This window comes from Campylobacter concisus, from assembly GCF_003048605.1.
GTDB classification, from domain to species: domain Bacteria; phylum Campylobacterota; class Campylobacteria; order Campylobacterales; family Campylobacteraceae; genus Campylobacter_A; species Campylobacter_A concisus_BM.
Window position 1 is genome coordinate 57672 of the sequence record NZ_PIRX01000003.1, and the last position, 114201, is coordinate 171872.

The 114201-nt window shown below is 40.1% G+C and carries 117 protein-coding genes and 1 pseudogene (2 of these 118 running past the window's edge); 77 read left to right on the forward strand and 41 right to left on the reverse strand.

Annotated features, from left to right (window positions below):
* The 3 genes from tatB to CVS86_RS02715 all read right to left on the reverse strand — a co-directional run.
* Window positions 1-394: the 5' portion of a Sec-independent protein translocase protein TatB gene (gene tatB, locus CVS86_RS02700; RefSeq protein ID WP_012140063.1), read on the reverse strand. 5 nt of this gene lie to the left of the window's left edge; only the first 394 of its 399 coding nucleotides appear in the window; it begins with the start codon at window positions 392-394; its stop codon lies beyond the left edge, outside the window.
* 67 nt (window positions 395-461) lie between these two features.
* On the reverse strand, window positions 462-1508 hold the full coding sequence (gene hemW, locus CVS86_RS02710) for a radical SAM family heme chaperone HemW (protein WP_107790886.1): 1047 nt from the start codon (window positions 1506-1508) through the stop codon (window positions 462-464).
* 55 nt (window positions 1509-1563) lie between these two features.
* The gene (locus CVS86_RS02715; RefSeq protein WP_103612038.1) at window positions 1564-2448 is read right to left on the reverse strand and encodes a helix-turn-helix domain-containing protein; all 885 of its coding nucleotides are present in this window, start codon (window positions 2446-2448) and stop codon (window positions 1564-1566) included.
* A gap of 108 nt (window positions 2449-2556) precedes the next feature.
* Between CVS86_RS02715 and CVS86_RS02720 the strand changes: the two genes are divergently transcribed.
* The 12 genes from CVS86_RS02720 to cmoA all read left to right on the forward strand — a co-directional run bounded on the left by CVS86_RS02720 (window position 2557) and on the right by cmoA (window position 14755).
* The gene (locus tag CVS86_RS02720; protein WP_103612039.1) at window positions 2557-4503 is read left to right on the forward strand and encodes a TonB-dependent receptor domain-containing protein; all 1947 of its coding nucleotides are present in this window, start codon (window positions 2557-2559) and stop codon (window positions 4501-4503) included.
* A 1-nt stretch (window position 4504) separates the two neighbouring features.
* Window positions 4505-5596 (forward strand): PepSY-associated TM helix domain-containing protein, encoded by a 1092-nt coding sequence (locus CVS86_RS02725; RefSeq protein ID WP_107790887.1) that lies wholly within the window; start codon window positions 4505-4507, stop codon window positions 5594-5596.
* A gap of 66 nt (window positions 5597-5662) precedes the next feature.
* Window positions 5663-6127, forward strand: a complete 465-nt coding sequence (locus tag CVS86_RS02730) for an RNA pyrophosphohydrolase (protein ID WP_004317768.1) — start codon at window positions 5663-5665, stop codon at window positions 6125-6127.
* On the forward strand, window positions 6127-7326 hold the full coding sequence (locus CVS86_RS02735; protein ID WP_021087776.1) for an aspartate kinase: 1200 nt from the start codon (window positions 6127-6129) through the stop codon (window positions 7324-7326). Before CVS86_RS02730 ends, CVS86_RS02735 begins: the two co-directional genes overlap by 1 nt.
* Window positions 7326-7865: a HobA family DNA replication regulator gene (locus CVS86_RS02740; RefSeq protein ID WP_009294158.1), complete on the forward strand. Its 540-nt coding sequence runs from the start codon at window positions 7326-7328 to the stop codon at window positions 7863-7865. Before CVS86_RS02735 ends, CVS86_RS02740 begins: the two co-directional genes overlap by 1 nt.
* Window positions 7866-8486: a DNA polymerase III subunit delta' gene (locus CVS86_RS02745; RefSeq protein WP_107790888.1), complete on the forward strand. Its 621-nt coding sequence runs from the start codon at window positions 7866-7868 to the stop codon at window positions 8484-8486.
* Complete coding sequence (folP, locus tag CVS86_RS02750; protein WP_107790889.1) at window positions 8483-9622, forward strand: dihydropteroate synthase; 1140 nt, start codon at window positions 8483-8485, stop codon at window positions 9620-9622. Before CVS86_RS02745 ends, folP begins: the two co-directional genes overlap by 4 nt.
* 24 nt (window positions 9623-9646) lie before the next feature.
* Window positions 9647-10507, forward strand: a complete 861-nt coding sequence (locus tag CVS86_RS02755) for an NADAR family protein (protein ID WP_107790890.1) — start codon at window positions 9647-9649, stop codon at window positions 10505-10507.
* A 41-nt stretch (window positions 10508-10548) separates the two neighbouring features.
* Window positions 10549-12492: an NAD-dependent DNA ligase LigA gene (gene ligA, locus CVS86_RS02760; RefSeq protein ID WP_107790891.1), complete on the forward strand. Its 1944-nt coding sequence runs from the start codon at window positions 10549-10551 to the stop codon at window positions 12490-12492.
* Complete coding sequence (locus CVS86_RS02765; protein WP_107790892.1) at window positions 12482-13195, forward strand: TlyA family RNA methyltransferase; 714 nt, start codon at window positions 12482-12484, stop codon at window positions 13193-13195. The genes ligA and CVS86_RS02765 overlap by 11 nt, the downstream gene beginning before the upstream one ends.
* The gene (locus tag CVS86_RS02770; RefSeq protein ID WP_107790893.1) at window positions 13161-14054 is read left to right on the forward strand and encodes a bifunctional riboflavin kinase/FAD synthetase; all 894 of its coding nucleotides are present in this window, start codon (window positions 13161-13163) and stop codon (window positions 14052-14054) included. The genes CVS86_RS02765 and CVS86_RS02770 overlap by 35 nt, the downstream gene beginning before the upstream one ends.
* Entirely contained in the window at window positions 14051-14755 is a 705-nt protein-coding gene (cmoA, locus tag CVS86_RS02775) for a carboxy-S-adenosyl-L-methionine synthase CmoA (RefSeq protein ID WP_107790894.1), read from the forward strand. The genes CVS86_RS02770 and cmoA overlap by 4 nt, the downstream gene beginning before the upstream one ends.
* A 256-nt stretch (window positions 14756-15011) precedes the next feature.
* Here the strand turns inward: cmoA and fdhF are convergent, their stop codons facing one another.
* Both fdhF and rpsO read right to left on the reverse strand, forming a co-directional pair.
* Window positions 15012-17288: a formate dehydrogenase subunit alpha gene (fdhF, locus tag CVS86_RS02780; RefSeq protein WP_107790895.1), complete on the reverse strand. Its 2277-nt coding sequence runs from the start codon at window positions 17286-17288 to the stop codon at window positions 15012-15014.
* Between the two features lie 358 nt (window positions 17289-17646).
* Window positions 17647-17919, reverse strand: a complete 273-nt coding sequence (gene rpsO / locus CVS86_RS02785) for a 30S ribosomal protein S15 (protein WP_004317763.1) — start codon at window positions 17917-17919, stop codon at window positions 17647-17649.
* Window positions 17920-18065: 146 nt separating this feature from the next.
* On the opposite strand from rpsO, the gene CVS86_RS02790 reads away from it, so the two are divergent.
* From CVS86_RS02790 to CVS86_RS02820, 7 genes are read left to right on the forward strand one after another with little or no spacing between them, the layout of a single operon-like run.
* Window positions 18066-18470: an Rrf2 family transcriptional regulator gene (locus tag CVS86_RS02790; protein WP_107790896.1), complete on the forward strand. Its 405-nt coding sequence runs from the start codon at window positions 18066-18068 to the stop codon at window positions 18468-18470.
* 2 nt (window positions 18471-18472) lie between these two features.
* On the forward strand, window positions 18473-20668 hold the full coding sequence (gene flhA, locus CVS86_RS02795; protein ID WP_107790897.1) for a flagellar biosynthesis protein FlhA: 2196 nt from the start codon (window positions 18473-18475) through the stop codon (window positions 20666-20668).
* 9 nt (window positions 20669-20677) lie between these two features.
* Window positions 20678-21703: a DHH family phosphoesterase gene (locus tag CVS86_RS02800; protein WP_107790898.1), complete on the forward strand. Its 1026-nt coding sequence runs from the start codon at window positions 20678-20680 to the stop codon at window positions 21701-21703.
* Window positions 21700-21927 (forward strand): hypothetical protein, encoded by a 228-nt coding sequence (locus tag CVS86_RS02805; protein WP_021087773.1) that lies wholly within the window; start codon window positions 21700-21702, stop codon window positions 21925-21927. Before CVS86_RS02800 ends, CVS86_RS02805 begins: the two co-directional genes overlap by 4 nt.
* Before the next feature lie 9 nt (window positions 21928-21936).
* Entirely contained in the window at window positions 21937-22347 is a 411-nt protein-coding gene (locus CVS86_RS02810; protein WP_107790899.1) for a tetratricopeptide repeat protein, read from the forward strand.
* A 17-nt stretch (window positions 22348-22364) separates the two neighbouring features.
* Window positions 22365-23294, forward strand: coding sequence for an aspartate carbamoyltransferase catalytic subunit (locus CVS86_RS02815; protein WP_002942659.1), 930 nt, complete (start codon window positions 22365-22367; stop codon window positions 23292-23294).
* A 2-nt stretch (window positions 23295-23296) separates the two neighbouring features.
* Window positions 23297-24574 (forward strand): dihydroorotase, encoded by a 1278-nt coding sequence (locus CVS86_RS02820; RefSeq protein ID WP_107790900.1) that lies wholly within the window; start codon window positions 23297-23299, stop codon window positions 24572-24574.
* An 86-nt stretch (window positions 24575-24660) separates the two neighbouring features.
* On the opposite strand, the gene CVS86_RS02825 is transcribed toward CVS86_RS02820, so the two are convergent.
* From CVS86_RS02825 to CVS86_RS02835, 3 genes are all read right to left on the reverse strand, one after another.
* Entirely contained in the window at window positions 24661-25011 is a 351-nt protein-coding gene (locus tag CVS86_RS02825) for a hypothetical protein (RefSeq protein ID WP_230855690.1), read from the reverse strand.
* Between the two features lie 270 nt (window positions 25012-25281).
* Window positions 25282-25461, reverse strand: a complete 180-nt coding sequence (locus CVS86_RS02830; protein WP_107790901.1) for a hypothetical protein — start codon at window positions 25459-25461, stop codon at window positions 25282-25284.
* Window positions 25462-25707 (reverse strand): DNA-binding protein, encoded by a 246-nt coding sequence (locus CVS86_RS02835; RefSeq protein ID WP_009294123.1) that lies wholly within the window; start codon window positions 25705-25707, stop codon window positions 25462-25464. It abuts the gene before it with no gap.
* Between the two features lie 367 nt (window positions 25708-26074).
* Between CVS86_RS02835 and CVS86_RS02840 the strand changes: the two genes are divergently transcribed.
* Genes CVS86_RS02840 through dnaK form a run of 3 tightly spaced genes read left to right on the forward strand, consistent with a single transcriptional unit; the run spans window position 26075 to window position 29314 of the window.
* Complete coding sequence (locus CVS86_RS02840; protein ID WP_107791000.1) at window positions 26075-26869, forward strand: HrcA family transcriptional regulator; 795 nt, start codon at window positions 26075-26077, stop codon at window positions 26867-26869.
* A complete protein-coding gene (gene grpE / locus CVS86_RS02845; protein ID WP_107790902.1) occupies window positions 26866-27408 on the forward strand; it encodes a nucleotide exchange factor GrpE in 543 nt (180 codons plus the stop codon). Before CVS86_RS02840 ends, grpE begins: the two co-directional genes overlap by 4 nt.
* Before the next feature lie 31 nt (window positions 27409-27439).
* Window positions 27440-29314 carry a molecular chaperone DnaK gene (gene dnaK / locus CVS86_RS02850; RefSeq protein WP_002942660.1) on the forward strand — a complete coding sequence of 625 codons (1875 nt, stop codon included), beginning with the start codon at window positions 27440-27442 and terminating at the stop codon, window positions 29312-29314.
* A 151-nt stretch (window positions 29315-29465) separates the two neighbouring features.
* Here dnaK and CVS86_RS02855 read toward each other — a convergent pair whose 3' ends face one another.
* Complete coding sequence (locus CVS86_RS02855; protein ID WP_107790903.1) at window positions 29466-30068, reverse strand: MBL fold metallo-hydrolase; 603 nt, start codon at window positions 30066-30068, stop codon at window positions 29466-29468.
* Window positions 30069-30188: 120 nt separating this feature from the next.
* Between CVS86_RS02855 and CVS86_RS02860 the strand changes: the two genes are divergently transcribed.
* From CVS86_RS02860 to kdsB, 6 genes are read left to right on the forward strand one after another with little or no spacing between them, the layout of a single operon-like run.
* Window positions 30189-30926 carry an NAD+ synthase gene (locus CVS86_RS02860; RefSeq protein WP_107790904.1) on the forward strand — a complete coding sequence of 246 codons (738 nt, stop codon included), beginning with the start codon at window positions 30189-30191 and terminating at the stop codon, window positions 30924-30926.
* 10 nt (window positions 30927-30936) lie between these two features.
* Window positions 30937-32067 (forward strand): DegT/DnrJ/EryC1/StrS family aminotransferase, encoded by a 1131-nt coding sequence (locus CVS86_RS02865; RefSeq protein WP_103606940.1) that lies wholly within the window; start codon window positions 30937-30939, stop codon window positions 32065-32067.
* Window positions 32060-32980, forward strand: coding sequence for a tetraacyldisaccharide 4'-kinase (locus CVS86_RS02870; protein ID WP_107790905.1), 921 nt, complete (start codon window positions 32060-32062; stop codon window positions 32978-32980). The genes CVS86_RS02865 and CVS86_RS02870 overlap by 8 nt, the downstream gene beginning before the upstream one ends.
* Window positions 32981-33030: 50 nt before the next feature.
* Entirely contained in the window at window positions 33031-33345 is a 315-nt protein-coding gene (gene cutA / locus CVS86_RS10220; RefSeq protein ID WP_103578738.1) for a divalent-cation tolerance protein CutA, read from the forward strand.
* Window positions 33342-34805 carry a threonine synthase gene (thrC, locus tag CVS86_RS02880; RefSeq protein WP_107790906.1) on the forward strand — a complete coding sequence of 488 codons (1464 nt, stop codon included), beginning with the start codon at window positions 33342-33344 and terminating at the stop codon, window positions 34803-34805. Before cutA ends, thrC begins: the two co-directional genes overlap by 4 nt.
* Complete coding sequence (gene kdsB, locus CVS86_RS02885) at window positions 34802-35512, forward strand: 3-deoxy-manno-octulosonate cytidylyltransferase (RefSeq protein WP_103596722.1); 711 nt, start codon at window positions 34802-34804, stop codon at window positions 35510-35512. The genes thrC and kdsB overlap by 4 nt, the downstream gene beginning before the upstream one ends.
* A gap of 661 nt (window positions 35513-36173) precedes the next feature.
* Here the strand turns inward: kdsB and dsbD are convergent.
* Window positions 36174-37901: a protein-disulfide reductase DsbD gene (gene dsbD, locus CVS86_RS02890; protein ID WP_107790907.1), complete on the reverse strand. Its 1728-nt coding sequence runs from the start codon at window positions 37899-37901 to the stop codon at window positions 36174-36176.
* A 107-nt stretch (window positions 37902-38008) separates the two neighbouring features.
* On the opposite strand from dsbD, the gene ppk2 reads away from it, so the two are divergent.
* The gene (gene ppk2, locus CVS86_RS02895) at window positions 38009-38818 is read left to right on the forward strand and encodes a polyphosphate kinase 2 (RefSeq protein WP_002942696.1); all 810 of its coding nucleotides are present in this window, start codon (window positions 38009-38011) and stop codon (window positions 38816-38818) included.
* A 58-nt stretch (window positions 38819-38876) separates the two neighbouring features.
* Here the strand turns inward: ppk2 and CVS86_RS02900 are convergent, their stop codons facing one another.
* The 5 genes and pseudogenes from CVS86_RS02900 to CVS86_RS09860 all read right to left on the reverse strand — a co-directional run bounded on the left by CVS86_RS02900 (window position 38877) and on the right by CVS86_RS09860 (window position 42453).
* Window positions 38877-39302, reverse strand: a complete 426-nt coding sequence (locus CVS86_RS02900) for a trehalose-6-phosphate synthase (protein WP_107790908.1) — start codon at window positions 39300-39302, stop codon at window positions 38877-38879.
* A 114-nt stretch (window positions 39303-39416) separates the two neighbouring features.
* Window positions 39417-40669: pseudogene (locus CVS86_RS02905) on the reverse strand (major outer membrane protein).
* 197 nt (window positions 40670-40866) lie between these two features.
* On the reverse strand, window positions 40867-41406 hold the full coding sequence (locus CVS86_RS02910) for a thioesterase (protein WP_107790909.1): 540 nt from the start codon (window positions 41404-41406) through the stop codon (window positions 40867-40869).
* 8 nt (window positions 41407-41414) lie between these two features.
* Window positions 41415-42284 carry a tRNA 5-methoxyuridine(34)/uridine 5-oxyacetic acid(34) synthase CmoB gene (gene cmoB / locus CVS86_RS02915; protein WP_234399223.1) on the reverse strand — a complete coding sequence of 290 codons (870 nt, stop codon included), beginning with the start codon at window positions 42282-42284 and terminating at the stop codon, window positions 41415-41417.
* A 1-nt stretch (window position 42285) separates the two neighbouring features.
* Window positions 42286-42453, reverse strand: a complete 168-nt coding sequence (locus tag CVS86_RS09860; protein WP_199906509.1) for a hypothetical protein — start codon at window positions 42451-42453, stop codon at window positions 42286-42288.
* 91 nt (window positions 42454-42544) lie between these two features.
* Between CVS86_RS09860 and CVS86_RS02920 the strand changes: the two genes are divergently transcribed.
* From CVS86_RS02920 to CVS86_RS02935, 4 genes are read left to right on the forward strand one after another with little or no spacing between them, the layout of a single operon-like run.
* The gene (locus CVS86_RS02920) at window positions 42545-43624 is read left to right on the forward strand and encodes a transglutaminase-like domain-containing protein (protein ID WP_107790911.1); all 1080 of its coding nucleotides are present in this window, start codon (window positions 42545-42547) and stop codon (window positions 43622-43624) included.
* Window positions 43621-43944, forward strand: coding sequence for a hypothetical protein (locus CVS86_RS02925; RefSeq protein WP_009294140.1), 324 nt, complete (start codon window positions 43621-43623; stop codon window positions 43942-43944). The genes CVS86_RS02920 and CVS86_RS02925 overlap by 4 nt, the downstream gene beginning before the upstream one ends.
* On the forward strand, window positions 43937-44194 hold the full coding sequence (locus tag CVS86_RS02930) for a heavy-metal-associated domain-containing protein (RefSeq protein ID WP_107790912.1): 258 nt from the start codon (window positions 43937-43939) through the stop codon (window positions 44192-44194). Before CVS86_RS02925 ends, CVS86_RS02930 begins: the two co-directional genes overlap by 8 nt.
* Window positions 44195-44211: 17 nt before the next feature.
* Window positions 44212-45501, forward strand: coding sequence for a M28 family peptidase (locus tag CVS86_RS02935; RefSeq protein WP_107790913.1), 1290 nt, complete (start codon window positions 44212-44214; stop codon window positions 45499-45501).
* A gap of 38 nt (window positions 45502-45539) precedes the next feature.
* On the opposite strand, the gene nth is transcribed toward CVS86_RS02935, so the two are convergent.
* The gene (nth, locus tag CVS86_RS02940; RefSeq protein ID WP_107790914.1) at window positions 45540-46172 is read right to left on the reverse strand and encodes an endonuclease III; all 633 of its coding nucleotides are present in this window, start codon (window positions 46170-46172) and stop codon (window positions 45540-45542) included.
* A gap of 94 nt (window positions 46173-46266) precedes the next feature.
* Here nth and CVS86_RS02945 point away from each other — a divergent pair, with 94 nt between their 5' ends.
* The 7 genes from CVS86_RS02945 (at window position 46267) to CVS86_RS02975 (ending at window position 53598) form a co-directional block, all read left to right on the forward strand.
* Window positions 46267-47085 carry a peptidylprolyl isomerase gene (locus CVS86_RS02945; protein ID WP_009294116.1) on the forward strand — a complete coding sequence of 273 codons (819 nt, stop codon included), beginning with the start codon at window positions 46267-46269 and terminating at the stop codon, window positions 47083-47085.
* Between the two features lie 15 nt (window positions 47086-47100).
* Window positions 47101-48165: a class II fructose-bisphosphate aldolase gene (gene fbaA / locus CVS86_RS02950; RefSeq protein WP_107790915.1), complete on the forward strand. Its 1065-nt coding sequence runs from the start codon at window positions 47101-47103 to the stop codon at window positions 48163-48165.
* A 4-nt stretch (window positions 48166-48169) separates the two neighbouring features.
* The gene (locus CVS86_RS02955) at window positions 48170-49483 is read left to right on the forward strand and encodes a MotA/TolQ/ExbB proton channel family protein (protein ID WP_107790916.1); all 1314 of its coding nucleotides are present in this window, start codon (window positions 48170-48172) and stop codon (window positions 49481-49483) included.
* The gene (locus CVS86_RS02960) at window positions 49480-50571 is read left to right on the forward strand and encodes an OmpA family protein (protein WP_107790917.1); all 1092 of its coding nucleotides are present in this window, start codon (window positions 49480-49482) and stop codon (window positions 50569-50571) included. The genes CVS86_RS02955 and CVS86_RS02960 overlap by 4 nt, the downstream gene beginning before the upstream one ends.
* On the forward strand, window positions 50564-51415 hold the full coding sequence (locus CVS86_RS02965) for a pyridoxal-phosphate dependent enzyme (RefSeq protein WP_107790918.1): 852 nt from the start codon (window positions 50564-50566) through the stop codon (window positions 51413-51415). Before CVS86_RS02960 ends, CVS86_RS02965 begins: the two co-directional genes overlap by 8 nt.
* The gene (hisD, locus tag CVS86_RS02970; protein WP_107790919.1) at window positions 51412-52704 is read left to right on the forward strand and encodes a histidinol dehydrogenase; all 1293 of its coding nucleotides are present in this window, start codon (window positions 51412-51414) and stop codon (window positions 52702-52704) included. Before CVS86_RS02965 ends, hisD begins: the two co-directional genes overlap by 4 nt.
* A gap of 138 nt (window positions 52705-52842) precedes the next feature.
* Entirely contained in the window at window positions 52843-53598 is a 756-nt protein-coding gene (locus CVS86_RS02975) for a flagellin (RefSeq protein WP_199906510.1), read from the forward strand.
* 485 nt (window positions 53599-54083) lie between these two features.
* On the opposite strand, the gene rpoD is transcribed toward CVS86_RS02975, so the two are convergent.
* Window positions 54084-55937: an RNA polymerase sigma factor RpoD gene (gene rpoD / locus CVS86_RS02980; RefSeq protein ID WP_107790921.1), complete on the reverse strand. Its 1854-nt coding sequence runs from the start codon at window positions 55935-55937 to the stop codon at window positions 54084-54086.
* Window positions 55938-56087: 150 nt separating this feature from the next.
* Between rpoD and CVS86_RS02985 the strand changes: the two genes are divergently transcribed.
* Entirely contained in the window at window positions 56088-56897 is an 810-nt protein-coding gene (locus CVS86_RS02985) for a flagellar hook-basal body protein (protein WP_107790922.1), read from the forward strand.
* A gap of 15 nt (window positions 56898-56912) precedes the next feature.
* A complete protein-coding gene (flgG, locus tag CVS86_RS02990) occupies window positions 56913-57701 on the forward strand; it encodes a flagellar basal-body rod protein FlgG (protein ID WP_002942100.1) in 789 nt (262 codons plus the stop codon).
* Window positions 57702-57822: 121 nt separating this feature from the next.
* Here flgG and CVS86_RS03000 read toward each other — a convergent pair whose 3' ends face one another.
* The 3 genes from CVS86_RS03000 to CVS86_RS03010 form a co-directional block, all read right to left on the reverse strand.
* Window positions 57823-58575 (reverse strand): tetratricopeptide repeat protein, encoded by a 753-nt coding sequence (locus CVS86_RS03000; RefSeq protein ID WP_107790923.1) that lies wholly within the window; start codon window positions 58573-58575, stop codon window positions 57823-57825.
* Between the two features lie 91 nt (window positions 58576-58666).
* Window positions 58667-59107, reverse strand: a complete 441-nt coding sequence (locus tag CVS86_RS03005) for a sel1 repeat family protein (protein WP_107790924.1) — start codon at window positions 59105-59107, stop codon at window positions 58667-58669.
* A gap of 9 nt (window positions 59108-59116) precedes the next feature.
* Entirely contained in the window at window positions 59117-60076 is a 960-nt protein-coding gene (locus CVS86_RS03010; protein WP_107790925.1) for a tetratricopeptide repeat protein, read from the reverse strand.
* Between the two features lie 149 nt (window positions 60077-60225).
* On the opposite strand from CVS86_RS03010, the gene CVS86_RS03015 reads away from it, so the two are divergent.
* The 17 genes from CVS86_RS03015 (at window position 60226) to glyS (ending at window position 74058) form a co-directional block, all read left to right on the forward strand.
* The gene (locus CVS86_RS03015) at window positions 60226-60888 is read left to right on the forward strand and encodes an AzlC family ABC transporter permease (RefSeq protein WP_107790926.1); all 663 of its coding nucleotides are present in this window, start codon (window positions 60226-60228) and stop codon (window positions 60886-60888) included.
* Complete coding sequence (locus CVS86_RS03020) at window positions 60885-61220, forward strand: branched-chain amino acid transporter permease (RefSeq protein ID WP_012140007.1); 336 nt, start codon at window positions 60885-60887, stop codon at window positions 61218-61220. Before CVS86_RS03015 ends, CVS86_RS03020 begins: the two co-directional genes overlap by 4 nt.
* 85 nt (window positions 61221-61305) lie before the next feature.
* Window positions 61306-62352, forward strand: a complete 1047-nt coding sequence (locus tag CVS86_RS03025) for a type II asparaginase (protein ID WP_107790927.1) — start codon at window positions 61306-61308, stop codon at window positions 62350-62352.
* An 83-nt stretch (window positions 62353-62435) separates the two neighbouring features.
* Window positions 62436-62927 (forward strand): DUF1877 family protein, encoded by a 492-nt coding sequence (locus CVS86_RS03030; RefSeq protein WP_107790928.1) that lies wholly within the window; start codon window positions 62436-62438, stop codon window positions 62925-62927.
* 439 nt (window positions 62928-63366) lie between these two features.
* Window positions 63367-63966: a LysE family translocator gene (locus CVS86_RS03035; protein ID WP_107790929.1), complete on the forward strand. Its 600-nt coding sequence runs from the start codon at window positions 63367-63369 to the stop codon at window positions 63964-63966.
* Between the two features lie 73 nt (window positions 63967-64039).
* Window positions 64040-64399, forward strand: coding sequence for a DsrE/DsrF/TusD sulfur relay family protein (locus tag CVS86_RS03040; RefSeq protein WP_107790930.1), 360 nt, complete (start codon window positions 64040-64042; stop codon window positions 64397-64399).
* A gap of 17 nt (window positions 64400-64416) precedes the next feature.
* The gene (locus CVS86_RS03045) at window positions 64417-65310 is read left to right on the forward strand and encodes a DUF4299 family protein (RefSeq protein ID WP_107790931.1); all 894 of its coding nucleotides are present in this window, start codon (window positions 64417-64419) and stop codon (window positions 65308-65310) included.
* Window positions 65311-65458: 148 nt separating this feature from the next.
* Window positions 65459-66313, forward strand: a complete 855-nt coding sequence (locus tag CVS86_RS03050; protein ID WP_107790932.1) for a hypothetical protein — start codon at window positions 65459-65461, stop codon at window positions 66311-66313.
* Window positions 66314-66591: 278 nt separating this feature from the next.
* A complete protein-coding gene (locus CVS86_RS03055; protein WP_012140000.1) occupies window positions 66592-67077 on the forward strand; it encodes a 3-isopropylmalate dehydratase small subunit in 486 nt (161 codons plus the stop codon).
* A gap of 9 nt (window positions 67078-67086) precedes the next feature.
* Window positions 67087-68154: a 3-isopropylmalate dehydrogenase gene (gene leuB, locus CVS86_RS03060; RefSeq protein ID WP_021089538.1), complete on the forward strand. Its 1068-nt coding sequence runs from the start codon at window positions 67087-67089 to the stop codon at window positions 68152-68154.
* Window positions 68151-68396, forward strand: coding sequence for a hypothetical protein (locus CVS86_RS03065; protein ID WP_021089560.1), 246 nt, complete (start codon window positions 68151-68153; stop codon window positions 68394-68396). The genes leuB and CVS86_RS03065 overlap by 4 nt, the downstream gene beginning before the upstream one ends.
* The gene (locus tag CVS86_RS03070) at window positions 68393-68809 is read left to right on the forward strand and encodes a CiaD-like domain-containing protein (protein ID WP_021089567.1); all 417 of its coding nucleotides are present in this window, start codon (window positions 68393-68395) and stop codon (window positions 68807-68809) included. The genes CVS86_RS03065 and CVS86_RS03070 overlap by 4 nt, the downstream gene beginning before the upstream one ends.
* The gene (locus CVS86_RS03075; protein WP_107790933.1) at window positions 68769-69941 is read left to right on the forward strand and encodes a CCA tRNA nucleotidyltransferase; all 1173 of its coding nucleotides are present in this window, start codon (window positions 68769-68771) and stop codon (window positions 69939-69941) included. Before CVS86_RS03070 ends, CVS86_RS03075 begins: the two co-directional genes overlap by 41 nt.
* Before the next feature lie 75 nt (window positions 69942-70016).
* Window positions 70017-70496 (forward strand): tRNA (cytidine(34)-2'-O)-methyltransferase, encoded by a 480-nt coding sequence (locus tag CVS86_RS03080; protein ID WP_107790934.1) that lies wholly within the window; start codon window positions 70017-70019, stop codon window positions 70494-70496.
* Window positions 70493-71887 carry an endonuclease/exonuclease/phosphatase family protein gene (locus CVS86_RS03085; RefSeq protein WP_107790935.1) on the forward strand — a complete coding sequence of 465 codons (1395 nt, stop codon included), beginning with the start codon at window positions 70493-70495 and terminating at the stop codon, window positions 71885-71887. Before CVS86_RS03080 ends, CVS86_RS03085 begins: the two co-directional genes overlap by 4 nt.
* 3 nt (window positions 71888-71890) lie before the next feature.
* Window positions 71891-72043: a hypothetical protein gene (locus tag CVS86_RS09865; RefSeq protein ID WP_162141601.1), complete on the forward strand. Its 153-nt coding sequence runs from the start codon at window positions 71891-71893 to the stop codon at window positions 72041-72043.
* Complete coding sequence (gene glyS / locus CVS86_RS03090) at window positions 72040-74058, forward strand: glycine--tRNA ligase subunit beta (protein ID WP_107790936.1); 2019 nt, start codon at window positions 72040-72042, stop codon at window positions 74056-74058. The genes CVS86_RS09865 and glyS overlap by 4 nt, the downstream gene beginning before the upstream one ends.
* A gap of 41 nt (window positions 74059-74099) precedes the next feature.
* Here the strand turns inward: glyS and CVS86_RS03095 are convergent, their stop codons facing one another.
* Genes CVS86_RS03095 through alaS form a run of 6 tightly spaced genes read right to left on the reverse strand, consistent with a single transcriptional unit; the run spans window position 74100 to window position 81573 of the window.
* Complete coding sequence (locus CVS86_RS03095; RefSeq protein ID WP_107790937.1) at window positions 74100-75674, reverse strand: phosphoethanolamine transferase; 1575 nt, start codon at window positions 75672-75674, stop codon at window positions 74100-74102.
* A 56-nt stretch (window positions 75675-75730) separates the two neighbouring features.
* A complete protein-coding gene (locus CVS86_RS03100; RefSeq protein WP_107790938.1) occupies window positions 75731-76045 on the reverse strand; it encodes a helix-hairpin-helix domain-containing protein in 315 nt (104 codons plus the stop codon).
* An 8-nt stretch (window positions 76046-76053) separates the two neighbouring features.
* Window positions 76054-77982 carry a transglycosylase domain-containing protein gene (locus CVS86_RS03105; protein ID WP_107790939.1) on the reverse strand — a complete coding sequence of 643 codons (1929 nt, stop codon included), beginning with the start codon at window positions 77980-77982 and terminating at the stop codon, window positions 76054-76056.
* Window positions 77979-78521, reverse strand: a complete 543-nt coding sequence (gene maf, locus CVS86_RS03110) for a septum formation inhibitor Maf (protein ID WP_107790940.1) — start codon at window positions 78519-78521, stop codon at window positions 77979-77981. Before maf ends, CVS86_RS03105 begins: the two co-directional genes overlap by 4 nt.
* Window positions 78521-79018, reverse strand: coding sequence for a 3-isopropylmalate dehydratase (locus tag CVS86_RS03115; RefSeq protein ID WP_103646818.1), 498 nt, complete (start codon window positions 79016-79018; stop codon window positions 78521-78523). The genes maf and CVS86_RS03115 overlap by 1 nt, the downstream gene beginning before the upstream one ends.
* Window positions 79015-81573, reverse strand: coding sequence for an alanine--tRNA ligase (gene alaS / locus CVS86_RS03120; RefSeq protein WP_107790941.1), 2559 nt, complete (start codon window positions 81571-81573; stop codon window positions 79015-79017). The genes CVS86_RS03115 and alaS overlap by 4 nt, the downstream gene beginning before the upstream one ends.
* Window positions 81574-81743: 170 nt before the next feature.
* Between alaS and CVS86_RS03125 the strand changes: the two genes are divergently transcribed.
* The 3 genes from CVS86_RS03125 to CVS86_RS03135 are packed head-to-tail and all read left to right on the forward strand — an operon-like array spanning window position 81744 to window position 84075.
* Window positions 81744-82613, forward strand: coding sequence for a Gfo/Idh/MocA family protein (locus CVS86_RS03125; protein WP_107790942.1), 870 nt, complete (start codon window positions 81744-81746; stop codon window positions 82611-82613).
* Window positions 82613-83566, forward strand: a complete 954-nt coding sequence (hemH, locus tag CVS86_RS03130; RefSeq protein WP_107790943.1) for a ferrochelatase — start codon at window positions 82613-82615, stop codon at window positions 83564-83566. Before CVS86_RS03125 ends, hemH begins: the two co-directional genes overlap by 1 nt.
* 47 nt (window positions 83567-83613) lie before the next feature.
* On the forward strand, window positions 83614-84075 hold the full coding sequence (locus tag CVS86_RS03135) for a response regulator (protein WP_103630300.1): 462 nt from the start codon (window positions 83614-83616) through the stop codon (window positions 84073-84075).
* An 88-nt stretch (window positions 84076-84163) separates the two neighbouring features.
* On the opposite strand, the gene CVS86_RS03140 is transcribed toward CVS86_RS03135, so the two are convergent.
* The 13 genes from CVS86_RS03140 to sstT form a co-directional block, all read right to left on the reverse strand.
* The gene (locus CVS86_RS03140; protein ID WP_021085499.1) at window positions 84164-85996 is read right to left on the reverse strand and encodes a peptidoglycan D,D-transpeptidase FtsI family protein; all 1833 of its coding nucleotides are present in this window, start codon (window positions 85994-85996) and stop codon (window positions 84164-84166) included.
* A gap of 8 nt (window positions 85997-86004) precedes the next feature.
* Window positions 86005-86298: a flagellar hook-basal body complex protein FliE gene (fliE, locus tag CVS86_RS03145; RefSeq protein WP_002941937.1), complete on the reverse strand. Its 294-nt coding sequence runs from the start codon at window positions 86296-86298 to the stop codon at window positions 86005-86007.
* Window positions 86298-86798: a flagellar basal body rod protein FlgC gene (gene flgC / locus CVS86_RS03150; RefSeq protein WP_012139981.1), complete on the reverse strand. Its 501-nt coding sequence runs from the start codon at window positions 86796-86798 to the stop codon at window positions 86298-86300. Before flgC ends, fliE begins: the two co-directional genes overlap by 1 nt.
* Window positions 86799-86806: 8 nt before the next feature.
* Window positions 86807-87241, reverse strand: coding sequence for a flagellar basal body rod protein FlgB (gene flgB, locus CVS86_RS03155; RefSeq protein WP_009294075.1), 435 nt, complete (start codon window positions 87239-87241; stop codon window positions 86807-86809).
* 62 nt (window positions 87242-87303) lie between these two features.
* On the reverse strand, window positions 87304-87900 hold the full coding sequence (locus CVS86_RS03160) for a thioredoxin (RefSeq protein ID WP_107790944.1): 597 nt from the start codon (window positions 87898-87900) through the stop codon (window positions 87304-87306).
* A gap of 8 nt (window positions 87901-87908) precedes the next feature.
* Window positions 87909-88361 (reverse strand): SsrA-binding protein SmpB, encoded by a 453-nt coding sequence (gene smpB / locus CVS86_RS03165; RefSeq protein WP_035142320.1) that lies wholly within the window; start codon window positions 88359-88361, stop codon window positions 87909-87911.
* 14 nt (window positions 88362-88375) lie between these two features.
* Window positions 88376-89119, reverse strand: a complete 744-nt coding sequence (locus CVS86_RS03170) for a 4-(cytidine 5'-diphospho)-2-C-methyl-D-erythritol kinase (protein ID WP_107790945.1) — start codon at window positions 89117-89119, stop codon at window positions 88376-88378.
* A complete protein-coding gene (csrA, locus tag CVS86_RS03175; RefSeq protein WP_002941828.1) occupies window positions 89116-89346 on the reverse strand; it encodes a carbon storage regulator CsrA in 231 nt (76 codons plus the stop codon). Before csrA ends, CVS86_RS03170 begins: the two co-directional genes overlap by 4 nt.
* Window positions 89340-90161: a tRNA pseudouridine(55) synthase TruB gene (truB, locus tag CVS86_RS03180; protein WP_107790946.1), complete on the reverse strand. Its 822-nt coding sequence runs from the start codon at window positions 90159-90161 to the stop codon at window positions 89340-89342. The genes csrA and truB overlap by 7 nt, the downstream gene beginning before the upstream one ends.
* Window positions 90158-92227, reverse strand: coding sequence for an ATP-dependent helicase (locus CVS86_RS03185; protein WP_107790947.1), 2070 nt, complete (start codon window positions 92225-92227; stop codon window positions 90158-90160). The genes truB and CVS86_RS03185 overlap by 4 nt, the downstream gene beginning before the upstream one ends.
* 51 nt (window positions 92228-92278) lie before the next feature.
* Entirely contained in the window at window positions 92279-92728 is a 450-nt protein-coding gene (locus CVS86_RS03190; RefSeq protein ID WP_107790948.1) for a hypothetical protein, read from the reverse strand.
* 1 nt (window position 92729) lies between these two features.
* On the reverse strand, window positions 92730-94451 hold the full coding sequence (locus CVS86_RS03195) for a M3 family oligoendopeptidase (protein WP_107790949.1): 1722 nt from the start codon (window positions 94449-94451) through the stop codon (window positions 92730-92732).
* Window positions 94452-94538: 87 nt separating this feature from the next.
* A complete protein-coding gene (sstT, locus tag CVS86_RS03200) occupies window positions 94539-95906 on the reverse strand; it encodes a serine/threonine transporter SstT (RefSeq protein WP_413784220.1) in 1368 nt (455 codons plus the stop codon).
* A 138-nt stretch (window positions 95907-96044) separates the two neighbouring features.
* On the opposite strand from sstT, the gene metK reads away from it, so the two are divergent.
* Window positions 96045-97250, forward strand: coding sequence for a methionine adenosyltransferase (gene metK / locus CVS86_RS03205; RefSeq protein ID WP_107790950.1), 1206 nt, complete (start codon window positions 96045-96047; stop codon window positions 97248-97250).
* Window positions 97251-97292: 42 nt separating this feature from the next.
* Here the strand turns inward: metK and CVS86_RS03210 are convergent, their stop codons facing one another.
* Window positions 97293-98585, reverse strand: a complete 1293-nt coding sequence (locus CVS86_RS03210; protein WP_199906511.1) for an apolipoprotein N-acyltransferase — start codon at window positions 98583-98585, stop codon at window positions 97293-97295.
* Between CVS86_RS03210 and yajC the strand changes: the two genes are divergently transcribed.
* The 13 genes from yajC to epsC all read left to right on the forward strand — a co-directional run bounded on the left by yajC (window position 98561) and on the right by epsC (window position 113413).
* A complete protein-coding gene (yajC, locus tag CVS86_RS03215) occupies window positions 98561-98833 on the forward strand; it encodes a preprotein translocase subunit YajC (protein WP_002941849.1) in 273 nt (90 codons plus the stop codon). The two genes, CVS86_RS03210 and yajC, sit on opposite strands and share 25 nt — an antisense overlap.
* Window positions 98833-100413 (forward strand): protein translocase subunit SecD, encoded by a 1581-nt coding sequence (secD, locus tag CVS86_RS03220; RefSeq protein WP_107790952.1) that lies wholly within the window; start codon window positions 98833-98835, stop codon window positions 100411-100413. Before yajC ends, secD begins: the two co-directional genes overlap by 1 nt.
* A 2-nt stretch (window positions 100414-100415) precedes the next feature.
* On the forward strand, window positions 100416-101387 hold the full coding sequence (secF, locus tag CVS86_RS03225; protein WP_107790953.1) for a protein translocase subunit SecF: 972 nt from the start codon (window positions 100416-100418) through the stop codon (window positions 101385-101387).
* 9 nt (window positions 101388-101396) lie between these two features.
* On the forward strand, window positions 101397-101735 hold the full coding sequence (locus tag CVS86_RS03230; protein ID WP_002942000.1) for a DUF6394 family protein: 339 nt from the start codon (window positions 101397-101399) through the stop codon (window positions 101733-101735).
* 8 nt (window positions 101736-101743) lie between these two features.
* A complete protein-coding gene (gene leuS / locus CVS86_RS03235; protein WP_107790954.1) occupies window positions 101744-104209 on the forward strand; it encodes a leucine--tRNA ligase in 2466 nt (821 codons plus the stop codon).
* Between the two features lie 3 nt (window positions 104210-104212).
* Window positions 104213-104752: an LPS assembly lipoprotein LptE gene (lptE, locus tag CVS86_RS03240; protein ID WP_107790955.1), complete on the forward strand. Its 540-nt coding sequence runs from the start codon at window positions 104213-104215 to the stop codon at window positions 104750-104752.
* Complete coding sequence (locus tag CVS86_RS03245; RefSeq protein ID WP_107790956.1) at window positions 104733-106307, forward strand: GGDEF domain-containing protein; 1575 nt, start codon at window positions 104733-104735, stop codon at window positions 106305-106307. Before lptE ends, CVS86_RS03245 begins: the two co-directional genes overlap by 20 nt.
* A complete protein-coding gene (locus CVS86_RS03250) occupies window positions 106304-107506 on the forward strand; it encodes a Mur ligase family protein (protein ID WP_107790957.1) in 1203 nt (400 codons plus the stop codon). Before CVS86_RS03245 ends, CVS86_RS03250 begins: the two co-directional genes overlap by 4 nt.
* The gene (gene mfd / locus CVS86_RS03255; protein WP_107790958.1) at window positions 107487-110432 is read left to right on the forward strand and encodes a transcription-repair coupling factor; all 2946 of its coding nucleotides are present in this window, start codon (window positions 107487-107489) and stop codon (window positions 110430-110432) included. The genes CVS86_RS03250 and mfd overlap by 20 nt, the downstream gene beginning before the upstream one ends.
* Window positions 110429-111193: an ATP-binding protein gene (locus CVS86_RS03260; protein ID WP_002942073.1), complete on the forward strand. Its 765-nt coding sequence runs from the start codon at window positions 110429-110431 to the stop codon at window positions 111191-111193. The genes mfd and CVS86_RS03260 overlap by 4 nt, the downstream gene beginning before the upstream one ends.
* Window positions 111190-111858 (forward strand): endonuclease III domain-containing protein, encoded by a 669-nt coding sequence (locus tag CVS86_RS03265; protein WP_107790959.1) that lies wholly within the window; start codon window positions 111190-111192, stop codon window positions 111856-111858. The genes CVS86_RS03260 and CVS86_RS03265 overlap by 4 nt, the downstream gene beginning before the upstream one ends.
* 93 nt (window positions 111859-111951) lie before the next feature.
* Complete coding sequence (gene cysK, locus CVS86_RS03270; RefSeq protein ID WP_107790960.1) at window positions 111952-112857, forward strand: cysteine synthase A; 906 nt, start codon at window positions 111952-111954, stop codon at window positions 112855-112857.
* 4 nt (window positions 112858-112861) lie between these two features.
* Window positions 112862-113413, forward strand: a complete 552-nt coding sequence (epsC, locus tag CVS86_RS03275; RefSeq protein WP_107790961.1) for a serine O-acetyltransferase EpsC — start codon at window positions 112862-112864, stop codon at window positions 113411-113413.
* 365 nt (window positions 113414-113778) lie between these two features.
* Here the strand turns inward: epsC and CVS86_RS03280 are convergent, their stop codons facing one another.
* On the reverse strand, window positions 113779-114081 hold the full coding sequence (locus CVS86_RS03280) for a c-type cytochrome (protein WP_009294052.1): 303 nt from the start codon (window positions 114079-114081) through the stop codon (window positions 113779-113781).
* A gap of 92 nt (window positions 114082-114173) precedes the next feature.
* Between CVS86_RS03280 and gmhB the strand changes: the two genes are divergently transcribed.
* Window positions 114174-114201, forward strand: partial view of a D-glycero-beta-D-manno-heptose 1,7-bisphosphate 7-phosphatase gene (gene gmhB, locus CVS86_RS03285; RefSeq protein WP_107791002.1) — the 5' end (the start) only. 488 nt of this gene lie beyond the right edge of the window; 28 of the gene's 516 nt are visible here — the first part of the coding sequence; it begins with the start codon at window positions 114174-114176; its stop codon lies off the right edge, out of view.

Sequence of the window (114201 nt, forward strand, 5' to 3'; positions counted from 1 at the left end):
CCTCTTTTTTATCGTTTAAGATCGCATCTTTAACTAAATTTGTTGGATTTTGTATATTTTCTACCGTTTTTTTGGTGTCGCTTACGACGTTTTGTATGCTCTCAGTGACGTCGCTTGCGCTTTTTTTGATCTCGTCAAGCTCTTCAAATGTGAGCTTTTTACGCACGCTTTGCGCACTTTGAGTTATGCTCTCTTTGTATTTTTGAGCGTCTTCTTTGAGCTCGGCTATCTTCATCTCTTGATCAAAAGTTGATTTTGCGTCGTTTATACCTTTTTTAAACATCTTTAGAAATTTAGCGATCTGCACCATAGCGCTTGGCAGCTTGTCAGGGCCCAAAACTAGCACAGCGATCACGGCGATGACCAAGATCTCAGAAAAACTCATTCCAAACATTTTTGCCTCTGTTAAATTTTATTTAAGCTTTGTATTTTATCTTGACTTTGCTCAAATTTTTATAAATTTAGCCCTCGATAAAGAGTGCGATCTCGTCGCTTAGTAAGAAATTTGGGTTGTAAAATTTGCCATTTTTAAAGAGCAGTTTTTCATTTTCTACAAGTAAATTTGCTCTTTTTTTCTGAGCTTCATTTAAGCGCCCAGCCTCCACACCAACGACGCTTCTAAGCCCTAAAAATATATGCTCTCTTGCTAGCTCGCTTGGGCTTAAAATTTCTCTTTCTCTATGTGTTGGCTGCGTGATATAGGCGTCTATGCTACTTTTGGCGTAGTATCTGGTGGCATCCTTAAAGCCCACGCTAAAAGCCCCAACGCCAAGGTAGTTTTTGCCCTGCCAGTAGCCAAGATTGTGCTTGCAAATTTCTCCGAAATTTGAAATTTCATACTGTTTAAAGCCAGCCCTCTGGATCTGCTCTATCATAAATTTAGCCAAAGTTTCGCTATCCTTTTTATAGCTTTTTTTGCCAGAAAATGGGGTGTTTTCTTCAAGTGTGAGCGAGTAGGCGCTTAGATGCGTGATAGCAAGGCTTTTTAAATTTTCAGCCTCAGCCAAAATGCGCTTTTTAGTATCAAATTTAGTGTCATAGATGAGATCTAAATTTATGCTCTTAAAGCCAGCTGCATGGGCATTTTCAACTGCTTTAAAAATTTGCTCCCTGCTGTGGATGCGCCCTAGAAATTTAAGCTTATCTTCAAAAAAGCTTTGAGCGCCAAAGCTGATGCGGTTTGCGCCTAATTTTTTTATATGCTTTAGCCAGGCTAAATTTGCTGAATTTGGATTTGCTTCAAGTGTGATCTCAGTTTTAGGCGTGCAAAGTGGAGCTAAAATGCTAAAAATCTCATCATAAAGCTTAGCATTTACCGCACTTGGTGTGCCGCCACCAAAAAATATGGTTGAAATTTCTTTTACATTTTGGCTTTTTAGCTGGAAATTTAGATCAAGGCAAAGCGCTTTAAAGTAGGCGCTAACCTTGCTAAATTCGTCATCGCTTGAGCCAAAGGCGCAGTAAGGACACTTGCTCTCGCAAAATGGCACGTGGATATAAACTTGCAAATTTCTCTCTTTTTAAAATTTTGGCGATTATAAGAAATTTGGCATTTAGCGCAGTTTAAAAGTAGCTTTTTTGCCTTATTAGCTCGCTTGGTAAAAAGCCAAAAGTGCCTTTAAAAATTTTTGCAAAATGCGCTGCATTTGTGTAACCAACGATGCTGGCAGCCTCTTTTATGCTGATATCATTTTGTTTTAAAAGGGCAAATGCCAGCTTTAGTCGCTCTTTTGCTAAAAGCTGATAGATCGTCTCTTTAAAAAAGAGTTTAAAATTTTTCTTAAGCCAAAAGTCATTAGTGCCACAAAGATGTGCTAGCTCTTTGATGCTTGGGGGATTTTGCATGTGTGTAAGTAAGATTTTTTTGGCTTTTAAAAGCACTTTTTCTTCGTCGATACTAAAGCAAATTTTCTCATCTTTTAAAGCTTTGCTCTTGTAGATAAGCTCTAAAATTTTTGACTCTATAAAGATCTCCCTCATCATACCATCATATAAATTTGTCGTCTCAAGCTCGTTTAAAACGCAAATTTGAGCCTTATCTTTTTTGTATTTTATAAGATCAAATTTCTCTTCAAACCTAAGCTCGCTAAAAATTTCAAGCTTATTTGCGTAGTGCTCTTCAAAAAGCAAGGTTTTGGTTTTATAAAATTTATTTTGATATTCAAAAACGCCTTTTAAGCTATCATTTACTAGCCCTATGCAAAACTCATCCCTGCTTAAAAGATACTCTTTTTTATCAAGCTTGAAGCAAAGATTATCTTTTGCTTTATTAAACATCAAAAATAGATACTTTCTATCTCCCTCGCTCTCTCTTTTTATGATTTTGTTGCATAAAATCTCGCTTTTTAGGTAGCTGATGCCATTAGCTTGTTTTAAGAATTCTACATTTATCCGCTTGTTACTTTGCGAGATTTTACTTATGCCATATCTTTTATCTAAATTTATCATTTTATCCCTTGAGCGTTAAATTTAATCCCTCTAGCGTTATGTATGATATTGATAACGATTATTTAATTTTAGTAAAATATGATTTAAATTTTAATAAGGAGTTTTTTTGTGAGAAGTCTATTAAAAATTTCTGTTTGTGCGGCAGTTTTTATAAATTTACCGCTTTTTGCAAATGAAGATAAGCTCTTGCCAGAGGTCAAAGTAGTGAGTGCAACTGGCTTTGAGCAAAATATAAAAGACGCCCCTGCAACGCTTAGCGTCATCACTCAAGATGCGTTAGAAAAGAGAAATCATAAGGACGTTGAGAGCATGGTAAAAGACGTGCCAAGCCTTTTTGGAACGACTCCCGAAGCGGCAAATAGACGAGGAATTTCTATACGCGGATTCTCTCCAAGATTTACTAAAATTTTAGTAAATGGCATGCCAGTGCCAGGAGATAACGCTTATAAGGGGCTAAGAAGTGTTGGAGGCTCATATAGCTTCATCCCACCAGCAAGTGCAATAAGCCGTATCGAAGTGATACGCGGTCCTATGAGCTCGCTTTATGGCAGTGACGCACTGGGCGGTGTGATAAACATCATAACAGATGAGTTTAGTAACGACTTTCATGCAAATCTTGGCTCAAGCTATAAATTTGCTAGAAATAAAAATATAAGCGGCGAGTTTTACAACAGCCTCTATCTACACTCTGGGCTAATAGACGATGTTTTAAGCATCTCAGTTTATGGCAAAAATTTAAACAAGTCAGAGGATAAAATCTCATACGCAAACAGAGAGCAAAAAGATAGAAATTTTGGCACGAAGCTCTTTTTTAGACCAAATGAAAACAACGACATCACGCTTGAGCTTGCAAGAAGTGATGTGAAATATAAAAGAAGCAAAGGCAAAACACTATCAACTGGTACTAACTCGGTTGCTAGCGAGAGAATAAAAGGCGATATGATAAATTTAAGCCATGAAGCAAGGCTTGATAATATCTTGCTTCAAAGCTACCTGTCTTATGGCAAGATAAAAGAGATCGCGCAACAAAATTTGACGCTAAAAACACTAAATTTTGATACAAAAGGTTCATATTTTACTGATAACAACGCCTTTACTTTAGGGCTAAACGCCAAAAAAGAAAAACTTGACGAAAAGGCTACCACAGCAGACGCTGCAAATGTAAAAAGATATGACATTTCGCTTTACGGCGAGGATGATTATCACATTACAAAAGACTTCATTTTAAGCGCTGGAGTTCGTTACAACTACGACGAGAACTACGGTTCGCACGTTTCACCAAGAATTTATGGTATCTATAACTTAAATGACTTTTTTGCCCTAAAAGGCGGAGTTAGCACAGGATACGCGACGCCTGACATCAAACAACGCACACAAGATCTTGCATTGCCATTTGCTGGAGGACGTGGAGCACAGCTTGGTAGAAGCAGCCTTAAGCCAGAGACAAGCGTGAGCTATGAATTTGGCGGCGTTTATAATGACAATGAAGGCTTTGAAGCATCGCTAACTGGCTTTTACACAAGCTTTAAAGATATGTTAAGCTATAGCCCTATCTGCTCAAGAGGCAGTGTTTGCAGACATAAAGGCAAAATTTATCCAAATGGTATTTGGGAGAGTGTAAATATCGGCAAAGCTGAAATTTACGGAGTTGAACTAACAAATGAGTGGCAAGTCACAAACGCTCTTAGGCTAAATCAAAGCTATGTTTATACAAAATCAAAACAAAAAGATGGAGCGGAGATCGGCAAAAGCTTAAACAACTATCCGCTTCATACATTTAAATTTGGAGCGAACTACGAGCTAAACAGATGGCTAAATTTCTGGTCTCAGATAAATTATTATGGCAGGAGCAAAAACTCATTTAGCTATGCTGATGACATTAGACCTTACGTGATCGCTGATCTTGGTATAAACTACAACGTAACTAAAAATTTCAGCCTAAATCTAAGCGTTTATAACCTCTTTAATGAGTACTTTACGACAAGATCTGGCAGATACGACATCTTGATAGCTGACGGACAAAAGATCGAGCTTGGGTTTAATCTAAAGTTTTAAAATGATAAAAATTTTGAAGAAATTTCATCTTATCTTGGCTTTTATCTTTGCCTTGCCGCTTCTTGTGCTTAGCATTAGTGGAGCGATCATCTCGTATCACGATGAGATAATTGATATCTTTAGCAAAGATGAGGTTGTAGCTGGCAAAAAGCCTTTAGAGATAGATGAAATTTTAAAAATTTTTAGCAAAAGCGAGCCAAATTTTAATCTTAGCTACCTAAAGATAAGAGCAGAGGCAAACAAGGCTTACGTCATAAGCGGAACTAGTGAAAACGGCGAGTTTGAGTCGTTTTTTGTCGATCCTTATACTGGAGAAATTTCAGGCATTAACAGCGTAGAGAAATTTATAGGGCTGGTTTTAAATTTGCATAAAAACTTAGCCCTCTCTCTTTTTAAAAATGAAAATTTGAGTAAATTTGCAAGCGAGCTAGTGGCACTCTCTACACTTGCGCTGCTTTTTATCTTGATAAGTGGGGCGGCGATATATTTTTGGAGATTTAGAAGCAGGGTAGGGGAGGCATTTAAGCTAAATTTAAAAGCAAAGAAATTTGCGTTTTTGTATTCGCTACACGGCTTTTTAGGTATCTATCTTGGCGCTTTTTTAAGCGTGATTTGCATTAGTGGGCTTTACTTTTCTTATGAGAGCTTTGCTAAGGTTATAAATCAAATTTGTGGCGAGGAGAAGGTCTTTAAAAAGCCAAATTTTACAAACAAAAATGGCTTTAGCTTAAGCGATGAGCAAAAGGTGGCAAACCTTAAAAAGGCTTATGAAATTTTCGTTTCTAAATTTGGAGACGAGTTTGATGCTTTAAATTTTATAGCAAATAGCGGTGGCATCAAATTTATGCTCTTTTACCTGCCAAAGGGGGCTAGCGAGAGAGATGGCATTAGGCTTTTAGTAGATACTAAAAGCGAGCAAATTTCAAAAAATGCCATGCCAAAGTCATTTGAAATTTATAAATTTATGCTTGATCTGCACGCTGGATATATCTTTGGTGAGCTTGGTAAATTTATATTTTGCCTAGCATCGTGCGGTGTGGTTTTACTACTTTTTAGTGGAGGTGCGATTTATTACAAACGGCGTAAAAACTAACTCTTATTTATCTATCTCTTAACTCTTTTTCGTTATCATCTCAAATAAAATTTTTTTGGAAAAAACATGCAAAAAAAATATAGACCAAATGTAGCAGCTGTCATTTTGTCTAGCTCTTACCCTTTTAAATGCGAAATTTTAGTCGCAAAAAGGGTTGATATGGACGATATCTGGCAGTTTCCTCAAGGTGGCATAGATGAAGGCGAAAGTCCAAAACAAGCGCTAAAAAGGGAGCTTAAAGAGGAGATCGGAACTGATAAATTTGACTTCTTAGAAGAGTATCCAGAGTGGCTTAGCTACGACTTTCCAGCAAATGCGTCAAAGAAATTTTACCCATTTGATGGGCAGACGCAAAAGTACTTTTTAGTTAGGCTTAAAAATGGTGCGAGCATAAATTTAAAGACCGAGCATCCAGAGTTTAGCGAGTATAAATTTGTAGATATCAACAAGGCTTTAGAGGGGATAAATCACTTCAAAAAGCCTATTTATGACAAAGTTTTGAGTTATTTTAAAGAGAAAGGATATTTTTGATGTTAATCGTTCAAAAATTTGGCGGAACTAGCGTAGGCACGCTTGAGCGCATCGAAGCTGTGGCAAATAGGGTCATAGAGACTAAAAACAGCGGCGCTGACGTGGTTGTGGTAGTTTCTGCGATGAGTGGAGTTACAAATCAATTGGTTGAATATAGTGAGTATTTCTCAAAGCACCCAGACGGCGTTGCTACTGATATGCTTTTAAGCTCTGGAGAGCAAGTAACCACCGCACTTTTGACGATTGCACTTAATGCAAAAGGCTATGCGTGCGTAGGACTAACTGGCGCAATGGCTGGGATAATGACTGATGATGTGCATACAAAAGCTAGGATAGAAAAGATAGATACCACTAGGCTAAAAGCTGAGCTAAAAGCCGGCAGGATCGTCGTCGTAGCAGGCTTTCAAGGCATAGACGACAAAGGCGATATCACTACTCTTGGTAGAGGCGGAAGCGACCTTAGCGCGGTTGCATTAGCTGGGGCGCTTGAAGCTGATCTGTGTGAAATTTTTACCGACGTTGATGGCGTTTATACGACTGATCCAAGGATAGAAAAAAAGGCAAAAAAGCTAGAAAAGATAAGCTATGACGAGATGCTTGAGCTCGCCTCTGCTGGGGCGAAAGTGCTTCAAAATCGCTCAGTCGAGCTAGCAAAAAAACTAAATGTCAAACTAATCACAAGAAGCAGTTTTAACCACAACGAAGGTACATTAATAGCAAAGGAAGATAATATGGAAGCGGTTTTAGTAAGCGGTATAGCACTAGATAAAAATCAAGCAAGAGTAACTTTAAGAGGCGTAGTCGATAAGCCTGGCATCGCAGCTGAAATTTTCACAGCTCTAGCTCATCAAAATATAAATGTAGATATGATCATCCAAAACGTAGGACACGACGGCACGACAAATTTAGGCTTTACAGTGCCACAAAACGAGCTTGACCTAGCAAAAGAGACTATGCAAAAGCTCTCAGCTGCAAAACATGTCGAGTATGACGATGCGATCGTAAAAGTCTCAGTTATCGGCGTAGGCATGAAGAGCCACAGCGGCGTAGCATGTCTAGCATTTGAGACGCTTGCAAAAGAGGGGATAAATATCCAGATGATCTCAACAAGCGAGATAAAAATTTCAATGATCGTCGATCAAAAATATGGCGAGCTCGCGGTTCGCGTACTTCACGATGCGTATAAGTTAGATAAATAATGCAAGATTTTATCCAATGGACGCTTGAGACTATAAGAAGCGAAAGATATATGAGCTGGATGGAGGAAAAGCGCGTAGAATGGACGCCTTTGCTCGCATCTAGGCTTAAATTTTTACTTGATAGCAAGGCTTTTATAGTCATCTGCGACGATGAGAGAGAGTGGTTTGAAAACTATCTTTTAAGAAACATCAACCGCACAAAAAGCGAGCGTCCGTTTTTGCCATTTTTTAGCCTAAGATCGCTCTATCCAGCCTTTGACAGTATCGAGACAAACGAGCAAAAGCAGCTTTTAAAAGATATGCTAAGCCTTGCCTTTCCAAATGGCTACATCTTTTTTTACATCGGCAAGAGCATAGATAAGCGTGCAAATTTAGCCAAGACTGACGAAAACAGCTATATGTGGCTCTTTGACGAGCAGGCGCAAAACAGCTTCACGCTAAGCTCTAGCGATGAAAACTTAGACATCAAACTTCTAAATTTATATAAACTTTTTGACAAGAGCATAGACGCCGTGCTTTTTGCAAAGGTGATGCTCTAAATGCTTAATAAAATCGTCATAACAAGCGATTTTGAAAATTTAAAAACCAAGCTTGAAGCCGAGTTTGGCGTAAATAACTTAAGATTTTTTATAAGCGATGATTTTTTGCTAGAAAATGCAAAAGAGGTCATCGCCGAAGCCTACATCGCCGAAAAAGATGAGAAAATTTTAGTCATAGAGGCGAAGTCTTTTCGTACCGAGGCTCAAAACGCACTTTTAAAGATCATCGAAGAGCCCCCAAGAAACATCAAATTTATAATAGTAACGCAGAGCAAAAATTTGCTTCTACCAACGATAAGATCGAGGATGCTCATAGAAAATAAGCTCACTAAAAAGCCAAAAATGAGTGTGGAGATAAATTTAAAATCGCTCAGCCTAAAAGAGCTAACAAGCTTTATCGATCAAAAGATAGCAGAGGAGCAGGCGCAAAAATTTGGCAAAAACGAGCTAAAAGAGCTTGTCGGAGCCATCGTGACAAAGGCGGTTGATAGCGGGTATAAATTTAGCGGCGAGGAGATGGAGTATTTTTTCTCGCTTATAAAGCTAGCTGATCTAAACGCGAAGTCTCACGCCATTTTAACGCCACTTTTGCTTACTATCTTTGAGAAAGGACGACGTTGAAATTTTATAAGATAAATAACAAAAGCGACTTTGATGAAATTTGTAAGGCCATCTCGCCAAGTCCGGCTGGTGCGAAGCTCATGCACGAAAAGAGTGAGATAAATTTTATTTTTATCGACGAGATAAAGACCCCAGCGGCAAATATCCTAAAGCAAGACGCCCTAAGTGTCGGCGCCGAGCTAGTGACGCATAATGATACAATCTTAGGCAAAGAGAGCCTAAATAAAGCCTTGCTAATGGCGACAAACGCGCAGCTAAGGCAGTTAGCTAAAAAAGAGAAGCTACAAGACTTTGGGCTTAAAAAGCTTGCAGGTTTTTTAGAGACTAAATTTATAAAGCCCGCAAAGCTACTTATAATGGGCGTTGCAAATATAAATAGAGATAGTTTTAACGAGCAAAGCCGCATAAATACGCAAAATGGTATAGCAAAAATAGAAGCGATGATAGAAGCAGGTGCTGACTACATCGATCTTGGCGGTGTTAGCTCAAGGCCAGGTAGCGAGTATTGTGGCCGCGAGGAGGAGTTTAGACGCATAAAAGATATCATTGAAGAAATTTATAGGCTAAATTTACACGAAAAGGCGAAATTTAGCCTTGATAGCTTTGATGAGTATTGCTTAGAATTTGCGCTAAATCACGGCTTTAAGATGATAAATGACATCACGGCAAACGCAAATTTAGCCTCGCTTGCTGCAAGATACGATGCCCAGTTTTGCATGATGCACATGCAAGGAGACCCAGCTACCATGCAGATTGCGCCAAAGTATAACGACTTAATCGGCGAAATTTCAGACTTTTTTGAGCAAAAGATCGCCCTTGCAAGGGAGCTTGGCGCTAAAAAGATAGTGCTTGATGTCGGCATCGGCTTTGGTAAGACGGCTGAGCAAAATTTGCTGCTTATTAAGCATTTGGAGCATTTTTTGAAATTTGGCTGCCCGCTGCTAGTCGGCGCTAGCCGCAAATCAGTCATAAATCACTACTATAAAAGCGAAGTCAAGGAGCGCTTGCCAGGCTCACTTTATCTGCACTTAAAAGCCTTTGAAAACGGCGCGCAAATCATTAGGACGCACGATGTCGCCGAGCACAAGCAGCTTTTTAATATGCATGAGGCGATGAGCCAAGCCACGCTTTGGTAGGGCGCTTGGCTAAAAAGAGGCTAGATGAAAAATTTATTGCCGCCACCTTGGATCAAATTTCCAGATATTAGCCCCTTTTCTATCGGCTGGAGGATGGGCTGCGGCGAGGATTATAAGTTTAAATTTAATGGCTGGCTAAAAACGCTAAGCCAAGATGAGCGTAGCGAGTATCAGCAGCTCTTTGCTGAGCCTGCGACGTGGCGTGGATACTGGGACGAGAGGCTAGGCAAGGATAAGAGCACGCTTTTTATCAAGGGTGACTTTGTCACTGACCTTTGGGAGCGTGAGCCTAGATATGATCTAAAATGGCTTAAAAAGCGCTATAACGCTGGCAAGTCGGATAAATTTTTATTATTTTGGGGTCATCAAAAAAGTGCAAATTTAAGCGAAAGCTGCCTTAGTCAGTGGTACGCTTCTGGTTTTTGTGAATATGAAACTAAATACATTTGCGCCGAGCAATATATGATGGCTAAAAAGGCTCAGTGTTTTGGCGATGACGAGGCTTTGGAGAAAATTTTATCCGCCAAAGATCCAATGCAGATGAAGGCGCTTGGCAGGCAGGTGCGAGGCTTTGACGCTAAGGTCTGGGACGAGGTCAAATTTGGCGTCGTGCTAAATGCGAGCTATCTAAAATTTAGCCAAAATGCCCCTTTGCGTGAATTTTTACTTCAAACTGAGAGTAAAATTTTAGTCGAGGCAAGCCCAGTTGATAAAATTTGGGGCATAGGTTTGGGCGCAGGCGATGAAAATGCGCAAAATCCTATAAAGTGGCGAGGGCAAAATTTGCTTGGTTTTGCGCTGATGAGGGCAAGAGACGAGATAGCTAATGTCTATAAAAACGTCCATTTATGCGATAAAGGTGAGCTAAATTTGGATCATTTATAAAGTATGTTTAAGATAAAATGCGGTGTAAATTTGGAGAAAAAATGACAAAACAAGAGTATGAAAGAGCAATAGATACGCTAAATGCGTGGGCAAAGGCCTACTACGACGAGGACGAGCCACTTGCAAGCGACGAGGAGTATGACGCGCTATATCATGCGGTTTTAGCCTTCGAGCAGGCAAATCCAAGTGAAATTTCGCTATTTTCGCCGACTAAGCGAGTGGGCGGAGGCGTAAAAGAGGGCTTTAGCAAGGCAAGCCACATAAAGCGCATGTGGAGCATGGAGGATATCTTTAGTCTTGGCGAGCTTGATGCGTGGCTAAAGCGCGGCAATAAAGAGAATTTAACCTTTGTTGCTGAGCCAAAATTTGACGGAGCGAGCCTAAATTTACTTTACGAAAATGGCGTTTTAGTTAGGGCGATAACCAGAGGCGACGGCGTTACAGGCGAGGACGTGACGCAAAATGCAAGGACCATTAGCTCGGTGCCAAAGAGCATTAGCTACAAAGGGCTCATTGAAATCAGGGGCGAGGTCGTCATAAGAAAAGATGACTTTGAGCTATTAAACGCAGAGCGCGCAAAAGAGGGCGAGGCGCCGCTTTCAAATCCTAGAAACGCAGCCGCAGGAAGCCTTAGGCAGCTTGATAGCGCAGTCACTGCAAAAAGAAAGCTACTTTTTATACCCTGGGGCGTGGGCGAGCAGAGCCTTGGGCTAAAAGATCACAGCGAGGTGATGAAATTTGTGCGTGATCTTGGCTTTGAGAGGGATGATTTTTTCAAAATTTTAAAAAAAGATGAGCTTGAGGCTGCATATAACGAGCTATTAGCCAGCCGCGACGCAAAAAGCGTGATGATGGATGGCATGGTGATACGAGTAAATGACCTTGCGCGCTGTGAGCAGCTAGGCTACACGGTCAAATTTCCAAAATTTATGGTGGCGTTTAAATTTCCAGCCATTGAAAAGGTGACTAGGCTAAGAGATGTCGCACTTCAAGTTGGCAGAAGCGGCGTAGTAACGCCTGTTGGCGTGCTTGATGAGGTAAATATAGACGGAGCCAATGTAAAATCCGCCACCCTTCACAACTTTGACGAGATCGAGCGTCTTGGCGTTATGAAAAACGACTACATCGGCATCATCCGCTCAGGAGATGTTATACCAAAGATCACAAAGGTTTTTAAAGATAGGCGAGATGGCAGCGAGCAAGCGATTGATAGGCCTAAATTTTGCCCAGTTTGCGGCTCGCACCTGCTTGATGAAGGGGTCTTTGTAAAGTGTCAAAATTTAAGCTGCAGGGCAAGAGTGGTGGGCTCAATAATCCACTACGCATCGAAAAAGTGCCTAAATATAGACGGCCTTGGCGATGCGATCGTAAATTTGCTATTTGATAAGGGGCTGATTGCTTGCATAAAAGACATCTACAGCCTTAAATTTGATGATCTCATGGCGCTTGAGGGCTTTAAAGAGAAAAAGGTAAATAACCTTTTAAATGCCATTGAGGCTAGCAAAGGTGCGGATCTATCGCGCTTTATCACGGGTCTTGGCTGCGAGCACATCGGCGAAGTGGCGGCTAAAAAGCTAGCAAGTAGCTTTGGACTAGGCTGGCTTGATGCTAGTTTTGAAGAGCTAACCTCACTTGAGGGCTTTGGCGCGGAGATGGCAAATAGTTTAATTGATTTTGCCGAGGTAAATAGAGATGAAATTTTAGCTCTTAGTCAGATCGTGCAGCCAAGCGTGACGCAGGTGCAGAGCATCTCAAATGCGCTAAGTGGTAAAACGGTCGTAATAACTGGCACGCTAAGTCGCCCAAGAGATGAGATAAAGGCGGAGCTTGAGAGCTTTGGCGCAAAGGTTTCTGGCTCAGTTTCTAAAAAAACGGACTTCGTCTTAGCTGGCGAGGAGGCTGGCAGTAAGCTTGATAAAGCAAATGAGCTAGGCGTGCTGGTGATCGATGAGAGCGAATATGAGAGGCTAAAACTTGAGGTTTGATAACTACGTCGCAAGCGTTTTAAACATAAGCAGAAACAAGGCTAGTGAGCTTATAAAATCTGGCAAGGTGCTAACAAACGGCGAAATTTGCACCAAGGTTTCAAGCGAGGTTAGCGAGGCTAAAATTTCACTGCTTGATGAAATTTACGTTGGACGAGGCGCACTTAAGCTAAAGAGCTTTTTGGAGGCGATGAAATTTGACCTGGCTGGCAAAAACGCACTTGATATCGGCAGCTCAACTGGCGGCTTTATGCAAATTTTGCTTGAGCGTGGCGTAAAGAGCGTGACTGGCGTCGATGTGGGCACTGATCAGCTAGATGCCAGCCTAAGAAGCGATGAGCGAGTGAAAATTTATGAAAAAACTGACGTCAGGGAGTTTGCTAAAATGCACAAAAATGAATTTGATCTGATAACCTGCGACGTGAGCTTTATCTCTTTGGCTGAAATTTTGCCTGCTATTTGCGAGCTAGCAAGCGAGAATTCGCTCATCATCACGCTTTTTAAACCGCAGTTTGAGGTGGGTGTTGGCGTTAAACGCAACAAAAAAGGCGTTGTTACCGACGCTAAGGCTGTAAATTTAGCGATGAAGTGCTTTGAAGTGCTAGCAAGTAGCTTGAAATTTGAACTGATAGCTTGCAAAGAGTGCGAGGTCAAGGGAAAGGAAGGAAATGCCGAGTTTTTCTACGCTTTTAACAAAAGATAACATCACTGCCGTTGCGATAGGGCACTTTGACGGCGTGCATAGGGGGCACAAGCAGCTCTTAAAGCAGCTTGGTGAGTTTGGCGGACTTGTTGTCATCGATAAAAATAAGGCCAACATCACGCCAAAACTAAAGCGAGCCGAGTACTCAAACTATCCTTGCTTCTTGTATGATTTTGAGAGCATAAAAGGGCTTAGCGGTGAGGAATTTATAGCACTTTTAAAGCGGGATTTTAAAAATTTAAAAAAGATCGTTGTTGGGTTTGATTTTAGATTTGGCAGAAATAGAGCGTGGGACAAGCACGATCTGAAAAGAATTTTTGATGGCGAGGTAGTCGTCGTTGATGAGGTTTGTTATGACGGCATGGGCGTGCATAGCTCATCCATCAGAGAGCTGATACGCCAAGGCAACATCGATGAGGCAAACAGGCTAATAGGCAGGGAGTACTCGATCGAGGGCAACGTGATAAAAGGGCAGGGCATCGGCGCAAAGGAGCTGGTTGCTACGCTAAATTTAGATATAAAAAGCTATCTTTTGCCGCGCGAGGGCGTCTATGCGACAAGAACGAGGATGGGCTCATACACCTATGGCTCGGTCACTTTTATAGGCAACAGACTTAGCACGGATGGAAATTTTAGCGTCGAGACGCACATCATGGACGAGGTCGCGCCAAAGGTGACGACGCACGTTGCTGTTTGCTTCATAAAACGCCTAAGAGATAATAAAAAATTTAATAATCTTGGCGAGCTAAAAGAGCAGATAAAACGCGATATAAACGAGGCTAGGCAGTGCGTGGGCGTGTGCGATCTCTTTTTTGGGGAGACGATGAGATACTTTGACGGATACGGAGCTGGTATATGAGAGATGAAATTTTTAAAGAGCCTATAAGCAAGCAGTTTGAATTTGATGACTTTGTGGCGAGCGTTTTTGACGATATGATCTCGCGCTCGGTGCCATTTTACGATGTGAGCTCAAATTTAAATGCAAAGTTGCTAGCTAAAATTTTGCCAAAAGAGGCAAGTGTGTGCGACCTTGGCTGCTCTACGGCAAATAGCCTGCTTTTGCTAAATAACCTTAGAAACGACCTCGTGCTAAGTGGCGTGGATAACTCTGAGGCGATGCTTGCAAATGCAAAAAACAAGGCAAAGGCTTATGGGGCTGATATAGAGTTTATTTTGGGTGACATCACGGAGTGCGAGTTAGAGGGCTTTGACGCGGTTTTGGCAAACTATACCTTGCAGTTTATCAGACCGCCAAAAAGGGCTGATCTGGTGCAAAAAATTTATAACGGACTAAATGAAAATGGAGTTTTTTTGTTTAGCGAAAAGATCATCTTTGAAGATAAAAAGCTCACTAAAAGCGTCATAGAAATTTACGAGGATTACAAGCAAGCGCAAGGCTACTCGCGCTACGAGATAGCTCAAAAAAGAGAGGCGCTTGAAAATGTGTTGGTGCCATACACTGAAGAGGAAAATAGAAACTTAGCCCTAAATGCTGGCTTTAAGCATGTTGCGAGCACATTTAAATGGGGAAATTTCATGAGCTTTTTGGCGTTTAAGTAAAATTCTCTTTTAAAAAAGCTATTTTTATAGTGCGTGTTTTATAAAACTAAAGCCCCAAATTCTAATATAAATATGGCTTACATAATGAAAATTTAAAATTAAAGACTAAAAAAGCAGCTTTTTATCTACTAAGTAATCTCCTGAAACTTATCAAATCAATCAAAACAAATATAAAAATAAGTGATATCTTTGGGTTTATAAAACTAGAAATTTAAATTTAATAATAAAGAAATTTAGCGGGAGTTACCCGCTAAATTTACTCATTTATCGCTGCATTTCCGTGGTGGTGGAAGTCATCGTAGATGATCTTTGAAGTTTGGAATTTCTCGCGTTTTAGCTCGCGAACTCGTAAAAATTCCTCTTCATCGATCTTTTTGATCTGGATAGCTGCTTTAAATGTCGGAGTCTTGCTGATGTAGTCCCAACCGCTGCTTGTTAGCTCGTTGCAAGAGCTCTCCCAGTAGTGGAAAGTCATCTGTATGATGCCATCAGGCACGATGTCAGTCACTTCAGCTTTTACGACGATGTAGCCGTATCTACTCCAAGCTTTGATGAAGTCGCCTTGTTTTAGTCCGTATCTCTCTGCTAGCGCTGGGCTCATCTCAGCGATAGGTCCGATGCTATCTCCGCCTTCTTCGATGGCACGTGAGCGTCTTGTCATGGTGCCAACGGTGTATTGATAAACTTTTCTTGTAGTTAAAAGCTGTATCGGATACTCAGCGTCAGTCTTCTCATCGACTGAACCAGCCATGATAGGATACTCTGGTGACATATTCATCTTCTTAGCAAACTCAAGTTTTGCGCTCTCGATCTCATCAGCCTTATCCACAAATAGGCATGGCACGAAGCGGCCTTTACCATCAGGTGTAAAGAATTTCTTATCAAGATAGAGGCTTTGACCACCCATATCATCTTCAGTTGGGCATGGCCAGTGAAGTCCGTGATATTTTTTAAGTCTATAGTAGCTCATACCGCCGTAGCGTCTAGGGTCGCATTTTCTAACTTCTTCCCAAATTTCTTCTGGTGAGCTAAAGTTAAAGCCCTCAGTTGCGCCCAAACGACGTGCGATCTCGCAAACGATCCACCAGTCTTGTCTAGCATCACCTGGAGGTGTGATGACTGCTTCGTTGTGCTGGACACGGCGCTCTGCATTTGTGTAAAGACCCTCTTTTTCACTACTTGCAACGCCAGGGAGAACGACGTCAGCTTTTAGCGATGTTTCAGTTAAAAATAGGTCTTGAACCACGTAGAAATCGACATTTGCGATGCCTTTTAAGAAGTGGTTTGTATTTGGCTCAGAGATGACTGGATTTTCGCCGATAGTCCAGAAGAAATGCACTCTACCATCAAGGATCGCATCAGGCACTTCTGTCTTGTGGATGCCTATCTTTGAGTTTAAAAATCCAGGCTCAAGGTGCCACATTTTCTCAAACCAAGCTCTTTGCTCTGGGTCGGTGACTGAGCCAAGATTTGGGAAAATATTTGGTAAAACGCCCATGTCGCAGCAGCCTTGAACGTTCTCTTGACCTCTAAGTGGCAAGTCGCCTGTGCCAAGCTCGCAGATATTGCCAGTGATCAAGAATAAATTTGATACATCACAAACTCCGCCAACGCCGTGGTTGAAGTGAGTTACACCCATGCCGTGAGTGATGACGGCTGGTTTTGTAGTGGCATACATCCTGGCAGCTGCTCTGATATCCTCTGGATTTAGCCTTGTGTATTTAGCTACTACCTCTGGGGCATAGTCTTTTACAGCTTCTTTGACATACTCGATGCCTATTGTGTGATCTCTTACAAATTCCTCATTTACAAGGCCTTCTTCGATGATAGTGTAAAGAAGTGCGTTGATAACTGGGATGTTGTGCTCTGGCTCTAGCTGCAAGTGGATGTCGGCTCTACTTGCAAACTCAGTCTTAATAGGGTCGATAACGATCAGTTTTGCACCGCGGTTTAGCGCTCTTTGGATGTGCATAGCTGCGATTGGGTGACCATTTTCTGGGTTTGAGCCTATCATTAATATACAGTTACTATAAGTGCCAATCTCTGTAAAGCTATTTGTGGCAGCTCCGTTTCCGATTGTTTTAGCAAGTCCTGCTACTGTCGGAGCGTGTCAAATTCTAGCGCAGTGATCGACGTTATTTGTACCAATTACAGCGCGCATTAGCTTTTGAGCGACGTAGTTGTCCTCTAAAGTACAGCGTGCTGAGAAGTTTCCTGCTAGTGAGTCAGGGCCGTATTTCTCTTTTGCCTCTTTCATCTTTTCTACGACAAGATCAAGCGCCTCGTCCCAGCTGGCCTCTTCAAATTCACCATCTTTTGAAAAGACTCCATTTTTCTTTCTAATAAGCGGCTTTGTAAGTCTGTCTGGACTTGCAACGTAGTCCCAGCCATAAAAGCCTTTTAAACATAAATTTCCTTGATTGACTGGATTGTCTTCGACGCCAGTAGCAGCACGAACGACGTTGTTTTCCACGTGCAAGGTTACTTGACAGCCTGTCCCGCAATAAGGACAGATGACTTTGCCTTCTTTCATCACTTTCTCCTTCTAATTATGCATTTTCTGCATATTTATTTTGAGTAATATTACTAGTGCGAAACTTAATCTTTTATGAAAAATTCTTTATTTAAAAAATAAATTTTAATTTTAAGTTATATTTTATATAAAATTTAAAAAGCCGAATATATAGGAATTTAAAAAATATGCTAAATTTGCAGGAATTTCTAAAATTTATCAAATAAGAAATAAATTGTGTAAATTTGACACAGAAGCTGAAAGATGAAAAATTAAATTAAAATTTAGTTTGAGACAATCTGTTTCGACTATGAAAATAAAGAGAAATTTTGAAAGTAAGAGTGAAATTTAAAAGGAGAGCAGGTCGCTCTCCGTGAGATTATTTATCTCTTAAGCCAAGCTCAGAGATTAGTTTTGAATATGTAGTGTAGTCTTTGTTTTTAAGATACTTTAAAAGTCTTTTTCTTTGACCAACTAGTTTCAAAAGACCTAAACGCGATGAAAAGTCTTTTTTGAAAATTTTAAGGTGTTCTGTAAGTTCAGTTATTCTAGCTGTTAAAAGAGCTATTTGAACTTCTGGAGAGCCTGTATCTCCCTCTTTTCTAGCGAATTTCGCAACTATTTGAGCTTTTTTAGCCGAATCCAAAGCCATGATGACCTCCTGATTGGTGATTTTTGGAAGAGCGATTATAGCATTTAAAACATAAAATTAGATAAAACGGCGCTTTTTAAAAATTAATGAAAAATGCAGTAAAAATTTAATAAAATTAGGGCTATTTAAAGAGTTAAGGAAGATAAATGCTTTTTACAAAGGCAAGCGAATACGCTCTACTTTCGCTTATTTTAATATCTCAAAAATCATCGCCAGTTGATGTCGATACGATCTCAAATGAGCTTAAAATTTCAAAAAGCTTTCTGGCAAAAATTTTACAAAATTTAGCAAAAGATGGAGTTTTAAAGTCATTTAAAGGAGCAAATGGCGGTTTTGCACTAAATGACGAACCTGAAAACTTAAGTATAAAAAAGATAATAGAATGCGCCGAAAAGCGCGAGCTAAGCGTCTTTGAGTGCTCATCTTCAGCCCTTGGTTGTCCGTCAAACAAAGCTTCAAGCTGTCAAATTTGGTCGATGTTTAGCGGCCTTCAAGGCAAGATCGACGAGATGCTTGACGCGATAAAACTAAGTGACATCGTTAAGAAGTAAAGTTGGCAAAGCAAAAAAATAATATCTTGACACTTGTCGCACCGTTTCTTGCGCCGATTGTCAAATTTAAAAGTCTTAGCATCGTTGGCATCATCGTTGCCATCCTTGCTATCATTATCGTGCCGCTCCCAAGCGCGGTGCTTGACTTTTTCTTGGCACTTTCGATCTCGATTTCGGTGCTTATTATTTTGATCTCGATCTACGTGCCAAAACCAACTGATCTTAGCACGTTTCCGACGCTCATTCTCATCATCACGCTTTTTCGCCTCTCGCTAAACATAGCAACTACGCGTATGATCTTAAGCGAGGGTCACAACGGCCCAGAAGCGGTCAGTGAGATCATCTCAAGCTTTGGAAATTTCGTCGTTGGTGGCAACTTCGTCATCGGCACCATCGTATTTTGTATCTTGGTGCTCATAAATTTCATGGTCGTAACAAAGGGCTCGACCCGTGTGAGCGAGGTACAAGCTCGTTTTACACTTGATGCGATGCCTGGTAAGCAAATGGCGATAGATGCGGACCTAAACGCAGGTCTAATAGACGAAAAAACAGCGCGTGAAAGACGTCAAGCCATCATCGGCGAGGCAAATTTTTATGGCGCGATGGATGGTTCGTCTAAATTTATAAAAGGTGACGCCGTAGCTGGCATCATCATCACTATAATTAACATCATCGGCGGCTTTGCTATCGGCTCATTTCAGCACGGACTTGATATGGCGACATCGGCTCAGTACTATACGATCCTAACTATCGGTGATGGCCTAGTTAGCCAGATACCTGGACTTATCACTTCAACAGCGACTGCTATTATCATCACAAGGGCTAGCAAGGACGACGAGGACTTTGCAGAAGGCACGCTAAATCAACTCTTAGGCGATTATAAAACCTTACTGATAGTAGGATTCATACTATTTATGTTTGCCCTTGTGCCAGGTCTGCCAACCCTATCTCTTGGTTTTATCGCGCTGCTATTTTTAGGGCTTGGCTACATTATAAAGCAGACAAAAGATGGCGGGCTAAATTTAAGCCTCGCGCCAAAAGAGAAAACTGCTTCTAAAAAGGCTGGAGCCACTGCGCCAAGTGGGGCAGGGGCAGCAGCTGCTAGTGGCGGGGCTGCTAAGGCACCAAAGAAGAGCGATGAAGAGATCGCAAGAGAAGAAGAGACAAAGATAAATGACATTTTAAAGCTTGAAATTTTAGAGCTTGACCTAGGATACGGCCTGCTAAAGCTAGCTGACGTGGATCTTATAGAGAGAATTCGCGCTATGAGGCGAAATATCGCTTCAAGTCTTGGCTTTTTGATGCCAAAAATAAGGATCCGTGACAACCTTCAGCTACCACCAAACGAGTACCGCTTCAAGCTAAAAGGTATCATCATCGGTCAGGGTGAAATTTATGCGGATAAATTTCTAGCGATGGATAGTGGCCTAGTTAGCGAGGATATCGAGGGTATTCCGACAAAAGAGCCAGCTTTTGGGCTAGACGCTCTTTGGATCGATGCTAGCGTCAAAGAGGACGCCATACTTAGTGGCTACACGATAGTTGATCCTGCAAGCGTCATCTCAACGCATATGAGCGAGCTTATCAAGCAAAATGCAGCCGAGCTTCTAACTCGCCAAGAGACGCAAAATTTACTAGACAAACTAAAGATCGACTACCCAGTCGTGGTCGAGGATACGCTAAGGATCGCACCTATAAATTTGATCCAAAAGGTCTTAAAAACGCTGCTTAAAGACAATATCCCGATCAAAGACCTACTTAGCATACTTGAAGCCATCAGCGACATCGCCGAGGTTAGTAAAAATTTAGACATGATCATCGAGCATGTGCGTGCAGCGCTTTCGCGTGTCATAACTTCGCTTTATGTAGATGAAAAGGGTCAGCTAAATTTTTATATCCTAGACACTGCCGCACAGCAAAAGCTCATGGACGCAGTGCAGTATAAAGACGGCGCATATCACTTGATGATAAACGTGGCGCAGACATCATCTATCGTGCAAGCACTTAGGCGTGAAAAAGAGAAGCTACCTATGAGTCAGCACGGAGAAATGGTGCTTTGCGTGGAGCCAAGCTTGCGCAAATTTATAGCAAATATCTGCGCAAATTTTGCCATCGACATAGTAGTACTAAGCTTTGCTGAGATCTCGGCAAATACGCCATTTGAAACGGTTGGCGTCATAGAAATAGAAAATTTATAAAGGAAAACGATGAAAATTTATCACCTCTCACACACCGATCTTGACGGATACGGCGCACAATACATAACAAATTTTTACTTCAAAGATGTGAAATTTCTAAACTCAAACTACGGCAGAGAGATAGATGATAAGTTTGCTCAAATTCTATCTGAGATAGATGCCTCAAACGATGATAAAAACGTCATCTTGATCACTGATCTAAATTTAAGCCTAGCTCAGTGCGAGAGCTTTGAGGAGATGATAGATGGTAAAAATATAAAGCTATTTTTGCTAGATCATCATCAAAGTGGTGCTGAGTGCGCGAGCGCTTACTCATGGTATTTTTTAGATAGTTCAAGGTGCGCTACAAAGATCACTTATGACTTTTTTGCAGGCATTTTTAGTAAAAACAAAGAGCTTGAAATTTTTAGTGACGTCGTAAATGCCGTGGATATCTGGCTAAAAGATGATAAAAATTTCGAGATGGGCAAGGTCTGCTTGGGGCTTGTGGCAAACGCCAAAGAGATAAATAAGGTGATGTTTGAAGCTGAAAACAACCTCTATATGGATCATATCTTAAAAGAAGCGAGCAAATTTTTTAACGAGAAAAACGACTATATCGGCCTTGACATGCAGGTGCATGCTATTAAAAAGTCATTTTTCAAAGAGGACAAGGACGACACGCTAAGCAATCTAATATCAAACTACGTCGTAAAAAAACTTAGTGAAAATAAAGAGAAATTTAGCATAAAGTATAAAGACCATAAAGGAATTTTAACCTACAATGTCGGCAATGTTTCTGTTATCGGCAACGACTTTTTAGTGGAAAATCCTGAATTTGACTTCTTTATCGACGTGACAAATAAAAAAACACTAAGCTTTCGTGCAAATGGCAAGCTTGATGTTAGCGCCATGGCAAAACACCTAGTTGGCGGCGGCGGACACGTGAACGCTAGCGGTGGGCTATTTGCAAATTTCAAAGACGGCTTTAGCTATGAGCCGATCAAAGCGCAGATAGTTGATCTAATAACTAAAAAAACACAGGAGGAGATATGAAAGAAGAAGATATAAGCGTAGAGGAGCTTAGCTACGAGCTTAGCATGGTGCTTGAGGCGATGTTTTACTATGCTGGCGTGAAAAAAGATAAGCTTGAAGAGGCGGCAAATCTCTATGTTGAGTGCATCGACGATGCGTTAGAAAACTCTGATGCTAGCGGTAGCGACGAGGTCATAGAGATAGTTGAATATATGAAAAAACACCATCCAAAGTTATTTAAATAAGGAGAAAATATGAAGAAAATTTTAGTTTTAGCAGCAGCACTTTTTGCGTTAAATGCTATGGCAAATGAAAATTTAGACAAGGCAAATGAGCTTTATGCAAAGAGAAATTTTGAAGAAGCCTACCTTTACTTTAACAAAGCTTGCGGTGAGGGCGAGAAAAAAGCTTGCACGATGAATGCGATCATGTTATTTAACGGCGATGGCGTGGCAAAAGATAGAGCTCAGGCTGAGAAAATTTTTACAAAAATGTGTGACGAAAATGAGGGCATGGCCTGCGAAAAACTAGGCGAAATGACAGCTTATGGCCTTATAAAAGACAAAGACGACAATGAAGCAAAAAGCGAAGAGAAGGCAAAAGCTTTGTTTAAAAAAGCTTGCGACAACGGCTACAAACCAGCTTGCGACTTTGTAACAAAATAGATCAAAAAGGGCTTAAAATGGGCTACAAACATAAAGATTTGATAGGAACTAGAGAGCTTAGCAAGGAAGAAATTTTATATTTTCTAGAGGCGGCGAAAGAGTTTAAGGAGCTAAATTTAAGCCAAGTTAAAAAAAATGACTACCTTCGTGGGAAAACCACGATCAACGCATTTTATGAAAACTCGACTAGAACGAGAACTTCTTTTGAGATCGCAGCAAAGAGGCTTGGGGCTGATACGATAAATTTTAGTTCATCAAGCTCGAGCGTGACAAAGGGCGAGAGCCTAAATGACACGATGAATAACATGGCTGCTATGAGAACTGACATCATTGTGCTTCGTCACCCAAGCTCTGGAGCGGCGAAATTTGCAGCTGATAGAACAGAGGCTAGCGTCGTAAATGCAGGGGACGGCACAAATGAGCACCCAAGTCAAGCTCTGCTTGATCTTTTCACGCTAAGAGAGCATGGCAAAATTTTGGATAAAAATTTAAACGTGGCGATCATCGGTGACATCGCTAGAAGCCGCGTGGCAAGGTCTGACATCTGGGCGATGAAGAAATTTGGCATAAATTTAAAGCTCTTTGCGCCAAGGATGATGATGCCAAAAGACGCTGAGGTATTTGAATCTCAAATTTGCAAAAATATGGAGGAGGCTTGCGAGGGTAGCGACGTCATCATCATGCTTCGCATCCAGCTAGAGCGTGGCGGTGCGGACGTGGCGTTTCCAAGCTCGAGAGAGTACTCGAAATTCTTTGGACTAAATAAAAATAGGATAAAGCTAGCAAAGCCTGACGCGATCGTGCTACACCCAGGACCTATAAATAGGGGCGTGGAGTTAAATTCAGACGTGGCTGACGGCACGCACTCAGTCATACTAAATCAAGTTGAAAACGGCGTTGCTATAAGAATGGCGATACTAAATACGCTTGCAAAAAATAGGGGCTAACGATGAAAATATCAATAATTAACGGCACTATCGTAAATAGCGACGAGAAATTTAAGGCAAATATCCTAATAGAAAACGGCAAAATAGCCAAAATCGGAAGTGAGAAATTTGAGGCTGATAAGGTCATAGACGCTACAAATAAGCTAGTCATGCCAGGACTTATCGACATGCATGTGCATTTTCGCGATCCTGGTCAAGAGTATAAAGACGACATCATCTCGGGCTCGCAAGCGGCCGTAGCTGGAGGAGTGACCACCTGCCTTTGCATGGCAAACACAAACCCAGTAAATGACAACGCCTCAATCACAAGGGCAATGATAGAAAAGGCTAAAAACTGCGGACTGATCGATCTTTTACCAATCGCAGCCATTAGCAAAGGACTTGGCGGCAATGAGATCGTTGAAATGGGCGATCTTATAGAAGCTGGCGCAGTTGCATTTAGCGACGACGGCCTACCAGTGACTAGCTCAAGCGTGATGAGAGCGGCGCTTGAGTACTCAAGCATGTTTAATAGCTTTTGTATAAGCCACTCAGAGGACTGCTCGCTTTGCAGGCAGGGCGTCATGCACGAGGGCAAGGTCTCAGCCATACTTGGACTTCGCGGCATGGCGAGAGAGAAAGAGGAGATCGCAGTGAGCCGTGATATGCTGCTTGCAAAACTCACTAAAGCGCACATCCACATCGCTCACGTAAGCTCGGAGTACTCGCTAAAGATCATCGAAATGGGCAAAAAAGAGGGCATAAACATCACTTGCGAGGCGACACCTCACCACTTTAGCTTTAGCGACGATGAAATTTTGAAAAATGCCTACGATACAAATTTCAAAATGTCGCCGCCACTTCGTGAGATAAGCGACGTAAAAGCGGTAAGAGAGGCACTAAAAAGTGGTCTTATAGACGTTATCGCCACCGATCATGCCCCACACCACACAGATGAAAAGATAGTGGAATTTGACAAGGCGCCATTTGGCATCATCGGACTTCAAACCCTTGTGCCACTCACTCTAAAGCTCGTAGATGAGGGCGTTATAAGCTTAGAGCGCATGGTAGAGCTAACTTCTACAAATGCGGCTAAGATGCTAAATTTAAAAGATAAGGGCAGGCTCGCAGAGGGCATGCTAGCTGACATCACGGTGATAGACCCTGAGATCGAGTACATTTATGATGAAAAGATAAACCGCTCAAAATCGGTAAATTCTCCACTCTTTGGCAAAAAACTAAAAGGCGCAGCAACTACCACGATAAAAAGTGGCAAGATCGTTTATGAGTTTGAAAAATAATAAATTTGCTCGCACTTGCGGGCAAATTTGCTTTAGATGCTTTGAGATATAAAATTTGCTAGAAATTTCTAGCAAATTTTACTTTTTTATGAGTTATATTTTTTAACGATACCGCGAACTACTTTTTCTATAAAAAGTGCAGAAGCAACTTCGCAGTGCTCTCTTGTAGAGTGAGGTGAGTAGATATTTGGTCCAATAGAACATGCACTAAGACCTGCTTTTTTCTCTAAAAGCACTCCACACTCAAGTCCAGCATGCACAGCTGTTATCCTTGCATTTGGCTTATAAATTTTAAGCTCTTCTAAGATATCGTTTGCAAATTTATCATTTATAGGTTTCCAAGCTGGGTTTCTGTCTTTTGAAATGACGCTAAAACCAACCGCTTTTGCAAGCTCTGAAATTTCAAATTCCATTCTATTTAGCCCATCTTTGCTCATTGACCTTGCGAAAACTCACAAAATTTATAGATAAGAAATGTAAAAAGGATACGCAATAAAGAAGTGGAGAGGATAGGATAGCGACACTAAATTGATAAATTTGCGTTTGGCTACTGGAGCCATCATTTATAGATATTTTGATAGCTAAGATAGATGCTTATTAAGATAAGCGGAGCAAAACCCTATATAAATAGGTAGGATGAAATTTGTTTTGATAAAAGCCTAAATTTATAGCTCTTATCAAAACGCTTAAATTTAAAGCCAAAATGGCTAAATTTTAACTCTCTTTTCTCTTACTTTTTTGATCTTATTTTTAACTACATGAAATTTTGAAGCTGCAGCCGAGCATATATCCTTATAAGTAACCAAAATTTTTGACTCTTTTTTAGTGCAAATGACTGCAAAAACGCTCTCAAGGTCGATTCTCTCTTTTTGTGTTAAATTTTCCATCTATTTTCCTAGCAATTTTCTCATCTTATTGACAACAAATAATATTTCATCATCGTCAAGCTCACATAGCAGTTTGCAAACAGCAGCAGCAGCTTGCGGCTTTGAGTTACCAAGCCTCCAGTCCTGATATGTCCTCATCGGCACGCCAAGATCCTCTGCCATTTTTGCTTGTGAAATTTTCTTACCGATATTTTTTGCCTCAACTGCATTGTGAAGCAAATTAAATATATCACTTGTTTCAATCATTGGAGAATTATACGTTTTATTTCATTAAATATACCTAAAATATTATATAAATAATGTAAAATAGTATATAAATATCAAAATAAAGTATTAAACATACTAAAAATTATTTATAATATACGTTATAACGTATAAAAATCTTTTAAATTCTTGAATAAAATTAGAAATTTTGTGTTTTATATTGAAGTTAAATTTTTTATTTTGCTTTAAATTTTATTTCTTTTTGCGCAAAGCTTATATTATAGGCATTAGAAAAGTTTAGTTATATAGGCTAAATATATATAAATAAATTTTTTTAACTTATATACTTGACATTGATAAACTAAAGTTGTATAATCCGCTTAGCAATTAAAAAGAAAGAGTGCTAAAAGTGAGTAAAACAAATAAACGCGATTTGATACTAAATTCTATCATTGAAGCCTATTTGCAGAACAATGCGCCTATTGGCTCAAACGAGCTTGGCTCTCGCATGAGCGTGGCGATACCGGCATCTACGATACGTGTTTATTTCAAAAAGCTTTCAGATGAGGGCGAGATCACAAAGCTTCACATCAGTGGCGGCAGGATCCCAACTATCGCTGCGATGAGGAGATATTGGAGTGAAATTTTTACTGAGAGCGACATAAATTTAAAGATAAATGACCCAAGAAGCTTAAAGATGCTCTGTGATGAGTTTGAGCTTTATTGTATGATTTTTGGCACGATTGATAAGGAGTTGCTAGAAATTTTAAATTTAAATGATAGATATTTGGTTTTAAATTTTAGTGGCGATGAGATCGTCATTAAATTTGACACTAGGATGTATAAATTTTTAAACAACCTTATCGGAGTTAGTTTAGACAAGCTTGAGCTTATCTGTTCTCAAGTTGGCTTAAGCGAACTAAAAAACAAGATAAGAGAGCTTAAAAGGACTAAAATTTACTTCCAAGAAAATGAAATTTTAGCCTTTGATATGTTTAAGGATAGACGCTTTAAGATGGTTTTTGACCCAAGTTTTAGCTTGCAGATGGATGAAGAACTTACATTTTCTCCTATGTTTGATGAAAATTACATGGGGCTTAAATTTAAAGCAAACTACCTTGGTAGCGAGGCGCAGATGATCTGCGCTGGCAGTGTTTATACTGATTATGTGAAATTTATAAATCTAATAAAGGAGGCCGCGTGAGCGAAGAGGTAAAAGAGCAAAATCTACCTGAGGTCAAGCCAGTGCAAGAGGCAGCTAGCGATAGCGTAAATTTAGACGCACTTGGCGATATCTCAAAAGTAGAGAAGCTCGAAAAAGAGCTTGGCGAGATCACTGATAAATATTACAGAGCAAATGCTGAGTTTGAAAATATCAAAAAGCGTTATGAAAAAGAGAAAGCAGACGTTGCAAGCTATGCAAATGAGAAATTTGCAAGGGACTTGCTACCAGTCATCGATGCGCTCGAGATCGCTGCAAATTTTGACCCAGAGGATGATGAATTTGCTAAAAAGATCAAAGAGGGCATTTTGATAACGATAAATCAGTTTAAGAAATGTTTTGAAAAGCATGGCGTGAGCGAGATCGCAACTGATGCCGAGTTTGATCCAAATGTGCATAATGCCGTTTTAAGGGTCGATAGCGAGGAGAAGCAAAGCGGTCAGATCGTGCAAGCTTTACAAAAAGGCTATATGATAAATGGCAGGGTTTTGCGCCCAGCTATGGTCAGTGTGGCAAACTAAATTTAAAAAATAAATCTAATAAAGGAAAAATATGTCAAAAGTTATAGGTATAGACTTAGGTACAACAAACTCTTGTGTGAGCGTTTTTGAGCGCGGCGAGAGCAAGGTTATCCCAAACAAAGAGGGTAAAAACACAACTCCATCTGTTGTTGCTTTTACAGACAAAGGTGAAATTCTAGTAGGTGACGTCGCAAAACGTCAAGCAGTTACAAACCCTGAAAAAACGATATATTCTATCAAACGTATCATGGGTTTGATGAGCAATGAAAAAAATGCTGAAGAGGCAAAGGCTCGCTTGCCATATCACGTCGTAGATAGAAATGGCGCTTGCGCGGTTGAGATCGCTGGTAAGGTCTATACTCCGCAAGAAATTTCAGCAAAAATTCTTATCAAGCTAAAAGAAGACGCTGAAGCATACCTTGGTGAAAAGGTAACAGACGCGGTTATCACTGTGCCTGCATATTTCAACGATAGCCAAAGAAAGGCTACAAAAGAGGCTGGAACAATCGCTGGTCTAAACGTACTTCGTATCATCAACGAGCCGACAGCTGCGGCACTTGCGTATGGTCTTGACAAAAAAGAGGCTGAGAAAATTTTAGTTTATGACCTAGGTGGCGGTACATTTGACGTTACAGTGCTAGAAACTGGCGATAACATCGTTGAAGTTTTGGCAACTGGCGGTAACGCATTCTTAGGTGGCGATGACTTTGATAACAAGATCATCGACTGGCTAGTAAGTGAGTTTAAAAATGAAACTGGTATCGATCTAAAAGGCGATATCATGGCACTTCAACGCTTAAAAGAAGCAGCTGAAAATGCTAAAAAAGAGCTAAGCTCAGCTCAAGAGACTGAGATAAATTTACCATTTATCACAGCTGATGCGACTGGCCCAAAACACCTTGTCAAAAAGCTAACTCGCGCTAAATTTGAAGGCATGATCGACTCACTTGTGGGCGAGACTATCACTAAGATAAATGAAGTCATCAAAGATGCAGGTCTAAGCAAGAGTGACATAAAAGAGGTCGTAATGGTCGGTGGTTCAACTCGTGTGCCACTTGTTCAAGAAGAGGTTAAAAAGGCATTTGGCAAAGAGCTAAATAAGAGCGTAAATCCAGATGAAGTCGTAGCTATCGGTGCTGCGATCCAAGGTGCGGTTATAAAAGGCGATGTTAAAGATGTTCTACTTCTTGACGTTACTCCACTTAGCCTTGGTATCGAGACACTTGGTGGTGTGATGACTAAGATCATCGAAAAAGGCACAACTATACCAACTAAGAAAAGTCAAGTTTTCTCAACTGCTGAAGATAACCAAAGTGCCGTTACTATCATGGTTTTACAAGGTGAGCGTGAGTTTGCAAGGGATAATAAATCACTTGGTAACTTCAATCTCGAAGGCATCCCAGCAGCTCCAAGAGGTGTGCCTCAAATCGAAGTTGAATTTGATATCGACGCAAACGGAATTTTAACCGTTTCAGCAAAAGATAAAGCGACTGGCAAAGCCCAAAACATCACTATCTCAGGATCAAGCGGTCTTAGCGAAGATGAGATAAATAGCATGGTAAAAGATGCTGAGCTTCACAAAGAAGAGGATAAAAAACGCAAAGACGCAGTAGAAGCTAGAAACCAAGCAGACGCACTAGTTCATCAAACTGAAAAGAGCATGAGCGAGCTAGGCGAAAAAGTGCCAGCTGAAGATAGAAGCAACATCGAAGCTGCGCTAAATGACCTAAAAGAGGTTCTAAAAGATGAAAACTCTTCAAAAGAGCAAATCGATGCAAAAGTAGAAGCTCTAAGCAAAGCTAGCCACAAACTTGCAGAAGCTATGTATAAAAAAGATGAAAACGCTGGCGCAAACGGCGGAAATAACAAAAAAGACGACGACGTAATCGACGCTGAAGTCGAGTAAGACAAATAGAGCAGGGTACTTGCCTTGCTCTTTTAAATTTAATCTATAAATTTAAACTTCTAAACACTTCTTAATACACACTCGCAACATCATCTTATAAGATAAAAAGTATAAATTTCTAAAATGCAAAAATTTAGCCGCACCCCAAAAATCAAGACCTTTTAACGATCTCTACCCATCTATCAAGCTCTTGTTGCTCGGCTTTTAGCGTGCTGCTTTCGCCGTGTCCTGGGTAAAGTGCGAAGTCACCCTTTAGATTTTTACATTTTTCTAAGCTTTTTAGCATCTCATTTTTATCCGAATATGGAAAGTCCCAGCGTCCGATGCTACCTTTAAATAAAAAATCTCCGCTAAACATCGCGTCATCTATCTCTATCATCGAGCAGCCCGGTGTGTGCCCTGGAAAATGGTGAAATTTAAAAGAAAATTCATCCACTACAAAGCTCTCATCGCCTTGAGCCAAAACATCTGGCACAAAGGTGTTTTTCATATAGCCAAAAATGTCACTCTCGCACATAAAAGCGTCAAATTTATTGATATAAACTGGGATTTTTAGCTCATTTTTTAGCTCGCTCACATCGTAAATATGGTCAAAATGCCCATGAGTGCAAAGTATCGCCTTTAAATTTTGTGCATTTTGCAAAACCCATTTTTTTGCCCCATCGCCTGGATCTATCACTAAACTTGAGCCATTTTTGGTGACGATGTAGCAATTTGTCCCAAAATCACCAAAACTTTTATGCATTACTCTCATTTTTTACCTTAAATTTATCATTTCTTAAATATTTACATCTTTTTACTTAAACTTAAAGAAAAATTTTAAATTTAATTAGTATAATTTTTGCAAAAGGAAGCAAATTTAGGCAAAGGGACAATGAAGGGGTATCAAAAAATAGAAGAAACTTTAGTTTTTAGCTTAAAAGATAAAACTAAAGGTAAAAAACTACTATTAGGTGTAAGCGGCGGTATTGATTCTGCTGTGGTTGCGACGCTTTGTGCGAGAGCAAAGCCAGATGAAACTCATGCACTCATCATGCCAACAGCATCATCAAACAAAGAAAATATGGACGATGCCCTAAATTTATGTGAAAAACTAAACATAAAATATAAGGTTTTGTCTATAGAGGGCATTTTAAATGCCTTTTGCGAAACGATAGATGTAAATTTAAGCAATTTAAGAAAAGGGAATTTAGCAGCTAGAGTTAGAATGAGCTTGCTTTATGATTATTCATCTAGTATAAACGCTCTAGTCATCGGCACAAGCAACAAAAGTGAGCTTATGCTTGGTTATGGCACGATATTTGGGGATTTGGCGTGCGCGATAAATCCTATCGGAGAGCTTTATAAGAGTGAAATTTTTGAATTTGCAAAACATCTTGGTGTTGATGAAAATTTTATCAAAAAAGCACCTTCAGCCGATCTTTGGGATGGGCAAAGTGACGAGGGCGACATAGGTTACAGCTATGCTGTTATCGACGAGATTTTACAAAATTTAGAAAATAACAAGGAGCAAGCCATCAAAAAGTTTGGATTAAAAGCGGTCTTGGATATAGAAAATAGAGTTGTTTCAAACAGGTTTAAACGACAAATGCCGTTGATAGTGAAAATTTAAAGGATTAAAGATGAGAGAAATTCCGTTTTACAAACCAACTATCACTGAGCGTGAGAGTGAGCTTATCGAAGAGGCTTTGCATTCTGAAAATGCCACTGATACAGTTGCTAAATTTGAAGAAAAGCTAAAAGAGTACTTTGGTGCTAAATTTGTTGTCACTACAAATAACATAGCAGCAGCGCATCATCTGGCTCTAAGCGCTATGGATACAAAGCGCGGTGACAAAGTCATCTGCTCAGTAAATGCCTTCCCTAGCGTGGCTCAGGCTGTTAGACATTTTGATGCCGAGCCTATCTTTGTTGATATAGATGAAGAGGACTTTAATATCAGCCCAGAAGCCCTTGAAAAGGTGCTAAAAGAGCAAAATCACAAGAAACTAAAATGTGCTTTTATCTCACACATCGCTGGACAAAGCGCTAGGCTTGATGAGATAAAGGCTATCTGCGAAAAATATGGCATCGTCGTTTTAGATGATGCAAATCGAGGCATAGGACTAACTTATAATGGCAAAAAAGTCGGTTCAGACTCGTTTTTGTCATGCTTTCAGACAAACTCACGCGTGCAAAATCCTATCTCAACAGTTGGATTTTTCACGACAAATGACGAAGAGGTCTATAAAAAAGCAAAACTACTTCGTAACTATGCCCTTGTAAATGGTATAGATAAATTTGGTAGTTTAAGCTACATCTACGATGTTGTTGATATCGGTTTAAAATATGACATAAACTCGATAAATGCGGCATTTTCTATCGCTCAGCTTGAAAAGACAGACGAGCTTATAAAACGTAGAAAAAAGATCGCTGAAATTTACGATAAAGAGCTTAAAGAGTGTCACAACATCACAACTCCAGTCAAAAAACGCGAGCACATCTACACTCAGTACATCATCAAGATAAATAAAAACCGTGACAGCTTTGCTAGAGAGCTTTTGGAGCGCGGAATTCACACTTCGTTGCACTACATACCGATACATTTGCTAAGCTATTATAAAAATAAATATTCGCTTAAAGTAAATGACTTCCCAAATGCTCTAAAGACATATCAACAAGTCTTGTCGCTACCTATCTATCATAGTTTGAGCGACGAAGAGGTGCAATACATCTGCAACACGGTAAAAGAAATTTCTAAATCTCGTGTTTAAGAAATTTAACATCCTTTTACACGCATGGGCGAATGACTACTTCTTTCGCCCAAATTTCTTTCAAATTTTACTAGCATTTTTACTTCTGCCACTAAGTCTTATCTATGCTCTAGTCGTTGTTTGCAAGAAATTTAGCGCGCAAAAAAAAGACTTTAGTATAAAGATAATAAGCGTTGGAAATTTAACCCTTGGAGGAAGCGGCAAGACCCCACTTTGTGTCGCTATCGCTAAAAATTATGGGGGCGCCTTTATCATCCTTAGAGGCTATAAAAGAAAGAGCAAAGGTATGCAAGTTGTCGCTCGTAACGGCGAAATTTTACTTGACGTGGCGGCAAGTGGCGATGAGGCGATGATATATGCCACAAGCATCAAAAACGCAAATGTGATCGTTAGTGAAGATAGAAAAGTAGCTATAAACTACGCCAAAACTCACGGCGCAAAGTATATTTTGCTGGATGATGGATTTTCTAAATTTGATATAGCTAAATTTGACATCTTGGTGCGTCCAAACCCAGAGCCAAAGCTAAAGCTTTGCCTGCCAAGCGGGGCTTATAGATATCCATTTAGCTTTTATAAATTTGGTGATTTCATCGCACGTGAGGGGCAAACTCACTTTAGAAAGAGCGAAATTTTAAATAAAAGCGAAAAAATGGTGCTAGTAACCGCCATAGCAAACCCAGCCCGCCTTGAAGCATTTTTTAGCGAGTGTGTAGGGCAGGTATTCTTCCCTGATCACTACGACTTCTCAAAAGAAGAGCTAAGTGAAATTTTGCAAACCTACGGCGCGACCTCGCTTTTGATGACGCAAAAGGACTATGTAAAGGTAAAGGATTTTGGGCTGAGAGTTTCGCTTATCACGCTTGAAGTTACTCTAAGTGAGGAGTTTAAAAAGGTTTTAGCGCAGCAAATTTAAGCCCATTTTGTTATAATGAGCCACTTTTTAAAAGGAAAATTTAGATCAAAATGAGAATTTTAATCACCTCAGTCGCAAAGAAAAAAGAGGCAAAAAAACTAAGCAAAAAGCTCGTGAAAAAGGGACTTGCGGCTTGCGTGAGTAGCTTTAGCGCAAAGAGCATTTATCTTTGGCAAGAGAAGCTTTGTGATGAAAAAGAGCAAATTTTACTCATAAAAACGGATGCGAAATTTAAAAAAGTAGCTAAATTTATAAGAAAGCACCACAGCTACGAAACCCCAGAAATTTTGGCGCTTAAGCCAAAAGAGGTTTTTAAAAAATATGAAAATTGGATAAAAAAATCAACCAAAAAAGGCAAAAAATGAGACTAACACCAACTAGAAGCGTAAAAGATGAAAAGGTAAAAAATGTAAATTTAAGCACAGCCATGCTTGCCCCAAGCTCCGCTCACGGCGGACTTTACGCGCCAAAGAAGCTACCAAAGATAGCAAGGGCAAAGTGGCAAGAGCTCTCAAGCCTAAGCTACGAAAAGCTCGCACTTCACATCATTTCACTTTTTAAATTTGACGTGCCAGAGGCGTTTTTCAAAAAAGCGGTCAAAAGATATGCAAGCTTTGATGATCCAAAGCACCCTGTTATTTTTAAAAAAATAGATAAAAATTTATACGTAAATGAGCTATACCACGGCCCAACTAGGGCATTTAAGGATATGGCGCTTCAGCCTTTTGGCTCGCTTCTTAGCCAGCTAGCAAAAGAGCGAGGCGAAAGATACCTTATCATGTGCGCAACTAGCGGTGACACGGGCCCTGCGACGCTTCAGACCTTTGCAAATGACGAAAACATAAGGGTTGTCTGCCTCTATCCAGACGGCGGTACGAGCGAGGTTCAAAAGCTTCAGATGCAGACCATGCAGGGTGAAAATTTAAAGGTTTTTGGCATAAAAGGCGACTTTGACGACGCTCAAAGAGCGCTAAAAACGCTGCTTGCAAATGATAAATTTAAGGCTGAGCTTAAGAAAAAGCGCCTTAAACTAAGCGCGGCAAACTCGGTAAATTTTGGCAGAATTCTCTTTCAGATCATCTACCATGCCTACGCCTACGCAAATTTGCTAAAACAAAAGGCACTTAAGGCAAACGAGAGCTTTGACATCATCGTGCCAAGCGGAAATTTCGGCAACGCACTTGGGGCGTATTACGCTAAAAAAATGGGCGCAAAGATCGGCAAGATCAAGATCGCCTCAAACGCAAACAACATCTTGACGCAGTTTTTCACCACCGGAGTTTACGATCTCAGGGACAAAAAGCTAGTTAAGACGATAAGCCCAGCTATGGACATTTTAATAAGCTCAAACGTCGAGCGCTTGCTGTTTGATAAATTTGGAAGCGAGCGAACAAATGAACTCATGCAAAGCTTAGCCAAAAATAAATTTTATAAGCTTAGCAAGCAGGAGCTTGAAGCGCTACAAGAGGACTTTGAGGCCAGCTGGTGCGACGATAAAGAGTGCGAGGCATACATCGCAAAGCTCGCAAAGGACGGCTACGCGATCGATCCGCATACGGCTACTTGCTTTAAAATGGTGGAGGCTAGCCGCATAAACGTCATCACATCGACCGCACACTGGGTGAAATTTACGCCAAGCATGATCAAAGCGTGCCAGATCAAAGATACAAAAGATGAAAAAGATGCGCTGGCAAAGACTGCTAAAATCTTAAATGACATCGTGCCAAGCTCGATAAACTCGCTATTTAGCGCGAAAATTTTGCATAAAAATATCATAAAAGAGGACGAGATCGAAAAGTGCGTCCTAGAATGGATCGAGCGATGATAATCATCCCAGCTCGCCTTGCCTCAACAAGGTTTAGTAATAAAATTTTAAAAGAGATAAACGGTGTGCCGATGTTTGTGGCGACGGCTCTTAGAGTAAGCGGCGTGGATGATGTGGCGGTTGCGGTGGATGAGCCAAGCGTGCTTGATATCGCCAAGGCTCACGGCATAAAAGCTGTGCTAACTAGCAAAGATCATCAAAGTGGCACTGACAGGATAAACGAAGCGGCGCAAATTTTGGGCTTAAGCGAGAGTGAGATCATCATAAATGTTCAGGCTGATGAGCCATTTATCGAGCCTGAAAATATCGCTAAATTTAGGGCATTTTGCGAGCAAAACAGGCAAAATGCCTTTATGTTTTCTTGCTATAAAAAGATGGACGATGAGTTTGCAGATGATAAAAATTTAGTCAAAGTGGTGACTGATTTTGAGGGATATGCGCTTTATTTTTCAAGATCGAGGATACCATTTAACAGAAGCGAGTGCAAAAGCTACAAGGCGCACCTTGGCATCTACGGATACAGCGTAAAGAGCCTAAAAGAGTTTTGCGGCCTCTTACCTTCAAGCCTTGAAAACACCGAGAAACTCGAGCAACTACGCGCCCTAGAAAATGGCAAAAAGATAGCGATGCTAGAGGTTGAAAGTCAAAGTATCGGCATCGATAGCGAAGAGGACTACCAAAGAGCGCTAGCTAAATTTGGCAAATGAGCCTAAATTTGCTCTGCTTTGGCGTCTTTGCTGCGGCAGAGCAAATTCTAAATTTTTATAAATTTGGGTAATGGTTGGCTGATTTTTTGTCTTTGATTTTGCGGTCTAGCTCAATTTGGCTGTGTTGTTGGTTAAATTTACTGCGAGTTTCATGTTTTTAATTTATTTGAATAATTTTGTCTTTTTGCTGAGATGTTTTAAATTTAAGACAATTGCAAATTTCACTTGCATTACGGTCTTGTCTGTGCGTGATTTGGCGCAAAATTTGATTAAATTTTAGTTGCGTTACTACCTTGGTGTTAAACTAAATTTAGTTTATATTTTTTATTTGTTGGCATGTTTTAAAATTTAATAAATTTAAGATAATCGTAGGCTTTACTTGGTTTTGTTTTTGATTACGGTCTTGTAGCACGCGATTTGGTGCAAAATTTGATTAAATTTTGGTTGTTTTACAATCCTAGAACCAAACCAAAATCACTAAGATATTTTAAAAATTTTGATAGTTTTTTGCTTTTGCGATTTTACTCGCGTCACTGCATGATATAAATTTGATAGCCTAAATTTACTTCTTTACTACATTCCTAGTTAGTCGCAAGGTCTGAAAAACCTAGAGAAATTTGGCTGATAAATTTAAAATTCCAGTTAATTTTGCCTTTGTAATCTAAATTTTTTCAAGCTTTGCTATGAAATTTTTAGCATTTATAAAGCCGATCGTTCTAAGTGCTTTTTGCTCCTCGCCGTCTTTAAAAAGTAGAAGTGCAGGCGGATCGATGAGTCCAAAATTTCTTAACATCTCATCATTTTGCGCCCCGCCACTTGTCACGTCGATACGAATAAGCGTAAATTTTGCCAAAGCATTTTTCACGCCGGCGTCTTTAAAAGTGATGTGCTCTATCTCTTTGCAGCTCGCGCACCAGTCGGCATAAAAATCCACAAGCACTGGCTTGCTTGAGCTTTTTATCATCTCGTTTAGCTCGTTTAAATTTCTGGCTTGTTTGAAATTTAGCTCGCTCTCATTTTTGGCTAAATTTAGTCCAGAAAGCGGCGAAAAGGCATCTTTTGAGCCCAAAAATGCGCCGATTATCAGCATGAGCGAGTAGATAAAAACTAGCACGCAAAGTGCTTTTTTAAATTTAGCCCAGCCGCTATTTGCTGCCTCAAACGCCCCAAGATAAATGGCCGCAAAGACGCCTATGACGCCGTAACCAAGTAGCTCAAAAAACGCTCCAAGCACGCGTGCGAGGATCCAAACAGCCATGATGAGCATCAAAAAGCCAAAGAGTTTTTTAACTTCATCCATCCAGCCGCCAGGTCTTGGCAGGAGCTTGCCTGAGCTTAGCCCTATCACAAGAAGCGGCGCGCCCATGCCTAGCCCCATGACAAAGAGCATGATGCCTCCGTAAATGGCGTCTCCGCTTTGCGCGATGTAAAGAAGTGCGCCTGCTAGCGGTGCTGCCACGCAAGGCGAGACGATGAGCGCTGAGGCAAAACCCATGATGAAAACGCCGATTAGGCCTGAGCTGTTTTGTGACTTTTTGCTGATTAGGTTTTCAAATTTAGAGGGCAGTTTGATGTCGTAAAAGCCAAACATACTAAAACTTAAGATGACAAAAATGGCCGCAAATGCGCCAAGTACGTAGATGTTTTGCAGAGCCCCTGCGATGCCAAAGCCAAGCAGGCTTGCCCCAACGCCAGCAAGCGCGTAAGCAAGGCTCATCGCAACTACATAGACTAGCGAGAGCAAGAAGCCTTTTTTGGCATTTAGGCTGCCGCCCTTTGAGACGATGATGCTTGATAAGATCGGTATCATCGGGAAGACGCAAGGTGTGAGCGAGAGCAAGAGACCGTAGCCAAAAAATGTCGCAAGCGAGATAAAAAAGTTTTTGCTGCTTAGCTCGTTTGCGATGCTTTGATCTTCTGAAAGCTCGGTAAATTCAGGATTTGTTTCGTCTTTTTGCTCTTTTTCAAAGGTTATGATGCTAAATTTGCCAAATTTCTCAAATATGTCATAAATTTTAGTTTGTGGGCGGTAACAGATGCCATTTTTAGCACAACCTTGATAGCTTAAATTTAGCCTAGCACTGCCGTTTTTAAGATGCTCTTTTACTAAATTTAGCGGGATAAACAGTGAAAAATCTTTTGGGTAAATTTCATATTCGCCGGTATTTTCGCTCTTTGGCATATTTAGGAGACTGTTGATCTTCTCTTCGCCAAGCTTAACCTCAAAGCTATCTTTGTAAAGGTAGATATTTTCGCCAAATTTAAACTTGATCTCAATACCTTGTTCATCAATACTTGGGCTTAAAATAAACGCCTTACTAACGTCTAAAACCTCGGCAAAAAGCGAGCTTGCAAACAAAATGAGAGAAAAAATGAATTTAAAAAACATGCTAATCCTTGCTAAATTAAAAGAGATGATTTTAGTCTAAATTCTTAAATTTATTCTATTTTATAGTAAAATCGTGAAAAAGCGTGAAATTTTTAAAAGGAGCGATGATGTCAAAAGATAAAAAGCACCAAAAGAGCGATAAACTTGGCTACGAAGAAGAGCTAAGGCTACTTCAGATAGAACTTTTAAAATTCCAAAATCATGTCAAAGACAAGGGCCTTAGGGTGCTTATGCTAATGGAGGGGCGAGACGCAGCCGGCAAGGGCGGCACGATAAAGCGCCTAACAGAGCATTTAAATCCACGTGGTTGCCGTATCGTGGCGCTTACAAAGCCAAGTGATGTCGAGAAGACGCAGTGGTACTTTCAAAGATATGTGACGCACCTGCCAAGTGCTGGCGAGATCGTGATCTTTGATAGAAGCTGGTACAACAGGGCTGGAGTTGAGCCAGTGATGGGCTTTTGCACGCAGGCTGAGCATAAAGAGTTCTTGCGTGAAGTGCCAAAATTTGAAGAGATGATCATAAACTCAGGCATCATTTTTTTTAAAATTTACCTCTCGATCACAAAAGAGGAGCAAAAAAAGCGCTTTAAAGAGCGTCTAAACGACCCGCTAAAGCAGTTTAAGATCTCTCCAGTAGATCAAAAAGCGCAAGAGCTTTGGGATCAGTACTCCATCGCCAAATACTCGATGCTGCTAGCCTCTCACAATAGCATCTCACCGTGGGTCATCGTCTCAAGTGACAATAAAAAAGAGGCGAGGCTAAATGTCTTTAAATTTATCCTAACTCACGTAGAATATCCAAAAAAGATAGATGAGTATCTAAAATACGACAAAAGCGTCGTAAGAGATGGAAGCGAGGAGATCAAGCGCATAGAAGAGGGGCTTAATAAAGATAAGCTAAAAAGTATCGACTGAAAATTAGACTTGGCTGCAAATTTGGGTTTAAATTTACAGCCAAATTTTACTGCTAAACTCACCACATAAGTTTTGCCAAAATGACCATTATCAGACAAAGAATAAGAGCTATGAGGTGCGAAAATTTACCAAATGGATCTGGCTTTTTTAAGATAGTGACATTAAAAACAGAGATGAAAGTGACAAGGCACATGAGAAGCAAAACTGCGATCTTTGCTAGCAAGAGCTTTTGAAAGTTGCTCTGCCACCAACCATGTTCGCCTCCAAGATAGTCCTTTGCCATGTATGCCCCACTTATCAAAAGTAGTAAAAATGCCGTGCCAAAAACCTTTGCACTGCCTTTTGTATAGGCTTTTTTGACAGCTTCAAGAGTTTGAGGACTTATCGTTTTTTTGGCAAATGGATATATGCAAACATCGAAAAATACATAACCAATAAAAATAATGGCACAAACTAAATGCGTAATTAGAGAGAAAAGATACATTTTTTGCCTTTTTTGTTTGGCATTATATAAATTTTATTAGTTATATTTGCTGATTTTGATTAAGTATTGAGAAGCTTAGAAGATCCGAGCGAAAGTTCGCTCGGATAAATGTTTTTAGAAGCTATATTTTGCTTCAAATCTGATACGATCTTGTTGGAATTTTACACCGTCTTTTCTATCTTTAGCAGCTGCATACCATGTTAAGAATGTAAGTTTTTTGCTGTATTTGTAGCTAGCATCAAGAGACCACTCGCTTCTTTTTGCTCTCTCTTTGGCAAGAGCCCAGCTATAGCCTTTACCTTGAATATATCCAGCACCAAAGCCAAACTTATCGATATCATATCCTGCATTAACAAACCAGTAATCATTATTGCCTTTGATATTGTTGTAATATTGTTGTCCGCTAGTTGCAGAACCTATTACACCATTTAGAATTTTTGCTGGGTTGATAAGTTCACCATTTGCATCAAGCGTTACAAATGAAATTTTATTATTGTCTTTGTTTTTAGCGTCAAAGTCTAAATAACCAGCATTAAGTTTAGCACCAAATAGTTTTGTGCCAGCTTGAACTGCCCAGAAATTTGCATCAGCTACATCTTTGTGATCTGAGTCATTATGAACAAATTGACCTTTTAAGTTTAGGTTAACATCATCAGTTACATTAAAGCTTACACCAGCATCAGCACCGTAAAGTGTAGCTACTTCTTGAACATTTGCAATAGCTATTTTAAAAGAAAGTGGGTCATAACTTCCAAGAGCTGTTAAATAATAGATATTTGCAGATGAATCGCTAAATAGATTAGTATTTACTAAAGTGCTTACTAGCGGACTAGCGGACCACTTGTATCCATGCTTTCTGACTCTATGGCATCAAATGCAGCTGCTGCTAAAGTAAGACCTGGAACATCAGTATTTACTACTTTAATACCTGTGCCAGCTATATCTTTAGCATCATAGAAAGTACCAAGTAGTTGTTTACCAGCCGTAATAGCAGTATTACCTACCTTATAACCTAGATACATCTCATATACACCAAATGAATCAGTTGCATTTGTTTTATCTGTGCCAGTAGTTGCATCACCTGAGTTGTCTTTTGCTTCATATCTTAAATTTAAAACACCAAAGAAATTGTCGTCAATCGCAGCTTTAAATGCTGTTTGCATTCTAAATACGTGTCCAGCATTGCTACCTTTTTCTGTTCCTGCGTTCGCCGTTGATTTTTTAGTGTAATCGTTTGTATAACGATATCTAGCATATCCTGAAAGATCTACATTTTTTATAGCTTCTTCAAGTGGAGTTGCACTTGCAACGCTTGAAAATGCACCTAAAGCAACCAAAGCAGCTAAGCTAACTTTTGTAAGTTTCATCTAAATCTTCTTTTGATAAAAATGTTTTGAAAGGATATTATTATAGAAGATTAATTTTATAGCTTAAATTTCGTTAAAAATTTCAAAAATTATTACCGATCGTTTACCAAAATAAGATAATGAGATAAAATTTGTCTTTAAAAATTTGAGTTTATTTGAAGTTAAAAGATGAGAAAATTATATCTCATCAGTTAAATTTAGCCGTTGTTTTTAGCCTGCGCCTCTTCGCGCTCTTTCTTTTGTCTTATGGCAGCTTCTTTTTGGATATTTTTTTGCTGAGTGACAAAGATATGCTCTTCAAGCGTGACTAGCTGAAAGATGCCCTCAAATATCTTGATCTCTTTTACGTAGCCTATCACTTTTACCTCTCTTTTTCTACTCTCTTCAAACCTCGCTTGTGCGTCAAATTCGACCACATCGCCAAGTTTGAGCGGTCCAAAGAAATTTATCCTAGCACCGATGCTAACGCAAAATTCTTCATTTATAGCTAAAAGTGCTGCGTAGTTTGCCCCCATGAAGACAAAACCGCTATGTATGAGCCCTTCTGCGTCGCTTACCATATCAGCCGTGGTAAAAAATCTAGTTTTTGCGTGATTTTTCTCAAGCAAAAATGCCGTTCCACTAAAATTTAGCTTTGTTAAAGGAGCTGTTTTTATCTCGTTTCTTAGCGGGTTTTCATCCTCTGGGAGGATTATTTGCGACTCGTCTTTTGTTTCAAAAATATTTTCATCTGCCATATTTATCCTTAAATTTTAACTCTTACATAGGCTCTTTTTGGTGCTGGATAGCCCTCGATGGTCTTTGTGTTGTCATCTGGGTCTAGGAAATTTCCAAGACTCTCTCCGTCTATCCAATGTGTTTTTCGCTGTTCGTTTAGATCAGTCGCCTTTGTCTCAAGCAGGGTAAAGTCCTTAAATTTAGCCCTTTCGCACCAGTTACAAAGCGCGCTAAGCGTTGGCACAAAGTAGATATTTGAAATTTTTGAGTATCTATCTTTTGGGCTTAGCACAAAGTCGCCATCCATATCTATATACATCGTGTCTAAAAATAGCTCGCCACCAGGATTTAGCGCGGTTTTTAGCTCTTTTAGCATCTTTATAGGATCGCTTCTGTGATATATCACGCCAAGGCAAAAAATGGTGTCAAATTTCGCTGCGTATTCTGGCAAGCTCTCTACTCCAAGAAGCTCGTAAGCGATATTTGAGCGGATAAATTTATTTAAAAAAGCAAACTGCAAATATGTATGCACGCTAGGGTCAAAGCCAGTTATACTTTTTGGGCCGTACTCAAGCATCTTAAACATATAATATCCATTGTTACAACCCACGTCAGCTACGCACTTGCCAGCTAAATTTAGGTGTGGGGCAAGGATATTAAATTTAATAAAACTTTGCCACTCGCTATCTATATATATATCATCAAGTAAAAATGGCCCTTTTCGCCAAGGCTTTAGGCTAAGGGCGAGGTTGTAAATTTCATCTTTTTTAGCTTGGTTTAAATTTTTAAATTTGACATTTACGCTATCAGAGAGGCTAAATTCGCAATCAAAATTTGCTAAATTTTCTATCTTATTAAAAATTTGCTTTTGCTGCTCGTTAAATTTGCTAAGATCCACGCTATTTCCAGTCGACGATGTTGTGCGGACACTCTTTTTGGTAGGTGCCAGTCGCGTCATAATACTCTTTACAATCATTATAATATTGCGTCGAAACTCCACGCTCGTTCATATAAAGACAACCGTTGCAAAATAGCGCTATAAAGGCTAAAAATATAATCTTTTTCATGTGGCGGATTTTATCATAAATAAAAATTTTATGCTAGAATAGCAGGCAGTTTTAGAGCCAAGTTTGGCTAAGATTAAGCAAAAGGCATTTTATGCAAAGAAGAGATTTTTTTAAATTCAGTAGTTTTTTAGGTGCAGCAAGTCTGCTTCCAAGTGTCACTCTAGCTAGCGACGAGCCAGCAAACCCAGTAGTTAGAAATTTTGACGTAAATTTCAAACATCTGCTTCTTGAAAAGGGCAAAAGCTCGAGAATTTGGCTACCGCTCCCACTAAGCACCACTTATCAGCAACTAACTCAAGACTACGTCATAAACACAACCGCTAAAAACGTCTATATCTCAGACACGCTAATACCAACAATGTATGGCGAATTTGAAGAAAATGAGCAAAGACCTATTTTAAATATCCAGTTTAAAATTCAAACAACAGAGCGCAATACCGACTTTAGCAAGGTAAATTACGATCCAAATGAGAAGGTCGATCCTGCGATTTTGGAGTTTTTAAAACCAACTTCACACATCCCAACTGACGGCGTCGTAAGAGCAAAAGCGTTAGAGATTATCGGCAATACTAAAGGCGACTTGGAGCGCGCAAAAGCGATATATACGTGGGTTGCAAACACTATGCAGCGCGATAACAGCATCCTTGGATGTGGCACAGGCGACGTTAAAGCGATACTTGAAAGTGGCAAACTTGTTGGCAAATGCACCGACATAAACTCAGTTTTTGTGGGACTTTGCAGATCAGTTGGCATCCCTGCAAGAGAAATTTTTGGTATCAGGGTTGGTCAGTCTAGATTTTCAGATCAGATGGGTAGCGCAAAAGACGGCGTGGCTAAAATTTCAGGCGGACAGCACTGCAGGGCTGAGTTTTATCTAAAAGGCTATGGTTGGATACCGGTTGATCCAGCGGATGTCACGAAGGTAAGACTGGGCGAGAAATTAACAAACGACGACGCTAAGATCGTAGCTGTTAGGGACTATTGCTTTGGCAACTGGGAGATGTGCTGGATAGGCTTTAACTACGGACGCGACTTTATCTTAAAGCCAACTCCAGAGCAAACACCGCTAAATAACTTTGGCTATCCATACGCTGAGGTTGATGGCAACACACAAAATTATTATTCGCCAAAAGAATTTAGCTACGACTACGTCTCAACAGAGCTAAAATGAGAGCCTTTTGGCTGATACTAACATCCATAGGTAGTGCTATCGGCGCTACCTTGTGCTGCTTGCCGGCACTTCTTTTTCTGCTTTTTGGCACATCTTTTTCATTTCTATCTTGGACACAAAATTTATACGAGTACCGCGTCCCTTTAAGCGTCGTGGCAGTCATTTGCTTTGTGATCTCTGGTGTAGCTCTGTTTTACAAGCCAAAAAGCTGCAACCTAAGCTATAAAAAGAAAAAATGGATACTTATATATATACTTTTTGGAGTGATTTTGCTTTTACTCCTTACATATCCGGAGCTTTTAGGAGAAATTTATGCGTAAAATTTTAGTTTTAGCCCTTGTTGCACTTAGTTGCTACGCTGAGAAAACGATAGAGATTTTGGTGCCTAGCATGCACTGTCCGCTTTGCACAGCGATAGTTCGAAAGGCCGCACTTAGCGTTGAGGGTGTAAAAAAGGCAGATGTATCGCTAAAAGAGCGAAAAGCTGTCGTTATAGCAGATGACAAGGTCGATGAAAAAGAGCTTTTAAAGGCGGTCGATGCGACTGGCTATAAGGGCGAGATAAAATAAATTTAAAGGAGGCAAATATGTCAAAGAGTGAAGTTTTAGCGAAATTTGAGACACTTGCGTCGATACCGCACTGCAGTTACGAGACTGATAAGATGCGTGATTTTCTGGCTAGCTATGCAAAAGATAAGGGCTGTGAGGTCGTGGTCGATAGTTTTGGCAACGTTCATGCCTTTAAAGGCAAGCCAAAAATTTGCTTGCAAAGCCACTATGATATGGTCTGTATGGGCGATGCGCCAAAGATAGAGATAGTTTATGGCGATGATGGCTACATGAGGGCTAAAAACTCATCTTTAGGTGCCGATAACGGCATAGGCGTGGCTATCATGATGCAGATGATAAGCGAATTTGACGACATTGAGTGCCTCTTTACAAACAACGAAGAGGTCGGCATGGTCGGAGCTGCTGGTTTTAGCGGCGATCTAAAAGCCGATAAGCTTTTAAATTTAGACAGCGAAGAGGACGACCGCGTAACTATCGGCTGCGCTGGCGGTGTAAATTTATTTGCTACTATTGCGCTTAATAGCAAAAAGACAAAAGAGAGCACGCTTTATGAAGTAAAAGTGAGTGGCCTACCTGGCGGGCACTCTGGCAACGAGATACATAAAAATATCCCAAATGCGATCAAGGTTTTAGCGGCATTTGTTACTAAAAATGGCTGCAAGCTTGTTAAATTTGAAGGTGGCGAGCGAAGCAACTCTATCCCAAGCGGTGCAACTGCGCTAGTTTTAAGCGATAAAGAGCTAAAGAGCGAGTGTGAGAATTTAAGCGTGAAAAAGCTTGGCACGGGAGATAAAATTTTAGAAAATGGCGAGAAAATTTTAGCTCTTATCAACTCATTTTCACAAGGCGTAAGAGCCTACAACTGTGAACTAGGCATACCACAAGATAGCGTCAATCTCTCACTTGCAAAGATCAAAGACGATGGCACGCTTGAAGTGGAGTTTTTCGCAAGATCAATGAGTAAAGATGGGCTAAATAGGATGGAATTTGAAATTTCAGAGCTTGCAAAAGCGGTTGGTTTTAGCGTCATTTCAAAAGATAGAAACCCAGCTTGGAAACCTATAAATGATAAATTTGCAAACGATATCTTGGATGAACTTAAAATTTATAATCCAAATGCAAGGATAACAGCTGTGCACGCGGGTCTTGAGTGTGGAGTGCTTTTGGAGAAAAAAGCAGGTCTTAGTGCATGTTCAATAGGACCAAACATCTACTCACCTCACTCTACAAGAGAGCACTGCGAAGTAGCTTCTGCACTTTTTATAGAAAAAGTCGTTCGCGGTATCGTTAAAAAATATAACTCATAAAAAAGTAAAATTTGCTAGAAATTTCTAGCAAATTTTATCTATATCACCTTATCCTTGCTCTTGCAAAGATCGTTTAAAATGCACTCAAAACAAAGTGGCTTTTTAGCCTTGCAGGTGTAGCGCCCAAAAAGAACCATCGCTTGATGAAGCTTGCCAAGGTCAGTTTTAAAAGCAAGAGTTAGATCCTCTTCTGTCGCTTCTGGCGTCTTTGCGCTGCTTAAGCCAAGTCTATGTGATACTCTAAAAACATGCGTATCAACAGCCATTACGTTTGCATTTGTCGCCTCTAAAAGCACGACGTGAGCGGTCTTTTGCCCAACTCCAGCAAGGGCTTTTAGCTTCTCTTCATCAAGCGGAATTTCTCCGTTATAAAGCTCAACCACGCTGTTTGCCATCTTGATCAAATTTACGGCCTTGTTGTTAAAAAAGCTGCATGAGTTTATTATGAGTTTTAGGCTGGCTAAATTTGCGCTAGCTAGTTCAAAAACATCTTTATACGCCTCAAATAGGGCAGGTGTGATCAAATTTACCCTTTTGTCTGTGCACTGAGCTGAGAGCATGACGCAGACAAGAAGTTCATATAAATTTCTAAATTTAAGCTCGCTTTTGGCGTCTTTAAACTCTTCTAAAAGCCTCTTTTTTATCTCTAAAATATTTTTTTTTGTTCTCATTTGGCTATTTTACCTAAAATTGCAAGTTAAACGAAAAGTTACCGCATTATTTGATATAATCCTGCCCATAAAATCAATTTTTTAAAGGATTTATATGAAAAAATTTTTGTTTCCAGCAGTTTTAAGTTTAGCTGCAGCTGTCACTCTAAACGCAGCAGTAGTTGCAACAGTTGATGGCGATGCTATAAATGATAGCGATATCTCAGCACTTTTATCAGCAGCTATGCCAGGTTTTGACGCTAGCAAGCTTCAACCAAATGAGAAAAAACGTATAATCGACGATCTAATCAACAGAAAACTTCTTTTAAAAGACGCAAAAGCGACAGGCATTGAAAAAGATGTTGATTACATCAAGGCTGTAAAAGCTGCACAAGAGGGCATCGCAGTTGAGCTTTATATGAGAAAACTATTTGACGGTATAAAAGTAAGCGATAGCGATTTAAGAGATTTTTACAACAAAAACAAAGCTAGCATGAACCAACCAGCTCAAGCAAGAGCAAGACATATCTTAGTTGAAGATGAAAAAACAGCAAATGACATCATCGCTCAACTTAAAAATTTAAAAGGCGAGGCACTAACTAAGAAATTTGCAGAGCTAGCAAGCCAAAAATCAATCGACAAAGGCTCAGCAGCACACGGTGGCGAGCTTGGCTGGTTTGGTCAAAGCCAAATGGTAAAACCTTTTGCAGACGCAGCATTTTCAATGGCTAATGGCACAGTTTCAACTAAGCCAGTCAAAACTCAGTTTGGCTACCATGTTATCTTAAAAGAAGATGGCAAAGCTGCTGGTACTGTAAGCTTTGAGCAAGCAAAACCAGAGATCGAGCAAGCTGTAAAAATGGAGAAATTTCAAGCTGCTGTTAGACAAAAAAGTGAAGCTCTACGCCAAAAAGCAAAGATAGAATACAAATAAAATTTGGAGGATAAAATGGGCGTTTTAGATATCGTAAAACCTGGTGTTTTAAGCGGAGATGATGTAACAAAACTTTATGCTTATGCCAAAGAGCAAGGTTTTGCAATACCTGCTGTAAATGTCGTAGGCAGCGACTCAGTAAATGCTGTTTTAGAAGCGGCAAAGGTTGCTAACTCGCCTGTTATCGTTCAGTTTAGTAATGGCGGTGCAGGTTTTTACGCTGGTAAAGCCTGCGAAAATGCAGCCGTTCTTGGTGCGATCGCTGGAGCAAAGCACGTTCATTTGCTTGCTCGTGCTTACGGCGTGCCAGTCATTTTACACACTGACCATGCCGCTAGAAAGCTTTTGCCTTGGATAGATGAGCTAGTAAAAGCAAGCCATGAGTATAAAAAAACTCACGGCGTGCCACTTTTTAGCTCTCATATGCTTGATCTTAGCGAAGAGAATATCAACGAAAATTTAAGCACATGCGAGAAATATCTAAAAGAGCTTAGCGAGCTTGGTATCAGCCTAGAAATCGAGCTTGGCGTCACTGGTGGCGAAGAAGATGGCGTAGATAACACAAGCGTTGATAACGCACTTCTCTACACCCAGCCAGAGGACGTCGCGCTTGCTTATGAAAGACTAAGTAAGATAAGCGATAAATTTAGCATCGCAGCTAGTTTTGGCAATGTTCACGGCGTCTATAAACCAGGCAATGTCGTGCTAAGACCAGAAATTCTTAAAAACTCACAAGCCCATGTCGCTAAGAAATTTAACACAGAAAGCGACAAGCCAGTAAATTTTGTATTTCACGGCGGTAGCGGCAGTGAGCTAAAAGATATCAAAAATGCTGTAAGCTATGGCGTTATCAAGATGAACATCGATACCGATACGCAGTGGGCATTTTGGGACGGCGTGCGCGAGTATGAGGCTAAAAATAGAGCGTACTTGCAAGGGCAGATCGGCAATCCAGAGGGTGAGGATAAGCCAAATAAAAAATACTACGATCCAAGGAAATGGCTAAGAAGTGGTGAGGAGAGCATGGTTAAGCGTCTTCAGACTGCTTTTAGCGACTTAAACTGCCTAAATAGGAACTAATCCTATGCAAAATCAAAATGATTTTAGTGAGCTAAGCGTGCCAAAAGAGCACCAAGCTCACTCTTTCTTTGTCTTTTTTAAAGTTATCTTTATCCCTTTAGCTATCTACATCTTGGCGATACTAGCGTATCTTGGTGTTATAAATTTTCAGATGAAGCTTCACACCATCGTGATGATGGGCGTTATACTTTTTGTCGCTTTTATATTTTCTCGTCACAGTGCTTTGGTAGCTTACTCAAATTTCTTAGCAAATGCCAAAGACTACAAGATAAGGCTAAAAGAATTTATCATCGCTCACCTTTTTGAAATTTCAAGCGTCAAAAAGGCAAACGCTAAATTTGAAGACTTTTTCGAGAGCTATACAAGAAATTTTAGAAATGACAACCTAGCAAACATCGGACAAGCAGTCTTTCCTATGCTTGGAATTTTGGGCACATTTATCAGTATCGCTATCTCGATGCCAAGCTTTAGCTCAAGCACTGCAAACGGACTTGAAAAAGAGATCGCTATACTGCTAAACGGCGTAGCTACGGCGTTTTATGTATCGATATATGGCATATTTTTAGCGCTTTGGTGGATGTTTTTTGAAAAGATCGGCATTAGTAAATTTGAGAAATTTTATAGCGAGCAAAAAGAGCTAAGCCGAGAGTTTTTCTGGCAGGACAATGAGCTAAATGCAAATTTCATGAAGGCAAGTGTAGGCTACTTTAAAGATAGTCACGATGCCTTTAAAATGGTGCTTGATGATAAATTTGTAAAAGAGCTAAGCGAGCAGGCAAATGAGAAATTTAACACTCTAAAAGAACTTTGCGAGGTTGAAAAAAATATCATCAATCAAAGCAAGGCAGAGCTTAGTGCAAGTTTAAAAATGTTAAATGAATCTGGGCTAAAACAAGATGAATTTGTAAAAATCCACTCCGATATACTAAAGGCAGTTGGCGCGTTTTCTAACGCCTTTAAAGATATGGAGGTTAAGCTTTTAACCGAGCATGCAAAGCTTGGCGAGATTTTTAGCAGAAATTTAAATGCCACAAAAGAGAGCCAGCTAAAATTTGAGCAGACTATAAAGAGCTTTGACGCCATTTTAAAAGAATTTTCTCTCTCTTTGATGAAAGAGCAAAATGACGCATTAAAGGCATTTAGAGCCTCACTCGTGGAGAGTGCGACGATATTTAAGGCGGCGTATGAGCAAGAGGGCAGGAGCTTGGAGCGTGAAAAAGAGCGCGAGAGCCTCATTGCTGAGCTTAAGAAGAACATAGACGAGATCGACAAAGAAGCAAATTCTGTAATAGAAAAAATCGAAAATCTAGTGCAATGAAAATAAACAAAAATAACGAGGATCAATCGAGCTTTTGGGTTTCGTACGCAGACTTGATGGCGGGTCTGCTCTTTGTTTTTATGCTGCTAATAGGCGCTGTCGTCGTAAAATACGTCCTAACTCAAAACACTCTTGAAAATAAAGAGCAAGCCATCATCGCAGCACTAGCAAATTTAAAAGACGCTCAGGGTAAGAATTTCACACTTGAAGAGCTAAATGACGCCCTAAAAAGCGAGCTTTCAAAGATAAGCGACGAAAACATAAATTTAAAAAAATCAAATGAAATTTTTGTCATACAAATAGACGCTCTAAAAGAAAAACTAGCCCAGCTTATAGAGGAAAACAAGGACGCAAATGCGAGCATAAAAGAGCTAAATGCTAGCATATTTGATCTAAATCAAAAGATGATCGTGCTAAATGATGAAATTTCATCAAAAGATAGAGCGCTTAGCGACGCAAATGCGAGCAGCGAGAAAAATTTAGCCAAGATCGCCTTTTTGCTCGAGCAAGTGAGCAAAAAAGAGGCTAGATATGACGAGCTCTTAAGGGATCTAAACGTCACTCGTGATAGGGTCAAAAACCTAACTGGCATAAGAGTAAAAGTGATCTCAGCTCTAAAAGATAGGCTAGGGTCTAGCATCGAGATCGACCCAAACTCAGGCGCGCTAAAGCTTAGCTCATCAGTGCTTTTTGACAAGGGCAGCGCGGTCTTAAAAGAAGAGGTCAAAGAGGAGCTAAAGGTCACGCTTAGTAAGTATTTTGACGTGCTTTTAAATGATAAAGAGATCGCCTCAAACATCGATCAAATCGTCATAGAGGGATTTACGGATAGCGACGGAAGTTACATTTATAACCTAGAGCTTTCGCAAAAAAGAGCCTACGCCGTGATGGAGTTTATAAACTCATTTGATGGCGATGCACGCCTTAGAAAGCTGCTTGTCGCAAGTGGCCGAAGCTACAACGAGCTAGTTTTTAAAGACGGAGCCGAGGATAAGGACGCTTCAAGGCGCATAGAGATCAAATTTTCACTCTCAAACAAAGAGGCTATCAATGAGATAGAGAAATTTTTGGAGTTTAAGGGTGATTGATAAAATTCGCTTAAGAGAGCGAGAATTTTGGCTTTTAAGAGATGATTTGCTAGGCGAGTTTAACGGCAACAAAGCAAGAAAGCTAGAGTATTTTCTAAAGGCCGATCTTAGCGGCATCAAAGCCATCGTATCTCACGGCTCAAGCCAGTCAAACGCGATGTATAGCCTAAGCCTTTTTGCCAAGCTAAAAGGGCTTAAATTTTACTACGTAGTCTCTCATCTTAGCTCAAATTTAGAGCAAGATCCAGTTGGAAATTTCAAATTTGCACTTGAAAATGGTATGGAAATTTTTGTAAAAGAGGAGCGTGAGAAATTTGCTAAAGAGCTAGCAAAGAGCCAAAATGCGCTATTTATAAACGAGGGCGTGGCGCAGAGTGAGGCTGAGCTTGGCTTTATCACGCAGGCACGTGAGATAAATGAGTGGAGCAAAAAAAGTGGCATAAGGCCTGATATCTTTTTGCCATCAGGCACAGGCACAAGCGCATGCTATCTAGCAAAGCACACCGATCTTAGGGTTTTTACAGCCCCTTGCGTAGGAGATAGCGGCTATCTAAAAAAGCAAATTTACGAGCTAGATAAAGATAGCAAAGTGCAAATTTTAAATCCGCCAAAGAAGTATCATTTTGGAAATTTATACAAAGAGCTTTATGAAATTTGGCTTGAGGTTTGCAAAAGTGGTGTTGAATTTGAGCTTATTTACGACCCGGTGGGCTTTATGACGCTTTTTGCAAATTTAGATAAGCTTGGGAGCGAAATTTTATATATCCACCAGGGTGGAATTTTGGGTAACATTACACAAAAGCAAAGATATGAGAGAAAACTAAAAATAAAGGATCATAAATGAAGTTTTTACACAGCAGCGACGCTGACTTTGAGAGTAAATTTTCACAGCTTGTTAGACGAAGTGACAATGACATGAGTGCCGTGATGCCAGTGGTTACAGGCATCATAGACGAGATAAGAAAAGATGGCGATAGCGCGCTTTTCGCACAGATAAGTAAATTTGATAAATTTAATGTCACAGGCAAAAACGACATAATAATCGACGTAAAAGAGATGGAAGCGGCCTACAATTCGCTAGATAACGCCCTAAGAGTGGCTCTAAATTTAGCCCACGACAGGATAAAAAGCTATCATGAGCGCACAAAACCAAGCGACTGGACCTATAAGGACGAGCACGACATCTTGCTTGGTGCTAAATACACTCCAGTTGATCGCGCTGGCCTTTATATCCCAGGCGGTAAGGCGGCATATCCTAGCTCACTTCTCATGAATGCTATCCCAGCGATCGTGGCCGGAGTAAAAGAGATCGTTGTCTGCACCCCAGCACCAAACGGCAAGGTAAATCCTCTGCTTCTTGCAGCGATGCATCTATGTGGCATCAAAACAGCCTTTAAAATAGGCGGTGCGAGCGCGATCGCGGCGATGGCGTACGGCACAGCGACCGTGCCAAAGGTCGATGTCATCACAGGACCTGGCAACATCTACGTAGCGACTGCTAAAAAGCTAGTTTATGGCGACGTAAATATCGATATGATCGCAGGTCCAAGCGAGATAGGCGTGATAGCTGATGATAGCGCGGACCCTCGCCATATAGCGATCGATCTACTCTCACAAGCCGAGCACGACGAGATCGCAAGTGCCTTTTTGATAACGCCAGTGGAGGCTTTCGCAAGGGCAGTGCAAAGACACATAGAGGACGAGCTAAAAACTCTAAAACGCGAACCAATCGCTAGTGCTAGCATGAGAAATAAAGCCGCTATCATCGTCGCAAAAGACTTACAAGAGTGCTTTAAACTGATGAATGAGCTTGCAGTGGAGCACCTAGAGGTCGCTACAAACGACGCTTTGAGCTATATGGACGAGGTAAAACACGCTGGAGCGATATTTTTTGGACACTTCACGCCTGAAGCGATGGGTGACTACATCGCTGGACCAAACCACACCCTGCCAACTGGCGGAAGTGCGAGATTTTACTCACCGCTTGGAGTTGAAAATTTCATGAAGCGAAGCTCTATCATCTCAGTTAGCAGAAAAGGCATCATACACCTTGGCAAACCATGCATGCAGCTAGCCGAAGCCGAAGGATTAACGGCTCATAAAAGATCAATCGCCGTGAGGTTAGAGGATTAAAAACGAAATTTGATTTTAGAAAATTTAAAATTTTCTAAAATCTTTTTAAAAATATTTTTTGCTTTAAGAAATATTTTTGCAACTTTTTATGAAATTTATAGTAAAATCCATCACGAAACTACTAAAAAAGGAGTTGATATGAAGTTAGGAACTTATACTGCAAACCAGGCTTCAGGAAACTATTATTTAGATCAAGCTAAAAATAGCGAGAAAAAGGCGCTAAACGCCATCTCTGCAAATAGCGAGATCAAAGCATCAGGTGCAAATTTGCAAATCGCAGAGAGCTTACTTTCGCAAACAAATGTCCTAAATGAGGGCATGGCAAATGCAAACAATATGATCGGTATGCTTCAGATCGCCGACTCAACGCTTTTAAATTTAAGCGAGAGTGCGGATAAGATCGGCGAGCTATCAAGCAAGCTTTCAAACCCAGCTCTTTCAGCGAACGAGCAAAAGGGCATAAAAGGCGAGATAAATGCGCTTAAAAATGCGATGAGCGACAGCGTAAAAGAGGCTAAATTTAACGGCAAAAACGTTTTTGACGCCGAGCTTGGCTTTTTTACAGGTGAGGGCACAAAAAATATAAATTTAAGCACAAATGCTCTTTTAAATGTTAAAGAGGATGGCTCAAATTCTGGCGATATTTTGAAAAATATAAATTCACTTCGCTCAGAGATCGGCTCGACACAAAATGCTGTATTTAAGGGTATGAACGCTCTAGCTGCTAGAAGCGTAGCAAACACTAATAGCGTAGAAAATCTTGACAGCAGTGACATCGCAAAGAGCTTGGAAGAAAATTTACAAGCAAATTTAAAGCTACATGCTGCCTCTTTGGCTAAAGCTCACGACACTACGAGCTTGGCTGCAAAACTAGATAAACTTCTAGGCGAATAAATTTTTACCGGTCTTGTGCCGGTAAAACTCTCTTTTTTTATTTCTACTTTTTTAACTTATACAACATATTTGTAAATTAAATTTTTATGCTTTTTAGTTATTGTTTTTGGAATTTAGTTTAAATTTTGTAGCTAATGTGTCCTTAAAGAAATAATTTTTATAGCAGGTGTGCCCTAAAAACGAAGGTTAGATTAATTTTTTTACGATAAGAGGCATATGTAATATTTAAAACAATTTTTGGGCGTAGATGCTATAAATTTTTCAAAGAGAAAGTCCTTTAAAGGGTATAGAAGCTAACAAATTTCTCAAAGATAAAAAGCCATCCAAACAAAGAGCATATATATGCCAAAATAGGGTATAGACACATGCAAAAACATTAAATTCCTTACCAGCCTTTTTCACACTTCGGTCACAAAATAACTTAATTATAGACTAGGATATAAATTTAAAGAGTTAGGTGCAGATGCCCAAAAGGGCAGGGCTTGCTAGCCCTCGATGTAGTTTTTGAGTTTTCTACCAACTTTTGGGTGTTTTAGTTTCTTGATAGCCGAGCTTTCTATCTGGCGGACGCGCTCACGAGTGACGTTTAGCGCCTTGCCGATCTCTTCAAGCGTGCGGTCGCTCTCATCTTCAAGCAGACCAAACCTCATCGAAATAACTGCCTTTTCGCGCTCATTTAGCTGTGAAAGCACATCGTCGATCTGCTCTCTAAGGTCACTTTTTAAAATTTGATCTATCGGTGATAGAGAAGTTTTGTCCTCGACAAAATCTCCAAATTTACCGTCCTCTTCGTTTGCGATTGGAGCTTCAAGGCTGATAGGCTCTTTTGTGATCTTTATCACCTGTTTTACCTTATCAACGCTTAGTCCGACCTCTTTTGCGATGACGCTTACGTCAGGCTCTTTGCCTTCTTCTTGGAGGTATTTGCGGTTGATTTTGTTGATACGATTGATCGTCTCTATCATGTGAATAGGTATCCTAATCGTCCTTGCCTGATCAGCGATCGCGCGCGAGATAGCCTGGCGGATCCACCATGTGGCGTAGGTTGAAAATTTATAGCCTTTTCTATATTCAAATTTATCAACCGCCTTCATAAGGCCGATGTTGCCCTCTTGGATGAGGTCAAGAAATGGCAAGCCCCTGTTTGTATAGCGTTTTGCGATACTTACGACTAGACGGAGGTTTGACTTAGCCATTCTAGCTTTTGCTTCGTCTGAAATTTTCTTTCCACGTTTGATCTGCTCCAAAATTTCTTTTAGCCTTGCTGGCTCAAGGTCAAAGCCTTGTTTGCTCGCCTCTTTTGTCGTAAAAAGCTTTTTGATCTCGACGTAGGTTGAGACCATCGTAGCCTCTGGTACACGAGCTGCGATCTCTTCTTTGCTAAGCTTGATGATGTCTTTTAAGATGCTTTTGTGATTTTTCTTAAGCTCGTCGCTAAACATCGGCAAGCGATACTCCAAGCGTTTTAGCTCTCTATCAAATTCATCATCACTTTTTAGTGCTGTCTCCATTGATTTTACGATCTCGCTGATAAGTTTGCTTGTTGGGCCAAGATCCATTAGCTTCTCTTTTAAAATTTTCTTTTTAAATGCAAGCGTCATTTTTGAAGCTGTGTCATCGCTTTCTACTTTATCTTGCTTGTTCGCGGTCTTTAGCCACTCTTTTTTAGCCTTTTCAAGGGCTTTAAAGCTCTCTATAACTTTTTCTGCGCGTTTGTCGTTTTTGGCTGATTTTTTAGGAGTTTCGTTCTCTTCGTTCTCCTCATCTTCTTCGTCTATATCCTCTTCGCTCTCTTCATTTTCATTTTCGCTCTCGTCTTCAAAGCTTTTAAAAAGCTCTTTTACGCGGCGTTCTCTATTGATAAGTGGCTCTTTGTAATCAAGTATGAAATCGATCAAAAACGGCACCGAGCAAAATGCATCGATGATGATATCCTCGCCAAGCTCGATCCTCTTGCTGATCTCGACCTCCTCTTCTTTTGTAAGAAGTGCGATCTGACCCATCTCTCTTAGATACATCCTTACTGGACTATCTGATCTTGACCACTCTAAAAGGTCTGTTTCGCTCGAAAGATCGAGATCCTCGTCGATATCTTGATCACTTTTTTGAGCATTTTCTTGACGTTTTTTGGCGTCAGCTAAATTTCTAAGCTTTGCAGCCTCAGCAGATGTGATGAGCTGGACTTTGTTTGTTTTTGCTAGTTGTTCTATCTTTTTTACTATCGTAGCCGTCGGAGCTTTGTCTAATAATTTTACTAATTTTTCGTATGTCAAAAAGCCTTTTGCATTTTCAACAAAAAGCTCTTCTATCTGAGAAAAAGAGTCTTTTGCGGCGCTCATAAATTTCCTTTCAAATCGTATCATTGTGATTTAAGTATTGGTTAAAAGAAAGTGGATTATACCCAAAATTTTTTAAATGTCTATAAAAAGAAAGTTGGAACGATGATTGCTTAGTAATTCTAAAAAATCAAATTTTGATTAGGAAAATTTATGCAAAATGGTTATTATCAAGCCACTGCTGGCATGGTAACGCAGTTTAACAGACTAAATGTCATCTCAAACAATCTTGCAAATGTAAACACGATCGGCTACAAGCGAAACGACGTAGTCATCGGCGACTTTGCGAGAATTTTTAAAGAGACGCAAGATGAGCTTCCGCTTAAAAATCACACAAAAGACGGAGCTAAATTTCTAAATAGAACGCTTGATCGTGTGCCACAAGTGAGCGAAGAATACACCGACTTTAGCGCTGGTGGCTTTAAATACAGCTCAAACACGCTTGACTTTGCGATAAAAAGAGACGATGCTTTTTTCTTAGTCGATACTCCAAATGGCGTAAAACTAAGCAAAAATGGCTCTTTTAGCCTTGATGCAGACGGCTACATCGTCACAAAAGAGGGTTATAGGGTGTTACCAAGTGGCTATGAAGCGCAAAATCCAGGTCAAAGAGGCATCCAAATGCCGCAAGGCGAGGTGCTAACCGTTGATAAAAATGGAAATTTATACTCAAATAACAATCAATTTTCTAAATTTTACATCGCTCAGCCAAGAGAGATAAGGGATCTAAAAAAGGTCGGCGACAATCTCTTTGAGAGTAGAAATTTTGACGATATAACCGAGCTTGACGAGGCTGACAGCGTTATGCAAGGCTACGCTCAGATGTCAAATGTAAATCCAGTCTTAGAAATGGTGGGTCTAATAGAAACCCAGCGCTTAGTTGATATGTATCAAAAGGTTATGACAAGCCACATGACTGACCTTAACCAAGATGCTGTTCAAAAACTAGCCCTAAAAGCTTAATAAAAGGATAAAACTATGATGAGATCACTTTACACTGCGGCCACTGGCATGATCGCCGAACAGACGCAGATAGACGTAACCTCACACAACATCGCAAACGTAAATACCTATGGATATAAGAAAAATAGGGCTGAATTTGCCGATCTTATGTATCAAGTTATGGAGTACGCAGGCACGGCTACGAGCCAAACTACTACAAGCCCGACAGGCATCGAAGTAGGTCTTGGCGTGCGCCCAACAGCGATAAATAAAATTTTCTCTCAGGGCTATTTTAAAGAGACTAGCAACAACCTAGATATGGTCATAGCTGGCAACGGCTTTTTTCAAATTCAACTCCCTGATGGCACGACGGCTTACACTAGAAACGGCGCATTTAAGCTTGACGCAAACGGCACGATCGTAAATAGCGACGGCTACCAGCTCATCCCGCAGATCACAGTCCCTGCAAATGCGACGCAAATTTCAATAGGCACAGACGGCACTGTCTCAGTGCTTCAAGCTGGCGAAACTGACATGGCTCAGATAGGTCAGATCGAGCTAGCAAATTTCATAAACCCAGCCGGTCTTCACTCGATGGGCGATAATAATTACCTCCAAACAAGCGCTAGCGGCGACGTGGTAGTAGGTGTGGCTGGCCTTGACGGACTTGGCACGATCAGACAGGGCTTTGTCGAGATGAGTAACGTTCAGCTTGTTGAAGAGATGACTGATCTTATCACAGGCCAGCGCGCATACGAGGCGAACTCAAAGGCGATAACTACGAGTGACTCGATGTTAGAGATAGTAAATGGACTTAAAAGGTAGGTGATATGGACGCGACTTTGGCTATTGTTGGACTTATACTTGTTGCTTTTACGCTTGATGTTTTTTACTTTTCGGACAGGACCCCAAAGGGCAAGGGTCCAAAAAGTCAGGTGCATTAAATTTATAGAGCATTGTAAATTTGGCAGTCTTCGTCGTTGCCTAGCTCGCAGGACTTGCCAAAGTATTTTTTGGCTAAATTTTTATCGCTCTTAACGCCTTTTGCTTCAAAATAGATAACCCCAAGGTTGTGACAACCATCTCCAAAGCCCATTTCGCAAGCTTTTATGAAGAGTTTGCTAGCTCTTTTTTGATCTTTTTCTACATATTTTCCACTTTGAAGCATCATGCCAAGGCTATTGCAGCCTGCTGGTGCGTCTAGATCGCAGCTTTTTTCAAAGAGCTCTTTTGCCTTTTTGGCGTCTTGTTTTACGCCATTTCCGTCATAGTATAAAAGTGCAAGGCCGTAGTATCCGTCGCCATCTTTTAGCTCGCAAGCTCTTAAAAACAGCTCTTTTGACTTTTGATAGTTTTTATCTAGCGTATAGACAAAGCCGAGCCTTGCGCAGCCAAAGCCGTCGTTTAGCTCGCAGCCCTTTTGGTAAAATTTGGCTGCATTTTTGTTATTTACATCTTTTATGTAGTCCATGTCATAAAGCACGCCCACGCTACTGCAAGCACTTGCGTGTTTTAGCTCGCAAGCTTTTTTGTAAAACTCTCCCGCTTTTTGGTAGTTTTTGCTCTCTTGATAGATAGCTCCAAGCTCGTAGCAGCTTGCGGTATCAGCCTTTTCGCACTTTGTCTCAAGCGCTTTTTGGTCTAAATTTGCGCCCCACAAAAGCACCGTAGAGGTTAAAAATAAGAAAGTCTTTTTCATTGCCTACCTTTTTAAAAATTTAAATAAGTTTAGATAAAAAGGTCTAAATTTATAGTAAACATATTTCTCATTATCGTTTAGGATGTGAAATTTAATACCCAAGAGAATTTAGCAAATTTCTCATATCGCAGCCCTTTTTAAAGCCTAGCTCGCATGATCTTTGAAAGTAGCTTTTGGCAGTCGTTTTATCCTCTTTTTTGCCGCCACCCAAAAGCGCGTAGTTTAAAAATCTAGCATATCTATTTAATATGATAGTTTGATTAAGCTCGCTACTAACGTCATTGTAGCCATTTATATAGATGAGCGCAGCGCTGTAACAACCCTCTTTCATATCATTTTCGCAAGCTAGTAAAAATATCTCTTTTAGCTTTTTAAACTCTTTATCATCGCTTGATGAGTTATAAATTTTTACAGCAGCCTTGTAACAGCTTGTTAAATTTGCTCTTATATCGCCCTCGCTTTGGCACATCTCGTCTAAAATTTCTGCATTTAAAAGCATAATGATGGATAAAAACAAAATCAAATTTTTCATAAACGCTCTTTAGTGAAAATCTCTAACTATCTCACAAGCCTCTTTAAGGCCTAACTTGCAAGCTTTTTTAAGCTCTTTTTCTGCCAGCTTTTTATCCTTTTTTGTGCCTATGCCATGATAGTAAAAGTATGCAAGATGTTTGCACCCACTTGCGCTATCTAGCCTGCACGCTTTGTTGTAGTATCTAAATGCCACTTCATCATCTTTTTCTACGCCAAGTGCGTCGTCGTAAAGGCTGGCTAGGTTATTGCAAGCATCGGCAAAGTCAAGCTTGCAAGCTTTAAAATAGAGCTTACTGGCCTTTTCATACTCTTTTTGCTCTTGATATAAGCTCGCTAGGTTGTAGCAAGAGATGCTAAAGTCGCTATCACAAGCTTTTTTGTAAAGCTTTATCGCTTCTTTGTAGTTGCGCTTTACGCCAGGGGCGTTGTGGTATAAAACGGCTAGGTTGTAGCATCCTTCATAGAAATTTTGCTCGCAAACTTCTTTGTAAATTTTAGCAGCCTTTTTGTAGTCTCTTTTTACGCCGCCGCCGTTATTGTATAAAACTGCGACGTTAAAACAGCTTTGTATAAAAGCTAGATCGCAACCCTTTTTAAAAGCAGCTAAAGCCTTTTTGTGATCTTTTAACTCTTGATACTCAACACCAAGGTTGTGGCAGGCAAATTTATTGCTCTCATTGCAGGTTTTGTTAAGAATTTCTAGTGATTTTGTCGCGTCTTTTTTTACGCCAAGTCCGCTTTTGTAAAACTCAGCCAGATAGATGCATGCGTCTAAATTTTTAACCTCGCACTCACTTTTGTAAATTTCAAATAGCCTTTTATACTCATCATCGCTGTATCTGCGGCTAAAATCAATGCAGTTATCCTCGATATTGCAGCTATTTGCTTGAGGGATTTTGATCTTTGGATTTGTTGTTAGAGCTATTAAATTTAGTGTTAAAAATATTAGTAAAACTATCTTTTTCATAGAAATTTTCTTTATAAATTTTGTTGTTATTTTATAAAATTTAGTTTTAAAATGCGAGCAAGCAGTTAAATTTATAAAAGCAAAAACGCCTCTTTAAATTTAATTTTTTAAATTTTTGCTAATATTTTGGCTTTTTATGAAGGTAAAATTTGACATTTAGCTACGTTTTTAAACTATCCATTCCTATCTTTATGGGCTATTTTCCGCTTGGTGTCGCCTTTGGCGTGCTGGCAAAGAGCATGGGAGTGAGCGCATTTATCGCTGTGGCACTTAGCACGCTAGCATACGGCGGAGCAGCGCAGTTTATGATGCTCTCGCTCTTTAGTGTGGGCACGAGCTACGTTGAAGTCTTTATCGTGAGCTACCTTGTAAATTTGCGCCACACTTTTTATGGGATTTCACTTTTAAAAGAGTATAGCGGGATCAAATTTAAGCTCTTAAACATCGCTTTGCTAACAGATGAGACCTTTGCGATATTTAAAAATTTGGGGCTAAAAGAGGCCAGTGAGCGCAGTTTTGTCTTTACCTGGCTAAATCTTTTATCTTGGTCATACTGGGCGGCCGGGACGCTTCTTGGAGCGATACTTGGTGACTTCATCAAAGCTGATACAAGGGGACTTGAGTTTAGCTTAACAGCGCTTTTTACAGTAGTCGTCATCGAGATGTTTAAAAATGATAAAAACTACCGCGTGCTCTTTGCGGCGGTCTTTTTTGGCGTGCTTGGAGTGAGCCTGTTTCCAGCTAAATTTGTGCTGGTTGGCTCGATGGCGCTTTGTTTTGTATTTTTGCTTTTGTTTAAGGATAAAATTTGATAAGTGTAAGCTCAAGTGAGATGGTGCTTTTTGTGGCGGTGCTTTTAAGCGCCTTGGCTACTTTTATAACGAGGGCGACGCCGTTTTATGCGTTAAGAAACTATAAGTCAAACCCTTATTTGGACGCCATTGAGAAGCACATGGGTATGATGATAATGGTCGTTTTGGTCTGCTACGGGCTAAAAGATACGAAATTTAGCGAGTATCCATACGGCTTAAGCGAGATAGCGGCGGTTTTTACGGCTGTTTTGATGCATTTGAAATTCAAAAACGCCCTTCTTAGCATAGTCGTTTCAACTGGAGTTTATATGCTTTTGATAAGAATTTTTTAAATAAATATAAATTTTGAAAATTAATAAATTTTTTAAATATATGACGTTATAATGCTCTATCAAATTTTAATGCAAAGGAGTTAAAATGCGTTTAATCTTTAAGGCGGTGTTACTCATGATTTTAGGTGCTACTTTAGCGGTTGCTAAGCCAACCATCTACATCCTAGCCACTGGTGGAACGATAGCAGGAAGCGGCTCAGGTTCGCTTGATTCAAGCTATACTTCTGGAACTGTTACGGTCGATAAACTTATCGCAGCCGTGCCAGATATCAACAAGATCGCTACCATAAAAGGCGAGCAAATTTCAAATATCGGTTCTCAAGATATGAACAACGAAGTTTGGCTTAAGCTTGCAAATAGAATAAATGAACTTCTAAATAGTGGCAAAGCTGATGGTATCGTTGTTACTCACGGCACAGACACTATGGAGGAGACAGCTTACTTTCTAAATTTAGTCGTTAAAAGCGACAAGCCAGTTGTGCTTGTAGGTGCGATGAGAAATAGCGGCTCACTAAGTGCAGACGGCCCACTAAATTTATTTAACGCTGTAAATGTAGCTATCAGCAAAGATAGCGTAGGCAAGGGCGTTGTAGTTGTTATGAATGATGAAATTCACGCGGCTCGTGAGGTGACAAAGACCAACACTACAGGCGTTGATACATTTAAATCACCAAACAGCGGCAAAATCGGCACAGTCTTTTATGGCAACGTAAAATACTATATGAATCCGCTCAGAAAACACACAGCAAGCTCAGCTTTTGACCTAACTGGCGTAAAAGAGCTTCCAAGAGTTGATATCATCTACTCTCACGCAAACGACAACCCTGACTTTGTAAATGTGGCTGTTAAAAATGGCGCAAAAGGCATAATTAGCGCTGGCCTTGGCAACGGCAACCCTTACTTTAGCGTGCTAGAGGCTCTTGGCGAGGCTTCAAAAGCTGGCGTAGTGGTAGTTCGTGACTCACGTGTGGGAAGCGGCGAGACAACTATGAACGGCGAAGTTGATGATGCAAAATACGGCTTTTTAACAAGCGACAACCTAAACGCTCAAAAAGCTAGAGTACTTTTGATGCTTGCACTTACAAAAACAAGCGACAAAGCTAAAATTCAAGAGTTTTTCTTAACTCACTAAGCTTAAATTCTCGTGGCGGATCTGTTAAATTTATAGTTCCGCCCTCTCTTTTTTCAAATTCACATTAAATTTAAGGCTCTAAAATGGGTATCAGCGCGCATTACTACGCCTATTTGCAAGATGATATAGAAAAGATCAAAAATGGCGGCGGCGGAGAGCTTTTGGACGAATACGACTTGAATAATTTGTGGGACGCGATGTGTAAGATGCTAACTGGCAAAAATTTCAAGCAGAGGCTTAAGGCTGGCGATATTTTTAGCTCAAATGAGCCTTTTAGCTGGGCTATTTTTGGGCGTAGTGCGCTAAACGAAGAGCTAAGCGAGATGATCTCTTTTAGTAGCGCCACAGATGTAAAAGAGGTGGCTGAGAAGTTGAAAAATGTTGATATTAGCGCACTCTTAGCAAAGATAAATTTAAAAGAATTTGCAAGCTCAAAGACATATCCTGATATTTTTGGGAGTGAGAGCGAATTTGAAGATATAAAGGCGAGTTTAAAAGAGCACTTTGCTGGGCTTTTAAATTTTTATCAAAATGCCGCTAGCAAAGGGCTTGGCGTGATAACAGTAATAGCCTAAATTTCTAAATTTCTAAATTTTTAGTGGGCTATTTTGTGGTTTAAATTTAGCTAGCTTTGAGGGCTATTAAATTTATAAAGCGCCTTTATATCAAAAGCAAAATTTATGTAAAAACATACTTGGCAAATTTACCATCTAGGCTGCGTGGCATATACGAAGCAACCATTAAATTCATTAGACCAAAAATGCCACTAGCGCAAAAGCTAAATTTTGTGCCAGCAAAAGCAGGCTAAACAAATTTACCACTTTTCAAGCTCTAGGTTGCGAAACACACACAAAATCGCCCTTGTTTTTGCGCTAAATTTATTAAATTTATATTCCTAGCGCCAAAAGCCAAATTTCTCACAACTAAAAGCAGGCTAAATTTACTAATAAAGCGCTCTTTATCATAAATTTATAGATTTTGATTTAGCATTTCATTAAAATTTCAAGGCATCTCATGAATTTCTTGCTATTTTTTATCACCCTTGCGCCCATCTCGATGATGCCAGGCATCAACATGACTTATGCGATGAGCGTTGGCATGAGCTTTGGTTACAAGCACTCGTTTTTCGTGATGGCTGGGCAGCTTTTAGCGATCGCTTTTGTCTCGTTTAGCTGCATGCTTGGCGTGGGCGCGGTGCTACATCATTTTGATTACGCATTTAAGGCGCTAAACATCATCGCAGGCCTTTATATGCTCTATCTTGGTGTGATGCTCTTTTTTGGCAAGGGCGAGCTTAGCATCACAAATGTCTCAAATTTGCCAAGCAAAAAGCAGATGTTTATAAATGGCTTCATCGTTAGCGTCTCAAACCCAAAAGCGTGGATATTTTTCTCAGCCTTGCTGCCTACATTTTTGGATAAAGATGATCCTTTTAGCCTTGCTCGCATGTGCGTGATCACCGTAACGCTCGTTTTCATCGAGTTTTGTGCGCTAAATATCTACGCACTTGGCGGAGCTATGCTAAAGAAATTTTTACAAACTCACCTAAGGCTACTTGAAATTTGCACTGCCATCATCGTCTGCACGATCGGCGTGCTCTTGCTTTTTAGATAAATTTATCCCCTTTTTACCTAGCTTGGCTAAAATTTGCCCAGTTTGCACTACATTTTTAGCAAAAGGATAAGAGATGAAAAAATTTCTATTTATATTTACAAATCAGCCATATAATGGCACGGACAACGCTTACAACGCACTAAGGCTAGCTAGAGCGCTAAAAGAAAAGGGCGAAGAGATTAGGATCTTTCTTATGAACGACGCAGTCGATCTTGCGCGAAATAGCACCAAAAAGCCAGAAAACTACGACGTCGATCTAGTAGCGATGCTAAAGGAGTTACACGCTGGTGGCGCGATGCTTAAGGTTTGTGGTAGCTGCCAAACAAGGTGTGGTTTGCATGTGGGAGAGCCTTATTTTGAGGCTGAGGTGAAAGGCAGCATGGATATCTTGTCCGAGTGGGTGAGAGAGTGCGATCAGGTGATGACATTTTAGAGCAAAAAGGAGAATTTATGAGTTTGACATTTAGTGTAAAAAATAAAAAGAAGCTGCTTGGTGGATATGCAAAGGCGCTAAGCGAGCGTGAAATTTCAGCTCTTGTTGATGGGCTTTTCTTTTTTAACAGCGAGCAAGAGGAGCCAAGCGCAAATGAGCTGGGTGCTGACGTGATGATAGCAGGTGTGTGGCAAAAGAGCGTTCGTGGCTTTGAGCTAAACTACGAAGATGGCGAGTATATCGTGCGCGTTTATACTCCAAGTGGCGTTGGCGACTGGCAGATCGCACTTGAGCTACTCTCAAAGCTCTCAGCCCAAACTGGCTCAAAAATAGAGTGCGACAACGAAAAAATTTATGATAGTGAGCAAATTTTAAAATTTGACTACGAAACTGACATTATGTGGGGGCTTGAAGCGTTAAAAGATATAAAAGAGAAAAATCAAACGCTTTATATCTCTGGCGTGGAGCGAGACGTGGCGTTTGACGCGGTTATGGTAGATGAAATCTTTGCAAGTGCCAGCCCTGCGGCTAAATTTGATGAGATGATGAGGCAGGTGCAGTATCTTGACGCATACAGCGCAAGAGAGCACCTCTATCAAGACAAAGACGGCAAAGAAATTTTTGGCACATATACGCTTAGCGAAAATTTGCCGACCATCTTGCCTTATGCTCCATCTCCGTCGTGGCAGGCACAAGAGGCGCTCGGGGATCGCAAGGTCTCGCGCTGGGTACTTACGCTAGTTGTGGGCGTGGATGATAGTAACGCTCAAGTGCTTGATGAGTGCGAATATGGAGCTTTCATGGCAAATTTACCAAAAGAAAAATACCGCTTCATTGACGCTGCAAACGTGCTTGTTGAGCCACTTAGTGAAGATGAGATGAAAGAAATTTTGCAAAGGGCAAAGGCTTAAATTTATTAAACCCCAAAAAATGTAAATTCACCTCAGACTTGCTTAAAATTTAAGCCGATTTAAGTGCATTTTTAAGCTCATAAAAGCCAGAATTTTACTGACTATGCCGCTTTTTGAGTATGATACGTATGGTTTAAAAAGGATAAAAATGAAAATTTTAAAGGCTATTTTAGCGGTGGCATCGGCGGTTTGCTTTCTAAATTCGGCCATTTTGCCAGAAAGCGACTGGAGCAAAAAGGATCTAAAAGGCAAGGTCAAAAGCATGACAGCTACGGAGTACGAATACTCTATAGACGGCTCCGGCACGCTAGAAAATACGCGCGTGAAGCAGACGGAGTTTAACAAAAATGGCTATATAGTGCAAGAGAGTGAGCAAATAAATGGCGTGCCAAATAGCTCGGTTTTGTTTGAATACGGCAAAGACGGGCTAGTGCGCAAAAAATATCAAGATAGCGCCGTTTATCTCTACGAATACGAATTTGACGGCGAAAATTTAGTCGCGACGGCCAAAGAGCAGCACGTGGAGGATAGATTTTACCCGCGCACGGAGAAAACTACTTACGGCAAGGACGGCAAAATGATCGCTCGGGCTGTGTATTCGGGCAGGGAACTAGTGATAGACGATAGCTACGTCTACGACGAAAAGGGCGTTTTAACGCGGATAGAAGATAATATGGAGCCGCGGCACGGCATAGAGATAAGCTTCGAGCGCAAGCCAAACGGCGAATACGAAAAAATCACGCAAACTCCGAACTCAAAATGGGTTTATTACTACGCCGCAAACGGCGACGAGATGGAGTATACGTCGATAAATTACTTCGGCTCCGAGGCAAAAATCTGGCAAATCTTGCAGTTTAAGGATATAAGCAGGGACGAGCGGGGAAATTTGACGCATAAAACCTCGGTCAAATTTAAGCCCGCTGACAAATACTACGAAAACGGCGACATAACAGAGATCGGTCTATATAAAAAGCTACAAATCAGCTACGAATACTACGAATAAAATAACCGCTCTTAAATTTACAATCCTGCTGGCGGAGGCTAGCTGGCTTGATAAAACTGAGCATCGACATTAACTGCTAAACTAGGCGGTGCATGTTTTTATTTTTACTTTTTAGCCATTTTGCCGCTAAATTTAGTAAGACTTAAATTCTTAGCTCATACGCATCGCTTAAAAGACCTTAAATTTACCCACTCTAACCGATAGCTGCCGAGTTTTGATTATTTATTTAGCTTCTTTTGGTTAAAATCAGCCCAAATTTACAAAACTAAAGGTTAAAAATGAAACAAGGCAAAGTTTGGAAATTTGGCGATAATATCGACACTGACATCATCATCGCCGCAAGATATTTAAACACTTCAGACGAAAAAGAGCTAGCAAAACACATCATGGAAGACGCTGACCCTAAATTTAGCTCAAAAATAGCAAAAGGCGACATCATCGTAGCTGGCGAAAATTTTGGCTGCGGTAGCTCAAGAGAGCACGCCCCGTTAGCGCTAAAAGAGGCTGGCATAGCAGCTGTTGTGGCTAAGAGCTTTGCGAGGATTTTTTACAGAAATAGCTTTAACACAGGGCTTTTGATACTTGAGATAAAAGAGACTGATGAAATAAACGAGGGCGACACGTTAAAGATCGACGTAGATAACGGCGTCATCATAAATGAAAGCACAAAAAAAGAGTATAAATTTAACGCTATCCCGCCATTTATGCAAGAGCTTTTAAACGCTGGCGGCCTTATTGAGTACGCAAAAGCGAAGATGAACTAAGGGGCGGCGATGAAAAACTATAAAATTTGCGTTATAAAAGGCGATGGCATCGGCCCTGAGATCATCGACGAGGCGATAAAGGTTTTAGACGTCGTAAGTGCTGAGTTTGGTATCAAATTTGAGTATGATTACAAGCTCATGGGTGGCGCAGCCTACGACGTTTTTGGCGAGCCACTGCCAGATGAGACGCTAAGCTCAGCACTTAGTAGCGACGCTGTGCTTTTTGGAGCGATCGGCGGCGAGAAATGGGACAGCCTGCCAAGACACCTAAGACCAGAGAGCGGGCTTTTAAAGATCAGAAAAGAGCTAGAAGCTTATGCAAATTTACGCCCAGCCATCATCTTTGACGAGCTAGTGGATGCTAGCACGCTAAAGCCAGAGGTTTTAAAGGGTGTTGATTTTGTCGTGGTTCGCGAGCTAACTGGTGGGCTTTACTTTGGCCAGCCACGTGAAAAAGGCGAAGATAGAGCGTTTAATACGATGGTTTATACTAAATTTGAGATCGAGCGCATCGCAAAGATCGCTTTTGAGACGGCTATGCTTCGCAAGAAAAAGGTCTGCATGGTCGATAAGGCAAATGTGCTAGAGACTAGCCAGCTTTGGCGCGAGGTGACTAGCGAAGTGGCAAAGGGCTATCCTGAAGTAGAGCTTAGTTTTATGTATGTCGATAACGCAGCGATGCAGCTAGTAAGAGCGCCTGCAAATTTTGACGTCATACTTACTGAAAATTTATTTGGCGACATCTTAAGCGACGAGGCAAGTATGGTTTGTGGCTCGATAGGCTTACTACCAAGTGCTAGTATGGGCGGTAAAGTGGGAATTTATGAGCCTATCCACGGCTCAGCTCCAGACATCGCAGGGCAGGGCATAGCAAATCCGATCGCGACCATTTTAAGTGCAGCGATGATGCTAAGATACGCATTTGGCGAGAGTGAGGCGGCAGACGCGATAGAAAGTGCCGTAAAAACAGCACTTGCAAAGGGATATAGAACAAAAGATATCGCCGCTTTTAACGCAGTTGAGGTTTGCTCAACAAGCGAGATAGGCGACGTGATAGCAGGATTTATCAAAAAATGAAAAACACAATCACTGAAGCACTGATCTACGAGGCTCAAGGGCTAAAAGACGATGCGCTTGAAATTTACAAGAACATCTTAAAACAAGACCCATCAAACAAGGACGCCCTTAGCGCGATAAACCGCCTGAGCGGACTTCGCAAGGAACGCGCGATAAAAAATGAGCAGATGAAAGAGTTTTTTATCAGGATGAAAAGTGACGAAGAGATAAATGAATTTAAAAGGTGGTTGATAAGATTATGAAGCTTGATGATATCGCTAGGATGGCTATTAGTGAGGTTAGCGCCGAGCTTGAGAAGATAGAGGCACTGCAAAGCAAAAAGCAAGAAGAGCTTGAAAGGGAGAATCTAAAAAAAGAGCTTTTAGCAATAGAATCTGAAGAAGAGCATGTACTTGAAGAGCCAAAAGTAGAGGCAAGCGTGCCAAGCGCGCAAAGCGAGCCAGAGCCAAAAGTGGCGCAAATTTCGCCAAAGAGCAGGGAGATAAGCGAGGAGGAAATTTTCTTAGCAAACCTTGCTGAGCGCATAGAGGTGCTTTTTGAAGGGCTTAAGCAAACTAGCGAGCAAGACCTTAGTCAAAGGCTCGAGCTAACGACTAAATTTTTAGAATTTACCCTTGCAAACATCGAAAATAGACTCCAAAATCTCTCAAAATAATAAATTTGAGGTAAAAACTGGGACAGAAATTTACAAAAATAGCGAACTAGACTTTTTTAGATCGCTATTTGCCCCATTTAGCAAGCGTGTATATCTAGTCGGCGGCTGCGTAAGAGACGCGCTTTTGGGGCGAGAAATTTATGATTATGACATCGAGGTTTATGATATAGACCCTCTCAAATTTGACGAGCTGATGGCTAGCATAAAGGCTAGTGGCGTTGGCAAAAGCTACTTCATCTATAAATACAAAAACTACGATCTTGGCTTGCCACGAAGCGAGAGTAAGACTGGAAATTCTCACAAAGATTTTGCCGTAAGCTATATAAATGATCCAAGCCTTGCAAGTCTTAGGCGTGATTTTACGGTAAATGCCATGATGATGAATATCTTTGACGGCGAAATTTTAGACTTTCATGGCGGTAAAAAGGACCTTGCGAGCAAGACGCTAAGGCACATCGATAGTGAGAAATTTAAAGAAGATCCGCTAAGGGTGCTTAGGGGCGTGCAGTTTAGCGCTAGGCTTGGTTTTAGCATAGCTGATGAGACGCTAGAGCTTATGAAAACGCTTGATCTAGCGCATCTAAGCTATGATAGGATAAATACCGAGCTCATTAAATTTTTTCGCTCAGAGCATCTTGAAAAAGGGGCGTTTTACCTTTTTAAGCTCTCTCTTTTTGAGCAAATTTTTGGCGTGCAAATTTGTGAAAATGATGAGTTTTTGGCTGAGCTAAAGAGCGCTAGGAAATTTGTAGATGACGAGAGGCTGTTTTTGTATATGCTTTTTGGTAAATTTGAGCTTGATGCAAAGGAAATTTTAGAGAAAATGCGCCTGCCAAAGAGCTACTTTTCTATCTTAAAAGAGCCATTTTTTAAAGCTATGCCAAGCGACAATGAGCTACTAGAAATTGCTCTAAATATGCCACTAAAATCATGGCTTGGAGCTTATAATAAAGAGCGCATAGAGCGTTCAAAAGAGCTTGAGGTCTATGAGAGTAAATTTGAGCCAAAGATAGATGTGAGCGATATCTTGGCGGCTGGCTTTAAAAATGAGATGATCGCTGCTGAGATAAAACGCAGACAAGAGCTTAAAATTTCAAACTATCTTATCGAGCGCAAATTTAGAAAATCTTAATCTTTAAAACTCTTAAAAGCCCATTTTGGCTAAAATAAAGCAGTTTATAACACTTTTTAAGGCAAAAATAAATTTATGTTTAACATAGTCCTAGTCCATCCTCAGATACCGCAAAACACCGGAGCTATCGGCAGAATGTGTGTAAATGCAAATTTAAAGCTGCACATTATTAAGCCAACGGTCTTTGATCTGAGCGAAAAGGCGGTTAGACGTGCTGGGCTTGATTATTGGAAAATTTTAGATCCAAAAATTTGGGAGAGCCTAGATGAGTTTTTACAGGCAAATTTAAGCTACAAAGAGCGATTTTTCTTTGCTACGACTAAGACAAATAGGCTTTACTACGACGCTAAATTTGAACCAGGGGATTTTATATTTTTTGGCGGAGAGAGCACGGGTTTGCCAAGAGAATTTATGGATATAAATTTTAAAAATGCCATAACGATCCCGATGGGAAAAGAGGGCAGGAGCTTAAATTTAGCCATGAGTGCTGGCATTATCGCGTATGAGGCGATCAGGCAAAACATCTCTAAATTTGACTTTAGGAGCGAGGTTTGAGAGCGCTCTTTGCATTGGTTTTTGCCGTTTTGATGGCGTTTGCAAGTGAGATAAGTATCGCAACTTACAATGTGCAAAATTTATTTGACTGCAAGGATGATGGCAGCGAATATCCTGACTTTAAATCTAGCACTTCAAAGTGGGACTGCGAGGCGGCTAGCTCAAAACTAAAAAGAACAAGGCAGGTCATAGACGCTATAAATACCGATATCATCGCACTTGAAGAGGTCGAAAACGAGCAGGTTTTAAAGGCTTTGGTTGATGGCAGCGAGTATAAATTTATAGCCTTCAGCAAGGCAAAAAACTCTCCAGTCGGACTAGCTCTTGTGTCAAAAATAAAGCCAAGTGGCAGTGAAATTTTTGAAGTGCCAAATGTAAAAACTAGAAACATTTTAAAGGTCGTTTTTGAGGTGGAGGGTAAGAAATTTAGCGTTTTTGTTAATCACTTCCCAGCTTATAAAAACGGCATAAATATGCAAAAAAAGGCCGAAAGAACGCTAAGAGCGGCTCTTGGCAATGAGCAAAATGCCATAGTTTTGGGCGATTTTAACTCACCTTATGGGCAAAAATCTATCTTAAACGATATCATCGCAACTCGTGGATTTTACGATCTTTATAGCTTTTTAGCCCCAAAAGATAGATACTCTCACGCAGTCCATGGCAAAAAGCGTGCCATTGATCACGTTTTGCTCTCGCCTAGCTTTATGGCAAATGGCGATCTAAGCTACATTGATGGCAGTTTTGAGGTCTTTAAGCCAAGCTTTGTGCTTGATGAGCATGGCTTTGCAAAGAGTGATCTTTATTCAGATCATTTTGCGCTTAAATTTAAAATCTCAACCAAACCAAGTCCTGCTAAAAGTGGCATGCTTGCAAATGAAAATTTAAAAAAAGAAGCTAAAAAAGTAGAGGATCAAAACTACAAAAAAGCTGATATAGAGACGCTTTTTGAGCATCCTGAGGATGTGCCAGTGCTAGTTGAAAGAGCTGTTGTCATCTTAAAAGATAAGCATGGCTTTATTGTTTCAAAAAATCGCCGTGGAATTTACGTTTTTGATCCTAAAAATAGTGTCGGTGTGGGCGATGAGCTTGACATTTTGATCAGGCGAGTGAAATTTTACAAAGAGGCGCTTGAAGTAAGTTCTTATGAGATCATAAATGAGCATGGCACAAAAGATGTGAGCGAAAATTTACTTGATAGCTCAAAGCTAAGCATTGCAAGAAGCGGCGATGTGATCGCTAAAATTTCAGGCAAGCTGGAGAGTGGATACTTGCATACGCCATATGGTAAGATCAGAATTTATAGCAAAAAAAGGCTAAAAGATGGCGAGTATAGCTTTGAGCGGGCGAGGGTGAAAATTTATAAAAACGAAAAAGAGATTGTTGTGGAGTAGATGGTGCAAATTTTAGATATTTTTATGATCGCAGCGTTTGTTTTGTTTGTTATATTTATGATAAGAGGCGTCATTTTGCAGGCGCAAGAGAAGGAGAGAGCAAGAGAGATGATAAGAGAAAAAAGAGAAAATTTTAATAAAAAGAGTGAGATATGAAAGAGTTGTTACTAGAGATCGGAGTCGAGGAGCTCCCAGCGATACCATTTTTAAGGGAGCTGCCAAACATCAACGCTAAATGGCAGGCTGTGCTTGAAAAATATAACATCAAAAGCGAGTTTAAATTTTACTACACGCCGCGCCGTTTGGTCTTTTTCCATGAGAAATTCCCGCAAGCTCAGCCAGATAGCGTGGCTAGTTTTGTCGGTGCACCAAAGCAAGTAGCGCTAAAGGACGGAGCTTTTACAAAGGCTGCACTTAGCTTTGCAAATAAATGTGGCATAAGCGAGAGTGAGCTTAAATTTAAAGAGATAGACGGCAAAGAGGTGCTTTACTACGAAAAAGAGGTGAAGGGCGAGCCGGTTGCTAAGATAATGGGCGATATGGTCGAGGAGTTTTTAAAGAGCCTTAGTTTTGGCAAGTCTATGCGCTGGGGCAACGGCGAGTTCGAGTTTATCCGCCCGATAAGATCGTTTTTGTGTTTGCTGGGCGATGAAGTCATTAAATTTAACAAATTTGGCGTAGAGAGTAGCAACTCTACCTATCCTCACAGAAGCGTTAGCTACGACAAGATAAAAATTTCAAATATAAAAGAGTATTTTGATGGCTCAAAGAGCCGTGGCGTCGTGCTTGAAGCGGATGAAAGAGAAAAAATAATCTTTGATGAGTTTGAAAAGATTAGCCAAAAAAGTGGGCTAAAGATCGAGATAGATAAAGAGCTGCTAGCTGAAGTAGTGGCGATCACTGAGTATCCAACAGCGCTTCTTGGCTCGTTTGAAGAGGAGTTTTTGGAGGTGCCAAGCGAGGTCATCATCACTTCTATGAAAGAAAATCAGCGCTACTTCCCGGTCTTTAAAGATGGCAAGCTCGCAAATGGCTTTGTTGTCGTTAGTAACGCCATCACAAAGGACTACTCGCTCATTATTAAAGGCAACGAAAAGGTGCTAAGAGCAAGGCTAAGTGATGCGATGTTCTTTTGGCAAAGCGACCTTAAGGCAGAATTTAGCCCAGAAAAACTAAAAAATATAACCTACCTAAAAGAGCTTGGAAGCATCTACGAAAAAGAGCTTAGAGAGCTAAAAGTGGCTAAAAAACTTGCTAGCAACTATGGTGAGCTACTTAAAAAAGAAGCTGGCGACTACGCGGCTAAGCTAGAGCGAGCTGTGATGCTAAGCAAGGCTGATCTTACAACGCAGATGGTTTATGAATTTACCGAGCTTCAAGGTATCATGGGTGCTTACTATGCAAAGGCTAAAAATGAAGATGAAAACGTCGTTTTAGCCATAAAAGAGCAGTATCTGCCAGATGGCGAGGAGGCGCAGTGCCCAAGCAAGGTCTTTAGCTCGGTTGTTGCGCTTTCAAATAAGCTTGATACGCTAATGGGGCTCTTTAGCATCGGCAAAATACCAAGCGGCACCAAGGACCCATACGCTCTAAGACGCGCAGCAAATGGCGTGATAAAGATCGTTTTGGCGCATAATTTGAAATTTAACGTAAAAGAAATTTTAGAAGATATCGCAAAAGATTATAAAAAATTTGATGTTGAAGTGCTTATAAATTTCATCCTTGATAGGCTCTACACCTTCTTTGACGCAAACGCTTCTATCGTAAAAGCTTGCATAAAAAGCGGAGAAAAGGACATCTTGGAGCTAACTAAGATGATAGAGGCACTTGCTAAAATTTCAAGCGAGCCAAATTTTAGGGAGAATTTCTCGACATTTAAGCGCCTTGCAAACATCATAAAAGATGATAAATTTAGTAAGATCGATGAGAGCCTCTTTGAGATAGATGCTGAAAAGGCCTTAAATGATGCGTTTAAGGCGGTTGATAAGGGCCTAGCGTATGAGCCAAGACTAAAAGCGCTATTTGCACTAAAACCGCAGATAGATGAGTTTTTTGACAAAGTTATGATAAATGTTGAAAACGAGAAAGTGCGAAATAACCGCGTCGCGATCATCGGTCAAATTTATAGCGAGATACTAAAAGTAGCTGATATAAAAGAGATCAGCTTTTAAATTTGCGCCAGCTTCGGGCTTTGCCTAGGCTGGCTTTAAATTTACTTCTTAAAAATATCAAATTCTGGCTCGTAAGCCTTAGTTTTTACCCCAAAATATCCAAGCACTGAGCTAAAGACAAAATCATGCGAAAGGCTCTCATCTTTTTTAGCTTTTAGCCTTTTTAAAAGCTCGCTATCGCTTGAAAATACGATGGCTGGGATATGTTTTTGCTCATCTGGAGCGATGGAGTAAGGCAGTCCGTGTAAATATATGCCATTTTCGCCTAGGCTCTCTCCGTGATCTGAGAAAAAGAACATGGCAACTTCAAATTTATCTTTTCTTGCTTCAAGGGCGTTTATTAGCTCGCTTTGTAGATAGTCCTCGTATAAAATGGTGTTGTCATAGGTGTTTGCTATCTCGTCTGGCGTGCATTTGTTTAGCTCGGCGGTGTCGCATGTTGGGGTGAATTCTTTAAATTTGCTTGGGTAGCCTTTGTAGTAGATAGGGCCATGTGAGCCTTGCAAATGTAGCACGATAAAGGTAGTGGAATTTGCATCTTTTATGACTTTTTTTGCCTCATCAAATATCACTTCATCAAAGCCAGCTGCTCTGTGCTCTGAAGTGTGGTTTTGATCAAGATTGTCGCAAACGCCTTTGCATCCGCCACTATTGTTGCCAAAAAAGTATGTTTTTATGCCAAGTTTATTGATGATATCAACTAAATTTTCACGAGCTTTGGCTTCGCGGTTGCTAAAATTTTCTCGCTTTAAGTCTGAAAATAGGCAAGGCACGCTAGTTTCTGTCGCAGTTCCGCATGAGTAAAAATTTGTAAAACTTACCACATCTTTTTGTTTAGTAAATTTGTTTGTATCGTTTTTAGCGTAGCCATTTAGTGAGTAGTTTTTACTTCTTTGTGTCTCGCCAACTATCAAAACTAAAATTTTCTTTTTATCGTTAGTAAGAGTTGCGTCATCTGCCACGTAGGTAAAAGGGAGTGGTTTTTGAAGCAAAATTTGAGCTAGCTTTATGGCAGAATATACTGGATAAGATGGGAGTAAGACTGTCTTTAAGTAAATGTGTTCTCTAAAAAATGGTATGAAAATTTTTGAAGTTAGTGAAAAAATAATAGCGATAGTAACGATTGAAAAAGTGATAATCTTTAATCTAATTTTTAGACTATTTTTAAAGCTACCATAATTGATTTTTACGAAAATAACATAAATGCATGGCAAAATAGTGGCAAAGACAAACCACAATACTAAATTTATGCTTAAATAGCTAAAAGCTTCTTTATTATCAGTATGAAGAACGTTTAGTAGCATCTCTTTGTTTATGATAACGCCGTAATTTGACATAAAATAAGAGCAAATTGAACTAACAATAATTATAAAAATAGCAAATGGCTTTAATAAATAAGGTAAAAGCACAATGCAAAAAACGCTTGCAAAAAGCGAAGCAAGAAATATGCACATAATTATGAAAAATAGAGCAGAAAAAGAAAGCGAGTTTGTTTCTAGAAATCCTAGAAAAACGCCCTTATATAAAAATATATGATTTATAAAAAGCATATATATTATAAATAAAGTTAAAAATTTAAAAAAAACTACTTCTCTAGCTCTATTGATATTTATCATTTAAAGATTCCTTTCAGTTAAAGCATTTTTTAAAAATTTAAATTTTTAAATTAAAACTATTTTTTCTTTTTCTTGCTTTTTAGCTTCTTACTTTTTGACTTCTTTTCAGGCTCAGTCTTTTTCGCCTTTTGGCTATCTTTTACACTAAGTTTTTCTTTGACTTTTTGCATGTCGTTAAAGCCGATGCCCTGAACCTTCTCAAGCTCCTCGATACTTGTAAATTTATGAGCTTTTCTATACTTTATGACATTTAGTGCTTGGCTTTTATTTAGCCCAAGGCTCATTAGCTCGCTCTTGCTAGCTGTGTTTAGATCAGCGCTGTATGCAAGGCTTGCAAGCGCTAGACAAAGTAAAATTTTTAATTTTTTCATCTTATCTCCTAAAATAATAATCCATCGTTTTCTTGATCTTGAATGATGTCATTTGTTGGCGTATTTTGTGGCAACGGTGAGTCGTTTGTGTAGTACTCGTCAGCGCCGTTAAAATATCCTTTATAAACGCCCTCTGGCTGCTCAAATGCGCGCCTTAAGGTTGGATAGAGCTTGACGTAGCCCTCCATAAATTTCTTAAAGACAGGCGCCGCTGTCCTGCCGCCGCCCTCGACCTTTTTCATAGGACTGTTATCGTCGTTTCCGTACCAGATGATGGCCTCGATATCAGGTGAGTAGCCGCAAAACCAAGCGTCGATGTTGTTATTTGTCGTGCCAGTTTTGCCAGCGATCTGCACGCCATTTACCTTTGCGTTGCGTCCGGTGCCGTTATTTACGACGTTTTGAAGCAATGTTGTCATCAAAAATGCCTGCTCAGGTTTTAGCACCTGCTTCTTTTGAGGCTCATAGTCCATCGACGCGCCAAAGCTATTTTCTATGTGCTTAATGAGTGTAGGCTCGACCACTTCGCCGTCGTTTGGAAACATCGAGTAAAATTTCGCAAAGTCAAGTGGTGAAATTCCAAAGCTACCAAGTGCGATTGATAAATTTTCAGGGATATCGTTAAAGCCCATATCCGTAAGCTGTTTGCGAACTGAGCTAAGACCAAGATCGTTTAATAAATTTATGGTTGCTAGGTTGCGAGACTGGGTTAAGGCTGATTTTATCGTGATGTAGCCCTGAAAGCCGCCGCTATAGTTCTTTGGCGTCCATTCTTTGCCATTGCCCATATCAAATGTCCTAGCGATATCAGCTACCTGAGAGACGACTGAGTATCCGCTATCAAGGGCTATTTGATAGATAAATGGCTTAAAGCTTGATCCTGGCTGGCGCTTGCTCTGAGTGGCGCGGTTGTAGCTACTTTTTGCGTAGTCGATGCCGCCAATTAGAGCTAAAATTTGTCCGCTTTGTGGATGAGTGACGACGATAGCGCCATTTAGTATCTCTGGATTTGCCTTCTTATCTCTTTTTAAAATTTCATTGTAGCCATAGACTAGAGCGTCCTGAGCGATCTTTTGCACGTTTAGATCGACGGTGCTTTGTATCTTGTAACCGCCAGTTTTTATATCGTCAAATTTCTTTGAAGCCTCTTTTATGATCTCATCGACCACGTAAGGAGCTTTGTTGCGTGTGAGCGTATCGTCAAAGACTGCTGGCTCTTCAAGTACGCCCTTGCGGTACTCATCCTCGTTTATCCAGCCGATGCTATACATCCTTTCAAGCACCCTGTTTGCGCGGCTAAGCGAGAGGTCAAGGTGCTTTGTAGGGTCATAGGTACTTGGCGCTTTTGGCATGCCAACTAGCATCGCTATCTCTTTTATGCTTAGCTCATTTAGCTCTTTTCTAAAGTATCCCTCCGCAGCCGTTTTGATGCCGTAGTAGCCGTGCCCGAAATATACGTGATTTAGGTATCTTTCGATGATGTCCTCTTTGCTAAGCTCGCTTTCAAGCTTCATAGCAAGCACGACTTCTTTTATCTTTCTTGTAAATTTCTTCTCGCGGCTTAGGGCTAGGTTTTTTATGAGTTGCTGAGTTAGCGTAGATGCGCCTTCTACTAGCTTTCTAGCCTTGATATCCTTTATCGCTGCTCTTGCCATGGCTTCTACGTTGATACCGCCGTGCTCAAAGTAGCTCGTATCCTCGATAGCCACGAGCGCTTCGATGACACGTGGCGGGATGTCGTTATACTTTACGTAAATTCTATTTTCTTCAAAAATATTTGCGATAAGCTCGTTGTTTCTATCAAAAATTTGTGTCGCAAGCTTTGGCTTGTAGTCAATGATGGTATAAGCGTCAAATCTCACCTGCGAATAAAAGTATAAAAACGCTCCGCCAAGTGCGATGGCAACTACAAAGATAAATGCCAAGATATATTTCATAAAAATGCCTTTAATATTTTTAAATTTAGCCCCATTGCCGTGCTTGTCTCGCCGTGCTGGGAGATGATGTATTTTTTATTAAAATTTTCTATCGTCATGGCTCCGGCTTTGCCCTGCCACTCGCCACTTTCTAGGTAGCTTTTTAGATCTTGCTCGCTAAATTTAGCAAATTTATATGTAGTCTTGCTCACATTTATAAGCTCAAATTCGCCTAAAAATATCATCGCCGTATAGACGCTACACTCATTGCCACTTTGTAAATTTAGCATAGCAAGTGCCTCGTTTTTGTCATTTGCCTTGCCTAAAATTTTATCCCCACAAGCCACGCAGCTATCTGCAAAGAGTAAATTAAAAAGCTCTTCATTTGCCCTTAAAAACTGCTCTTTTTTAGCTTTTACGACGTTTTGGACGTAAATTTCAGGTTTTAGCTCTTTTGCTATCATGCTCTCATCAAAGCTGCAAGAAATTTGTTTAAATTCTATCCCAGCATTTTTTAGTAAATTTGCCCTTGTTGGCGAGCTAGAAGCAAGAGTGATCATCAAAAGCCCCTATAACTCACGCCAAGATAGACAGCCGCAAGCGATGCTAGTAAGTTTAGAGGCGTGAAGTAGTAGATGATGACGATTAGGCTTTCGTTTAGCTCGATCATCTCGTGCGATCTTAGAGTTTTTAAAGCCTTTTTGTATCTATAAAAGATGTAGCTTAAATTTAAGAGTAAAAATAGCTCTATCGCCCATTTGGTCGCTACTATGGCGCTTGCCATCGGATTTTGCATTTTGCCATCATCAAAGCAAAAGATCATTATCAGGCTAGTTAGCGCGATGCCAAGAACTAGCGCAAAGATGGCTAGTCCAAAGCGTCTTATGATGTGAAGCAAGATGTGATAGCGTTCTTTATCTTCAAATTTATTTTTTATAAAATAGCTTCCAGCAAGCACTAAACCAGCTTGTAGCCCTATAAAAAGAGCTACGAAACTAATGTGCAAGAAGATGATTAGTTGATCAAATTTAAAAAAAGCGATCTCTTGATGAATCATTTTTCTAAAGCTTGCCTTGCATACTCAAGTGAGCTTTTTATGGCATCTTCAATGGCTAGAGCATTTTTGCCGCCAGCTGTTGCAAAGTCGTCTTTGCCACCGCCATTGCCGCCTAAAATTTGCGCTGCAAATTTAACCCAAGCACCAGCTTTTAATGGAGCATTTTTCACGCCAGCTGCAAGAGAAATTTTACCATCTTCATCTGTTTGGATCAGCAAAATAGCAGCCTTTTCATGCCCATTTTTAAACTCATCTATCAAAGTTTTTATGTCGCCACCATTGATGTGTGCCACACAAAGCTTGGTATCATTTACATTTGTAAAGGCTAACTCCTGAGAGCTTTTAGCGTTTTTTAGCTTATCTTTTAAGCCCTTTATCTCGCCTTTTAGTTTCTTAACGGCATTTAGTGGCTCTGTGCTTTTTAGCTCGTCTTTTAGCTCTTCAAGCTCAGCTCTAAACGACCTTGCTAAATTTAGCGCAGCCCTTGAGCAAACAGCCTCTATACGCCTAACGCCAGCGCTTACACCGCTCTCTTTTGTGATGAAAAATGAGCCGATCTCGTCTATATTTTTTACGTGTGTGCCGCCGCAAAGCTCTTTGCTAACATCTCCAAAGCTCACAACTCTTACTTTGCTGGCATATTTTTCGTTAAATAGTGCGATCGCTCCACTTTTTTTAGCCTCTTCAAGCTCCATAACCTGCGTTTTTGCACTTGCACCGTCTAAGATCCACTCATTTACAAGGTTCTCAACCTTTGAAATTTCTTCGCTAGTAAGCGCCTTTGGATGAGAGAAATCAAACCTTAGCCTATCTGCCTCGACGTTTGAGCCAGCTTGAGCAATGTGTGTGCCAAGTACGCTTCTAAGGGCTGCGTGAAGCAAGTGTGTAGCGCTGTGATGACGCGCAGTCTCCGCTCTGTCGCTGCCCACTTCAAGCTCAACTTCGTCGCCAACTTTTAGTGCCACGCTAGTTTTTACTAAAGATAAATTTAGCCCATGAAATTTTTGCGTATCAAGCACATTTGCTTTGCCTACTATCTTACCGCTATCGCCGCACTGACCGCCACTTTGAGCGTAAAATGGAGTGACATCAAACATCACCCAGCCCTCTTTGCCAGCATCTAGGCTATCTACATTTTTAAATTCTTCATCAAGTAGGGCTAGAATTTTACTTTTACTCTTAAGCTCTTCGTAGCCTATAAATTTATTCTCGCCAAATTTCTCAAGTAGCTCTTTAAAATCACCCTTCGCACTCTTGTCGCCACTGCCTTTCCAAGCAGCTTTTGCACGTGCTTTTTGCTCGCTCATAAGCTCATCAAACCTTGCTTCATCGACTTTTAGGCCCTTTTCTCTAAGCATATCAGCCGTTAGATCAAGTGGGAAGCCAAATGTGTCATAGAGCTTAAACGCAGCCTCTCCGCTAAAAATTTCTTTTGTATTTTTAAGCTCACTCTCAAATAGTTCAAGTCCGCTTGCGATAGTCGCTAAAAATCTCTCTTCTTCAAGTTTGATCTGCTCTTTTACAGCCGCTTTTTTATCGTTTAGATAGGTGTAGTGTCCGCCCATAAGCTCACAAACTTTATCGACAAGCTTATACATAAATGGCTCTTTTATGCCTAGCAAGTATCCATGGCGGATCGCACGGCGTAAGATACGGCGAAGCACGTAGCCACGGCCTTCTTTGTCAAATGTCGTGCCTTGAGCTAGTAAGAATGTGACTGAGCGGATGTGATCACTTATGACGCGGTAGCTAGCGCCACTTTCATAGACGTATGGCTTGCCACAAAGCTTTGCTACTTCGCTAATTAGTGGCATAAAAAGTGTGCTATCGTAGTTGCTAAATTTACCCTGCAAGATAGCAGTAACGCGCTCAAGTCCCATGCCAGTATCGATGCTTGGCTTTGGCAGTGGGCTTAGTTTGCCATCCGCGCTTCTTTCATACTGCATGAAAACAAGGTTCCAGATCTCTAAAAATCTATCGCCATCGCCGCCCATGTAATCTTCAGGTGTGTTAAAGTGTTCAGCGCCTTGATCGTAAAAAATTTCACTGCAAGGGCCGCATGGTCCAGTATCGCCCATTTGCCAGAAGTTATCGTGGTCGCCAAAGCGGTAAATTCTCTCTTTTGCGATGTGAGTGCTCCAAATTTCAAACGCCTCATCGTCGCTTTCATGAACGGTTACATAAAGCTTATCTTTTGGTAGTTTTAGCACCTCTGTGACAAATTCCCAAGCGTAAGAGATCGCCTCTTTTTTGAAGTATTCGCCAAAGCTAAAGTTGCCAAGCATCTCAAAAAAAGTGTGGTGGCGCGCTGTGTAGCCGACGTTATCAAGGTCGTTGTGCTTGCCTCCAGCTCTTATGCAGGTCTGACAGCTAGTGCGGATAGGTGGTGTTGGGCGTGGAACTTCGCCTGTGAAAATGCTCTTAAATGGCACCATACCAGCATTTGTGAAAAGTAGTGTTGCATCGTTTGGCACGAGTGGCGCAGAAGCTACGACTTCGTGACCTTTTGATTTAAAAAAATCAAGATATGCCTTTCTTATATCTAAATTTTGCATTTTTATCCTCGTTAGTTTTAAAATTTTGCTTGATTTTAGCCAAAATTCGTTTGCGAAATTCTAAAAAGAGAAAAAATAGTGATATTTTGAAAACTATCTCTTGTTTTATCTATTTAAAAGCGATTTGTAAATAAAATAATTAAAAATTTCTAAAGTTTTAAAGGGTGAATGTGAAGCTAAAAATCGGCATTATCGGCTATTGCAGCACAGGTAAAAAACATTATTTAGAGCTTAGACGCTCAAACGAGTTTGAAATTTGTGGCATTTTTGACAAAGACAATGTTGATGAGTTTTGCAGAGCTGATTTTTATACTGATTTTAAAGAATTTATAGAGGTTGCCCAGCCTCAAGCAGTCGTGCTTTGCTCGCCAAGAGAGGAGATGGTGGAGGCATTTTGCCAGTGTGCAAAATATTGTCAAAATATCCTCATCTCACGCCCAGTTTTTAAAAGTATCGCAGATCTTAAAGAGATAAAATATGCCGCTAAAACAAACAAAACTAGGGTTTGCACGGGAATTTCTGAGCGTTTTAATCCAACTATCTTGTCACTTAAAAAAGCACTTTTAAAAGAAGAAGAAATTTATAGCATTTCTATCGCACATTTTAAGCCACTTTGCGACGGAAATATCATAAATGAGCTCTCAGTTTCTGACATCGACCTAGCAAAAAATATCATAAATTCTGAAGTCAGCGACTTTTACTACACTCAAACAAACAAGACAAATGCCAAAAGTGCCGATAACGTGGCGATAAGCTTTAAAAGTAAAAATCAAATTCTAGTGCATATCACAAACTCATTTTGTGGCTCACTAGAGCGCTTTAAGATAGAGGTAAATGCGAAAAATGGCGTCTATTTTGGCGATCTCATCGATCACAAGCTTCATCAAGTGAGCGAAAATGGACAGATGAATTTAAAGATAGATACAAATAATAGCGAGCTAAAAGCGCAATACGAGGCCTTTTACGATCTTTGCCAAAGTGGCGAGAGCAGCGAACTTTCAAACATCGATGACGCGATAAAAATAAGAGAACTATTTTGATGAAAAAAGCTCTTTTGCTTTTAAATATGGGCGGTGCAAACAGCCTTGATGATGTCGAAATTTTCTTAACAAATATGTTTAATGACCCATATATTTTGGGTATAAAAAATAAATTTTTAAGAAAATTTGTAGCTTTCATGATCACAAAAGGCAGGCTAAAAACTGCGAAGCACAACTACGAGCAAATAGGTGGCAAGTCGCCACTTTGCGAGCTTACTGCTAAGCTTTGTGAGAAAATTTCAAGCCTTAAAAGCGAATTTGACGCGGTTGATTTTGCGATGAACTACACTTCGCCATTTGTAAAAGATGTGCTTAAAAAGTATGAAAAATTTGATGAGATAGTGCTTTTGCCACTCTATCCTCATCACTCACAAACTACGATAACTTCGAGCTTAGCTGATTTTAAAAAGGCAAAAGAGGAGCTTAATTTTAAAGCTAAAATTTCACTTTGCGAGCCATTTTATGATGATGACGCTTACAATAAGATCATTGTCTCTCATATCCAGGGAGCGGTAAAAGATATCGATATAAGCGATATTAGCCTCATCTTTTCAGCTCACTCTTTACCCCGCAAGATCATAGAAAAGGGCGATATCTACGAAAAACACATAAACGAACATGTGCAAATTTTAGGCAAAATGCTAAAAGAGCAGGGGCTAAATTTTAAAGATGTGAGCCTTGCTTATCAGTCACGTCTTGGCCCAGTTAAATGGCTAGAGCCATCACTAAACGAGGCTTTGGCAAAGTGCGAAAATAAAAAAGCGCTTATCTATCCGCTCTCTTTTTGTATAGACAACTCTGAGACTATTTTTGAGCTAGTTATCGAGTATGCTAAGCTTGCTAAAGAGCTAAATTTTAGTTTTTACAAAGTCGTTCAGTGTCCAAATTTTAGTGATGAATTTGCTAGTTTTATCCTAGAAAAGTCAAAAAACGCTAGAGAATTTAGCCTTTAGGAATAAATCTTGCTTATAAAAAGCATCTCAAATTTAAAAGGAGATGTATGAAGGTTCAAAATAACGATATTATCGATTATTTGTTGCAGTCAGGCTCAGGCAAAGCTAAAGATAAAAAAAATAGTTTTGATGAAATTTTAAGTCTAACGCTTGATAAGATCACGAGCGAGGCAAAGGTTTCAGATAGGCTTGAGCAGTTTAAGAAAAGGCTTACAGAGATTGGTGCTGCTGGCTTTATAAATGAGCTAAATTCAAACAAGATAGAAGAGAAAATAGCTCAGAAAAAAGAGGAGCTAACTGAGCTTTTAAGCATAAATGATCCGACCAAAACGCAGGATCAAAAAAATGAGCTACTTAAAATAATGGATAAAATTTTAAGTGACTACCGCAAAGAGCTAAACATGGCACTTACTAGCCAAACACTGCTTGAGAAGCAAAATAGCCTTGGCAAAAATACAAATAATTCTGTAAATTTAAGCTCTGTCTTAAATGAACTTGGACTTGCATAAATTCTGGATTTAGGCCACTTGCCTAGATCCAAATTTCTACTTTAAACCCTAAATTTGAAATTTAATATTTTTATCTTAGAAGTTAAATTTAATCTAACGCTGGTTTTTGCTTTGCTTTATCGTTTTTAAGCTTATCTTTTTTAGCTTCAAACTCAGCTATGACATTAGGATCTGGAAACAAATAACCATCTTCAACCATTAGATCAACGGCCTTTTTAAATGTCGGCAACGCACTTTGCGCACCAAAGTAGTAGTAAGGCTTTTTAGGGTCTCTTGCTAAAACGCCTATGGTGTAGCTGTTGCCTCTCGTGTCATTTACAAAGCCAAAAAACGAGCCATTATAGGTGTTGCTATATCCGCCTTTGCCAGAAGCGATGTGTGCGGTGCCAGTTTTTCCGCCTATCTCAAGACCTGGCGTAAATGCCTTTAAACCAGTGCCTTTTTCAACTGTTTTTATCAAAATTCTCTTCATTATCTTTGCGGTCTCTTGCGAGATGACCTGTGCTGGCTCTGCTTTTGGCAGATCGTAGCGCTTGCCGTTTCGCTCCAGATATGCCACCATGTGCGGCGTCACCTCTATGCCTTTGTTGTTAAAGGTGTTATAAGCTTTCAAAAGCTGCATAAATGTCGCTTGAAGGCCGTATCCGTAGCTAACTGTCGCTTTATAGGTCGATGAGTTTAGTTTAGTAACCGTTGGCATCATACCTACTTGCTCGTATGGCAGGTCGATGCCAGTCTTTCTTGAAAAGCCAAAATTTAAAAGCCCTTGATAAATTTGCGGACCATTTAGGCGTTCTACTAGCTGGATCATACCGATGTTTGAGCTGTGTACGATGATGTCTTCAGCGCTCATAAATGGCTCTGGGTGGGTATCTTTGATGATCCTTTTGCCTAGCTGATAGCGACCATTATAGGTATTTACTAGTTCAAAAGGATTTACCTTTTTTTCTTGAAGCAGTATGGAGAAGATAAATGGCTTAAAAACCGATCCAACCTCGTATGCATACTCGCTTGCGCTCGAATTTAGCGCGCTGTAGTCTTGCTTTCTTATATTTGATGGATCATATCTTGAGCTAGAAGCTAGGGCTAGAATTTCTCCATTTTTGCTATTCATTATGCAAATGATTAGCTCTTTTGCGTCTAGAAATTCACGTTTTTCATCTAAAATTTGCTCTAACTTAGTTTGAAATTTAAGCGGTACAGAAAGCACCGCGTTGTAGCCATCAACCCTCGTTGCTAAATTTGAATCGCTGGTTAAGATTATATTGTTGCCGATATCACGCGGGCCAAGGATTTTGGCGTTTTGTATCGGAGCTAGGTAGTCCTCGTAGTATCTCTCAAGCCCTTTTACACCTTTGCTTTTGGTAAGTGCGTCGCTCTCTGTTTTGCTCACGTAGCCAATAGCTGGCGTTAAGGCGTCTTTTGACATAAATTTACGGTTTTGACCGCTCTCCATCACGCGCATACCTTGAAACGAGGCAAGCCCAGTCTTTGGATCAAGATATGAGATCAAAATGCCCTTACGGTTTAGCTTTCTTGAAAGCTCTTGAAGGTAGGTAGCGCCCTTTGCGTCGATGCTATAAGAGAGCGTGACAAGACCTTTTGTGCCGTTTATGATCTTTCTTACTTTGTTTGGATCATCGCCGCTGTAAAGCGAGTAGAGCTTGATGAACATCTCTTTTTTGTTTGGATCGATGTTTCTGGTGTCAAGCATCACTTTGTAGAGTTTTTGGCTTGATGAGATGCTAAAGCCGTCTTTTGTGACGATATTGCCACGGATTGCGGTATTTACGTCGCTTGTTTGAAGCTTAGGAAGCTTTCGCTCGATGCTTGCTCTATAAAATATAACGAGCACAAAGATTGAAATTCCAAAAGTAATTAATAAAAAAAGTATGGTTATTTTTGATTTTCTGGAATTCATTCAATGGCTTAAATTTGCGTTCTTGAAATTTCTTTGTATGCGCTTAGCGCTTTGTTGCGAATTTCTAGCATAAGCTTCATGCTGGTCTCTGCCTTGCCTATGGCGATAGCTGCTTGGTGCAAGTCTTTTACCTCGCCAGTTGCAAGATCAGCTATGGCTTTATCGGCGTTTATTTGAACTTTGTTTAGCTCTTTTAAAGAGTCGTTTAGTGCGTTTTCAAAGCCGCCTTCTTCGCCCGCTTTTGCTATTTTGTTTGAATTTTCGTTTTTGTTTAGCTTATCTAAATTTATGCTATTTATCATTATGCTTGTCCTGAAATAAGTGATATTGCACTTTGTGCTATTGTTTTTGCGTTTTGAAATGACGCTACATTTGCTTGATAAGCCCTTGTCGCCTCAAGCAAGTCAGCCATTTCGATGACTGGGTTTATATTTGGAAATGCGACGTAGCCATTTGCATTTGCGTCTGGGTGGCTTGGGTCGTATTTTAGCTGAAAGTCCTTGTCATCGCGCACTACTTTATCTACGATCACGCTAGTTAGGGCAGGGTGAGCGTTTTTGGGTGAGCTTGGATCATCTAGTGGATTTTCATAGTCAAGCAGACTTTGTGAGTTTTTAAGCTGATCGTTTAAAATTTTATCAAAGTTCATCTCTTTAAAGATGACCTCTTGTCTTCTGTAAGGACCGCCCTCGGCCGTTCTTGTGGTTTGAGCGTTTGCTATGTTTGAGCTGATGACGTTCATCCTGAAGCGTTGCGCGCTTAGTCCGTATCCGCTAATATCAAAATCATTTAAGTATGACATCATCTCTCCTAGTTCTTAGCACTTGCGTCTATTACGCTTTTAAAGATATTGCCCTGAGCCTTGTAGGCGCTATCAAGGGCGTTTATCATAACTGTGTTTTTGCCCATTTCTGTTGTCTCAACATCAAGATCAACCGTGTTTGCGTCGTTTCTAGCCATGTGACCATCGCGCAAGAAAATTTGAGCTGTGTCGCTTTTTGGAAAATCAACCGCAGCCATGTGCGCTTCGTTTGTTTTAGCTAAATTTAGTTTTTTGCTCTCTGAAACGTTGTAAATTTCATTTGCTTTTTCTCTTAAAACATCTTCAAATCTTACATCTCTAGCCTTGTAAAATGGCGTATCAACATTTGCAAGGTTGCCAGAGATAAGTTTTTGGCGTAGCTCTCTGCCTGCAAGGGCTGATTCGACGAGCGGGCTAGATTTTGATCTATCTAAAACAAACATTTAAAGTCCTTCTAAAATTTCACACTTTTATAAGCAAATGATGTTCCAAATATAAGGCAAATTTATTTTGTTTCATAAATTTTTGCCAAATCTTCTTTCATTTTTGTGACTTTTATGCCGCCAAGATAGTATTTAACTCCGTATTGTCCACTATCTACGTCTGTTAAAATTTGATATTCGCCGTTTTTTATCACCACTTTAAAAGGTAGTGCGATCTCGTGTTTGTATTCGATATCTCTTACGATCTGCTCGGCAAGCCTGTCATTTATCTTTTGATCGTTTGTTATGAAGTAGTAGGCGTTAAATTTTTGCATAAATTCATGCAAAACATACTCATTTGTGACATTTTCAAAGTGAGTTAGTCCGATTAGTGTAAATTTATCTTTGTTTTCAAGCTGATATTTTGTAAGTTCAGCCGCCTCTTTTTGGCAAGGTGGGCAAAATGTGCCAAAAATGTCGATCATTAAAACCTTATTTTCATCATTTTTGATAGCAAAGCCATGATCTTTTCTAACTAAAGTAAGCTCCTTGCCGCTCACATCTACAAGTTTAATCTCTTCATTTGGGCTAAATTCTTTAAAATTTCCACTGCTGCTCTCATCTTCGCCACAACCAAAAAAAGCAAATAAAGCGATTATTAAAACAAGTAAATTTTTCATCTTATCCCTTAAACATATCTTTTTATGGCAGCTCTTGCCTCTTTGTCTGCCTCGCGTCTTTTTAAAGTCTCGCGCTTGTCGTGTAAATTTTTACCTTTTGCAAGGGCCAGCCTTGCTTTTACGATGTTTTTATCGCTTAGATAAAGTGCTAAAACAACCAAAGTAAGCCCATCTTGTGAGACTTGACCGAAAATTTTATCGATCTGCTTTCTATGCATCAAAAGTTTTCTGGCTGCTCGCTCATTTGGACGAAATGCGCTGTGTGTAGTCTCAAGATAGCTGATATGAGCGTTTAGTAAGAAAAGCTCACCCTTTATGACGCGCACAAAGCTATCTTTTAAATTTGCTCTGCCAGCCCTTAGAGCCTTGACCTCGCTGCCTTTTAAAACGATACCAGCCTCAAAGGTCTCAAGTATGCTAAAGTCGTGCAAAGCTTTTTTGTTTTTCGCTAGATCTTTTATCAAAATTTTACCTTTTATTTTACGCTAAATACGCTACTGCCGCTGCCGCTTAGAAATTTATCCCTAAACTCGTTCATCTGTGGATAGAGCTTAAAGCATGGAGCAAAAAGATCGTTTAGCTCCTCGTTTTTATAAATTTCAAGTAGCTCTTTGCTCTTTAAATTTTGCATCTTTTTTGCAACATTAACGTCTATGTATTGTAAGAAATTGCTTCTAAATTCTTGATAAACCATCGGTGTGGAGCAAAAAACATTTGGCGTGAAAATATTTAAATTTGGCACTTCATCGTCAAATTCTTCTGTGATCTCGCCTATGCCGCTTACATTTGCTGCCCTATATCCACTTACAAAAAAGGCTACGTCTGCGCCGATTTTAGAGGCTATTTGCATCAAATTTTCGCATTTTATATTTAAATTTAGCTCGTCATTTACCATTAGTAAAAAGGTGGCAGCGTTTGAACTACCTCCTCCTAGACCAGCACCTATTGGGATTTGTTTGTTGATGATGATTTTATGAGAGCTAAAAAACTCATCTAGCTCGTTTGAAAAGCCAGCTTTTTTTAGCTCGTCTATCGCTTTTTGGATGATGTTCTCTTTTATCTCTTTGTTGTCGCATTCGATAGTAAAAGAATTTGACTTTTCAAAATAAATTTCATCAAAAAGCTGCTCGCAAAGAACAAAACGTGACAAAATTTCGTGGTAGTTGCCTCTAGTGCCAACTACCTTTAAAAAGACGTTGATCTTTGCAAAGCTTTTCATTTCTCGATTTTTTTCGCAAGCTCGTGGATATCGGCTTCGCTTGCTTTTTTGGTGGCGTGGATATTTTCGTTTTTGATATCGTTTGCCAGCTCGCTTCTTAGTATCATTGTGTTGCGCGGGGCCTCGATACCAAGCTTAACGGTGCTTTTTGAGATACTTACTACGACGACTTTTATGTCGTTACCTAGTAAAATTTCTTCGTTTTCTTTTCTTGCTAAGATTAACATTTTTCTACCTTGTTTAAAGTGTAATTTATAGTATCATCCATGATTTGGATTACGCTCATAAATTTATCATAATTTAGCAAATAAATTCCTTGTGTTTGTGTTTCAAAATCGTTAATTTTTAATTTCTTGCCGTCTAGTATGTTGTTAATGTCCCCAAAATACGTGTTTTGCTCAATATTTAAAAAATTGCAAATATTTAAAAATTTTTCATTTTCATAGCGAAATTTACCCTCACTTACCCTCTTTAATGAGCTTAAAGTTACATTATAACCAATTTTTTCCCCAAAAATTTCTGCATAAGAGCGGATGTAACTCCCCTCACTTACACTTAAACGAAGTGTCAAAAAAGGGTGTGAATAATTCAAAATTTCACTCTCATAAATTTCCATTGTCTCTGGCTTTAGCTCAAATTCTTCGCCACTTCTTGCTAGCTTATAAGCTCTTGTGCCATTTATATGTTTGGCACTAAATTTTGGCGGGATATAGCTTATCTTGCCTGTTAGCTCGCCTCTTATGGCTTCAAGCTTTTCTAAATTTAGCTCTTTTACATTTGAAATTTCAGTGATATTTTCATTATCCATGCTAGGACTGCTAGCTCCAAGCCAGATCGTCGCCTCATAGACCTTTGGGCTTTTGTCTAAAAATCTAAAAAATTTCGTATACGAGCCAAAAGCAACTATCAGACAGCCACTCGCAAATGGATCAAGCGTGCCTGAAAATCCAGCTTTTTTAACGCCATACTTTCTCTTTAGTCGTCCTAAAAAGTGGTTTGAGCTCATGCCAGCAGGCTTGTTTGCCACGAAAATGGCGTTCATACGGCCTTTTCCACGAAGCTTGACATGATCTCTCTTACATTGCCACCAAAATTTATAGTAAGTTTAAACTCTTTTTTGATCTTGCTAACCGCGCTCACCCTGCCGATACCAAAAATTTTATGTTTAACAAGGTCGCCTTTTTTAAATTCATTGCTCTGTTCGATAACTAGCGAGCCATGCGTGATACCGCTCTCGCTTAAAAATCTACTCTTATTTAGCCTCGTGCGCTGACCTTTGTAGAAGCGCGAATTTGCAAAGCTTAGGCTAAGTGTCTTTTTAGCTCTTGTTATCGCTACATAAGCAAGCCTGCGCTCCTCTTCGATGTCGCTGCCGTCGCCAATGAGCGGGAAAAATCCCTCTTCAAGGCCGATCACAAAAAGGTGCTCAAACTCAAGTCCCTTGCTCGCATGCACGCTCATGATACTAATAGCCTCGTCGCTGATGCCGTCTTGCTCGCTTGTTAGCGTGATCTCGTTTAAAAACTCCTCCAGATCAAAGCTTGGATTTTGCTTGATCTGATCTTTTAAAACAGCGTAAAACTCGTCGATGTTCGCCGCTCTTTCAGCTCCATCTGGCAAGCTCTCGTAGTATTTTTTTACGCCAAATTTAGCTTCAAATTTATCTATGAGGTCAAAAACTGAGCTGCTTTCTTGAAGCTCTTTAAGGTTATTTGCAAACTCAAGAAGGGCTGATTTTACCTTTTTACTAAAGGCTTCATCGTTATCAGAGATGTTTGAGATCGCCTCGAAAATGGAAATTTTGCCCTCAAATGCCATCTTTTCAAGCTTATCAAGGCTTACTTTACCAAGGCCGCGCTTTGGGCGGTTGATGATGCGTCTTATTGAAAAGTCGTCATTTGGATTGTTTATCAGCCTTAGGTAGCTTATGATATCTTTGATCTCGGCTCTTTCATAAAATTTAACGCCACCGACCATTTTATATGCGATCTGCTCTTTGTTTAGCCCATCTTCAAGTGAGCGAGAAAGCGCGTTTATGCGGTATAAGATAGCGATATCTTTTGCCTGCACGCCTTTAATTAAAAGCTCTTTTATATTTTTTGCGATCTTGCCAGCCTCGACACTCTCATCAAAGCTCTCTATCAAATTTACAGCCTCGCCTTCGCCCTTTGTGCCCACAAGCTTCTTGCCAAGGCGGTTGCGGTTATGATCTATTAGCTCGTTTGCAGCCTTTAGTATAGCCTCGCTCGAGCGGTAGTTTTTCTCAAGTCTGATGATCTTTACATCTTTAAATTGATCTTTGAAATTTAAGATATTATCTATCTTTGCACCGCGCCAGCCATAAATACTCTGGTCATCATCGCCTACTACGCAGATGTTTTCGTGGCATAGACAGAGTTTTTTTAGCAGTTTATACTGAAGATCGTTTGTGTCTTGATACTCATCGACCATTATATATTTGTAGCGGTTTGAAATTTCTCTAGCAAGATCTTCATTTTCGTCTAAAATTTTATATGTAAGCCCTAGTAAATCGTCAAAATCAACAAGGTTATTTGCCTTTAAATAGTCTTCATACTTTTCATAAATTTGCGCTGCTTGCTTGTAAAAGTTATCCTTGCTTTTGTCAAATGAAGAGAAATTTGCATTTTTATAGACCTCTTCGACGCTTAAAAGTGAGTTTTTATAGTTTGAAATTTCACTTGACAAAATAGCCGTGGCGACTGGACTTTCAAAGCTTTTGATGATGCGTTTTTTATCGTCTGTGTCGATTATGACGAAGTTGTTTTTTCTACCAAGCTTTTCTATGTAGAGCTTTAAAAACAAAAGTCCAAATTTGTGAAATGTGCAAAGAAGCGGCGAGTAGTTTTTGCCGCTTTGGCTTAGCATCGCCATGGCTCTGCTACGCATCTCGTTGGCGGCTTTGTTTGTAAAAGTAAGAGTTAGCGTGTTTGCCGCATCTATGCCAACCTCGCCGATGAGATAGGCAAGCCTAGTCGTGATCGTCTTTGTCTTGCCACTGCCAGCACCTGCAAGTATGAGCATCGCACCGTCTATGTGGGTGGCTGCTTCGCGCTGGGCTTCGTTTAAATTTGATAGTAAATTTTCCATTTTTCGCTTTTTAAATTTTCTTTTGATTTTAGCCAAAAATGCTTAAAATTACTATTTTTTCTTAAATATATCTTTATTTTTTGGGTTTTGCAAAAAGACTGAGGCTGATTTTTTAGCGTGATCGACTTGCTTCTCTTTTGGCTTATAAATGGAGAAATTTACAAGGATCGGGCTATTTTCAACCAAAATTTGAACCACCGCACCAAGTGGAAATGATACCACTGAGGCAAAATTTTCACTACCAAAGCCAGCCTCAAAGCTAAGCTCATCTTGTGTTAGCCTAGCACTCTCAAGCGTGTAGCCACCAAGTGAGAACATAATGACTGGCATGCTAAAGCCACTGCTTATCTCATCTGGCAAGCTAGGCTCAAATCTAACTAGCGGTAAATTTGCCATAACTGAGAAATTTAGCCCCTTTTCAAGTAAAAAATCAATGCACTCATAGACGTGCATCTTCATCAAAAGCGCAAATTTCTCATCGTCTAAAATTTCGTCTAACATCTTAATCCTTTGAAATTTCTAAAAACTCATCTACTAGTTTTTTGACCTCGTTTATGCCGATCTGCCAGAAATTTTTATCATCTATATCAAAGCCAAATTTACCCACAAGCTCCCTTGGGCTGAGGCTCCCACCAAGGCTCAAAAACTCGGTGTAAATTTCGACAAAATTTTTACATTTGCCACTTTTATAAAGCCCAAAAAGTGCAAGCACAAGAAGCTGCGCGTAAGAGTAGGCGTAGCAGTAAAATGGCGTGTGAATGAAGTGCGGGATGTAGCTCCACCAAATTTTGTAGTAGTCATTTAGCGTGACGCTTTTGCCAAACATCTTTTTGCTCTCTTTTAGCCAAATTTTATTTAGCTCATCTAGGCTGATCTCGCCCTCATGCGCGTGCACGGCCCTTTCAAAGGTGGTGAAATTTATCTGGCGGTAAAGCGTGGCAAATATATCCTCGATCTTGCCAGCGAGCAGTGAAATTTTCTCTTTTTTGCTAAGGCCGTCTTTTACGTGGTCAAAAACTAACATCTCGCAAAAGACTGAAGCCGTCTCAGCCGTGGTTAGTGGAGTGTCTGAGTTTAGGTAACTTACGCTATATGAGAGCTTTTGATGCACAGCGTGACCAAGCTCGTGGGCAAGCGTGAAAAGGTCTCTTCGCTGGTTTGTGTGATTTAGCAAAACATAAGGGTGCGTGTCGCTTGATCCTGAGTGAGAAAACGCGCCACCTCGCTTGTTTGGCGCTGGATAAACGTCGATCCAGCCGTCATTAAAGGCGCTTTTGGCTATATCTCCAAATTTAGGTGAAAATGTCCCAAATGCCTTTAAAACTATCTTTTTGCACTCATCAAATTTATACTCGCCTTCGCTGCTAAGAGGTGCGTATCTATCGTAGTCATAAAGCTTTTTAAGGCCTAAAATTTCTCTTTTTCGCTCGTAAAATTTAGCAACTAAATCAAAATTTTTCTCCGTCACAGCGATGAGCGAATCAACGCTTTTTTTACTGATTTGATTTTCAAGGTGTCTTGGCTCTTCAGGAAGCTTGAAATTTCGCAGCTCGCAGCTCGTTTTTAGATCAGTTTTTATCATATTATATATGTAGCCAAGAAGGTGCTGGTGCTTGCTAAGCTCATTTGAGAGGCTTTTGGCGGCTAGTTTTCGCACGCTTTGGTCGCTCTCATGAAGCTTGGCTAAAATTTCCTCTTCATTTAAAAGCTCGCCTTTAAATTTAAATTTCATCTTGCTCATACTCTCATCAAAAAGCCTTGAAAAGCCCTCAGCTCCGGTGCTTGCAGTGCGAAGTAGCACTCTCTCTTCGGCAACGCTTAGTTGGTGTGGTTTTGCTTTGGCGAGGTTGCTTAGATAGTAGCCATATTTTTTAGAGGTTTTGATGATCTCTTCTTGTTTTTTAGGGGCAAATTCATTAAATTTGATCTCAAAAAATATCAAATTTTCATTTGCTTTTGTCGCGATCTCATCGATCTTTGCGTAAAATGCGCCTTTACTTGTATCTTTGGCAAAATTTAAAAAAGCATAGGTCATTACTTTTGAAATTTTAGCTATCAAATTTTCATATTCTTCAAATGCCTTTAAAAACTCATCTGTTTTTAAATTTTCATAATTTTCAAGATATTTATCTTTAAATTTCTCGCACTCTGTCTGTAAATTTAGTGCATTTTGTTCGCACTCTTTTTCGTTTGCAAAAAGTGCTTTTAGATCCCAAATTTGCATATTTATCCTTTAAATTTTTGGGACATTTTACAAAAAAATGGATAAAAGTAAAATTTCAGCCAAAATTTAGCTGAAATTTTATGAAGATTAGTTTGAAGTCTCTGAGGCTACGGCTGTAAAAAGCACGTCTGATGAGCTATTTAGCGCAGTTTCAACTGAGTCTTGGATGACGCCTATCGTAAAGCCAACTGTGACAAACTGCATAGCGATGTCATTGCCGATGCCAAAAAGTCCGCACGCTAATGGCACTAGAAGTAGTGATCCGCCAGCCACGCCTGAAGCGCCGCATGCGCCAAGGGCTGAGATGAAGCATAGAAGTAGTGCATCGCCAAATGTAACCGTGATAGATGGGATCGAATTTACCGCAGTAAGTGCTAGGATACTAATGGTAACTGCTGCACCACCCATGTTTATGGTGGCACCAAGTGGGATAGAGATAGAGTATAGCTCCTCTTTTAGCCCAAGCTTTTTGCAAAGTGCCATATTTACAGGGATATTTGCAGCCGAGCTTCTTGTAAAAAACGCCGAAATAGCACTCTCTTTTAGGCAGATCATCACAAGTGGATAAGGATTTTTCTTAGTTAGTGCAAAAACCATCGCTGGATAGACGATAAATGCCACTACAAGCATAGCACCAACGAGAACCAAGATCAGTTTGAGATATCCTGCAAGTGCCTCAAATCCAGTGTCGTGAATGCTGATAGCAACCATACCAAAGATGCCAAATGGAGCAAGTCTAATGATAAATTTAACGATATGAGTTACGCCGTCGCTTATATCTTTAAATACTTTTTTGGTCTCAGCTGTGGCATATCTCATAGCGATGCCACCACCTATCGCCCATGTGATGATGCCTATGTAGTTGCCATTTGCTAGGGCGGTTATCGGGTTTTCAACCATTTTATAAATAAGATCTTTTAGCACGTTTGTGATGCCTTGTGGGGCAGACATATCAGCGCTTTGCAGACCTTTTAGCGGTATCTCCATAGGAAATAAAAAGCTAGCAATGACTGCCACAACAGCTGCTAAAAAGGTGCCAACGAGGTAGAGTGCGATGATCTTTTGCATACCTTTTGTATGACCAAAATCTTTTAAAATGATAGAGGTTGCAACTAAAACAAATACAAGAATAGGTGCGATCGCTTTTAGAGCGCCTTTAAACAAATCTCCTAAAACTGAAGCCGAAGCAGCGATAGAATCAGCCGAACTAGCCTTTTCTTTGGCTTCATCAAGCTGTTTTGCTTCATCTTGGCTAAGACGAGTTTTTATAACTTCATCTACGCTTAAGCCACTCTCTTTTTGAATGGTTTGAATTTTGGCTGAGATTTGGTTGTAAGGGGCTGCCTGATAATGTGTGTAAAAGCCAACTAGGGCACCTAAAATGATACCAACTAAAATTTGAACGATCAAATTTCCGTCGGCGTATCTTCTTGCAATGTTTTTAAACATATTCATTTGACACCTTAATAAATTAGTTTTTTGTTGATTTTAGCTAAATGATTTTTAAATATAAAGAAATTTAAAAAGATTAATTAGCTTTTTATATAGATTTGTTACAATTGCACGAAAATTTAACCAAGGAAAAGGACGAAAATGTATCTATTTACTTCTGAAGTTGTAAGTCCAGGTCATCCAGATAAATGCGCTGATATTATCGCTGATAGCATTGTTGATACTATCTTAACGCAAGATCCAAATGGACGCGTTGCAAGCGAAGTTTTTGTCGCTGGAAAAAACATAGTAATAGGCGGAGAGATAAACTCAAAGGTAAAACTCTCTTATAAAGACTACGAAAAGATCGTAAAAGACGCTCTTGCGCATATTGGATATGACGGAAAGAGCAACTTTACAAAAGAGCAGTGCTTGCACCCAGATGATATCGAGGTTAAAGTCTGCTTAAATCAACAAAGTCCAGATATAAATCAAGGCGTTGATCAAAGTGATGGCGAGATCGGAGCAGGCGATCAAGGCATCATGTTTGGCTTTGCAAGCTGCGAGGCGAAAGAATTTATGCCAGCAGCTATAACTTATGCAAGAATGCTTTGCGATAAAGTCTATAAATTTGCCAAAGCAAACCCTGATAAGCTTGGCGTTGATATAAAAACACAAGTTACGATTGATTACGGCAGTAAAGACAACTTTGAAAACTGCAAACCTCAAAGCATTCACACTATCGTCGTCTCAGCACCTTGCGTGGAGAGCATGAAGATAGAAGAGCTTCGCGCACTAATACAAAATTTAATAGACGAAACTGGCCTTCCAAAAGAGCTATATAATAAAGAAAAAACGATCATTTATATAAACCCAACAGGCAGATATGTAAATCACAGCTCACTTCACGATAGTGGTCTAACAGGCAGAAAACTAATCGTTGATAGCTTTGGCGGATATAGCCCGATAGGCGGTGGAGCTCAGTCGAGCAAGGACTACACAAAGGTTGATCGTAGCGGACTTTACGCAGCGCGCTGGATAGCTAAAAATATAGTCGCAGCTGGTCTTGCTAAAAAATGTATCGTTCAGATAAGCTACGCAATAGGCGTTGCAAAGCCAACTTCAGTTAGCGTTGATACCATGGGAACTCACACAAACGGCGTAAATGACGACATGCTTTCAAATTTTGTAAGCGAGCATTTTTCTCTAACACCTCGCTGGATAACAAATAAATTTGGTCTTGACAAGCCAAGCAAAGAGACATTTTTATATGCAAAAGTAGCTGCAAAAGGCCAAGTGGGAAATGCAAAATACCCTTGGGAAAAGCTTGATGCGGTTGATACTTTTAAGGCTTTACTAAAAAAATAATCAAAAAAGTGGCTTTATTTTGAAAGCCACTTTAAATTTCTTTTAAAACTCATCCCAAAATGCTTTTTTGGGCTTTATTATCTCACTTTTTGAGCCATTTACGCTGTGATAGACCGCTTTATCATACTTTGTAGCAAGGTGTTTTATAAGTAGTCTTTGAAGCACAGGCTCGCTACTTGGCACAAACCAGCCGTTGTTTGTGATAGCCACAACCACGTCAAATTCGCCCCTATAAAGCTCCTCTCTTGTTGCCTCGTAGCAGATAGCGTTTCTGATTTTAACTCCGTCTATCTCATAGTCGCTAAAATTTTCAGCCTTCTTAAAGTCGCTAGCTCCACCAAAAAATAGCTTATTTACCGCATCTTGCATAAATTTTGGCAAAGGAATTTCTTCTCCAAATGGCACTAAAAATTTCTTATCCATTCGCCTTAGAGTGCCATCTTGAAACAAAAATGCAGAGTTATAAATTTGCTTATTTTCATAAGCAAGCGCGCCAGCTACGATAGTTATCTGTTTTGAAAGCTCTTTTAACTCATCAACAAGCAGTGGCTCATTTGTCATAAATAATGGAAACGCGCTCTCTGGAAGCACGATGAGACGTTTTTGCTCGGCTATGGCGCTATTTATCAAGTCTAAATTTTCATTTGTAAATTTCATGCGTAAGCTTTTATCCCAGCGCACCCTTTGAGCGACATTGGTGTTTATTAGCTCCACGTCAAATGGCAGAGTTTTTGCCTCGCTACTTTTAAACTGCAAAGCAGCGATGAGGCAGATAAAAGCTAGGATAAATTTTAAAATTTTACCTTTTACACTCAAAGAAATGGCTGCTAAAAAAACAAATATAAGTCCTCTAGTATTTGGCTCAAAAGCCCCTAAAACAAGTGTCGCTTCAAGGTTAAACCAGTTAAAGCCAAATGGGTGCACATAGCTTATTAAAAATAGTAAAACGGCTCTTAGTGATATAAAGCTTGGAAAAGAGGCTATCCAAAACAAAAGTCCATAAACAAGGGCTACAAAGAGGATGACAAATGGTATAAGCCAGACAAGCTCGTAGTAGATAAAGCTAAAGCCGATCCAGTAAAACCACAAAATTCCAGTGAAAAAGCCAGCCGCAAAAAAGCCAGCTCTGCTTAAATTTATGATGACGTAAATTCCAGCTAGCGTAAGAAAAGGTGAGATGAAATTTAAAATTTGATTTTCAGCCATAGCTAAAAAAATGAAATTAGAAAGCAAAAAAGCACCGACAAAGGCTTTTATTATAATTTTAGTGCTAAAATGTCCGTTTAAAAATCTTACAAATAAGGAAATCCATGCAAAACGCTGATTTTTTAACATCATTACTACCTCTTGTTGTGCTTTTCGCCATATTTTACTTTTTGGTTATCAGACCTCAACAAAAACAACAAAAAGCCCACGCAGCAATGCTTGCAGCTCTTGACAAAGGCGATAAGATAGTAACTAATGGCGGACTTATATGCGAAGTGATTAAAGCCGAAAATGATTTTATCAAAGTTAAACTTAACGATGATGTAATCGTTCGTATAGCACGCGAGTTTGTAGCTAAAAAGATCGAAGATAAATAATGCGTAACGCAAGAGTTACATATAGGCTGATTATATTAATATTAGCCATAGTTTTTGGTTTTGGCTTTTCGGTGCCATCTTTTTTTCAGACTCAAAGCGGAGCTAAAATTTCGCTAGGACTTGACCTTCAAGGCGGTCTTCATATGCTTCTTGGTGTTGAAACTAACGAAGCCATCCACTCTAAGATCAAGTCAATCGCTGGAAGCATAAATTATTATGCCAAAAAAGAAGATGTGCTCATTGATAAATTTAAGATAAAAGAAGATAGTGTTGATTTTACACTACTTGATAGTGACGAGGCTCCAAAGGTTGATAAGGCTTTGGCTGAGATAAAAGGGCTTGATATCAAAAAAGATGGTCTAAACTATCATATCACTCTTACAGAGCAAGAGAGGCTTGATACGATCGAGTACGCTATCTCACAAGCTGTTGAGACCATTAGAAACAGGCTTGATCAGTTTGGTCTAGCTGAGCCAACAGTCGCTAGACAAGGCAAAGACAATATCCTAGTCGAGCTTCCTGGCATAAAGACTGAAGAGGACGAGCAAAGAGCGAGAGATCTTATCGCAAAGGCCGCTCACTTGCAGCTTATGGCAGTTGATGATAAAAGACAAGATCAGGCTAATACCATGAGCGAGGCAGAGGCTGAAAGCTATGGTGACGTCATCTTTAAAGATGCTAAAAATGACCGCGTAAAATATGTCGTTAAAAATATCCCTGTGCTTGATGGCTCGATGCTAACTGACGCAAAGGTCGCATTTTCTCAGCAAAATAACCTTCCGATCATAAATTTCACACTAAATTCAGAAGGTGCTAGAATTTTTGGTGATTTTACTGGTGCAAATGTCGGCAAAAGGCTTGCTATCGTGCTTGATGGCAAGGTCTATTCAGCTCCAGTTATAAATGAAAGAATAGGTGGCGGCAGCGGCCAGATCAGCGGTGGCTTTACACTTGACGAGGCTCACGACGTAGCGATCGCGCTTAGAAGTGGCGCACTTTTAGCACCTGTTAAGATGCTAGAAAAAAGAAGTGTTGGTCCATCTTTAGGACAAGAGAGCATCAACCAAAGCATGGTAGCGCTTGCTGCTGGATCTATTTTAGTCGTGTTATTTATGCTAGTTTATTATGGAATTTCTGGAATTTTTGCAAATATCGCGCTAGTTGCAGACGTTGTTATATTAGTAGCTGTCATGGCGCTTTTTGGAGCGACACTTACTCTGCCAGGCATGGCTGGTATCGTGCTAACGATTGGTATGGCGGTTGATGCAAACGTCATAATAAATGAGCGTATACGTGAGCTCTTGCGTGAAGGTGTGGCGATAAGAACGGCCGTGCAAAAAGGCTATGAGCACGCTATGAGTGCGATCATCGACTCAAACTTAACTACCATTATCACAGTTGCGGTGCTTTATGCTTATGGTACTGGTCCAGTTAAAGGCTTTGCTGTGACAATGGCGATAGGCATCATGGCTTCGATGCTAACAGCCATTTTAGGCACACATGGCATGTTTGATGCAGTCATGGATAAGATAGAAAAAAGCGGAAATACCAGACTTTGGTTTGGTTATAAAAGGAGCTAGAGATGCAAATTTTCACTAAGGCAAAAGTTTATGATTTTATGCGGTTTAGATTTGTGTCACTCGCATTTTCTATATTTTTATTTGTTGGTTCGATCTTTTTGCTTGCAACAAAGGGTTTAAACTACGGCATCGATTTTTCTGGTGGTACGCTTATCCAGCTAAAATACGACACCAAAGCGCCACTTGATAAAATTCGCGACGCTTTTGGCACAAATGAAGTGCTTAAAAACGCCTCTGTTACTGAGTTTGGAAGTGAAGATGAGGCTGTTATTAGATTTTCAGGATCAAGCTCAAATTTAACTGGTGACATCGGCACTGAGATAAAGCAAATTTTAAAAGATACTGGAAATTTTGAGGTAAGACGTGTTGATATCGTTGGTCCAAAGGTTGGTGACGAGCTTAGAGAAAAAGGCCTAATGGCCCTTGGAATTTCACTAATTGGCGTGCTTCTTTATATCACATTTAGATTTGAATGGCGATTTGCGCTAGCTGCGATCGCAACTGAAATTCACGATATCGTTATAACTGTTGGTGCTATTTCGCTATTTGATATCGATGTAAATTTAGACACTCTAGCGGCTGTATTAACGGTGCTTGGCTACTCACTAAACGATACGATCATCATTTTTGACAGGATAAGAGAAGGTATAAAAGAGAGTAAGAGAACTGATATCGAGGGCGTTATCAATGAGTCAGTCTCAGCCACACTTTCAAGGACTATCCTAACTTCAGCCACTACGATGATGACTGTTGTTGTGTTATTTTTATTTGGTGGAGATATGATACATGGATTTTCATTTATCCTTATCGTTGGTATCGTTATAGGAACGATCAGCTCGATCTACATCTCATCACCATTTCTTATCTGGTTTAAATTTAGCATCGAGCATTTTAGGACTAGAGAGGCTGAGAAGCAAAGGATCAAAAAAGAGCGTGATAAAGAGCGTGCTATGTTTGAAAAAGGCGTTGTGTAAGGAGGGATAATGAACTGGGGAAAAGTTATCTACATATTTTTTGCGCTGATGAGTCTTACGACTACGGCGGAGTTTTTATATGATAAAAACGAGATCGCCCTTTTTGTGGCAGCTAGTATAAATTTAGTTTCTACGCTACTTAAGATCGGTGTTAAAAATTTACTATCAGCTGAGCTTTTTGCTAGCTCGCTGGTTGCTGATTTGCACCTTATACCAGCTTTTGTTATTTTGCAAGTCTCTGAAAATGCAACGCTTAGCTATTCACTAGCTATTGGTGCAGTCATTGCAAATATATTTTCACTAGCCTTGGTACTAATAGAATCAAGCAAATCACAAGAAGAATTTTAGGAGAAAAAATGGCTGAGAAGAGAAAATATGAGCCTTTAAAGATAGAAAAAAAGTGGCAAGAAATTTGGGATAAAAATGAAGAATTTGAGCCAAAAGACGACTTAAGCTTGCCAAAAAAATACATCCTAAGTATGTTTCCATATCCAAGCGGACGCATACATATGGGGCATGTAAGAAACTACTCTATCGGTGATGCGCTGGCTAGATCATATAGAAAAAGCGGTTTTAACGTGCTTCATCCTATCGGCTTTGATAGCTTTGGTATGCCAGCTGAAAACGCAGCCATAAAACATAAAATTCACCCTAAAATTTGGACTTACGAAAACATCGACTATATGAAAAAGGAGCTTGCAAGCCTTGGCTTTTCATTCTCTAAAAAGAGAATTTTAGCTACATCTGACCCACTTTACACAAAGTGGGAGCAAAGCTTTTTTATAAAGATGTTTGAAAAAGGGCTTGTTTATAGAAAAAATGCCATCGTAAACTGGTGTGAGTACGATCAAACCGTGCTTGCAAACGAGCAGGTTGAAGACGGAAAATGCTGGAGATGCGGTAATGATGTTGTGCAAAAAGAGCTTCCAGGATACTACTTCAACATCACAAAATACGCTAGCGAGCTACTTGAGGATCTAAAACTTCTTGATGGCAAATGGCCAAATCAAGTCATCACAATGCAAGAAAACTGGATCGGCAGAAGCTATGGCTTGGAGTTTAAATTTAGCCTTGATGAGGCTTCAAAAGAGACTTTAGGTGGTAAATTTGACGGCTTTGAGGTATTTACAACAAGACCTGATACGATTTATGGCGTTAGCTACACAGCCCTTGCGCCAGAGCATCCTATCGTAAAAGCGCTTCTTGAAAGTGATAAATTTGATGAAAATAAAAAGGCAAAGATAAAAGCCATACTTAATCAAAGCCCAAGAGAGCGCCAAGCAAGCGATAAAGATGGAGAGTTTTTAGGAATTTACGTCGTTCATCCACTCACAAATGAAAAGATCCCAGTTTGGGTTGCAAATTTCATCCTAGCTGACTACGGCAGTGGCGCTATCATGGCTGTTCCTGCTCATGATCAAAGAGACTTCGAGTTTGCAAGTAAATTTAATCTACCTATAAAACCAGTCGTAAAGCCGCTTGAGGGCGAAAATGACGGCTCGAAAGCGTACTCAGAATACGGAGTTGCCATAAATTCTGAGCTGATAAACGGCCTTAGCTCAGAGGATGCCAAAAGCTTTATAATAGAGAAATTTGAAAAAGATGGTCTTGGCAAAAGGATCACAAACTATAAGCTAAGAGATTGGGGAATTTCTCGCCAAAGATACTGGGGTGCGCCAATACCTGTTGTGCACTGCAAATGCTGCGGCGTAGTGCCTGAAAAAGAGGAAAATTTACCTATCGCGCTACCAGAAGATGTCAAGATCACAGGCGAGGGAAATCCACTTGATAAACACCCAACTTGGAAATTTACAAAGTGTCCAAAATGCGGCCAAGACGCGATCAGAGAGACTGATACGATGGATACATTCGTAGAGAGTAGCTGGTATTTTGCTAGATTTGCAAGCGATGAGAAGAGTTGGGAACAAAAAGCACTTGATGAAAAGAGCGTGAATTATTGGATGAATGTAGATCAGTATATCGGCGGTATCGAGCATGCGATCTTGCACCTTTTGTACGCTAGATTTTTCCAAAAGGTCTTAAGAGACCTTGGCTATCTAAGAGATGATGAGCCGTTTGAAAATTTACTAACTCAAGGCATGGTCTTAAAAGATGGCAAAAAGATGAGTAAAAGCAAGGGCAATGTCGTAGACCCTGATGATATCATAAATAGATATGGCGCCGATACGGCAAGGCTATTTATCCTTTTTGCTGCTCCTCCTCAAAAAGAGCTTGAGTGGAATGACAGTGCAGTTGAGGGCGCATTTAGGTTTTTAAATAGGCTTTGGGAGAAGGCGCAAACTATCAAAAAGATAGACAAGCTGCCTGAGATAGATCACGAAAGTCTAAATAAAGATGAGAAATTTGCAAGGCTTAAAATTTATGAAGCGCTTAAAAAATCAACCGAGGTTTTTGGCGATACATTTGCTTTTAACACTTTAATCGCTGCTTGCATGGAGGCGCTAAACGCTATAAATGCGCAAGATAATGACGACGTAAATGCTGAGGGCTTTTTCATCATCTTAAATTTACTAGAGCCTATCGTGCCGCATATCGCAAATGAGCTTAGCGAAGAGCTTTTTGGCAGAAAAAATTTCACAAAGATAGCTGTAAAAGAAGAGGTCTTTGTAAAAGATAGCATCGCTCTTGCAGTTACAGTAAATGGCAAGAAAAGGGCTGAGTTTGAAGTAGCAGCAAGCGAAAGTGAGAGTGAAATTTTAAAACAAGCTAAGCAAAATGTAGCTAAATGGCTTGAAGGAAAAGAAATTTTAAAAGAGATTTATATAAAAGGCAAATTAGTAAATTTTGTCATTAAAGGATAAATTTTGAGATATTTTTTAGCGTTTTTTATTGCGATATTTATCTGCGGATGTGGCTATAAACCAGTTTCAAAGATCTCGCAGGATTTGGTTGGAGATAGAGTTTATGTTGATGTTATCATCAGCAAAGAAGAGCCAAAAAATAGTGTCTGGATAAAAGACGCAGTAAAAGAGGGCATGGTCGCAAGGTTGCATAAATCACTATCAAGCAAAGATAGCGCTGATACTTCGATAATTGTCTCAGTGCAAAATTTAACCTATGAAGCGATAATCTATGATGAATACGGCTATATCACATCTTATAAAGCTCTTTTAACTCTAAATTATAAAACCAAATTTAAAGATGGTCGTGTCATAGATATACCTGCTACTGGCGAGTATGATTTTAGTGTGGCAAGACGTCAAAAAGATGTAAGATTTGCCGATAGTGTTCTTAGCGATACTCAAAAGTATGAAGCTATAAAAGAGGCCTCAAAAGAGGCGTTTGATGAGTACATCGCAAATTTAGCTGTAAAAGGATATAAAAATGGCAGCAGTAACCGTTAGTCAAATAGTCAAGGAAGCCTTGAGCGAGATAAAAGATCGCCATTTGATGCTAACGCCAGAAAATTACACCGAAGTTTATAATGAAATTTCTAAAAAATATGGCTTTACTACCGAAGAGAGCAAAAAGATAGAAAAATATATCTCAAGGCTTGGTGATGACTATAAAGCGCAAGCTATAAGCCTTCATATAAAAACGGTTGATGAGTTTGTAGCTTTTATGACCGCTAGGCTCTCTCATGGTGCTAAAAATGGCACAGCCCAAGTGGTCGATGATAAAAAGTTAAAGTCACTAAATGCCTTTGCAAGAAGAATTCTCCAAGCCATCTCTATGCTTCACAACAAAGATGCAAAAGCTCTAGCAGAGCAGGGCATGCAGCTACTTGCTAGAAGATATGACGAGAAAAATCTTGAAGAGATGTGCCTTAAATGGTTTGACTTTGTAAGCTCTTACGATACTGAATTTTTGGACTTTTTGAAATATTATGGCGTGAGAGACTTTGACGATCTAAAGACTATGAGCGCTGAGCTTGAGAAATTCTTATCTCAAAAAAATGAAAATGCAGAAGAAAACACTTTAGTTGAGCTTTTAAATTTTGCGCTTGAGCCTTCTATCACAAAGGAGCTTGGCGAAGAGCTTAGCAGCATTAGAAGCGTTTTGAAGCAAAATCCACAAAGCCTAAATAGCAAAGAATTTCAAGATAAGATAAAGGGTTTTGTCGATCGCAGGATCGAAGAAGATAGAACCGAGATCATCGAAAAGGTTGGCTCTTTAAACAACATCTTGCAAAGCATAGGCGAGAGGATTTCAGATATCGCAGCTAGCTCTCAAAGTAACTCAGCTAAGGTGCAAAGCATCAAAAATGATCTTAAAAATGTAAATTTAAATGCAAATAGCATCGATCATGTAAAGAGCATGCTTATCGAGATCGCAGGTGCCTTGGAGATCGAGAGTAAGGAGCTTGGTCTTGAGATGAACAGCAAGCAAGCGACTATTTCTGAGCTTCAAAACAGGGTTATTAGCCTAGAAAAAGAGCTTGAAGCTGCTAAACTTGAGAGCAAAGAGGACTTTTTAACCAAAGTGGCTACAAAAAGAGCTTTGATGAGTGAAATTCAGCGTATCGAAGAGGCCTATAAACGTTACGGCACGGACTATTCGATCTGCTTTGTTGATATTGACTTCTTTAAAAAGATAAATGACACCTACGGACACGAAGCTGGCGACGTGATCCTTTCAGCCGTGGCTCAGGTGCTTAAGAAAAATGCTAGAAAGGTTGATTTTGTCGGTAGATACGGCGGCGAGGAATTTGTCATTTTGCTACCAAGCACGAGCCTCAAAGATGGAGTTAGATTTGGCGAGAAGCTAAGAAGCATGATCGAAAATTTCAAATTTATCTATAAAAACGAGCGCATCAAAGTTACCATTAGCTCTGGTGTGGCGACAAGAAGTGCAAATTTAAGCGATACTATGACGCTTGAGGGCGCTGATAAGATGCTCTATCTTTCAAAAGAGGGCGGCAGAAACCAAGTCATGCCAAAGATAATCGAGGAAAAATGAGCCTAGCGAAATTTCTTGACGGCAAGCCACTTTACTACAAAGAGATCGACTATGGTAGGATCATAAGGGCTTATGATACGATCAAAGGCCATCTAAAGCCTTTTAAGATAATCCACATCATCGGCACAAATGGCAAAGGTAGCACCGGCCGCTTTTTAGCGCAAATTTTAAGCCAAAAGGGCGCAAAAGTAGGCCACTACACGAGCCCACATATATTTAAATTTAACGAGCGATTTTGGCTAAATGGCGAGGTCGCTAGCGATGAAATTTTAGAGGTAGCTCACGAGCGTTTGCAAGCTCTTTTGAGTGATGAGTACAAGATAAAAACAAGCTATTTTGAGTATATGACACTGCTTTCTGCGGTGCTTTTTGAGGGTTGCGACTACTTTGTCTGCGAAGCTGGCATGGGCGGCGTGCTGGATGCTACAAATGTCTTTGAAAAAGAGCTAAGCATCTTTACTCCGATCGGCTTTGATCACACGGCGATATTAGGCAACAGCTTAGAAGAAATTTCACGCACGAAATTTGAAGCCATGGGCAAAAGAGCTATTTTAAATGATGAGATGAACGAGATAAGTGTGGCTATCGCAAAAGAGATCGCGAGCGAGAAAAAAGCAGTTTTAAGCTTTCCAAGAGAAATTTTGACCAAAGAGAATTTAAACGAGATCGCAAACTACGCAGTTAAATTTAATCTCCCAGAGTTTTTACGCTCAAATTTAACTCTAGCCTACGCCGCGGCTAAAATTTTAGATAGCAGCATAGATATCAAAAAGCTTGGTGCTTTATCGCTTCGAGGCAGATGCGAAAAGATTGCTTCAAATTTATATGTAGATGTCGGTCACAACGAGCTTGGTGCAAAGGCTGTGGCTAAGAAATTTAGCTCTGATGAATTTAGCGGCAAAAAACTAACGCTAGTTTATAACTCGTTTTTAGATAAAGATTTCAAGGCAGTTTTGGCAGCTCTAAAGCAAGTCGTCGAAGAGGTTCTGCTTTATCACTACCACTGCGAGGGTAGGGAGCTTGGCGGAGAGCTCATAAACAAAGCACTAAACGAGCTTGAAATTTCGCATAGAGAGTTTGAGCTAAGCGATATGAACGATATAAAAGAGGCAAAAAACGGCAAAATTTACCTAGCATTTGGCTCGTTTCACCTAGCCGAAGCCTTTTTAAAAGAGTACTATGCAAGCAAAGGTCTATGAGTATCTTTTAACACACGCTCCACAAATTCTCATCTGCGAAGATGATAAAGAGGCGGCACTCTGCGCTGATGCGGCCAGTTTTGCTGGCTTTAGCGCATTTAAATTACCTGATTTTAGAGCTAAAAAGGGCGATGATCTAAGAAGCTTTAACGAAGAGCTCTTTGAAATTTCATCCGTTCTTAGCAAATACTATAAATTTGATGGCAAAAAGATCATCGTAAGCCCATTTAGCACGCTTTTAAACCCACTTCCAACGCAAAAAAACTTAGAAAGCTCAACGATCAAGCTAAAGGATAATATAAATTTAAGCGAATTTTCCGACTTGCTCATACGATTTGGCTACGAGTGCGTCGATATCGTTGAGAGCGTTGGCGAGTTTAGCATACGCGGCGAAGTGATCGACATTTATGGCGTAAATATGGACGACCCTATTAGAATTTTACTCTTTGGCGATGAGGTGGAGAGTATCAGAAACTACAACACCGCCACGCAAATTAGCAACAAAAATGAGCTAAGCGAAGCCGAGATCGTGCCATTTATCGCAAATCTTAGCAAAGATGAGTTTGAAAAAGTTAGCCAAAAGATCGAGGATATGCAAAGTGACGCCCTTGTGAGCGATCTAAATTCGCTCGGATTTTGGGCGATAGATAGCTTTAGCGACTACTTAAAAGAATTTAACTCAAAGCTTGTTAAAAAGATCGATTTTGAAATTTATGATGCGCCTGAGGAGAAATTTAAGGGCATTGAAATTTTGCCCGAGCCAAAGGTCTATAAAGACCTAGAAGTTACTTTAAATTTTGACTTTTTTGAGCTAAATAAGAGCAAAAGCATAACCGTTCTTTCAAGAAATGAGGGGCTTTTTAAGGGCTATGAGCTTGATGGCTTTGCCAACGTAAAGCTTGAAATTTCGCCCCTTGTAGTAAATTTAACATCAAGCGACAAGATCGTAGTCTCACTAAATAAATTTGAGAAAAAAAGGCGAGTTAAACGCTCAAGCCTAGTGGTCGATGAGCTAAAAGTAAATGACTACGTTGTGCATGAAGATTATGGTATAGGCAGATTTTTGGGGCTTGAAAAGATCAAGGTTTTGGGTGCGACGAAAGAATTTGTGGTAATTGCCTACCAAAATGATGACAAGCTTCTTTTGCCAGTCGAGCATCTAAATTTGATAGATCGCTACATCGCGCAAAATGGCTCTATGGCGGTGCTTGATCGCTTGGGTAAGGCAAATTTTGCCAAGATAAAAGAGAAAGTTAGAGAAAAACTCTTCGCGATCGCTTCAAAGATAGTCGCGATGGCGGCAAAAAGGGAGCTAATCGCAGGTAAAATTTTACAAAAAGAGGATATCTCTTATCTAAATTTCGTCCAAGACGCTGGCTTTTCATACACGAGTGATCAGCAAAAAGCGGTAAATGATATAAAAGATGAGCTAAAAAGCGGCAAGGTGATGGATAGACTGCTTAGCGGAGATGTTGGCTTTGGCAAGACTGAAGTTGCGATGAATGCCATATTTACCTGCATAAAATCAGGCTTTAGTGCGTTTTTCTTTGTGCCAACGACGCTTCTTAGCTCGCAGCACTACAAGACGCTAAGTCAGAGATTTAGCAAATTTGGCATAAAAGTCTTTAGGCTGGATCGCTTCTCAAGTGCCAAAGAGAAATCAAGCCTGCAAAAAGCGCTAAAAGAAAATGAGCCCATAGTTTGCGTGGGTACGCATGCACTTCTTAGTGTAAAGGCTGAAAATTTAGGGCTTATAGTGGTTGATGAGGAGCATAAATTTGGCGTTAAACAAAAAGAGCAGCTAAAAGAAATTTCTCAGCACTCACACATCTTAAGTATGAGCGCCACACCGATACCAAGAAGCCTAAATATGGCGCTTAGCAAGATAAAAACATATAGCATTTTAGCCACTCCGCCAAGCTCGAGGCTGGATGTGAGAACAAGCGTGAGAGAGTGGGACGAAAAGGTCGTCAAAGAGGCTATCATGCGTGAGCTAAGACGCGGCGGGCAGACCTTTTACATCCACAACCACATCGCAGACATCGAGCAGACGGCAAATGAACTAAGAAAAATTTTGCCAAAGCTTAGAATTTTGATACTTCACTCAAAGATAAATGCGAAAGTCGCTGAAGATGAGATGATGAAATTTGAGCGGGGCGAGTATGACTTGCTGCTTTGCACCAGCATCGTTGAAAGCGGCATCCACTTGCCAAATGCAAACACTATAATCGTAGAAAATGCTAATAAATTTGGCATGGCTGACCTGCATCAGCTGCGCGGTCGTGTGGGTAGAAGCGACAAGCAGGCCTACTGCTACTTTTTGGTTGAGGATAAAGATGCCATTAGCAAAGACGCTCTAAAACGCCTCGTGGCACTTGAGGGCAACTCATTTTTGGGCGCTGGCTCAGTGCTAGCCTATCACGACCTTGAGATAAGGGGCGGTGGCAACATCATCGGCGAGGCGCAAAGTGGCCACATCGAGGCTATCGGCTACTCGCTATATCTAAAGATGCTAGAAGATGAGATAAACAAGCTTCTTAATCAAGACTCCGCAAAGCTTGACAAGATCGATCTAAAGCTTAGTGTGAGTGCCTTCTTAAATCAAGAATTTATAAGAGAAGATAGGCTAAGGCTTGAAATTTATAGGCGCCTTAGCAAGTGTAAAGAGGTTAGCGAGGTCTATGAGATACAAAGCGAGCTTGAGGATAGATTTGGCAAGATAGATACATTTACAAAGCAGTTTTTAGACCTTATCATCATCAAAATTTTAGCTCTAAAAGCTGGCATAAAGACGATCTCAAACAGCGAACAAAATATACTAATAACAAAAAATGATGACGAGAAGATCAGGCTAAAGTCACGTAGCAAGGACGATGACGATGTTTTGGCTGAAATTTTGGTCTATCTAAGAAAGGATAAGAAATGATAGATTGGGGTGTGAAGTACGCAGCGATTTATAAGAGCACAAAAGGGATGCTAAAGCCGGTTGAGGATATCGATTTTGTCGATATCGACTCACTTTATGGGCTAGAGAAACAAAAAGAAATTTTGCTAAAAAACACTAGAAATTTTATAGCTGGCGACGAGGCAAATCACGTGCTTCTTTGGGGCGAGAGAGGATGTGGCAAGTCAAGCCTTGTAAGGGCTGTTTTTACTAAATTTTATAAAGAGGGACTTCGCATCATTGAGATCGGCTGCGAGGATCTAAAATACCTTGGCGACATCATCGACGAGATCAGAAAGAGCGAGTTTAAATTTATCATTTTCTGCGATGATCTAAGCTTTGAAAATGGTAGCAATGAATATAAATTTCTAAAGCCTATCATGGATGGCTCTATCCAAAAGCCGCCAAAAAACGTCCTTTTATACGCTACATCAAACCGCCGCCACCTAATAAGCGAGTTTAAAAGCGAAAATGAAAACTCAGAGCTAATAGACGGAGAAATCCACTATAGCGACGCAGCTCAGGAGAAAATTTCGCTCTCAGACCGCTTTGGTCTTTGGATCAGCTTTTATCAAGGCAACTACGACGAGTATCTAAAAATGGTTGATTTTTACTTTAAAGACTACACTGGCGACAAAGATGAGCTTCACACGCTTGCTAAAAATTTCGCCACGCTAAGAGCCAGCAGAAGTGGCAGGACGGCAAAGCAGTTTTATCTAACTTTTAAAGAAAATTTAAAATGAGATCAACTGATCTGTTTTTAGCCCTGTTAAATCACAAAAGTAGAAATTTTGACGAGCTAAAATGGCCAGGCGAGGGCACTTTTGAGGTTATTTTGGGCGCTATTTTGGTGCAAAATACCAACTGGAAAAACGTTGAAAAAGCGCTAGATAATCTAAAAAAAGCCAGCAAAGATAGCCTGCAAGGCATTTGCGAGCTTGAAAACAGCGAGCTTGCCACACTTATAAAGCCAAGTGGCTTTTACAACACAAAGGCAAAACGGCTAAAGACGCTTTGCCTAGCTATAAAAAACGAATTTGAGAGCTTTGATAATTTTAAAGAAAACGCTAGCCGCGAGTGGCTCATAAGCGTAAAAGGCGTTGGCGCTGAGACTTGTGATGCGATACTTGCTTACGCTTGCGGCAAGCCTTACATGGTCGTTGATGCTTATGCGCTTAGGATAATGGCATATTTTGACTACATTTTTGAGAGCTACGACGAGGCGGCTGAGTGGTTTAGCTCGCTTGATTATTATGAAATTTATAAATTTCTTGATAGTGAGAAATTTGACGAAACTGAGGTTTTAAAGCTCTATCATACGCTTATTTTGGAGTTTTGCAAAGAGAATTTCAAAGGTAAAATTTTAAGCCAAAGCGGACAAGAGGTGCTTGATATCATTAAAAACTAAATTTTTATTTTAAATTTAGCGCAAATTAGGACTTTTTATGTTTTATTTTAAATTCTATGCTAAATTTACGAGAAATTTATTTTAGGAGGAGTGATGATCTACGATAACATCGTAAAAACGATCGGTAATACACCTATCGTAAAGGTTAAAACAGGTGCTGACGAGGCTGAAATTTACGTAAAATTAGAGTTTTTTAACCCAGGCGGCTCTGTAAAAGATAGGATCGCATTTAATATGATCACAAAAATGCTAGCTGATGGCACGCTAAAACATGGCGACACTATCGTTGAGCCAACAAGCGGAAATACAGGTATCGGCGTAGCTATGTGCGGTGCTGCACTTGGCTTTAAAGTGATACTTTGCATGCCAGAGAGCATGAGTATCGAAAGACGCAAAATAGTAGCTGCTTATGGTGCACAGCTTGAGCTAACTCCAGCGTCTGGTGGCATGAAAGCAGCGATCGCAAGAGCTACAGAGCTAGCAGCTCAGCCAAATCACGTAATGCTAAGCCAGTTTGAAAACAAGTATAACCCACAAGCTCACGAACTAACAACAGCAGCTGAAATTGTGGCTGATTTTAGTAAGCTTGATGCCTTTGTAGCTGGCGTTGGTACAGGTGGCACGATAAGCGGCGTAGCAAAAATTTTAAAAGAAAAGGGCTATGATACTAAGATCATCGCAGTTGAGCCTGAAGCATCGCCGGTTTTAAGTGGTGGTAACCCAGGACCGCATAAAATTCAAGGCATTGGAGCCGGATTTTTACCAAATACTATGAATATGAGCCTAGTTAGTGAAGTAGAAAAAGTAAGCAACGATGATGCGCTAAACGCAGCTAGAGCAATCGCTAAAAGTGATGGACTCATGATAGGTATAAGTGGTGGTGCTGCTTACGTGGCTGCAAAAAGAGTAGCTAAAAGACTTGGCGCTGGCAAAAAAGTACTTTTCATAGCTCCAGATAATGGCGAAAGATACTTAAGCACAGAGCTTTACGGAGCATAAAAATATGTGGGAGAGTCTAAAAGAGCTAGTTCAAACCGTCCGTGAAAAAGACCCATCGGTGCATAGTTGTTGCTTTTTGGCGATACTTATAAACACTCCTGGCATCCATGCGGTTTTGTTTCATAAAATTTCTCATTTTTTATATGAGAAAAAGTGGTTTTTTCTAGCTAGACTCATCTCGCAAATCGCAAGATTTCTAACGGGCATCGAGATCCACCCTGGGGCAAAGATCGGTAAGAGATTTTTCATAGATCACGGCATGGGCGTGGTTATCGGCGAGACGGCTGAGGTCGGTGATGATGTGATGATGTATCATCAAGTGACACTTGGCGGTACTGGCAAAGAGTGTGGTAAGCGCCATCCAACCATTAAAAATGGCGTGACTATCGCCGCTGGCTCAAAGATACTTGGTGCCATAACGATCGGTGAAAATGCTAAGATCGGTGCAAACTCAGTCGTGCTAAAAAACGTCCCAGCAAATGCAACTGTCGTTGGCATACCTGCAAGAGTTGTCAGGGTAAATGGGACAAAATTTGAGCCAGAATTTATCATTTAAAATTTAAATTTACTTTCACTACTTTATAAAAATGCAAATTTTTGATACGGCAAATTTACTATCCACTATGCTGCCAGCGTTTTTTAGCTTTGCGCTGCCTATTATAATATTTGTCATTTTAATAAATTTGATAACAAAATTTATCAGACGAAAGCTGCGCCAAAAATCTTACATAAAATTTAGCCAAAAAAATATAGTTGATACGTTTAGCGCAAACTTTTGCTGAGGGCATAGCCTACGCTTATGAAAAAAGAGTGCCGATAAAAGAAGATGTATATTGTGACTTTATATACCAAATGCTAAAAGAACTTTTGAAATTTGGTGTGAGTTTAAATTTGTAGAAAAAGGGGCGAGCGCCCCTGTGATTATTTTAAAGTTTGGATGTATTCAGCTACTGCTTTTGCATCTTCATCGCTCATTGGAGTAGCGATAGGTTTCATCATAGCACCAAGACCAAATTTATTTGCTCCTGTTTTGTAGCCTTTTAGAGCTGCTTCGATAGCTGCTGCGTCAAGTGATGTTAAAGCTGGAACTTTGTTATTGAAAACTTTTTCAGCTTTAGCGCCATGACAGGCAACGCATTTTTTATAGATAGTAGCGCCATCTGCAGCGAAAGCAGCAGTTGAAAGTAGTGCTGCAACACTTGAAACGATTAGTAGTTTTTTCATTTGTCATCCTTTTTAAAAAACGTGCCGGCATTATAATACAAAAATGTAAATTTGCAAGGGGCGGGTTAAAATATTTTGGCTATAATCACCAAATGATAAAAGAAACAGCCAACAAAGCAC

Excerpts from the sequence above, each read along its gene's own strand:
- mfd (WP_107790958.1), top strand. The coding sequence starts at position 107,487 with ATGCAAGCAAAGGTCTATGAGTATCTTTTAACACACGCTCCACAAATT.
- cmoA (WP_107790894.1), top strand. The coding sequence starts at position 14,051 with ATGAGAGATGAAATTTTTAAAGAGCCTATAAGCAAGCAGTTTGAATTT.
- glyS (WP_107790936.1), top strand. The coding sequence starts at position 72,040 with ATGAAAGAGTTGTTACTAGAGATCGGAGTCGAGGAGCTCCCAGCGATA.
- CVS86_RS03000 (WP_107790923.1), bottom strand. The coding sequence starts at position 58,575 with ATGAAAAAGACTTTCTTATTTTTAACCTCTACGGTGCTTTTGTGGGGC.
- CVS86_RS03170 (WP_107790945.1), bottom strand. The coding sequence starts at position 89,119 with ATGAAAAGCTTTGCAAAGATCAACGTCTTTTTAAAGGTAGTTGGCACT.
- nth (WP_107790914.1), bottom strand. The coding sequence starts at position 46,172 with ATGAGAACAAAAAAAAATATTTTAGAGATAAAAAAGAGGCTTTTAGAA.
- leuB (WP_021089538.1), top strand. The coding sequence starts at position 67,087 with ATGAAAAACTATAAAATTTGCGTTATAAAAGGCGATGGCATCGGCCCT.
- fliE (WP_002941937.1), bottom strand. The coding sequence starts at position 86,298 with ATGATAAATAGCATAAATTTAGATAAGCTAAACAAAAACGAAAATTCA.
- CVS86_RS03030 (WP_107790928.1), top strand. The coding sequence starts at position 62,436 with ATGGGTATCAGCGCGCATTACTACGCCTATTTGCAAGATGATATAGAA.
- ligA (WP_107790891.1), top strand. The coding sequence starts at position 10,549 with ATGACAAAACAAGAGTATGAAAGAGCAATAGATACGCTAAATGCGTGG.
- CVS86_RS03045 (WP_107790931.1), top strand. The coding sequence starts at position 64,417 with ATGAGTTTGACATTTAGTGTAAAAAATAAAAAGAAGCTGCTTGGTGGA.
- CVS86_RS02860 (WP_107790904.1), top strand. The coding sequence starts at position 30,189 with ATGAAGGGGTATCAAAAAATAGAAGAAACTTTAGTTTTTAGCTTAAAA.
- CVS86_RS02815 (WP_002942659.1), top strand. The coding sequence starts at position 22,365 with ATGGGCTACAAACATAAAGATTTGATAGGAACTAGAGAGCTTAGCAAG.
- CVS86_RS03245 (WP_107790956.1), top strand. The coding sequence starts at position 104,733 with ATGGCAGCAGTAACCGTTAGTCAAATAGTCAAGGAAGCCTTGAGCGAG.
- secF (WP_107790953.1), top strand. The coding sequence starts at position 100,416 with ATGCAAATTTTCACTAAGGCAAAAGTTTATGATTTTATGCGGTTTAGA.
- flgC (WP_012139981.1), bottom strand. The coding sequence starts at position 86,798 with ATGTCATACTTAAATGATTTTGATATTAGCGGATACGGACTAAGCGCG.
- CVS86_RS02790 (WP_107790896.1), top strand. The coding sequence starts at position 18,066 with ATGCTTTTTACAAAGGCAAGCGAATACGCTCTACTTTCGCTTATTTTA.
- CVS86_RS02865 (WP_103606940.1), top strand. The coding sequence starts at position 30,937 with ATGAGAGAAATTCCGTTTTACAAACCAACTATCACTGAGCGTGAGAGT.
- CVS86_RS03070 (WP_021089567.1), top strand. The coding sequence starts at position 68,393 with ATGAAGCTTGATGATATCGCTAGGATGGCTATTAGTGAGGTTAGCGCC.
- CVS86_RS03105 (WP_107790939.1), bottom strand. The coding sequence starts at position 77,982 with ATGAAATATATCTTGGCATTTATCTTTGTAGTTGCCATCGCACTTGGC.
- CVS86_RS03190 (WP_107790948.1), bottom strand. The coding sequence starts at position 92,728 with ATGTTAGACGAAATTTTAGACGATGAGAAATTTGCGCTTTTGATGAAG.
- cysK (WP_107790960.1), top strand. The coding sequence starts at position 111,952 with ATGATCTACGATAACATCGTAAAAACGATCGGTAATACACCTATCGTA.
- CVS86_RS03115 (WP_103646818.1), bottom strand. The coding sequence starts at position 79,018 with ATGATTCATCAAGAGATCGCTTTTTTTAAATTTGATCAACTAATCATC.
- CVS86_RS03160 (WP_107790944.1), bottom strand. The coding sequence starts at position 87,900 with ATGAAAAATTTACTTGTTTTAATAATCGCTTTATTTGCTTTTTTTGGT.
- hemH (WP_107790943.1), top strand. The coding sequence starts at position 82,613 with ATGAAAAAAGCTCTTTTGCTTTTAAATATGGGCGGTGCAAACAGCCTT.
- CVS86_RS03050 (WP_107790932.1), top strand. The coding sequence starts at position 65,459 with ATGAAAATTTTAAAGGCTATTTTAGCGGTGGCATCGGCGGTTTGCTTT.
- CVS86_RS03185 (WP_107790947.1), bottom strand. The coding sequence starts at position 92,227 with ATGGAAAATTTACTATCAAATTTAAACGAAGCCCAGCGCGAAGCAGCC.
- CVS86_RS02825 (WP_230855690.1), bottom strand. The coding sequence starts at position 25,011 with ATGAGCAAAGATGGGCTAAATAGAATGGAATTTGAAATTTCAGAGCTT.
- CVS86_RS03010 (WP_107790925.1), bottom strand. The coding sequence starts at position 60,076 with ATGAAAAAGATAGTTTTACTAATATTTTTAACACTAAATTTAATAGCT.
- kdsB (WP_103596722.1), top strand. The coding sequence starts at position 34,802 with ATGATAATCATCCCAGCTCGCCTTGCCTCAACAAGGTTTAGTAATAAA.
- dsbD (WP_107790907.1), bottom strand. The coding sequence starts at position 37,901 with ATGTTTTTTAAATTCATTTTTTCTCTCATTTTGTTTGCAAGCTCGCTT.
- yajC (WP_002941849.1), top strand. The coding sequence starts at position 98,561 with ATGCAAAACGCTGATTTTTTAACATCATTACTACCTCTTGTTGTGCTT.
- secD (WP_107790952.1), top strand. The coding sequence starts at position 98,833 with ATGCGTAACGCAAGAGTTACATATAGGCTGATTATATTAATATTAGCC.
- CVS86_RS02725 (WP_107790887.1), top strand. The coding sequence starts at position 4,505 with ATGATAAAAATTTTGAAGAAATTTCATCTTATCTTGGCTTTTATCTTT.
- ppk2 (WP_002942696.1), top strand. The coding sequence starts at position 38,009 with ATGTCAAAAGATAAAAAGCACCAAAAGAGCGATAAACTTGGCTACGAA.
- dnaK (WP_002942660.1), top strand. The coding sequence starts at position 27,440 with ATGTCAAAAGTTATAGGTATAGACTTAGGTACAACAAACTCTTGTGTG.
- CVS86_RS02945 (WP_009294116.1), top strand. The coding sequence starts at position 46,267 with ATGAAAAAATTTTTGTTTCCAGCAGTTTTAAGTTTAGCTGCAGCTGTC.
- CVS86_RS02755 (WP_107790890.1), top strand. The coding sequence starts at position 9,647 with ATGAAAAATTTATTGCCGCCACCTTGGATCAAATTTCCAGATATTAGC.
- hisD (WP_107790919.1), top strand. The coding sequence starts at position 51,412 with ATGAAGTTTTTACACAGCAGCGACGCTGACTTTGAGAGTAAATTTTCA.
- CVS86_RS03265 (WP_107790959.1), top strand. The coding sequence starts at position 111,190 with ATGAGATCAACTGATCTGTTTTTAGCCCTGTTAAATCACAAAAGTAGA.
- CVS86_RS03095 (WP_107790937.1), bottom strand. The coding sequence starts at position 75,674 with ATGATAAATATCAATAGAGCTAGAGAAGTAGTTTTTTTTAAATTTTTA.
- CVS86_RS02900 (WP_107790908.1), bottom strand. The coding sequence starts at position 39,302 with ATGTATCTTTTCTCTCTAATTACGCATTTAGTTTGTGCCATTATTTTT.
- CVS86_RS02800 (WP_107790898.1), top strand. The coding sequence starts at position 20,678 with ATGAAAATTTATCACCTCTCACACACCGATCTTGACGGATACGGCGCA.
- epsC (WP_107790961.1), top strand. The coding sequence starts at position 112,862 with ATGTGGGAGAGTCTAAAAGAGCTAGTTCAAACCGTCCGTGAAAAAGAC.
- CVS86_RS02745 (WP_107790888.1), top strand. The coding sequence starts at position 7,866 with ATGCTTAATAAAATCGTCATAACAAGCGATTTTGAAAATTTAAAAACC.
- metK (WP_107790950.1), top strand. The coding sequence starts at position 96,045 with ATGTATCTATTTACTTCTGAAGTTGTAAGTCCAGGTCATCCAGATAAA.
- CVS86_RS03065 (WP_021089560.1), top strand. The coding sequence starts at position 68,151 with ATGAAAAACACAATCACTGAAGCACTGATCTACGAGGCTCAAGGGCTA.
- CVS86_RS03080 (WP_107790934.1), top strand. The coding sequence starts at position 70,017 with ATGTTTAACATAGTCCTAGTCCATCCTCAGATACCGCAAAACACCGGA.
- rpoD (WP_107790921.1), bottom strand. The coding sequence starts at position 55,937 with ATGAGCGCCGCAAAAGACTCTTTTTCTCAGATAGAAGAGCTTTTTGTT.
- thrC (WP_107790906.1), top strand. The coding sequence starts at position 33,342 with ATGAGACTAACACCAACTAGAAGCGTAAAAGATGAAAAGGTAAAAAAT.
- leuS (WP_107790954.1), top strand. The coding sequence starts at position 101,744 with ATGGCTGAGAAGAGAAAATATGAGCCTTTAAAGATAGAAAAAAAGTGG.
- CVS86_RS02715 (WP_103612038.1), bottom strand. The coding sequence starts at position 2,448 with ATGATAAATTTAGATAAAAGATATGGCATAAGTAAAATCTCGCAAAGT.
- fbaA (WP_107790915.1), top strand. The coding sequence starts at position 47,101 with ATGGGCGTTTTAGATATCGTAAAACCTGGTGTTTTAAGCGGAGATGAT.
- CVS86_RS02740 (WP_009294158.1), top strand. The coding sequence starts at position 7,326 with ATGCAAGATTTTATCCAATGGACGCTTGAGACTATAAGAAGCGAAAGA.
- CVS86_RS02910 (WP_107790909.1), bottom strand. The coding sequence starts at position 41,406 with ATGGCAGATGAAAATATTTTTGAAACAAAAGACGAGTCGCAAATAATC.
- csrA (WP_002941828.1), bottom strand. The coding sequence starts at position 89,346 with ATGTTAATCTTAGCAAGAAAAGAAAACGAAGAAATTTTACTAGGTAAC.
- CVS86_RS02830 (WP_107790901.1), bottom strand. The coding sequence starts at position 25,461 with ATGGAAAATTTAACACAAAAAGAGAGAATCGACCTTGAGAGCGTTTTT.
- CVS86_RS03035 (WP_107790929.1), top strand. The coding sequence starts at position 63,367 with ATGAATTTCTTGCTATTTTTTATCACCCTTGCGCCCATCTCGATGATG.
- CVS86_RS02735 (WP_021087776.1), top strand. The coding sequence starts at position 6,127 with ATGTTAATCGTTCAAAAATTTGGCGGAACTAGCGTAGGCACGCTTGAG.
- CVS86_RS02835 (WP_009294123.1), bottom strand. The coding sequence starts at position 25,707 with ATGATTGAAACAAGTGATATATTTAATTTGCTTCACAATGCAGTTGAG.
- CVS86_RS03135 (WP_103630300.1), top strand. The coding sequence starts at position 83,614 with ATGAAGGTTCAAAATAACGATATTATCGATTATTTGTTGCAGTCAGGC.
- CVS86_RS02930 (WP_107790912.1), top strand. The coding sequence starts at position 43,937 with ATGCGTAAAATTTTAGTTTTAGCCCTTGTTGCACTTAGTTGCTACGCT.
- CVS86_RS03195 (WP_107790949.1), bottom strand. The coding sequence starts at position 94,451 with ATGCAAATTTGGGATCTAAAAGCACTTTTTGCAAACGAAAAAGAGTGC.
- CVS86_RS02955 (WP_107790916.1), top strand. The coding sequence starts at position 48,170 with ATGCAAAATCAAAATGATTTTAGTGAGCTAAGCGTGCCAAAAGAGCAC.
- maf (WP_107790940.1), bottom strand. The coding sequence starts at position 78,521 with ATGATCACTCTTGCTTCTAGCTCGCCAACAAGGGCAAATTTACTAAAA.
- alaS (WP_107790941.1), bottom strand. The coding sequence starts at position 81,573 with ATGCAAAATTTAGATATAAGAAAGGCATATCTTGATTTTTTTAAATCA.
- flgG (WP_002942100.1), top strand. The coding sequence starts at position 56,913 with ATGATGAGATCACTTTACACTGCGGCCACTGGCATGATCGCCGAACAG.
- CVS86_RS03210 (WP_199906511.1), bottom strand. The coding sequence starts at position 98,585 with ATGTTAAAAAATCAGCGTTTTGCATGGATTTCCTTATTTGTAAGATTT.
- CVS86_RS02820 (WP_107790900.1), top strand. The coding sequence starts at position 23,297 with ATGAAAATATCAATAATTAACGGCACTATCGTAAATAGCGACGAGAAA.
- CVS86_RS02920 (WP_107790911.1), top strand. The coding sequence starts at position 42,545 with ATGCAAAGAAGAGATTTTTTTAAATTCAGTAGTTTTTTAGGTGCAGCA.
- cutA (WP_103578738.1), top strand. The coding sequence starts at position 33,031 with ATGAGAATTTTAATCACCTCAGTCGCAAAGAAAAAAGAGGCAAAAAAA.
- CVS86_RS02985 (WP_107790922.1), top strand. The coding sequence starts at position 56,088 with ATGCAAAATGGTTATTATCAAGCCACTGCTGGCATGGTAACGCAGTTT.
- CVS86_RS03100 (WP_107790938.1), bottom strand. The coding sequence starts at position 76,045 with ATGAAAAAATTAAAAATTTTACTTTGTCTAGCGCTTGCAAGCCTTGCA.
- CVS86_RS09860 (WP_199906509.1), bottom strand. The coding sequence starts at position 42,453 with ATGAAAAAGATTATATTTTTAGCCTTTATAGCGCTATTTTGCAACGGT.
- rpsO (WP_004317763.1), bottom strand. The coding sequence starts at position 17,919 with ATGGCTTTGGATTCGGCTAAAAAAGCTCAAATAGTTGCGAAATTCGCT.
- CVS86_RS02855 (WP_107790903.1), bottom strand. The coding sequence starts at position 30,068 with ATGAGAGTAATGCATAAAAGTTTTGGTGATTTTGGGACAAATTGCTAC.
- CVS86_RS03230 (WP_002942000.1), top strand. The coding sequence starts at position 101,397 with ATGAACTGGGGAAAAGTTATCTACATATTTTTTGCGCTGATGAGTCTT.
- CVS86_RS03280 (WP_009294052.1), bottom strand. The coding sequence starts at position 114,081 with ATGAAAAAACTACTAATCGTTTCAAGTGTTGCAGCACTACTTTCAACT.
- CVS86_RS02805 (WP_021087773.1), top strand. The coding sequence starts at position 21,700 with ATGAAAGAAGAAGATATAAGCGTAGAGGAGCTTAGCTACGAGCTTAGC.
- CVS86_RS02935 (WP_107790913.1), top strand. The coding sequence starts at position 44,212 with ATGTCAAAGAGTGAAGTTTTAGCGAAATTTGAGACACTTGCGTCGATA.
- CVS86_RS03055 (WP_012140000.1), top strand. The coding sequence starts at position 66,592 with ATGAAACAAGGCAAAGTTTGGAAATTTGGCGATAATATCGACACTGAC.
- CVS86_RS02730 (WP_004317768.1), top strand. The coding sequence starts at position 5,663 with ATGCAAAAAAAATATAGACCAAATGTAGCAGCTGTCATTTTGTCTAGC.
- CVS86_RS02810 (WP_107790899.1), top strand. The coding sequence starts at position 21,937 with ATGAAGAAAATTTTAGTTTTAGCAGCAGCACTTTTTGCGTTAAATGCT.
- CVS86_RS03005 (WP_107790924.1), bottom strand. The coding sequence starts at position 59,107 with ATGAAAAATTTGATTTTGTTTTTATCCATCATTATGCTTTTAAATGCA.
- CVS86_RS03260 (WP_002942073.1), top strand. The coding sequence starts at position 110,429 with ATGATAGATTGGGGTGTGAAGTACGCAGCGATTTATAAGAGCACAAAA.
- flgB (WP_009294075.1), bottom strand. The coding sequence starts at position 87,241 with ATGTTTGTTTTAGATAGATCAAAATCTAGCCCGCTCGTCGAATCAGCC.
- CVS86_RS03250 (WP_107790957.1), top strand. The coding sequence starts at position 106,304 with ATGAGCCTAGCGAAATTTCTTGACGGCAAGCCACTTTACTACAAAGAG.
- CVS86_RS03040 (WP_107790930.1), top strand. The coding sequence starts at position 64,040 with ATGAAAAAATTTCTATTTATATTTACAAATCAGCCATATAATGGCACG.
- sstT (WP_413784220.1), bottom strand. The coding sequence starts at position 95,906 with ATGAATATGTTTAAAAACATTGCAAGAAGATACGCCGACGGAAATTTG.
- truB (WP_107790946.1), bottom strand. The coding sequence starts at position 90,161 with ATGAACGCCATTTTCGTGGCAAACAAGCCTGCTGGCATGAGCTCAAAC.
- CVS86_RS02975 (WP_199906510.1), top strand. The coding sequence starts at position 52,843 with ATGAAGTTAGGAACTTATACTGCAAACCAGGCTTCAGGAAACTATTAT.
- CVS86_RS02960 (WP_107790917.1), top strand. The coding sequence starts at position 49,480 with ATGAAAATAAACAAAAATAACGAGGATCAATCGAGCTTTTGGGTTTCG.
- CVS86_RS02925 (WP_009294140.1), top strand. The coding sequence starts at position 43,621 with ATGAGAGCCTTTTGGCTGATACTAACATCCATAGGTAGTGCTATCGGC.
- CVS86_RS03140 (WP_021085499.1), bottom strand. The coding sequence starts at position 85,996 with ATGAATTCCAGAAAATCAAAAATAACCATACTTTTTTTATTAATTACT.
- CVS86_RS03025 (WP_107790927.1), top strand. The coding sequence starts at position 61,306 with ATGCGTTTAATCTTTAAGGCGGTGTTACTCATGATTTTAGGTGCTACT.
- CVS86_RS02770 (WP_107790893.1), top strand. The coding sequence starts at position 13,161 with ATGCCGAGTTTTTCTACGCTTTTAACAAAAGATAACATCACTGCCGTT.